The organism is Microbacterium sp. WCS2018Hpa-23 (assembly GCF_031843845.1).
Classification (GTDB): domain Bacteria; phylum Actinomycetota; class Actinomycetes; order Actinomycetales; family Microbacteriaceae; genus Microbacterium.
In genome coordinates this window covers 113296-225550 of sequence record NZ_JAVTIZ010000006.1, presented here as the reverse complement: position 1 = coordinate 225550, position 112255 = coordinate 113296, and the positions used below count along the sequence as shown (strand labels likewise).

Below are 112255 nucleotides of genomic sequence, written 5' to 3'. Positions count from 1 at the left end.
TCACAGACTGGGGACGAACGCAAGCGCGACCCCTCGGAAGGACCCCACATGTACGACGCGATCGTCATCGGCGCAGGCCCCGCCGGCCTGCAGGCGGCACTGACACTCGGGCGGATGCACCGGAGCACCCTCCTTCTCGACTCGGGCGAGTACCGCAACGGCACCGTGCGGCACATGCACAACGTGGTCGCGAACGACGGCACTCCCCCGGCCGAGTTCCGGGCGACGGCCAGGGCGCAGCTCGCCGAGTACTCCGACGTCGAGATCCGCGACATCGGAGCGCAGGCCGTCACTGCGAACGAGGGCGGATACACCGTCCTGCTCGCGGACGGGGATGCGGTCGATGCGCGCCACGTGATCCTGGCTACCGGAGTCGCCGACGACCTTCCGTCCGTCCCGGGGCTGCAGGAGTTGTGGGGCACGAAGGCGTTCAGCTGTCCGTTCTGCGACGGTCACGAGCATGCTGGCCGATCCATCGGCATCCTCGGGCCCGCTCCCCGCGCCGAACACCTCATCGGTCTCCTCGGACGCATCGCCTCGGACATCACCGTCTTCCCCGTCGAGCAGGGATTCTCGACCGAAGAGGCGCAGATGCTCGAGGGGCTGGGTGCCCGCGTCAGCGCCGAGACGGTGATCGCGGTGGCCCCGGACGCCGACGACGTGCGCATCACGACGGAGTCCGGCGAGCAGACCGTCGCCGGCGTCTTCGTGGCAGCAGGTTCCATGCGGCACCGCGCACCCTTCGCCGACCAGCTCGGACTGCAGATGCTTCCGTCGGGATCGATCGAGATCGACGACTTCGGGCGCACCTCACTGCCCGGAGTCTTCGCCGCAGGAGATCTCGCACACCGCGCATCGCTCCCCGGGCCCATGGCCTCGGTGCTGCTGGCCGCCGCGGCAGGTCAGATGGCGGCGGTCGGGGTCATCCAGTCGCTGATGGCGCCCTGACTCCGGGGCCACGTACGGATGGCGGTCAGACCGCTCCGACGTCGACTGCGCCCCCGGTCGCCGCAGGCTCGGCGTAGGCGACCTCGCGCCACACGTCGCCGACGAGCTCGAACGACGTGACGCTCGACAGGGCGCAGCGCCGGGTGCGCGGATCGTGTCGGAGGGGCAGTCCAGCGACCCTGAGGTGCGTGATCCAGATCGGGGCCTGGTGCGACACCATCACGACGTCACCGCCGTTCGCGGCCTGCCAAGCCTCGCCCATCGCGCTCAGCATCCGCTCGGCGATCGACGTGTACGGCTCGCCCCAGCTGGGAAGCGCCGGCTGCCGCAGATGCCACCAATTGAGCGGGTTCATCAACGAGCGCCGCATCTGCGTGCCTTCGAACACGTTGGTCGGCTCGATGATGCGGATGTCGATCTCAGGCACCAGATCGAACCCGGACGCGAACGGCTCCGCCGACTCCTGCGCACGCTCCAACGGAGAGGAGTACAACGCGGAAACCGGACTGTCGAGCGAGGCGACGTGGTCGGCGGCCGCCTGCGCCATCTTCCGACCTGCTCTGCTCAGGTGATAGTCGGGCAGCCGACCGTAGAGCACGCGCTTCGGGTTGTGCACCTCACCGTGGCGGACGAGGTGCAGTCGCGACGCCACCATGTCAGACCTGGCGGTAGCGGGACTCGCCGAAGCCGATGATCAGATAGCCGATGTACGGGAAGACGAACAGCAGGAAGAACGAGAAGAACCCGCCCTTGCCGAACCGCTCGCCGAGCTTGATCGACACGATGATCCCGAAGACGAAACCGACGATGGGGATCAGATAGAGCAGCGCGAGCCAGCCGGACATGCCGGCGATCTTGACGAGGAACACCACGTTCACGATGGGGATGATCGCGAGGATGCCCGGATAGCCGGCCTTCGTGAACACCTTCCACAGGCCGATGACCACGAGGACGTAGAAAACGAGGGCGATCAGGCCCGTCGTGCCGGAGAAGATCGATGCGTAGAGATCCGAGATGCCGTTGGAGTCCATGATGACCCTTTCGCTGGTCGAGCGGCTGTCGTGGCGATCCTACTGACCGATATGCCACCGGCGGAGGAGGCGACACCGCCCGCGTAGAATGGGCGGGTTCATCATTTCCCAGATCAGGAGGAATCCTCCGTGCTTCGCACCCACTCGGCAGGCTCACTGCGAGCCGAGCATATCGGTCAGACCGTCACCCTCTCGGGTTGGGTCGATCGCCGTCGTGATCACGGAGGAGTCGCGTTCATCGATCTTCGGGATGCATCGGGCATCGCCCAGGTCGTCATCCGCGATGAAGAGGTCGCGCACCCGCTGCGCAACGAGTTCGTCCTCCAGGTCACGGGCGAGGTCTCGCGCCGCCCCGAAGGAAACGCGAACCCGAACCTGCCGACCGGCGACATCGAGCTCATCGCGACCGACGTCGTGGTGCTGAACGAGTCCGCTCCGCTGCCGTTCCAGGTGTCGACGGCTGTCGCCGACACCGAGACGGTCGGTGAAGAGGCCCGCCTCAAGTACCGCTACCTCGACCTGCGTCGCCCCGCCGCGGCATCCGCTCTGCGTCTGCGCTCGAACGTCTACAAGGCCGTCCGCGACGTGCTGCACGGCGAGGACTTCACCGAGGTCGAGACCCCGACGCTCACGCGCTCGACGCCCGAGGGCGCCCGCGACTTCGTCGTGCCCGCTCGCCTGCACCCCGGCAGCTGGTACGCCCTGCCGCAGTCGCCGCAGCTGTTCAAGCAGCTGCTCATGGTCGGCGGCGTCGAGAAGTACTACCAGATCGCCCGCTGCTATCGCGATGAGGACTTCCGTGCCGACCGTCAGCCGGAGTTCACGCAGCTCGACATCGAGATGAGCTTCGTCGACCAGGAAGACGTCATCACGCTGATGGAGTCCCTCATCCAGGCGATGTGGAAGACCATCGGCGTCGAGGTGCAGACCCCGCTGCCGCGCATGACCTATGCCGAGGCGATGGCCAAGTACGGCTCCGACAAGCCCGATCTGCGTTTCGGACTCGAGCTCGTCGAGGCGACCGAGTACTTCGCCGAGACTCCGTTCCGCGTCTTCCAGGCCGAGTACGTCGGTGCCGTCGTCATGCCCGGCGGCGCGAGCCAGCCGCGCAAGCAGCTCGACGCGTGGCAGGACTGGGCCAAGCAGCGCGGTGCCCGCGGTCTTGCATACGTCCTCTTCAACGAGGACGGCTCTCTCGGCGGCCCCGCTGCCAAGAACCTGTCCGAGGCCGAGCAGGCAGGTCTCGCGGAGTTCGTCGGCGCGTCCGCCGGCGACTGCGTGTTCTTCGCCGCAGGGTCGACGAAGGAGAGCCGTGCGCTCCTCGGCGCCGCCCGTGTCGAGATCGGCCGTCGTCTCGGCCTGCTGAGCCCCGACGAGTTCGCGTTCACGTGGGTCGTCGACGCACCGATGTTCGAGCCTGCGGCGGATGCCGTCGCATCCGGTGACGTCGCCGTCGGCGCCGGAGCCTGGACGGCCGTGCACCACGCGTTCACCGGCCCGAAGCCGGAGTTCCAGGACACCTTCGACACCGACCCCGGTTCGGCTCTCGCCTATGCGTACGACATCGTGTGCAACGGCTCGGAGCTCGGCGGCGGATCGATCCGCATCCACCGCGAAGACGTGCAGAAGCGCGTGTTCGAGGTCATGGGAATCAGCGACGAGGTGGCCCAGGAGCAGTTCGGCTTCCTGCTCGACGCGTTCAAGTTCGGCGCCCCGCCCCACGGCGGAATCGCGCTCGGCATGGACCGCGTGCTCCAGCACCTCTCGAAGACCGAGTCGATCCGCGACGTCATCGCGTTCCCGAAGTCGGGCAACGGCTTCGACCCGCTGACGGCTGCGCCCGCTCCGATCACGGCCGAGCAGCGCGCCGAGGCCGGCATCGACTTCGAACCCGAGGACGACGAGGCCTGACCCTCGCGACTTGAGGCCCTCTCCTGCGTACGCGGGAGAGGGCCTCTTCGTATGCCCTGCACGGGTCGGATCCGGCGTGCGGGACGGATGCTCAGCGCAGCGACGCGAGCGCCGGCGCGATGTTCTCGTTCCACACGTCGACACCCAGCTTCGCGATGAGGGCGACCACCACGACGAGAAACACGACACGGATGAAGGTCGTTCCGCGCGAGATCGCCATGCGTGAGCCGAGATAGCTGCCGGCGACGTTGGCGACCGCGAGGATTCCACCGAGAAGCCACAGCACCGCGCCGTGCGGGATGAACAGCAGCAGGGCGCCGGTGTTCGTGGCGAGGTTGACGATCTTCGCCTTCGCGCTCGCCTGCAGGAAGTCGTATCCGAGCAGCGCGACGAGCGAGATCACCAGGAAGGTGCCGGTGCCGGGGCCGATCAGACCGTCGTAGAAGCCGATCACGAGCCCCGCGAGGCCCGCCATGATGTGGTGCTTGTGTCCGCTGAAGCGCAGTCGCGTCGCGGCGCCCATCTGCGGGCGGAATGCGGTGAAGAGCGCGACGGCGAGGAGCGCGACCACGATGATCGGCTTGAAGGCTGCTGCGGGGAGCACGGTGGCGACGGCGGCTCCGCCGAAGGATCCGACGAGCGCGATCGCCGCCATCGGCAGAGCGGTGCGGATGTCGGGTTTCGCGCGTCGATAGTAGGTGACGCTGCTCGTCGCGGTGCCGAAGACGGAGGCGAGCTTGTTCGTCGCGAGCGCCTGGATCGGTGAGATGCCGGGGATCAGCAGCAGAGCGGGAAGCTGGAGCAGGCCTCCTCCGCCCACCACGGCGTCGATCCACCCGGCCGCGAACGCCGCCACGACCACGAGGATCAGCGTGCCCCAGGTGAGCTGCTCGAGCCCGAGCACACTGCCGATGTCCATCCGTCCAGGATGTCAGACTGGGCGCATGCTCGACGCTCTCCCGCTGCCCTTCTCCATCGATTCTCGAGCGGGAGTCGCCACGCTGCGCAGAGCCGTCACCGGCGACACGGATGCGATCATCAGGCTGCTCTCGGACGACCCGATCAGCGCCTCGCGCGGCGACGTGGCCTCGGTCGCGGATCACCCCGCCTACGCATCCGCCCTCGACGAGATCCTCGCCGACCGGTCGAACGACCTGCTCGTGGTCGAGCTGGGCGGCGCAGTCGTCGGCACGCTGCAGCTCACGTCGATCCCGGGGATGGCCCGCCGGGGCGCGAAGCGCCTGCTCATCGAGGCCGTGCGCGTCCGCAGCGACCTGCGTTCCGCGGGTATCGGGTCGGCCGTGATGAGGTGGGTGTCGGACGAAGCCGCGCCTGCTCTCGGCACGGCGATGGTGCAGCTCACCTCGGATGCCGCCCGCACCGACGCCCACCGGTTCTACGAGCGGCTCGGCTACGTCGGTTCGCACGTCGGCTTCAAGTACTCGGTGCCGCAGGACTCGGCGCCGCGCGACTGAGCCCCGCTCCGACCAGCCACGACCCGGACACCTCTCGTTCACCAGGCTCGCCGCGAACGGCAACCCTCGGCTCATAGTGTCCTCTCGCAACCCGAATCCGGCTGACAGCGCCGGGCACCGAGAGGACCCTGATGACGAACTTCCACCGCCGCGCGCGCATCGGCGCCGGCATCGCCCTGTTCACCACCGCTGCGCTCGGCCTCACCGCCTGCGCCACGGGCGCGGAGACCCCCGCCGCCGGCAGCGATGCGGTCGACGCCGCAGCCGCGACCTCGGTCGAGGACTTCGGCTCGTTCGCCGAGCTCGAAGAGGCCGCCAAAGCCGAGGGTCAGCTCAACGTCATCGCCCTTCCGCGTGACTGGGCGAACTACGGCGAGATCATCGACCTGTTCGCCGAGAAGTACCCCGAGATCACCATCAACGAGGCGTCCCCCGACGTCTCGAGCGCCGAGGAGATCCAGGCCGCCAAGACGAACGAGGGCCTCGACACCGCACCCGACGTGTTCGACCTCGGACTCACGGTCGCGCTGCAGAACACCGACGTGTTCGCGCCCTACCAGGTGCAGACCTGGGACGAGATCCCCGACGCTCTCAAGGAGCCGACCGGCCTCTTCGTCGGCGACTACGGCGGATACATGTCGATCGGCTACGACTCGTCGAAGTTCGATGCTCCCGAGTCGCTCGACGACCTGAAGGACGCTGCCTACAAGGGCGCCGTCGCCATCAACGGCGACCCGACGCAGGCCGGTGCGGCCTTCGCCGCCGTGGGCCTCGCCACGGTGCAGTCCGACGGCACGCTCGATGACTTCCAGCCGGGTATCGACTTCTTCTCGGAGCTTCAGAAGGCCGGCAACCTGCTCAAGGTCGACGTCACCACCGCGACCGTCGCGAGCGGCGAGACCCCTGTCGTGTTCGACTGGGACTACCTCAACGCCGCGCACTCCACTGACAACGAGAACTGGAAGGTCGTCGTCCTCGACGGCACCGGCTACGCCGGCTACTACAACCAGGCCATCAACAAGGATGCCCCCAACCCCGCAGCCGCACGCCTGTGGCAGGAGTTCCTCTACAGCGATGAGGTGCAGAACCTGTGGCTCAAGGGCGGCGCTCGCCCGGCTCGCATGGAGGCCATGACGGAGGCGGGCACGATCGACGCCGACCTGGCAGCGGCTCTTCCCGAGGTCCCGAGCGAGACCGTCGTCCCGACCGAGGCGCAGTCGACCGACGCCGGCACCCTTCTCGGCGAGAAGTGGGCAGCGGCGGTCCAGTGACCACTGCCACCGCAGCGGGGGCGGATGCCACGGCATCCGCCCCCGTCTCCCCCGCAGCGCACGGCGCTGGGCCCGCGACATCGTCGCGAGCCCAGCGCTCCGCGCCGTCCATCGCGTGGCTCGGTCTGGCGCCGTTCGCCGCGTACGTTCTGCTGTTCCTCGCCGTGCCGACGATCCTCGCGATCGGGTCCGGCTTCTTCACGGAGGACGGCTCGTTCACCTGGTCGAACGTCTCCGCTCTCGGTGATCCCGTCGTCCTCAACACCTTCGCGAACTCCGCCGGGCTGTCGCTGCTGACCGCCGTCGTCGGTGCGATCGTCGGCGCTCTCGTCTGCTATGCCCTGCTCGGCATGAACCCGGACGGGGCGGTGCGCTCGACCGTGGATGCCGCGGCCGGCGTGCTCGCCCAGTTCGGTGGAGTGATGCTCGCGTTCGCGTTCATCGCGACGATCGGCATCCAGGGAGTGGTCACGCTCTTCCTCAAGGACGACCTGGGCGTCGACATCTTCGCGAACGGCACCTGGCTCTACGAGCTCCCAGGGCTCATCCTGCCGTACATCTACTTCCAGATCCCCCTCATGGTGATCACGTTCATGCCTGCCCTCGCCGCCCTCAAGCCGCAGTGGGCCGAGGCGAACCTCACGCTCGGCGGCACACGCTCCAGCTTCTGGCTGCGCATCGGCATCCCGGTGCTCGCACCCTCTTTCCTCGCGAGCCTGCTGCTGCTGTTCGCGAACGCGTTCTCGTCGTACGCCACCGCTGCCGCCCTCGCGAGCCAGGGCGCTCAGATCGTCCCACTGCAGATCCGTGCAGCGCTCACGAGCGAAACCGTGCTCGGCCGCGAGAACCTGGCCGGTGCACTCGCGCTCGGCATGATCGTGATCGTCGGAGTCGTCATGGCCCTGTACTCGATGATCCAGCGACGAGCCGCGAGGTGGCAGTCATGAACCGTCTCGGCCCTTCTCTCGCGACCCGCTGGATCATCGGCATCGCCGTCGGCGCCTTCTTCGCCATCCCGCTGGCCTCGACTTTCCTCTACACGCTGCGCCAGACCGACGGATCCCTCGGCCTCGAGCGGTGGTTCGCGCTGTTCGACCCGGCGAAGTCCGCCGCGATCAAGCCGATCTGGATGGGCCTCGGCAACTCGCTCATCCTCGCCGTGGTCACGGTCGCGATCGTGCTCCTGCTGCTCGCACCGACGATGATCCTGGTGAACCTCCGCTTCGCGAAGCTCAAGCCGTTCTTCGAGTTCGCCGTGCTGCTGCCGATCTCGATCCCCGCGATCGTGCTCGTCGTCGGTCTCGCCCCGATCTACCTGCAGATCGGCCGTGCCCTCGGCACGGGCACCTGGACGCTGGCCTTCGCCTACGGCATCACCGTGCTGCCCTTCGCATACCGGTCGATCCAGGCGTCCATCGATGCGGCCGACCTGCGCACCCTCGCGGAGGCCGCTCGCTCACTCGGCGCGAGCTGGCCGACGGTGGTGCTGAAGGTGCTCGCCCCGAACCTCCGCCAGGGTCTGCTCGCGGCCTCGCTCATCTCGATCGCCGTGGTGCTCGGCGAGTTCACGATCGCCTCCCTCCTGAACCGTCAGGTGTTCCAGACGGCCATGGTCGTCGTGCAGAAGCAGGACCCCTATGCTCCTGCGATCTTCACCCTGCTGGCGCTGCTGTTCGTGTTCCTGCTGCTCCTCCTCATCGGCCGCGTCGCTCGCGGCACCGGAAAGGCCCGCTCATGACCCTCCCACAGACCGCCGACAACATGCTCCTCGCCGAGGCGGGCGAAGGCAGACGCGTACAGCTGCAGGGCATCGTGAAGAGCTACTCGGGCAACACCGTGCTGCACGGTGTCGACCTCGACATCGCCCCCGGTGAGTTCGTCTCGCTGCTCGGCCCGTCAGGATGCGGCAAGACGACGCTCCTGCGAGTGCTCGCCGGTCTCGAAGGGCTCGACAGCGGCGCGGTGCTGCTCGACGGCGGAGACGTCTCGCGGGTGCCCACGAACAAGCGCGACATCGGCATGGTGTTCCAGTCGTACTCGCTGTTCCCGCACCTTCGTGTCGCGGAGAACACGGCATTCGGGTTGCGTCGGCGAGGCGTCGGAAAGAGCGAGGCCGCGAAACGCGCGCTCGACGCCCTGGCGCTCGTCGGCCTCACCGACTTCGCTGACCGCTTTCCCCATCAGCTCTCCGGTGGTCAGCAGCAGCGCGTGGCGCTCGCGCGCGCACTCGTGACCGAACCGAAGGTGCTGCTGCTCGACGAGCCGTTGTCGGCACTCGACGCGAAGGTGCGCGTGCAGCTGCGTGATGAGATCCGCCGCATTCAGCTGAGGCTCGGCATCACCACCGTGTTCGTCACCCACGACCAGGAGGAAGCCCTCGCGGTCTCCGACAGGATCGCCGTGATGAACTCGGGTCGTATCGAGCAGATCGGCACCCCCGAGCAGCTCTACACGACGCCGTCCACCGCCGGGGTCGCCGCGTTCGTCGGCCTGTCGAGCGTCGTCTCGGGCGTCGCCGAGGGCGACCATGTCGTGGTGTGGGGCCAGAAGCTGCCCCTGCAGTCTCCCGCCGACGGACCGGTCGACGTGTACCTGCGCCCCGAGAACGTGCACTTCGCGTCCGAGGCGGATGCCGCGACCGACGCACTCGTGCAGGAGAGCACGTTCCTGGGCAGCATGCGGCGTACACTCGTCCGCACGGAATCCGGTGAGCTGGTGCGTCTGCAGCACTCCCCCGGCATCCACCCGGCGTTCGGTGATCGAGTGCGCATCGCCGTGGCGCCCGAGCCCGTGGCCGTGCATCCTCGGGGCTGAGTCGCCCTCTAGCCCCGGGCCAGTACTCCGGGATACCGTGATCGTCGAGGGCGTCACTCCCTCGATCCGTCAGAGAAAGGACGCCTCATGGCAGGCAAGTTCGAGCTGTACACCGACAAGTCCGGCGAGTACCGGTTCCGACTCAAGTCCGGAAACGGCGAGGTCATCGCGATCAGCGAGGGCTACTCCTCGAAGTCCGCGGCGTTGAACGGCATCGACTCCGTCCGCCGCAACGCTGCGGATGCCGAGGTCGTCGAGGCCTGACGCCCCACCCTCTGCTTCATACGAAGACCCCCTCCCGCTGATTCAGCGGGAGGGGGTCTTCGTATGAAGCAGGTCGTGCGACCGCGAAACTCAGAGCACCCGGGCCAGGAAGTCCTGCGTACGCGGATGCTGCGGGTTGGCGAGCACCTCGCGCGGGTCGCCCTCTTCGACGATGTGGCCGCCGTCCATGAAGATCAGACGCGATCCGACCTCGCGGGCAAAACCCATCTCGTGCGTGACGACGAGCATCGTCATTCCCTCATCGGCGAGCGAGCGCATCACCTGCAGCACCTCGCCGACCAGTTCGGGGTCGAGCGCAGACGTCGGTTCGTCGAACAGCATCATGTCGGGGTTCATGCAGAGTGCCCGCGCGATCGCGACGCGCTGCTGCTGACCACCCGAGAGGTGACCGGGGAAAGCATCCGCCTTCTCGGCGAGTCCCACGCGACCGAGCATCTCCTTCGCGACTCGCTCGGCCTCGGCCTTGGAGCGCTTCTTCACGCGCTGCTGCGCGATCATGAGGTTGCCCATCACGTCGAGGTGCGGGAACAGGTTGAAGCTCTGGAACACCATGCCGATGCGGGTGCGCACGCGGTCGATGTCGACGTCCGGATCGGTGATGTCGATGCCCTCGATGAGCACCTTGCCGCCGGTGGGCTCCTCAAGCAGGTTCACCGAGCGCAGCAGCGTCGACTTTCCGGATCCCGACGGGCCGATGATGCACACCACCTCGCCCTTTGTGACAGTGAGGTCGATGCCCTTGAGCACCTCGTTGTCGCCGAAGCTCTTCACGAGCCCCTGCAGGTCGATCGCGGGCGCGTGGACGTCAATCAGATCGGTGATCATCGCTGCCTCGACATCCTTCGTTCCAGGTACGCACTGAAGCGCGTGAGGGGGATCGTGACGATCAGGTAAAGCGCCGCGGCCATGATCAGCGGCGTGCCGTTCGCGTTCTGCGTGCTCGCGTCACGGGCGAAGTTCGTCAGCTCCTTCGACCAGATGAAGGATCCCGCGACGAAGAGCAGCGAGGTGTCCTTCAGCAGCAGCACGAACTCGTTGGTCAGCGGCGGGATGATGATGCGGAATCCCTGCGGGACCACGATCCAGAAGGTGGTCTTCATGGGAGACATGCCGAGAGAGCGAGCCGCCTCCGTCTGTCCCTTCGGCACCGCCTGGATGCCCGCCCGGATGGTCTCGGCCATGTAGGCCGATGCCACCAGGATCAGACCGATCAGTCCGAGCACCACCGGCCCGCCGAGCTTCGTTCCCGGCACGCCGAGTCCGATCGGCAGGATGAAGGCGATGGCGAAGATCGTGAGGATCGCGGGAAGCCCGCGGAACAGCTCGATCCACGCCGTCGCGATCCATCGGAAGGGCCCGATGCTCGACAGCTTCAGCAACGCCAGCACGACGCCGAGCAGCAGGCCGCCGGCGAACGCGACGGCCGTGAACCACAGCGTGTTCACGAGCGCGGTCGTGATGATGCCCGGGAGCATCTTCGCGGCGATCTCCGGATTGAAGTACAGCTGCGCGATACGCGACCAGTCGGTGCTGACGATCAGCCATACAGCGACCGCGATCAGCACCACATAAACGGTGTACCGGTACAGCTTGCTCTTCGTGGTGCGCCTCAACGCCATTGTCAAGGTCTCCCTGCTCTACCTGGCTCGCCGATTACTTCGCGGTGAAGTAGGTGTCGTAGATGGTCTGGTAGTCGCCGCTGTCGCGCAGATCCTGCAGCGCGCCGTCGATCGCCTCGCGCAGCGCGTCCTTCTCGCCCTTCGCATACGCGAAGCCGTAGGACTCGCCCGTCTCGTACTCCTCGACGATCTTGTACGCGCTGTCGGCCTTCTCGTGCTCGAGGTTCACCGGCTGGTCCTGCAGGATCGCGTCGATCTGACCTGCCTGCATGGCGGGCCACAGCTCACCGTCGGAGGGGTACTGCACGAGCTGCGCGCCCTCGGCGTTCTCGCTCGCGTACGCTTCACCGGTCGTGCCCTGCTGCACGCCGACGTTCTTGCCCGACAGGTCGTCGATCGACTCGATGCCGGAGTCCGTGCGGACCAGCAGAGACTGCAGCGAGTCGTAGTACGGCTCGGAGAAGTCGATGTTCGCCTTGCGCTCGTCGGTGATCGTCATCGCCGAGGCGCCGATGTCGCACTGGCCGGCGGCGAGAGTCGTGCCCGACTGCAGAGCGTCGAAGCCGACATCCTGCACCGCGAGCTTGAGGTCGAGCTCCTTCGCGATCGCGTCAAGCAGGTCGATGTCGAAGCCGGTGTAGCCGGTGCCGTTGTCGCCGCCCTCGAACTCGAACGGAGCGTAGGGGATGTCGGAGCAGACCGTCAGCGTGCCGGCCTCGATGAGGTCGTACTCGTCGCCCGCCGCCGGCTCACCGGATCCGGCACCTGCCCCGGTCGCACAGCCTGCGAGGGCGAGGGTGGCGGTCGCGGCGAGCGCGATCCCGGCGATGATGTTGCGACGCTGCATGTCAGCTCCTGAAGGACGAGGGTGTGTTTCCCACGGACGGGTAGGAGAACATCTAAACATGCGCCACGCGGCCGAACGTGCCGCCAGCCGCCCTCAGCGGATCACATTTGTGTTGCAAGTGTGACCGAATATGACAGCCGTGTTACAGGTCAGACCTCGAAGTCCACAGCGGCACGCGAAGCGACCACCGACCGCACGTAGGCGACGACCTCTTCGTGCGCCGGATGCACCTGGTACTCCTCCAGCGCGGCGATCGAGTCGAAGTCCGCGACGAGGGTGACATCCCAGTTGATGTCGGGATAGGCGGCGTTCGCGCCCGCCGAGATCGAGCGCAGCTGCGGCACGACGCCGTCGAGGGCGTTCAGTCGACGGGCGACCTCTGCGGCCTGCTCGGCGCGCTCACCGGCATCCTCTGCGGCCAGCTTCCAGCTGACGACGTGACGGATCATCGCGAGTCCTTTCCCAGCGCGTCCTCCTGGACGGCCTCTTCGAGAGCCTCACGCAGCCGGTCGGCGGACAGCCGCCAGTGCGCGTGCAGGTCACCGTCGATCAGCACGACGGGAATCTTCTCCCACCAGAGCTCGTAGAGTGCGGGGTCGTCCTGGATGGACGCCTCGACGATCTCGATGCGCTCGGCCGCGGCATCCGGAAGCTCGGCGACCACCGCATCGATGATCTCGGAGGCGACGTCGCACAGATGGCAGTCGGGCTTGCCGATGAGGGTCAGCGTGGTCACGCCGACGGTACCTCGACATCGCGACCCTGCGCGATCCACTCGCCCGTTCCGCCTTCGACGTTCGTCGCGTCGTAGCCGCGGGACTCGAGCGCCTCGACGACGCGAGCCGACCGGCCGCCCGCCTGGCAGATCACGTCGAACGACTCCGACGGAAGCTCTTCGAGCCGGTTGCCGATCTCGGACATCGGGATGTTGACGGCTCCCGGGACATGACCCCTGGCGAACTCGTCGACCTCGCGGACATCGATGAGCGGGGTGTTCGAGCGCTCAGCGAGCTCGGTGACGGTGATCGACTTCATGGCATGCTCCTGCGACGAGTGGGAAACCGGGGGTAGAGACACAAAGCGCCCGTCCGGAGACAGGCGCTCGTGTCTGGTCGCTTACTTCTTGTTGCGACGCTGGTGGCGAGTCTTACGAAGCAGCTTGCGGTGCTTCTTCTTCGCCATGCGCTTGCGGCGCTTCTTGATGACAGAACCCACGGAAACCTCACTAAGTCAGTGGCTGGGTGTCGTCGGTGACGGACACCCGGGTACGGGCACGGAAAAATGCCTCGGATCAGTCTAGCAAATCGTGGAGCTCCTGCTGCACGCCTCTGCGAGACCGTCGCCGAGGGGTCAGCCCACGTCGGCGATGGGCCGCTGCAGCGCGTCGGCGACCGCGGACTCCGGAACCCGGAAGCTGCGACCGAAGCGGATGGCAGGCAGCTCCCCAGCGTGCACCATCCGATAGACGGTCATCTTCGACACGCGCATGAGCTCGGCGACCTCAGCCACCGTAAGGAACCGGACATCAGGAACCTCGGGCATCCCACGTACCCCTTTCTCGATTGTGCACACTCTATGGGGAACCTGGGACGCGTGTAAACCCATGTGGCCTGTGTGATCAGTGAGGATCAGCGAGGATCAGCCACGGTCGCGACAGGCGCAGAGCGGTACTCCGACCAGGACTCAGTCGGACTTCCGGGCCCTCGCGACCCGCTCACGCGCCTCGCGCAGCGCCTGTCGCTCGACCTTGTGCGCCGTCCTCAGCGCCTTCTCGGCTTCGCGCACGGCCTTCTGCGCCTCCTTGAGACGGCGGTCACCTGCAAGTTCGGCCGGGTCGAGCACGATCCAATCGGTGGCGGGTTCGCGCGCAGCTCCATGACCGAGAGAGTCGATGTACGAGGAGACTCCGTCGAGGACGCGTTCCATGCCGAACCGGAAGGGATCGTCGGGAGACGTGAAGACTCCGGCGTCGATGGCGCGGCGGAGGGCGGGGAACTCGTCAGCAGTGATCACCCGGTCGTACAGCTCGGATTCGCGCATCGCCACCTCGTCGGGCGAGAGACCACTGCTGCGGGACTGCTCGGTGTATCCGGCCTGCACGATGCCGCACCACCGCGCGTTCCCGGTCACCGCGAGCGCCACGGCCACACGCTCCTCCGCGGAGAGCGGGGTCTCTTCGAGCGCCTCCAGACTCGCATCCAGCCATGCGGAGCTGTGGGGAGTGATCGGCGAGCCGTTGATCGGCAGCGACAGCATCCACGGGTGGCGCTGGTAGAGGAGCACCTGCTCGGCGTACAGCGCGAGCAGTCGGTCCCGCCAATGGCTGTGCTCGCGGATGGATTCCGGGGGCAGCCCGGTGGCCTGCTCCTGCATGAGAAGCAGAAGGTCGTCCTTCGCGCTGACGTAGCGGTAGAGCGACATCGGAGTGAAGCCGAGGGCCGCCGCCACGGCGGCCATCGACACGGCACCGATCCCGTCTGCGTCGGCCAGCTCGACAGCGGCGTCCACGATCCGCTCCACGCTCATCTCGCGCTTGGGGCCGCGCTGCGGGTTCGCGGCGACTCCCCAGGCGAGGGCGATGCCGCGCGGCAGCTCCGGGGGCTCGTTCTGGGTCATCCGATCATCTTACTTCTGTATATTGCATAAACAGTGTGTTACCGTCATACACAGTTGCGTACGGCGCACACAGTTCCACTCGGGGACAGTTGCGATCAGAGAGGAACGGACGATGGATCAGGCGGTTGAAGTACGAGGGCTGAGCAAGGCCTTCGACAAGAAGCGAGTCGTCGACGACCTCGACTTCTCAGTCTCTCGAGGTGAGGTCTTCGCTCTGCTGGGGCCGAACGGGGCGGGCAAGACGACCACGATCAACATCCTCACGACGCTGACTGCGGCAGACGCGGGCACGGCGCACGTGGCCGGATTCGACACGAGGACCCACCCTTCCGAGGTCCAGCGGAGGATCAGCCTCACGGGACAGTCCGCCGCGGTCGACGACGCCCTGACCGGAATGGAGAACGTCGTGATGTTCGCGCGCCTGTCGGGTCTCGGCCGAACCGACGCGGCACGACGAGCCACCGAGCTCATCTCGCGGTTCGATCTGGCGGAGGCCTCGGCGCGCGCGGTGCGCACCTTCTCCGGCGGAATGCGACGCCGCCTCGACCTCGCCCTGAGCTTCGTCGTCACCCCGGAGGTGCTGTTCCTCGACGAGCCGACCACCGGTCTCGACACTCGCAGTCGACGCGACCTGTGGGATCTCATCCGCACCCTCTCCGCTGCGGGGACGACGGTCTTCCTCACCACCCAGTACCTGGAGGAGGCCGACCAACTCGCCGACCGGATCGCAGTGCTGCACGACGGACGGATCGCTGCTCTCGGCACACCGGCCGAACTCAAGGCCCGCGTCGGCGGCGACACCGTGGAACTGCACGACGACCGCGGGAACCTCCTCCGAGAGATACCCACCGACGGCAGCGTCGCCGATCTCCGCCGAGCACTCGACCTGCTCGACCAGGACGGCGAAGACGGTGTCGTGACTCTTCGACGCCCGACCCTCGACGACGTCTTCCTCGCCGTCACGACATCGAGCGCCACCAAGGAGCACGCATGAACGCCGCAGTCGCAGTCACGGTCGCTCCCTCATCACCTCCGGCGCCACGGCCACGGCTCCGTGGACTGACCGCCGAGAGCGTCTTCGTGGGACGGAGCCTTCGCCACTCGCTGCGCGACGGCGAATCGCTGCTGATGGCGGTCCTGCTCCCCGTGATGCTCATGCTGATGTTCACGTGGGTCTTCGGCGGGGCGATCGACCCCTCCGGCGACTACGTCGACTATGTGGTGCCCGGCATCATCCTCACATGCGCGGGCTTCGGTGCATCTTCGACAGCCGTATACGTCGCGAACGACATGCGGACGGGCATCATCGACCGCTTCCGAACGATGCCGCTGCGCGCGAGCGCGGTACTCACCGGCCACGTGGTCGCGAGCCTTCTGCGCAACCTCGTCGCGACGGCGATCGTCATCGGGGTCGGCGTCCTGGTCGGCTTCCGGCCCGACGCGTCATTCGCGGAGTGGCTCGCTCTGGCCGGACTCATCGCCCTCTACATCCTCGCGATCACGTACCTGTTCGCGGCGATCGGGCTCGCCGCCGGCTCGCCCGAGGGCGCGAACGGATACGGCTTCATCCTGCTCTTCCTGCCTTACCTGTCCAGCGCCTTCGTCCCGGTCGCGAGCATGCCCTCGTGGCTGCAGCCCGTCGCGGCGAACCAGCCGATCACTCCGATCGTCGATACCATCCGGGGCCTGCTCACGAACGCACCGATGGGAACCGCAGCGTTCTGGGCGGTCGGCTGGTGTCTGGTGATCCTGGCATGCGCGGTGCTGTGGGGAACATGGCTGTTCCGACGTCAGGCTGCGCGACGCTGACACCGCGTGCCGCCGGAACTGCTCCTCGATCTCAGCGGAGACATAGGATGTATGCCGGATCTGCTCAGAATGCTCTGAGATGGTGATCCCACGACTCACGATGGCACCATCCCGAGTCCACGCGGGCTGGGGCCCGCGGCTTCGCCCCTGACGACACGCCCCCCGATCGTCAGGGGCGACGTGTGTCTGCCGTCGGAGTCAGGCGCCGAATCTCTTGAGCGCTGTCTCGACGACGTGCTTCGCGGATGCGGCTGCACGGCCGACGACCTCGGCCGCGTGCGCAGCACTGCCGGTCAGCGGCTGACCCGGGTAGTCGATGTCGGGTGCGTCGTCACCGTAGGCGTCCATCAGGAACGGCACGAGCCAGTCGTCGACGACCCCGAGAGGCTCGACGGCGAGGCTGTAGAAGCGACGCTGACCGTCTTCTCGCACGCTGACGAGCTCGGCCTCACGGAGCACCTTCAGATGCTTGGAGACGGTGGGCTGACTGATGCCCAGATCGGCGACGATCTGGCTGACGCTCGTTCCGGCATCCCCTTCGGTGGTGCGACGCAGGAGGAGCTGGAGGATGTCTCGCCTCGTACCGTCTGCGATCACGTCGAAGATGTCCGTCATGTGATCAGGGTAGTCGTCCCTGGCACGGAGTACCATGACGAAGGCTCGGCGATCGGCGTCGTGCAGCCGCAGAAGGCGGAGCAGGAAGAACGAAGGGGGACGCGATGTCGGGCATCGTTTCGGCGTCGTCCCCTCGACAGCGGCTCCAGAACGCCGCCTCCTGGGGCAAGCACCTGATCACGTCGTCGCCCTCGCGCTTCGCGATCGTGATCTTCGCGCTCCTCATCCTCGTCTTCACCGTGCTGCTCTCGCTGCCGATCGCTTCGGCGTCACGAACCGTCACACCGCTGGCGGACGCGCTGTTCACCGCGGTGTCCACGATCTGCGTCACGGGCCTGTCCACCGTCGACATGGCCACTCACTGGTCGCCGTTCGGTCACGTGCTGATCTTCATCGGCGTCAACATCGGCGCCCTCGGCGTGCTGACCCTCGCGTCGCTGATGGGCATGCTGATCTCCAAGCGGCTCGGGCTCCGCGCCAAGCTCATGGCCGCCGGCGACACGAACCCGATGCGCGCGCACGGCGGCGTGGTCAACGAGAGCCAGACCGTGCGCCTCGGCGAGGTCGGTCAGCTGCTCACCACGGTCGCCGTCTCCGCCCTGATCATCGAGGGCGCGCTCGCCATCCTCCTCTACCCCGCCCTCGTGATGGCCGGAGTCGAACCGATCGCCGCGCTCTGGGAGGCGCCCTACTTCGCCGCGATGGCGTTCACCAACACGGGCTTCGCGCCGAACGCCGGCGGCGTCGCCGTGTTCGCCGACGACTACCTGGTCCTCACGCTGCTGATGGTCGGAGTGTTCCTCGGCAGCATCGGGTTCCCGGTGATCTACACACTCGCGAAGCACGTCTGGCACGTGAAGAAGTGGTCGCTGCACACCAAGCTCACCCTCGTCACCACCGTGCTCCTCTTCGTGCTCGGTGCCGCCGTGTTCCTCATCCTCGAGTACGCGAACCCGAAGACGTTCGGGTCGATGGACGCGGCGGACACCACGTTCCAGGCCTTCTTCCTGTCCGCCATGACGAGATCCGGCGGCTTCAACGTCATCGAGATGGACGACCTGAACGGCTCGTCGCTGCTGGCCGCCAGCATGCTGATGTTCGTCGGCGGCGGCTCTGCATCCACTGCCGGCGGTATCAAGGTCACCACGCTCGCGGTGCTCGCGATCGCCGTGTGGTCCGAGGCGAAGGGACGCCAGTCGGTCGAGGCGTTCGGCCGCCGCATCCCCAGCGACGTCCAGCGGGTCGCACTCAGCGTCGTCGCATGGGGTGCCACGATCGTGGCGCTCTCGACGATCATCATCTCTCAGATCACCAAAGCCGACATCAGCCACGTCCTCTTCGATGTGATCTCGGCCTTCGGCACCGTGGGCCTGTCGACCGGGCTCACCGCGGAGCTCCCGGACTCCGCCTCGTACGTACTGGCGACCACCATCTTCATGGGGCGCGTTGGTACAGTGACTCTCGCCGCGGCGGTCGCCGCGACATCGCGAACGCAGTACTACTCACTGCCCGTGGAAAGGCCGATCGTTGGTTGAAGTCCTCCGGGGCGACGCGCCCGTCCTCGTCATCGGTCTCGGCCGGTTCGGCGCCGCCTGTGCGGGCGAACTCGACCGCCTCGACCGCGAGGTGCTCGCGATCGACGACAACCTCGAGCTCGTGCAGAAGTGGTCGGATCGGGTCACGCACACTGTTCAGGCCGACGCCAAGAACATCGACGCCCTGCGACAGATCGGTGCTCAGGACTTCCAGGTCGCCGTCGTCGCCGTCGGTTCGTCCATCGAGGCGTCGGTGCTGATCACCGCGAACCTCGTCGACCTCAAGGTGCCGCAGATCTGGGCCAAGGCGGTCTCGCAGTCGCACGGCAAGATCCTCGCCCGCGTCGGCGCCAACCACGTCATCTACCCCGAGCGCGAAGCCGGCGAGCGCGTCGCGCACCTCGTCTCGGGTCGGATGCTCGACTTCATCCGCTTCGATGACGACTTCGTGCTGGCCAAGATGTACCCGCCCAAGTTCATCCGCGGCGTCGGTCTGAATGAATCGGGCGTGCGCAGCAAGTACAAGGTCACGGTCGTCGGCGTGAAGAGCCCCGGCAAGCCGTTCCGCTACGCCGAGGCGAACACGATCGTCACCAACCACGACCTCATCATCGTCTCGGGCACCAACAGCGACATCGAGCGCTTCGCCGCACTCGACCGCTGAGCGGCATCCGCTCACTTGTCAGGCGTCGATGTCGAGCGTCAGGTCGACGATGTCATCGATCGTGATGCTCTCGCGGTCCTGAAGGACCTTCTTGATCGGCACGATGTATCCGCCGTCCTTCGGCCAGAGGGCAGTCGTCACCGTGGTGCTCCCGATCGTCACGGATGCCGGGATCATGCCCCATCCGTAGGTGACCACGCTCGCCACATCGCCGATCATCTCGCTCTCGGCCGGCGGCACGGTGACGAAATGGAACGGGGCGGGACCCCGCCGGAACCAGATCGCACCCGAGAACCGCAGCCGCATGTCAGCCTCCGGCCGCCAGTTCCTTCGCGCGGGCGAGGGCCGCGGCAGCAGCGTCAGCGAAGGTGCGGTCGAGGTGCGCGTCCTGCAGCACGGCGACCGCTCGTTCGGTGGTGCCCTTCGGACTCGTGACGCGGCGACGGAGCTCGGCCGGCTCCTCCCCCGACGCATCGAGGAGCGCGGTCGCCCCGATGAATGTCTGCTCCACCATGGTGCGCGCGTCGGTCTCGCTGAATCCCATGTCGACAGCGGCCTTCGTCAGCTCCTCGATCAGCAGGTAGACATAGGCCGGGCCCGAACCCGAGATGGTCGACAGCGCATCGATCTGCGACTCGGGAACCTCGACGACCGCCCCCACGGTCTCGAAGAGGCGGTGCACGAGGGCGAGGTCGTCGGCGGACGCAGATGCCCCCGCGGCGAGACCGGTGACGCCCTTGCCGACCGTCGACGGTGTGTTCGGCATAGACCGGATGACCCGCACGTCGGCGCCGAGGTTGTCGGCGAAGGTCTGGAGGGTGACGCCGGCGGCGATGCTCACGACGATCGCGTCGTCGGCGAGATGAGGTGCGATCTCGCGCAGCAGATCGGGAACCATCGCAGGCTTCACGCCGACCAGCACGATCCCGGCCTTCGCGACCGCGTCCGCGTTGCCGTCGGTGGTCTCGGAGAGGGCGATGCTCCTGACGCCGTCGAGGCCGGCGAATGCCGCCGCCTTCTCGGGAGTGCGGTTCGTGGCCGTGATGCCGCCGTCGACCCGGATGCCGGATGCGACCACCCCGCGGAGGATCGCACCCCCCATCGAACCGGCACCGAGGAACGCGAGAGCGGGAAGAGAGTCAGCCATGTCGTCATCCTACGGCGGGCGCACCCGGCGACAGCGGGCAAGCGGATCTAGACTCGACGCATGAGTGCATCCGGCGGCGGCAAGGCCATTCTCGCGGCGTTCCTGGCGAACCTGGGCATCGCCCTGGCGAAGTTCGTGGCATGGGCACTCTCGGGATCCGCCTCGATGCTCGCCGAGGCGATCCACTCGGTCGCTGACTCCGGCAATCAACTGCTGCTCATGCTGGGCGGCCGCAAGGCCAAGCGAGAGGCCGATCGGGCGCATCCGTTCGGGTACGGCCGGGAGCGCTACGTGTACGCGTTCGTGGTGTCGATCATCCTGTTCTCGGTCGGTGGCCTGTTCGCGATCTACGAGGCGATCGACAAGCTCACGCACCCGCACGAGCTCGATCAGACCTGGTGGTGGCTCCCGATCGTCGTGCTCGTCGTCGCGATCGGGCTCGAGTCGTTCTCGCTGCGCACCGCAGTGAAGGAGAGCAACCTCGTCCGTGACGAGGGCCAGTCCTGGGTGTCGTTCGTCCGGCGCGCGAAGGCACCGGAGCTGCCCGTCGTGCTGCTGGAGGATGTCGGGGCCCTCACGGGACTGACCTTCGCCCTGCTCGGCGTCGGTCTGACCGTGATCACCGGGAACCCGGTCTTCGACGCCCTCGGCACTCTGATGATCGGCATCCTGCTGGTGCTGATCGCCATCGTGCTCGGAGTCGAGACCAAGAGCCTTCTCGTGGGCGAGGGCGCCACGCCCGCCGACCACGACCGCATCGTCGACGCGATCAACGCGGGTGACGAGATCGAGAAGATCATCCACATGAAGACGCTGTATCTCGGGCCCGATGAGCTGATGGTCGCGGCGAAGATCGCACTCAACGCCGACAAGCCGCTGCGCGAAGCGGCGGTCGACATCGACGCGATCGAGGCCCGGATCCGGGAAGCCGTTCCGACTGCCCGCGTCATCTACATCGAACCCGACGTGTACCGACCGTCGCTGGACCCCGAACCGTCCACCGACGTGTTCGTGCTCAAGTCGTCGGACTGACCTCGGCCGCTCGCTGTCGCCTCAACGGCGCTGCTCGAAGAAGTCCCTCAGCAGAGCGGTGGCGGCCTCTGCCTCGATTCCTGCGATGACCTCCGCCCGGTAGGGGAGGCGCCGGTCGCGGAGCACGTCGTACATGGATCCTGCCGCACCCGCCTTCTCATCCCAGGCGCCGAACACGACGCGCCCGATTCGGGCCTGCAGGATCGCCCCCGCGCACATGACGCAGGGTTCCAGCGTCACCACGAGAGTGTGGCCGTCGAGATTCCAGGAACCGACGGATGCTGCCGCCGCACGCAGCGCCTCGACCTCGGCGTGCCCTGTCGGATCGTGCGTCGCCTCGCGGTTGTTGCGGCCCTCGGCCACGATTCGGCCCTCGATGTCGAGCACCACGGCGCCGACGGGGATCTCGGACGCCGCCGCGGCTTCGGCCGCGAGCTCGAGCGCGCGGCCCATCGCGATCTCGTCGGCGGCGGTCATGCGTCGAGCCTACCGACAGCGCGCCCGCCCTCGTCGGGCGCCTCCCCCGCATCCGATGTCGTGCGGGAGCGTCCGGCGCATTAGCCTGTATCCATGCGTGTCCACGTCGCCGACCACCCTCTCGTCACTCACAAGCTGTCGGTCCTGCGCGACCACCGCACATCGTCGCCCGTCTTCCGCCAGCTGACCGAGGAGCTCGTCACCCTCCTCGCGTACGAGGCGACGCGCAACGTGAAGGTCAGCCCGATCGAGATCACCACTCCGGTGACGACGACGATGGGCGTGAAGATCTCCGAGCCACGCCCGATCGTGGTGCCGATCCTGCGCGCAGGCCTGGGCATGCTCGAGGGTCTCGTCAAGCTGCTGCCGACCGCAGAGGTCGGGTTCCTCGGAATGGTTCGTGACGAGACGACGTTCGAGCCGACGACCTACGCCGAGCGTCTTCCTGATGACCTGAGCGACCGCCAGTGCTTCGCGATCGACCCGATGCTGGCCACCGGCGGTTCGCTGGCCGCGGCGATCCAGTTCCTCTTCGACCGCGGAGCCAAGGATGTCACGGCGATCTGCCTGCTGGGCACGCCTGAGGGCGTCGCCGCGATCGAGGCGCTCGTCGGCGACCGCGACGTCACACTCGTGCTCGGAGCCCTCGATGAGCGCCTGAACGAGAAGGGCTACATCGTCCCCGGTCTCGGCGACGCCGGCGACCGCCTGTACGGCACAGTCTGACGCGCGCCGCCCCGTAGACCCACACGCACGTCGGCCCACCGACCCGCCGGCGCGACTCACACGGTCAGCAGGTAGGCGCGTTCGTCTCCGTAGTGCGTGAAACCGGCTCTCGCGAGGATCGGTGCAGACGTCGCGGTGCGTCCTTTCACGAGCGCCGTGGTCGCTCCGAGTGATGCGCTGACGCGCAGTCGCTCGGCGAGGACCGCACGGTAGGCGCCCCGACCGCGAGCCTCTTCGAGGGTGGCGGCGCCCCACAGACGAGCGAACCCCTCGACGATCGTGCACCCGCCGGTGCTCACCGCCGGGCCATCGAGGCGTGCGAGCACGCGGACGTGCGTTCCGGCCTCGAATCCCGACACCACTTCGTCGAGTTCCGTCCTGAGGTCCGCTTCATCGAGGGGCTGCTGCTGCCAGACGTGGACATTGATCGCGTCGACCTCGCGCACCTGGTCGATCGTCCGCACGATCTCTGCAGTGGTCTGCGACGGAACATCGATCACGGCACCGACGATCTCGCGGGCGAACACCGCGACGGTGTCGATGTGCTCTGCTCCACGGCGGCGGATCTCGTCTTCGAGGTCGGGACGATCGGATTCGTTGGTCCAGAACCGGAGCTCGCCCTCGCCCCACGCCCGGGTGCGGTCGATGGCGCGATCGAGGACCGCCGCCGCATCCTCGTCGGAGTCGACCTGCGATGCTCGCACACCACCACCGAATCGCTGGGGGTACCGCACCAGCTGCACATCGGTCTTCTCATGCTCGCTGTCGCGAGGAAACCACACCCATGCGGCTGAGGCTCGCAGGATCTCGTCCGTCGTGTGCATCATGATGTCTCCCGCAGTGCGGCGTCAGCCCGCGGCGCCGACGAGTCGGGCGAAGGCGCTCAGACGCGCCACGCCCTCGGGCGTGCGGGGAAGATCGTCGAGCAGCGCCGGCGAGTGGATCAGGTACGCCGCGACCTGGGCTCTCGAGATCGCCACGTTGAGTCGGTTCTGGAGAAGCAGGAACTCCGGGCCGCGCGGGGCGTCGCGCCCGCTGGATGCGGCGAGCGACGTGATCGAGACCACAGCCTCCTTGCCCTGGAAGTTGTCGACGGTGCCGACGGGCACATCCGGGAAGCCAGCCGCTGCGAGTGAGTCGAGAACCAGCTGACGCTGTGCGTTGTAGGGCGCGACCACGATGATGTCGCTCTGCGCGAGAGGCCGCACCGTGGCATCCGCGTCGTTGTCGGTGAAAGCGCGACCGACGAGATCTCTCACCAGCGCCACGACCTCTGCCGCCTCTTCGGGCGACTGCGTGGCATTGCCTCGATGACGGAGCGAAACCACGTGCAACCCCGGGTCGATCCCCTCGAGCGACCTGAGCTCGGTGCCAGGGGCTGATGCCAACTGGCCGGCGTAGGCGAGCTTCGATACCGGAGCGGCGACGTACGGATGCATCCGCCAGGACCGCGCCAGGAAGTATCCGTAGTCGGGCCTGACGACCGGATCGCCCTCCATGACCCACCCGAGAGCGGAGGTGTCGACGGGCTCGGGGTGTGCTCCCTGGCTCACCTGCGGAAGCTGCTGAGGGTCGCCGAGCAGCAGCAGCCGCTGAGCACCCGCGGCGACGGCGATCGTCGAGGCGAGGGAGAACTGGCCTGCCTCGTCGACCACGAGCAGGTCGAGGCCTCCTCGCTCGACGCGCGATATGTTGCTGAAGTCCCATGCCGTGCCCCCGACGACCGCCCCGTGCTGCGCGTGCTCACCCAGGAACGACGCCATGCCGTTCTTCGGGATCACCGTGTACGACGGGTCGACCGAGGGATCCTTCGGCGCTTTCGCCACCTGCGCCGCAGGGACGCCGTCGGCGACCACCCGCTCGAGCAGGTTCTCGATGATGGCGTGCGACTGCGCCACGACACCGACGGTGAAACCGTGATCGTTGACCAGGCGCGCGATCACCTGCGAGCCGGTGTAGGTCTTGCCCGTGCCAGGAGGGCCCTGCACTGCGAGATAGCTGCGGTCGAGGTCGAGGATCCCGCGCACGATCGCATCGATCGTGTCGTCACCCTTCGTCGGCAGCGCGTCGCCCGAGATCGTGCGCGGCGGGATGCGCCGCAGGATGTCGGTCGCGGCGTCGTGCGGGAACCCCGGCGCGGCAGCGTGCACCGTATCGGCCCACTCGTCGATCGCGCCCTGCAGCGAGACGACGCGCGGAGGCGCCGCCGGTGTCAGGGCGAGCGGCAGCTCATCCCACGTCTGCCCCTGGATCGCCGTCTCTGTGATCAGGTAGCCGTCGTCGAGCACCTCGGCGACCGTGACCGTGTGCGGCACGTGCACAGCGCGAGACGGCAACTCCGTGTCGAACGGTGCAGGAACGGGGTAGAGCGCGAACGGCTGCGACCCGACACCGAGTGTGGTTCCCGGCGAGACCTCGCCGCGGACCTCGAGGTCACGCGACATCACTCGACGCCCCTCAGGGACGCTCCACTCACGCCGGACGGCCGACGAGGTGCGGTCGACCCGCACCACGTCGCGCGTACCGTCCCACATGGTGACCGGCTCGCGGAGTCGCTGGAAGTGCGACACCCAGAAGCTCTTCGCCTCGCGGGGGAAATAGTCGATCGCGGCGGCCGCGATGCGATGCACCTGCCCGTCTTCACCCGCATCGACCGCGCGCTCGGCGTCGGCGAGCAGAGCCACCGACCGCGGAGACGGCTCGTAGATCACCTCGTCGGCCTCGTCGGGCGGCGCGGGATTCACGCCCTCCTTCTTCGCGATCTCGATCAGCCAATTGCGCAGGCGCCTGGTCGACACGCAGTCGTAGCGGTTGTAGTCGGCGAGATCGGCGAACACCGCCTCGGCGTCCGCCTGCTCGCCCGCGGCGGCGAGCTCACGCGCCGCGACGTACTGGACGATAGAGTCGTCGCCCTTCTGGACGTCGCTCGTGCGCACGTCTTCGCCCATGTACAGAGGCTCGAGCTTCTTGATCGAGTACGACCGCGATCCCACCCGCACGGTGCGAAGGACCAGTGGATAGAGGTCGACGAACACTCCCTCGCGCAGCAGCCGATCGATCTCGCCCTCGCGCACACCGTGTCGTGCCGCCATGGCCACGAGGTGGGACGTCTCATACGGGGCGTAGTGGTAGATGTGCATGCCGGGGTGCGCGGCGCGGCGCACCGTCACGAAGTCGAGGAATCGCTCGAACGCCTCGCGCTCAGCGGCGAAGTCATGCGCCCAGAGCGCGGTGTACTGGTCGGTGTTGTCTACCCAACCGAAGAGGTAGTCGATGCCCCAATGAGCTTCGCCGTCCGGCGCGGGTTCGGTGTAGAGGGGGTCGCCCTCGAAGTCGAAGAAGATGTCACCGTGGCTCGGCACCGGCAGCGTATGGATCGCCGCCGCGTAATGCACGTCGTAGGTCGGTGCGCCCTCGGCATCCGCCTTCAGCTGCAGCTGCGCCTGTGCGCGCAGCGTCTCGAAGGTGTCGGTGTTCATGCCCTCCGGCACATCGGTCGCCGCGGCCAGCGCGTCGATCGTCTCGATGCCTGCCGTGCGCAGCCGCGCGCGCTGCACCGGCCGCATCCGCGCGACCATCAGCAGGTCGCGATGCGCGATCACCTGCTCTTCGCAGGTCGCGCAGCGGCCGCATGCCACGATCTCGAGGTCTCCTCGGTCGTCACCCCACGCGAGCGCCGCGTCGGAGGACGGATCGTCTATCCTGCGGTCGGCGATCAATGCACGCAACCGTGCCCTTCTCACCTGGAAGAGCGGAAGAAGGTCATCGACCGCATGGGTGCTGGTCGATCCGTCGCCGAGCAGAAGATCGACCTCGTCGGACCGAGGGATGCCGAGCCGGTCGAGCTGGTCGACGTATGCCGCGAGCTGCATGAGAGCCGTGACCCTGGCCTTGCGGGCGAGCTTGGAATCCTGCACCCGCCAGCGCCCGTCGTCGTCACGCTTCAGGAAATCGGCGAACCCGACGAACTCGGGGGTCGCGAACGCCGCCTGGAACACGACGACGGCGTCGGACCCGAGCGCCTGCACCGTCTCGTCGACGGCTGCCGCGAGAGCCTCGGCGTCGACCGACGAGACCTTCTCGATGCGGTGCACCCGGTCGTCGCCGAGGTCCTCGATGTACCGCGCGAGGACGTTCTGCTCGTGGACGTCGCCGAGCAGCGCAGCGCGCGCGAGGGTCGCGTCTTCAGGCTCTTCGACAGCCGGCACGCGACCGAGCTTGGCGTCGATCGCCCGACACCACGCGAACTCGCATTCGGCGGCGGCCTTGAGGTCGCTCGCGCTCCAGATGACGCGCTGCGCCTGAGTGTCGATCCGCACGATGCTCCCGTTCTCTCGGATGCTTCGACACTAGCCGCGGCATCCGACACGGGATCACGATGGACTCGTGTCAGCGCCACCAGGTGTCGTCGGGAGTCACCGGGAGGTTCCGCTTGTGCTGGGTGGCGAGGTAGCGCGATTCGATGCGACCCGCGACATCGGGGTCGACCTCGCGCCCCTCGAGGAAGTCGTCGATCTGCTCGTAGGTGAGCCCCAGCTCGTCTTCGTCGGCACGCCCGGGCTGGCCGTCGAGGAGGTCGGCGGTCGGCACCTTGTAGGCGAGTCGGTCAGGGGCACCGAGCAGCAGGAGCAGCGACCGTCCCTGTCGTTTGCTGAGACCCGACAGAGGAAGGATGTCGGCGGCGCCGTCTCCGAACTTCGTGTAAAAGCCCGTCACGGCCTCGGCCGCATGGTCGGTGCCGATCACGAGGAGGCCGTCGTGCCCCGCCAGCGCATACTGCGTCACCATGCGGACGCGTGCCTTGATGTTGCCGCGGTTGAAGTCGCTGATATCGCTCCTGACGGCGAACTCGATGTCCTCCTCGACGCCGTCGACGCCGTTCTGGATGTTCACCTCGACCGAGGAGTCAGGAGCGATGAACTCGAGCGCCGCTTTGGCATCCGCCGCGTCCTTCTGCACCCGATACGGCAGGCGAACCGCGAGGAACTTCGCCTCTCCGCCTTCGGCGCGCACGCGCTCGACCGCGAGCTGCGCAAGACGACCGGCGAGGGTCGAGTCCTGGCCTCCCGAGATGCCGAGGACGAAGCCCTTGGCACCGGTGGCGCGCAGATAGTCGGCGAGGAACCCCACGCGGCTCTCCACCTCGGCCGCTGGATCGATCTCGGACTTCACACCGAGTGCTTCAGAGATCTGCTTCTGCAGGGTCATGTCTTCCTCCGGTCTGCCCGACGTCAGTATCCTCCCCCAGTGTTACATCGAGATGACGTGGATCGCACGCGCGTGGCTTCGCAGCACTCGATCCACCTGGCAGGATGGCGAGGTGAAACTTCTCGTCGCAGCCATGGCCTCCGAACTCGCAGCGTTCCCGGAGGAGCTCGAGGGATTCGACCAGCTCGTCACCGGTGAGGGCAAGATGCAGGCGGTGTTCGCTCTCACCCGAGCGCTCGACGCCAAGGAGTACTCCGAGGTGGTGGTCGTCGGGACCGCCGGCGGAATCGACCCCGAACTCGAAGCGACCGCGCACGAGATCGGCAGCGCGCTGCAGCACGATGTGTTCGACCTCGACGGCGTCGCAGGCCAGCATGTCTCTCTGCCCGCGCGCGTGTCCACGGGCCGCGAAGGGGTGCTGATCGCGACCGGTGACAGCTTCGTCGGCGATGCCGGGATCACCGCCGTCATCCGACCGTCCGGCGCTGGACTGGTCGACATGGAGACCTACGCGTACATCTGGGTCGCGCAGCAGTTCGGAGTACCGATCCGCGCGTTCCGTGCGATCTCGGACCGGGCCGAGGACGGCGCCCTCGTCGACTTCCGCGAAGCGATCGCACGGTGCAGCGTGCAGCTGCGCGAAGTGATCCGTCGGGAGTACGGCGTCTGAGAACGGCCTCCGGCGCGCTGTCGTCCGAACGCGCGCTGTCGTCCGAACGCCGGCGGCGAGGACACAGCGGAGTCTCAGCGCGCTTCGATGACGCTCGGCCCTTCCGGAGTCGCGCGCACGCGTAGCTGAGCAGGAATCTGCTCCTGCATCGCCTCGACATGACTGATCACGCCCACGGTGCGTCCGCCTTGCCTCAGCTCGTCGAGCGTGCGCATGGCCACGTCGAGGGTGTCTCCGTCGAGGGACCCGAACCCTTCGTCGATGAACAGCGTGTCGAGGCGGATGCCGCCGGCGCGCGCCGTGACGACCTCGGCGAGGCCGAGGGCGAGGGCGAGAGAGCTCAGGAAGGTCTCTCCACCCGACAGTGACTGCGCAGGACGGGTGTGTCCGGTGAAGGCGTCGAACACGACGATCCCGAGCCCGGATGCTGCTCCCCGAGCCGCAAGGGCGTCGGAGTGGCGCAGCTGGTAGCGCCCGGTCGACATGTCTCCGAGTCGGCGGTTGGCCGCATCGACGATCTCTTCGAGCTCAGCGGCCAGGACGAACGTCTCGAGCGTCATCTTGCGAGTGTTCGCCCCTCGCCCGGCGATGGTGTCGGCGAGGCTGCGGAGCACCTCGTAGTCGGCGGCTTCGGCTGCGGTGCGCGCATGTTCTGCGGCCGCGGCCTCGATGATCGCACTGAGCTGCTCGGCCACACCGGTCGCACGCCCTGCCGCATCGACCGCGGCGGACCAGCGCTGCCGTGCGGTGAGCGACGCCAGCTCGGCGGGGCCGAGCTCGATCGGCTCTTCCGGAAGAGTACGGAGTTCCAGCGGGAGGAGGATCGCCCGCTCCTTCTCCTTCTGGACCGTGTGCTCCGTGACTCGGCTTTCGAGCGCCGTCTGCGCGGCTGTGGAACGGAGCGCCAGCTCGACCGCGGCGACGCCGTCGAACTCGGAGGTCTCGAGCGCCGCATCCTGCTCGGCGTGCGCAGCTGTCGCCGCCTCGGCTCTGCGCGCTCGTTCCGAGGCCGCATCGACCAGCGCCAGCGCGTCCCGAACCTCGGCGAGTGTCGCCGTGAGCCTGTCGGCGACGGTCTCGTACGGCCCGCGCGCTTCGGCGACCGCCGTTCGCGTCTCCTCGATCCGCTGAGACACGAGCGCATGCTCTTCTCGCGCCGCGGCCAGGGCGGCTGCATCGCGTTCGCGGTCGCCGTCGAGACGCCGGATGCGTTCCACCAGAGCGTCACGCTGCTGCTCGATCACGGCCTGTCGCTCTGACGCCTCCGTGCTCTGCGCGTGCGCGGTGGTCGCGGCGGTCAGCTCTGCGACGGCCGCATCGACATCTCGACCGTCGGCGCGGGTTGTCGCAGCGGCGAATTCGGCGCGCAGCGAGGACGCCGCCTCCACGGCATCCCGCTCACGTCTCGCGAGAGCATCGCGGGCGGCTTCGGCCTCGTCGACGTCGTCCGCCGAGACCGGATCCGCGTGCACAGCCGGAGCCGGATGCTCGTGCGACCCGCACACCGGGCAGGCATCGCCGTCGTTCAGCGAACCTGCCAGCTCGCCCGCGAATCCATCGAGTCGCCGTTGCCTGAGCTGTGCGAGGGCGGTCTGCGCACCGGCAAGGGCGGTGCTCGCCTCGGCGAGGGCGCGGTCGGCATCGGCGAGAGCTGCCTCAAGACGGACGGCCTCGAGCGCCGCCGCATGCCGCACCGCGGCAGCATCTCGTGCTGCGGCGAGGTCATCTGCACGGTCGGCGAGCTGCCTGGCGGCGTCGCGTGCGATCGTGAGGGTCTCGAGCTGGGCGGGGAGCTCAAGGCGATCGGCCTCTGCCGTCTCGATGCGCGCTGCGGCCGCCGCCACGGCGTCAGAGGCTGCGGCGAGCTCGGCATCGAGCGCCGGGGCTGTCCGTTCCAGCTCTGCCGCTCGCTGCCACGCGCCCGTCAGCCTGGTGCGCTCGGCGACCCATTCCGCAAGGTCGTCCACATCGATGTCGCGCGCCACCCAGGTCGCGTGCGCTCGCGTCTCGGCGTCGGTCGCCGCGTCGAGGGCCGCTGCCGCGGTCGCCGCGGTGGCGATCGGAGATCGCAGCAGTTCCGCGGCTCTGGCTTGGCGCAGTTCCTTGCGTGCGTCGGCGATCTCGGGCTCTTCGGCCTCCAGACGCTCGAGCGCTGCTCTCGCCCGATCCCGCTCGATCTGCGCCCGTTGCTCGTCGCGCACGGTCGCGAACGCGGCGTCTGCGGCGACAGACTGCTCCTCCGCCTCGACGCGCTCCGCTGCTCGTCGCTCGGCTCGATAGTCGGCACGAGCTTTCGCCCGGCGCAGACTCTCGAGGCGTTCGTCGGTGGTGACCGCGAGCGGCTCTTCCTCGGCCGCCCTCATCTCGTCTGTCTGGGCCTCGCTGTCGTGCCCGAGGTCGGCGCTGTCGACCAGTCTCTGCGCTTCGTCGAGGCGAGCCGACACCGTGGCGAGTCGCGCTCCCAACGACTGCTCCGCCGCCCTGCGTCGCTCGTCGAACCGCGCCTGCACGTCTTCGAATCGCTCGGTGCCGAACAGCCGCCTCAACAGCGCCTGTCGTTCTCTGCTGCCCGCGAGCAGGAATTCCGAGAAGCGGTTCTGCGCGAGCAGGATGACCTGCAGGAACTGCTCGCGACTGAGCTGCAGGATCTCGTCGAGCTCGTACGCCGCCTCACGTTCCTTCGCAGCGAGACCGATCCATTCGCCGCCGACCATCGTGTCGAGCTGGACGGCCGCCGACTGTATCGTCATACCGCCGCCACGCTTCTTGGGGCGCTCGTAGTCGGGCGACCGCGTGACGCGGTATCGACCGGCCGGCGTACTGAACTCGACCACGACCTCGGTGACGTCGTCGGGCTCGCAGTGATCGCTGCGCAGCCGCTTCTCGCCGCCCTCGTACCGCGGGACCCCGCCGTAGAGACCGAAGCAGACGGCGTCGAGGATGCTCGACTTGCCCGCACCCGTGCGCCCGGCGATCAGGAAGATCCCGTCGTCGGCGAACGCGTCGAAGTCGACGGTCTGCCGCTCGCGGAACGGGCCGAATCCTTCGACCTCCAGTCGGTGCAGCTGCATCAGAGCACCTTCTTCACTGTCGGAGCATGATCGCGCTCACGCGTCACCGGGCTGGATCGAGTCGTCACCGGACTAGATGAGCGCTTCGGCGCGGACGCGGTCGTCGAGGACCTCGCGGATCAGCTCGCCCTCACGCTCCGTCGCGCCGTGGCCCGAGCGCACGTGCTCGAGGAAGGCTTCGATGCGCTCGGGGTCGGTGACGGCACCGCGCAGTCTCTCGACGTAGGAGCGCTCGACCGCCTCGGACGTCTCGGAGGGCTGGTGCTGCACCATCGCGCAGTGCGGGTACCGCTCGCGAAGCCTGCGCATCGGCTCGGTCTGGGCGAGCGCGTCGGTGTACACCGCGCACACCCAATCGTCGGCGTGCGCCGAGACGTTCTCAGGCGACAGGATCTCGTCGAGCGTGCCGGTCAGTGTGACGAGGCGGCGCGGCACCGGCAGCTCGAGCCAGTCGACCGACGCGAGCCCTGCCGCATCGAGCTCGACCAGCCACGACCCTCGAGGCTTGTTCTGCTCGCCGAAGCTGTAGTGCAGCGGAGCGCCCGAGTAGCGCACGCGCTCGCTGATCTGCTGGCGACCGTGGATGTGACCGAGGGCGACGTAGTCGGGGCCGTCGAACACGGCCAGCGGCACGACGTCGAGGCCGCCCTGACGCACCTCGCGTTCGAGGCCGATCGTGGCGTCGACTCCGGCGGAGAAGCAGTGGGCGATCGCGACCGACCGACCGGGGTGCTCGGCCATGCCTGCGCGGACCAGATCCATCGCGTGAGCAAGGGTCTGCGCCTGCGTGCGCAGGTCGACCCCGCTCCAGTGCTGACGGACGATCGCCGGTTCGAGGTACGGGATGCCGTAGAACCGCACCGGACCATCCGCATCGGCCAGGGTCACCGGGGTGCCGACCGCGAGAGGATCGGTCAGCACGTGGATTCCGTCGCGCAGCAGACGTGCCTGGAATCCGAGGCGAGCGGCGGAGTCGTGGTTGCCGCTCGTGACGATCACCCGGGCGCCCGTCTCATGCAGCGCGACCAGAGCATCGCCGAGCAGTGTGTACGCGGCGCCCGCCGGAGTCGCGGAATCGAAGACGTCACCCGCGACGATCACGACGTCGACTGCGTTCTCCCGAACCTGCAGCGTCAGCGCTCCGAGCACCTCAGCCAGCGCGTCCATGGTCGAGTTGCCATGGAAGGTGCGGCCGATGTGCCAGTCGGAGGTGTGCAGGATTCGCATACTCACACGGTACGAAGAGCCACCGACATTCGGTCCGAGGCGTGCCGCGGCATCCGTTCCTGACCGTCGATCTCCTCGGATCCGGCCGGGAACGGACGCCGCGCGCGCGTCAGTGAGCGCCGACCGCGATTCCCGGGTGCGCCGGCATCAGCTCGTCCTTGGTGCCGCGGACCATCACGGCGGCGATCACGGCGGCTGCGACCATGAGGATCGACGCGACGATGAAGATCCAGCCGTACGCGTCGGTGAGCTGCCAGAGCGAGAGCTCTGCCTGTGCGTGGCCGCCGACGGATGCCGCGTACACCGCGGTGAACACCGACAGGCCGATCGATCCGCCGATCTGCATCGCGGAGTTGGCTACGGCCGATGCGACGCCCGCATCGTGCGGGGCGACTCCGGTCAGGGCAAGGTTCTGCAGCGGGATGAACACGAACCCCATGCCGACTCCGAGGAGCACGAGCGCCGGGGCGATCTGCACGATGTACGCGCCGTCCGGGGTGATTCCCGAAAGCAGGAAGAGGCCGGCCGCAGCGATCAACGGCCCCACGACGAGCATCGGACGCGGGCCGATCACGGTGAGGAGCTTCGTCGCGATGGGGGCGATGATCATCGTGGCGATCGGGAGCGGAAGAGTCGCTGCGCCCGCCGGGAGCGCACCCATGCCGAGCACGAACTGGAGGTGGAAGGTCAGGTAGAGCGTCGCGCCGATCATGATCGCTCCGGCGACTCCCTGGATCAGGAACGCACCGCCGCGCACGCGGTCCGCCACCACACGCAGCGGCAGCAGCGGCTGCGCGACCCGACTCTCGACCCACACGAACACGCCGAGCAGCACCACGCCGAGCGCGAGGAACGTGATCGTCAGAGGGTCGCCCCAGCCGTTCTCCGCGAGGCTGAATCCGTAGACGAGGGCTCCGAGTCCCAGGGTCACGGTGATCGCACCCCAGACGTCGTAGCGGTTGTCACCTTCGGCGCGGCTCTCGGTGAGGAAGAGCGCACCGCCGACGAGTCCGACGACGACGAAGAAGAGGTTGACCAGCAGGCACCAGCGCCAGTCGGTGAACTCGGTGAGGAATCCTCCCAGCAGCAGTCCGATCGCTGCGCCCGTTCCCGCGACCGTTCCGAAGACCGCGAACGCGGTGTTGCGCTCCCGTCCTGACGGGAAGGTCACGGTCAGCAGAGCGAGCGCCGCCGGGGCGAGGAGTGCGGCGAAGACGCCCTGCAGACCACGCGCGAGGATGAGTTCCCATCCCTGCTGTGCGAGACCGCCGAAGAGGGATGCCGCGCCGAAGCCGACCATCCCGATCATGAACGTGCGCTTGCGTCCGAGGTAGTCGGCGATGCGACCGCCGAGCAGCAGCAGCGCGCCGAACGCGAGGGCGTATGCGGTGACGACCCACTGCCGCTGACCGTCGCTGAGGCCGAGATCGGCCTGGGCACGCGGGAGGGCGATGCTCACGATGGTTCCGTCGAGGACGACGATCAGTTGGGTGAGGGCGATGACGGCGAGCGCCCACCACTTGGTCTGGGGGCGGGCGCGCAAGGACGATGACATGGAAGAACCTCCGGTGTCGGGGACGATGCCGGAGGTTTCGAGCCTCGGACCAGCACGCTGCGAGCGCCTGACCACCTCAGCCTACGGGGCTGAGCAGAAGATCCATATTACCTGACATGGAGCTCTGCGAGTGCGAGCGGAAGATCCCCTGACCCACCCTCGTCACGATGATCGGCACGTGGTGATGCGACATGCGCGATGCGCGATCACATGTGCGGGGTGCGGGGCTGCGCAATGCGAATCTGGGCTGCCCTCCGCCCGACATGTGCCGGAATTGCCCCTCCGGCTGGGGTTGTGCCCGCCTCGTCGTGACTACCGACTTCCGCTCGCTACTCCTTCAGGTCATGCAGCCAGTTCGCCTGCTGGATCCGATTGTCGAGTTCACGCAGCTCCTGCGCGACGGCGTCCGCGCGCGAGCGCAGGTCGGCGACGGGGAGCGCGGAGATCTGCCGCAGTTCAGATCTCATCTGTCGGAGGAACTGGTCGTTCGCTCCGGATGCCGCAGCGGCCGCATCCGCCAGCAGCGAGTGCTGCAGACGGAGCACGTCGCGGGCGGCGAGCGCATCTGTCATCGTTCCGTCGGCGCCGAGGTCGAGCCGCGAGTTGGTCGCGTTGATGCGCCTGATCAGGTCTCGGAGCTGCGCCAGTGCGGCATCCGCCTCAACGAGCAGAGCCGATGCGTTCTCCGCCGGCTCCTCCCCCTCCTGATACCTGGCATTCGCCGTGATGCGCGCGCGAAGCTGCTCGATTCGACGCTGCAGATCGGCGCGGGCGGTGAGGGCCTCTGCGAGTTTCATGCCTTCATCCTGTCAGGACGTCACGTGTAACAGAGCGTCATAAGGCCCTGCCTCAGCGCGAACGCAGCAGAGACGCGTGCTCAGGGTGCGCGGAGAACCAGTCGGAGACGTACCAGCACACGGCGTCGACCTTTCGGTCGCCCCGTGATTCGATGTCGGCGACGGCACCCTCGACGACCGTTCCGGCATAGCCCTTTCCGCGGAAAGTCGGGATCGTGAACGCTCTCGTCAGGGCGATCGTGTGTCCGTCGTCCCGGTAGTCGAGCACGCTCACGAGCTGCCCGTCGCGCATCAGCGTGTACCGCGATGCGTCCTTCTCGTCGGTGAGGATGAAGCCGGAGGCGAGGGTCGAGGTGGTCACCCGCACCACGTTACGCCCGACTCCCCCACCGACGGCCGTTTTGACACGCACGGACTTCTTCCGACATAATCCCCCCATGACTACCAACGCAAGCCCTTTGTCCGCCCAGGAGGCGAACAGGACTGCCGGGATGATGATGCCCGGTCGCGTTGGCATGTGTTGCCGAATGTGTCGCTGAACGAACAGCCACTCCGTCTGACCTGACTTCTCGCGATCTGCGGGGACTGGTCTTCGAGCATCCACCCTTTGCTCGCTCTTCCGGCTCGCCCGGTCATTCATGCAACGCATCAGAGCCCGTCTCCCGGCTCACGTCCTGAGGACTTCATCATCATGTCGAACATCGCACTTCTCGAGCGTCCCTCCGTCTCCGCCGCTGTCCGCACCGCCCCGTCGGCGCCCGCGACCGCCCCGCTCGACGCAGATCTTCCCGCCGTCCGCTCGCCCCGCGGCTTCGCCCTCTACGTCGGTCTCGACGAGATCAAGGCCGCAGAGGCAGGGGTCAGCCTCCCGCTTCTCGTCGACGCCCTGCGTCGCACCCTCGCCGAGCTCGCGCCCGGCGCCGAGACACACGCCACCGTCGCCCTCGCCCCGCACGGATCGGGTGGTCGCGACCTCGATGTCGTCCGCCTCGCGCTGCACGAGCCCGGCGCGATCGCTCGCACCAAGGCCGCAGCCGAGGAGGAGACCACCGACGAGGAGGGCGGCGTCGTCGTCGACATCTCGCGCAAGCGGGTCCTGATCGACGGGGAGTCCGCCGCCTTCACCTACAAGGAGTTCGAGCTCCTGCAGTACCTCGTCCTCCGCGAGGGACGCACGATCGAGCGAAGCGAGCTCGTCTCCGCACTGTGGCAGGCACAGGACGACGAGACCCCGGGCGAGCGCACCATCGACGTGCACGTGCGTCGACTGCGTGCCAAGCTCGGCCGCTACGAGGACATCGTCCGCACCGTGCGTGGAATCGGATACCGCTTCGACCGTCACGCCGACGTCGTCATCCGCTACGGCCACGGAACCCCCTCGCCCGACCGCTTCTGATCCCGATGTCAGGCCCGCCACGTATGGTGGGCGCATGACCCTGACCGCGGATGCCGGAGCTGCTGACGCAGCTCCGCAGAGCCCACCGCGGACGACCGTGTACCGCCCGGCCGCGCCGGTCGATCTGCGCGCCACTGTGGGGATGCTCCGTCGCGGTCCAGGCGACCCGACCATGGTCCACGATGGCCCTGTCATCTGGCGCACGATGCGCACTCCCCTGGGGCCGGCGACAGTCGCTCTCCGAGTCCACGGCGACGAGATCAGGGCGACCGCGTGGGGCGCCGGAGCGGAGCACGCTCTCGACAGCGTGCCGTCGCTCTGCGGCGCCGACGACGACCCCTCCGGTTTCGACCCGTCCCCTCATCCGTTCATCGCCGAGGTGGCCCGCCGCACGCGCGGATTGCGCCTCGCCCGCACAGGTGTCGTCTTCGACGCTCTCGCGTGCGCCATCATCGAGCAGAAGGTCACCGGACTCGAGGCGTTCCGCGCCTGGCGTCTGCTCGTCACGAAGTTCGGCGAGCGCGCGCCGGGGCCGACGCCGCGACCGATGTACACCGCGCCCACGGCTGCGGAGTGGCGCCGCATCCCCTCCTGGGACTGGCACCGCGTCGCCGTGCAGCCACCGCAGTCGAAGACGATCGTACGAGTGGCCGAACGGGCCGACAGCGTCTCCCGAGCCCTCTTGGCCGCGCCCACCGGCGACGATCGCGACCGCGTGCTGACGAGTCTCCCCGGGGTCGGCCCGTGGACTTCTGCCGAGACACGCATCCGCGCGCTCGGCGACCCTGATGCGGTGAGCGTCGGCGACTACCACCTCGCCCACGAGGTCGGCTACGCGCTCACCGGTCACCGCACCGATGACGACGGGATGCTCGAGCTCCTCGAGCCGTGGGCCGGCCACCGGCAACGGGTGATCCGGCTCATCTTCGCAAGCGGAGTGAGCGAGCCCCGCCGCGGACCCCGCCTCTCCCCCGAAGACCACCGCGGTCGCTGACCCGCGCGTCAGACCAGGATCGCCTCTAGGCTGAGCGCATGTCCCGCACCGCGCTCCGCTTCTCCGTCACCGCCGGGCTCCTCATCCTGGGCGTCGTGATCGGCCTCATCTTCCAGAACGTCTGGCTCGGCATCCTCCTGGCCGCCATCGTCTGGCTCGGGTGGTTCATCGGCTACGAATCCCGTCGAGGGCGCAACGAAGGCGTCAACGACGAGGACCACGGCATCGAGCTCTGAGCGGCCTCAGTAATAGACGGCCAGAGGGCCGGAGGGTCCCTCGACCACCTGCACGTCGGTGTCGAACACCCGGGTGAGCACCTCACCGGTCATGATCTCGGCCGGAGTGCCGAACTCGACCACGGCGCCGTCTTTCATGGCGCAGATGTGATCGGCATAGTGCCCGGCGAAGTTGATGTCGTGCAGCACGATGACGATCGTGCGCCCGAGCTCCTCCGACGCACGCCGCAGGTGCTTCATCATCTGCACCGCGTGCTTCATGTCGAGGTTGTTGAGGGGCTCATCGAGGAGGACGAACTCGGTGTCCTGCGCGAGCACCATCGCGACGTAGGCGCGCTGCCGCTGCCCTCCCGAGAGCTCGTCGATGTAGCGCCCCTCGAGCTCCCCGAGGTCGAGGAAGTCGATCGCCTCGCTGATGACCTGCTCGTCTGCCCGATTCAACCTCCCCTGGGAGTGGGGGAAGCGGCCGAAGCCCACGAGCTGACGAACGGTCAGACGCGTGACGAAGTGGTTCTCCTGCCGGAGCACCGAGACGATCTTCGCCAGATCCTTCGACTTCGTCGTCGCGACGTCGTATCCCGCGATCTCAATCGCTCCGGCATCCATCCCTCCGAGGCGTCCGATCATCGTCAGCAGAGTGGACTTGCCCGCGCCGTTCGGGCCTATCAGCGCGGTGATGCCCCCGGCGGGGATCTCGAGATCGACGGGGCCGATCGCGACCTCGCTGCTGTAGTCGCGGCGCACGCCGTCGAGTGTGATCACAGTCGGCCCTTTCTGAGGATGACGATGAGGAAGACCGTGCCGCCCACCAGTTCGATCAGGATCGACACCATGCCCTGCGCATAGAAGAGGTTCTTCATGACGAAGTAGGCGCCGGCGAGGATCGTGAAGGCGGTGAGCACGGCCATAGGGAAGATCAGCCGATGATCGTGAGAATCTGCGAACTGATAGGCGAGCGTCGCGACGAGGAAGCCGAGGAACGTCATCGGGCCCACCAGCGCGGTCGAAGTCGCCATCAGGACGGCCACCAGGAAGAGCACGATATAGAGCTCGCGCTTGTGGTCGAGGCCGAGCGAGCGGGACACATCGGGGCCCAGCGCGAGGAGGTTCAGCCTCCGCGACCTCAGCCACAGCAGCGCGGATGCCGCAACGCACAGCGGAATCGCGAGCGGCAGGTACGACGCGTCGGCGTTGGAGACGTTGCCGAACAGCCGCGCCGCCAGAACGTCGAACTCACTGGGTGTGAGCAGTCGCTGCATGAAGGTCGAGATCGCGCCGAGCCCCCCGCCGATGATGATGCCGATGAGCAGCATGATCTGCAGGTTGCCGTAGCGGCCGGACAGCAGCCATCCGTACAGCGCCATCGCGAGCCCGACCATGATGACGACCTGCAGGCCGAACTGCCAGACCCCCTGGATCGCGACGAGCCCGGCGACGCCGAACAGGTACACGGTGGTGGTCTGCACGACCCGGTAGAGAGACTCGAACCCCATGATCGACGGGGTGATGATGCGGTTGTTCGTGACCGTCTGAAAGCTCACGGTCGCGATCGCCTGCGCCACGGCGACCACCGCCATCACGATCACGTTCGTCGTCCTGAGTTTCGCGATGCGCCAGAAGCCGGGCGAGCCCACGGGCATCGGGTTCTCCCACGCCAGCAGCGCGAAGGCGAAGACCGCGGCGAGCACGATGAGGATGCCGAGCACGATCGCGTACCGACGCCGTGCTCGAGGCGTCGTGAAGGATCCGGAGGTGCGGACGTGCGCCGCGAGAGCGCTAGCCACGACGGCGCTGCCTCAGCAGGAGCAGGATGAAGACGATCGCGCCGACGATTCCGAGGATCAACGACACCGGGACCTCGAAGGGCATGATGATGGTCCGACCGATGATGTCGCAGACGGTGACGATCGCGATGCCGAGCAGGCAGACCCACGGCAGGTTGCTTCGCAGGTCGTCGCCGCGGACCATCGAGACGATGTTGGGGACGATGAGTCCCAGGAACGGCAGGTTGCCCACGACCACCGTGACGACGCCGGTCGTGATCGCGATGAGCACGGTCCCGAGGAGGATCACCCGGTTGTAGTTCACACCGACGTTCGTGGCGATCTCCTCGCCCAGCCCGGCGATCGTCAGGCGGTCGGCCACGAGGAACACCACCACGCCGACGATCGCGACGATCCAGAGCATCTCGTACTGACCCCGCAGCACCGAGGTGAAGCTGCCAGCGAACCACACGCCGATCGCCTGCAGGGAGTCCGTCGCCAGCGCGAAGTAGGTGGAGACCGCTCCGACGACGGCGCCCAGCATGATTCCGACGATCGGGACGATGAGAGATGACTTCAGCGAAACTCGGCGCAGGAAGGCGAAGAACACCATGGTGCCGATGAAGGCCGCAATGATCGCGCCTGCCATCCTGAGCGGGATCGAGGGGTTCGGCACGAGCACCATGACCGTCAGCAGACCGAGCCCCGCCCATTCGGTGGTGCCGGTGGTCGTCGGCTCGACGAAGCGGTTCTGGGTCAGCAACTGCATCACGAGGCCTGCCATGGCCATCGCGGCACCGGCGAGGACGAGAGCGATCGTGCGCGGAACACGCGTGATCTGGAACATCTCGGCGCCGTCCGCAGCTCCGGCGATGTCATACACGCCCGTGAAGAGGGACACGACGAGAAGGGCGACGACGACGAGGACGCCGACGAGGAGTCTCACGTCGAAGAGCCGCCCGACGGTGCGGGGCGGCGCGGGAGAAGCTGTGCGGGTCATGATGGAACGCCGGATGGTGGCATCCGCCGTGGAGCGGATGCCGCCATGCAGCTGCTACTTCTGCGCGGCCTCGAGGGCGTCGGCGAGGTCGTTGAGGAACGTCGTGTAGGTCTGGATGCCCTCGTTCAGGTACGTGTCGGTGGGCATGTAGACGATCTGGTCGTCTGCGACGGCTGTGACGCCGGCGAGTGCCTCGGAGTTCTCGAGGATCTCCGATGCCTGCACGTAGTCGGGGGTCTCCGCGGCGAACACGGCGTCACGGTCGAGCACGAGGAGCCAGTCGGGGTTCGACGAGGCGATCGCCTCGACCGAGATGTCGTCTCCCTGGTGGTCGTCCGAGGCATCGTCGACCTCTAGTGCCGGGGTGAGCCCGAGGATGTCGTAGATCGGCCCGAGGGAGCGACCCACGGTCGGAGCGAGATAGCCGATCTCGCCGCCCGAGGTGTTCACGGCCATGACGGTGTCGGCGTCGTCGTAGGCGGCCTTCGCCCGCTCGACCGCCGCGTCGAAATCGTCCACCAGCGCCTGCGCCTCATCCTGCTTGCCGAAGATCTCGCCGAGCACGGTGACCTGCCGCTTGAGTTCCTCGTCGAAGGGCTCGCCCTCGCGGGGTTCCAGGTCGATGATCGTGGCATCGGGAACGAGCTCGGCGATCGCCTCGTTGTGCTGAGTGAAGCGCTGACCGCTGATGATCAGATCCGGCTCGACGGCGACGATCGCCTCGAGGTCGGGTTCGCTGTGCAGGCCGATGTCGACGATCGCGTCGTCCTCGAGGTACGACACAGTGTCGGGCATGAGCGAGACCGCGCCGGCGGAGAGCTCGACTCCCCAGTTCGACAGCGTCTGGAAGGTGCGGTTGTCGAGTGCGACCACCGACGTCGGCGGAGTCGCGATCTCATGCGTGCCCGTGTTGTCCTCGATCGTGACCGAGGATGCTGCCGCCTCTGTCTCCTCCGGTTCGGATTCGCCGCCGGAGGCGCACCCGGAGAGGGCGAGGAGGCCGACGAGACCGACGCTCGTGGCGCTGAGGATTCTGGGCATGGACATGGAGAGACTCCTGTTCTGCGGTATGGAAACGCGCACGAGTGGCGCAGGACGATTGACTTAGGCATGCCTAACCTCAACCTGAAAGATAGGTTAGCCTTACTTTATGAGCGATACGAAATCCGGCTTCTCCCTCGAGCGCCGAGGCCTCGACCTACGCTTCCGCACGGTGACTCTCAGTGCCAGAGAGTGGCTCGCCCCAGATTTCGTCCGTGTACGCCTGACCGGCGGCGATCTCGAGGGATTCGACTCCCCCGGATCCGACGACCACATGCGCCTGTTCTTCCCCACCGGCCCTGTGAGCTCGGTCGAGGAGATGCGGGCATCGCCGAGTCGCGAGTACACGCCCCTCGCCTGGGGCCCGGACTGGCTCGACGTCGAGTTCGCGGTGCACGGCGACGCCGGCATCGCTGCACCCCGGGCAGCCACCGCTCCCCTCGGCTCATCGATCGGCGTCGGCGGACCCCGCGGATCGATGGTGCTGACGGGCGCGCCCGGCTCCTGGCTTCTGGTCGGCGACGAGACCGCGATCCCCGCGATCCGGCGGTTCGCGGCGCTCATCACCACGGATGTCGACGCACGGATCGTGATCGAGACGGTCTCGACCGGGCGCGAGATCGACATCGAAGCGCCCGTCGACGTCGAATGGCTGCATCGGGGTGATGCTCCCTCGGGCTCGGCACTCATCGCGTTCCTCGACGGGCTGACGGCGGAGGATTCGATCGGCGACGACCCGTTCGTGTTCATCGCGGCCGAGCAGTCGATCGTCAGACCCGGGCGCGCACTGCTCGACCGGTGGGGCGTCGACACGGCGCGCGCCGTGGTGAAGGGCTATTGGAAGCGCGGCGAAGCCGAGTACCACGCGCCGCACTGAGTCCTCGGAGGCGCAGGAGGCCGGCCTGCGGGACTGGGCGCATGGCACTTGTCGATCACCTGGGCATCACCGTCGGCGACCTCGAGCAGGGGCGGGCGCAGTTCCACCCCGTGCTGACGGCGCTCGGGTACGAGTTCGGGAGCGAAGCCGAGGACGGGATCTCCTGGCATCACGGCGACGAGACCGAGATCATCATCTTCGCCCCACGCGGCGAAGACACAGGCCCGCACGTGCACGGACGCGCCGGATGGCAGCATCTCGCGTTCGCGGTCGACTCCCGCGGCGACGTCGACCGTCTGCACGCGGTCGCCGTCGCCGCAGGATGGACCGTGGTGCGCGAGCCCAAGATCTACGAACGGTTCAACGAGCACTACTACGCCTCGTTCGTCGAGGACGCGAGTGGCGTGCGCGTCGAGTTCATGCACAACCCGCCTCGCGCCTCCTGATGGTTCCCCTGCCGCATGCCTTCTGCACAAAAAGGCGCATACCGCGATTTCTCCCCGCGCCATGGGATGACGGTATACAGCGACGTCGATCTCGATGCGTCGTCTGGAACGATGCGAGGATGACACGGTGCACCACATGAACGACACTCAGATCTGGACGATGATCGGCTCGTTCACTGCGCTCATGCTCAGCACGATGACCGTTGTCTCGACGCTCTTCATCCGCGTCGTCCGGGCCGAGATCGGTGGACTCCGCGGGGAGATCGGTGGACTCCGCGGGGAGATGAATGCCCAGATCGGCGGTCTCCGCGGCGAGATGAACGCCCAGATCGGCGGACTCCGCAACGAGATGAACGCCCGCTTCGACACCGTGAACACTCGCATCGACGGACTCGGCCGCGACATGCAGGCCGTCGTCAAGCGCTCCTTCGGCCTCGACCGCGACTGACGTCAGACCACGGGGGCCGCGACCGCCTCGGCATCCGCCCGGTCCGTGAACGCCTCTTTCGGGACGAACACGAGGATCGCCGCCGCCACGAGCGCGGTGACACCGCAGACCACCCACACGGTGATGTACCCGGCGAAGGATCCGGCGGTGCCCTCGACCGCGCCGCTCACGCCGTTCAGCAGCGCGATCCCGAAGATGCACGAGGCGATCGCCCCGCCCACGGTCTTGACGGAGTTCGTCAGTCCTGTCGCGACCCCCGTCTGCGTGGCCGGAGCCGCCGACGCCGCGGCTGCCGGAAGCGCAGCGACGAGCGCCCCGGACCCGAGTCCGACGACGACCATGTTCGTGACGACCTGCAGGTACGAATCATGGAACGGAAGGAACAGCAGGAACCCGATGCCCACGAGCAGCGACGCGCCCATCAGGGTGACGCGCGGGGTGAGGAGTCGGGCGATCACCGGGAACAACAGGGCACCGGCGATCATCGCGATCAGATACAGGCCGATGATCAAGGAGGTCGCGAAGCCGGTGGTTCCGAGTCCGTAGCCGTACACGCCGGGGTCGGTGCGAGCGAAGGTCGACAGCGGTGCCTGGGCACCCAAGACGCTCACACCGAAAAGTCCGGCGGTCAGGAACACCGGGCCGAGCGCCGGGGAGCGGAACATGCGCACATCGATGAGCGGGTCGTCGCAGCGGAGCTCCCAGAGCACGAACGGGATCACGAGCAGGATGCCGAGTACCACGACTGCCCACGACCATGGGTTCACCAGTCCGCCCTCGAGACGCAGCAGGCTGAGTCCGCCGGTGAAGCAGATGAGCGCCATCGAGATCAGCACGACGCCGACCGTGTCGAACACGCCGCCGGTCGGGTCGGGAGACTCCTTCACCCCGAACAGGATCACGAAGAAGCAGACGACGATGAGCACGGCGGGGATGAGGAGCACGACCGTCAGCGGCAACGCATCGATGAGCGCGCCGCCGACGAGCGCACCGATGATCGCGCCGCCCTCGAGCGCAGCCACCAGAAGCCCCGCGGCCTTCGCCGTGATCGACGAGCGCCCCTCCATGCGACGGGAGCGCGACCAGATCAGGGCGATCTCGAGCGGCAGCCACACGACGTAGAACCCCATCAGCGTCCAGCCGATGAGGAAGACCGGGAAGGAGTCGGTGAACGGCAGGACGAGAGCTGCCGCCGCGGTCAGCGCGGTCGAGATCAACAGCATCCGCTTGTGGCCGACCATGTCGCCGAGCTTCGCGAATGCCGGCACGACGAGCGCCGAGAGCATGAGCTGCGTGCCCTCGAGCCAATTGACATCCGCGTCGTGGATGCCGAGGTGCCGCGCGATGTCGGTGAGCATGGGCGTGTAGTAGCCCTGCAGGACGCCGCTGGTGAATTCGACGAAGGCCAGGAAGCCCACGACGGTGGCGAGGGTTCCCAGAGTCCGACTGCGCGTCATCGCGGCTCCTCGAGAAGAAGGCTGATCCGAGCGTTCAGGCGCCCGGAGAAGGGTGAGATCACACTAGCCGCTCGAGGAGAGCCCGGTGGAACCGCTCCCCTCGCTCGAGGGCTGCGATCTCGACGTTCTCGTCCACGCCGTGGATCGACGCCCGCTGCGCGTTCGACATGTCGAGCGGTGCGAAGCGATAGACCGCGGGCGCGAAGCGGTGGAAATGGCGCGAATCCGTCGCCGCCATCATCACGTACGGCACGGCCGGAACGCCCGGGTGCGATACAGAGAGCGCGTCGGCCAGCAGCGCGAACTGGGCGTTGTCGGTCGCCGACTCGGGCGAGGGCTCGCTCGCCTCCTCGACCTTCACCACCACCAGCGGATCGCGGATGCGCCGACGAACCCGGAGCACGGCCTGCTGCGTCGTCTCGCCCAGGGCGATCCGCAGATTCACGGTCGCCGAGGCCTGAGAGGGCAGGACATTCGCCGCGGTCCCGCCTGACTGCATCGTGGGCGCCACCGTCGTGCGCACCAGGGCGGCCGGCTCACCGCCGAGCGCCGCGAAGAGCTGGCCGGTGAGGAACGGCGCGGATCCGAGCAGACGGAGAAGGTGCCGAGCCGGCCCCGGCGTCTGGGCGCCGAGCTGTGTCAGCATCCGCCCGATGGCTCTCGAGGGCCGAGGGCGGAACGTGGTCGGCCCGAGCCGGTCGACGGCCCGTGCCACTCGACGCACAGCGGTGAGCGCCGGGGGCGCCGAGGCATGACCGCCCTCGCCGCGCGCCGACAGAGTGAGCGTCATGACTCCCTTCTCCCCCACGCCGATCATGGCCGCGCGTCCGGGCACGAACGGCAGCGGAGCGTCGACCACCGCGCCTCCTTCATCGACGACCAGCCACGGGACGATACCGCGCTCGCGGAGCACCCGTGCGATCTCCTCCGCCGCGCGACCGTAGGTCTCCTCGTTTCCACCGAACGAGAGGTAGACGTCGCGGGCGGGGGCGAAACCGTCGGCGAGCAGGTTCTCGACCGCTTCGAGCACGACGATCAGCGGACCCTTGTCGTCGAGGGCTCCGCGTCCGTAGACGATGCCGTCGGCGATGACACCGGCGAACGGCGGATGCGTCCAGGCGTCGCTCTCATCGACCGGGACCACGTCGTAGTGCGCCATCAGCACGACGGGCTCCTCGGAGGAAAGTCCGGTGCCCGCCCAGTGGAAGAGCAGTCCGAAATCGGTGTGCCGCTCGAGCGTCAGCCTCTCGTGAACGAGCGGATAGAGGTCGGCGATCAGCGTGACGAAGTCGTCGAACGGCCCGGATCCACGCTGCTCGAGCTCGGCAGAGACTGTCGGCAACTGGATCATCTGCGCGAGGCGCTCGGCGATTCCTGGGCGAGGTTCGGTCACGTCGGCCATCGTATCGCCGGGCGTCCCTGTCTCCGTCTGCACTCCGGTCGCACTTCGTGCCGCCCGAATCCCTGTCCCGCGGCACGAACTGCGACCTGAGCGACGCGCCGTGTCCAGAGGAGCGCACGAGACGCGAGACAATCGAGGGATGAGTCTGTTCGCCCTGGCCCCCAAGCGCGGTCCGCGCTGGCACCTGGCGACGCAGGCGGCTCTCGGAATCGCCGTCCCGATCGCCGTCATGACCCTTCTCGGCGAACCGTCGCTCGGCTACATCGCGGCATCCGGAGCCTTCACCGTCCTGTTCGCCGGCACCGCGCCGGTCATCGACCGGGCGAGGATCCTGCCCTTCGTCGCCGCGGGCCTGATCGTCAGCGCAGCCCTCGGCGTCGTCCTCTCGGCGGACGCGTGGCTCGTGAGCATCGGCGTCGTCGTCGTGGCGATCGTCAGCGCGGCTCTGGCGTTCGGGTTCCGCCTCGGTCCTCCAGGGCCCCTGTTCTTCGTGCTGGTCTTCGGGCTCTCCGCCCACGTCATCGCCAGTTCGCCGATCGCACCGCTCGTCTACATCGCAGCGCTCGCGGCGGGTTGTCTGTTCTCCTATCTGGTCGCGATGGCGCCTCTGCTCCTCCCCCGCTCGCGCACGATCGCAGCGCGACCGCTGCGCGAGCTGCTGCCCGGCCCCGCCTTCACCGCCGATTCGCGCATGCTTCTCGTGCGGGTCGCCATCGTCGCCGTGATCGGTGTGCTGCTGGGCCTGGTGATCGACCCGACGCGGACGTACTGGATCGTCGGTTCCGCCGTCGCCGTGATCGGTGTCGCCGCCGCGCGTCGTGCCGCCGTGCAGCGCGGGCTGCACCGGATGCTCGGCACCGTCGTCGGCGCCGGCGTGTACGCGCTGCTCGCGCTGCTGCATCCGTCCGGGCTCTGGCTGGCGCTGCTGCTGGGTGCACTGCAGTTCACGATCGAGCTCGTCGTGGTGCGCCACTACGCCCTGGCGCTCGTCTTCATCACTCCGCTGGTCCTTCTGCTGACCGGCGCAGCGACCGGGGACATCGGTTCGATGGACGTCGCGTTCGAGCGCATCGTGGACACCGTCGTCGGGGCGGCCCTCGGCGCCGCATCCGGGCTGCTCCACCCGCGGGCCACCGCGACGACCGACTGACTCTCGACGCCGACCTGCGCGCAGGCCATACTCGCACCATGAGCCGCGCACCCGAGATCGACGAGTATCACCGCAGCCTCACTCCGGAGGACCGCGAGATCTGCGACCTTCTCGTCACCGAGATCGAACAGGGACTCCCCGAAGCTGCGGGCAAGGTGTGGCACGCGCATCCGGTCTGGTTCCTCGACGGCAATCCGATCGTCGGCTACCACCGGCTGAAGGATGCCGTGCGCCTGATGTTCTGGAGCGGCCAGTCGTTCGCGGGCGGTGGCCTCACCGCGTCCGGGACGTTCCAGGCGGCCGAGGCGAGGTATCTCGACGCCGGCGAGGTCGACACCACAGCCCTCGCCGGCTGGCTCGCCGAATCACGCCGGATCCAGTGGGACTACGAGCACATCCGCACGAACCGCGGTTTTGTGAAGCGCACCGATTTCTGACCAGGCGCGGGGAACACCCAGAGCACGCCGCCGGTTGCACCGGGAGGACGGAAAGGGAGCCCGATGGAACTGACGCTCGTGACATCCGCGTTCTGCGGAGCCTGCTCGCGCACCCGCTCGGTCGTGACCGATGCCGCACGATTCCTGCCGGATGCCACGATCACCGAGATCGATGTCGCGCACGAGCCAGACGCCGCCGAAGCGCTCGACATCCGCTTCACTCCGACCATCATCATCCGCGACGCGTCGGGCACCGAGGTGTTCCGCGCCGAAGGCGTGCCGACAGTGCCCCAGATGCTCACGGCGGCGGTGAAGGCTCTCCCGTCCTGAGCCGCCACGCACGCTCTTGCGAATGTCCGACCCCCGGCGAAGAATGACCTGCAGCGGGTCGGTGCCGACTCCGCATCACATGACTGGGGGCAGCACCATGGCGAATCTCAACCCGTATCTCTCGTTCCGCACCGAGGCGCGGCAGGCGATGGAGTTCTATCAGAGCGTGCTCGGCGGTGAGCTCGACATCAACGTCTTCGGCGAGTTCCCCGACATGGTCCAGAACCCCGACCAGAAGGACCTCGTGATGCACGCGCAGCTCACGACCTCCGACGGGCTCGTGATCATGGCGTCGGACACACCCGACGGAATCCCGTTCGAGCCGCCGCAGGGCTTCTCGGTGTCGCTCAGCGGCAACACCCAGGAGCGCACTCAAGCCGTCTGGGATGCACTGGCCGACGGCGCGGTCATCACGATGCCCCTCGACACCCCTCCGTGGGGTGGCACGTTCGGGATGCTCGTCGACCGTTTCGGCGTGCCGTGGATGCTGCACGGCGACCCGGAATGACCCTGCGCCTCGCAGTCTCTCGGCCCACTGCCGACCGGAATCCGACCCGGTGACGGCGAGACCCCTTCTGCCGTGATCGGCAGAAGGGGTCTCGGGCGGTCGCTGCTCGGGTCTCGGATCAGCGCTGCTCGGGTCTCGGATCCGCGCGGTTCAGCTCTCGAATCAGCGCAGCGCCTTGGCCTCGATGAAGGCTCGGAGCTCGTGCTCGTCGTCAGCCATCTCGGTCGTGCGCTGCGGGGCGTCGAGCATCGTGCGCAGCTCGGACGAATACTCGAGCTCGACGCCGATCGCCTCACGGATCGTCTCGGCGAACTTCTGCGGCTTCGCGGTCTCGAGCACGAGCATCGGCACGCCGGGCTCGAGGTACTCGCGGGCGACCTTGACGCCGTCCGCCGTGTGCGGATCGATGATGTCGCCCGAGGCGTCGTACACCGCCTTGATGGTCGCGAGCCGGTCGTCGTGGGTGGAGGTTCCGCTGACGATGCCGAACTCCTCGACGAAACGCTCGAGGTCTGCGGTGAAGTCGAAGTACCCCTGCGTGTCGAGTTCTTGCCACGCGGTCACGACGCGAGCGGCATCACGGCCGACGAGCTCGAAGATGAAGCGCTCGAGGTTCGACGCCTTCGAGATGTCCATCGACGGGCTCGACGTGGCGAGGGTCTGGGCTGCGCTGCGCGGACGGTAGACGCCGGTGCGGAAGAACTCGTCGAGAACGTTGTTCTCATTCGCTGCGAGCACCAGGCGACGGATCGGAAGACCCATCTGCTTCGCGAAGAAGCCGGAGAGGATGTTGCCGAAGTTGCCGGACGGAACCGTGAACGACACCTCGGTCCAGCCGCCGGCATCCGTCGCACGCAGCCACGCCCAGAAGTAGTAGACGACCTGCGCGGTGATGCGGGCGAGGTTGATCGAGTTGACCGCGCCGAGGTGCTGGGCGCGCTTGAAGTCCAGATCGCCCGCGAGCTTCTTGACGAGGTTCTGGCAGTCGTCGAAGACGCCGTCGACGACGATGTTGTGGATGTTCTCGTCATCGAGCGAGAACATCTGCGCCCGCTGGAACGCGCTCATGCGTCCCTTCGGGGACAGCATGAAGACCGAGATGCGGTCCTTGCCGCGGAGGGCATGCTCGGCCGCGGACCCGGTATCACCCGACGTCGCGCCGAGGATGTTCAGCACCGAGCCCTTGCGCTCGAGCGCATATTCGACGACCTGGCCGAGGAACTGCATCGCCATGTCCTTGAACGCCAGCGTCGGGCCCTCGGACAGACCCACGAGCGTGAGGTCGTCACCGATCGAGCGGAGCGGCACGACCTCTTCGGGGAACGGTTCGTAGGCAGCGGCAGTCATGCGCGCGAGATCCACCCGAGGGATGTCGGTGGCGAAGAGCGCCAGCACCTCCGTCGCCAGCTGCGGGTAGGTGAGTGCGCGCCAGCGCTCGAGCGTCTCGCCGTCGACCGTGGGCATGGTCTCGGGAACGGCCAGCCCGCCGTCGGGGGCGAGCCCTTCGAGCAGGGTCTCGCAGTACGGCAGCGGCTGCATGCCGCCTCGGGTGGAGATGTACTGCACGGGTGCTCCTCGGATCGGAATCGGCACGGGACTTCCATTGTCGCAGGTGGCCGGGAGGTGATTGCGCGAACGCCCAAAGCCCCGCGATCAGAACAGGGATGCGGGGAGCGCACCCTCGTGCTCGAGCAGCCAGCGCTTGGTCGCCAGCCCCTGTCCCGGGGCGCCGCCGGAGTATCCACCCAGCCCGTCGCCCGCGACGACGCGATGGCAGGGCACGATGATCGGCACCGGATTGGCGCCCATGATCGCGCCGATCCCTCTCGCGGGCACCTCGGTGCCGCTGCGCCGAGCGAGACCGCCGTAGGTCAGCGTCTCTCCGTGGCCGACGGTCTCGTAGAGCGCCGTCAGCACCGCACGACTGGTGTCGGTCTGCGTACCGAGGTCGACGGGCAGGTCGAACTCGCGCAGCGCTCCGTCGAAGTACGCGGTCAGCTGCGCGAGCGCTTCTGTGAGCAGCGCGTCCGGCTCGGCATCCGGCTCCGCATCCGTCTCCGCCGGTGGATCCGAGCGCCAGGTGACCCTCCGGATCGCCGTCCCGTCGCTGACGATGCCGATCTCGCCGATGGGCGAGAGCAGGGTTCCGAACGAGGGCATGGCGAGAGGCTACCGCGACTCGGGGCAGCGGCCTGGACCTAGCGCCTTTGAGGTGTGGAGGCAATGGTATTCCGCTTCCGGTTCTCACCTCTTAGCGTGGAGCCCATCAACAGAATCAGGAGCCCTCATGACTGCGAAGACCCATACCGCGCATGACCACCAGCCCGTAGAAGGCCAGGCTCCCGCGAAAGCGCAGGCGCCTGTCGAGCCCCTGTACGAACGCGTCGACCTCGACCGCTACGTCGTGCTCCAGGAAGGCCCCGTCGGCTACGTCGAACACGTGCATCCGGTGTTCGTCTGCTACGTCGGGCACCCGTATCAGCAGGCTGACGAGGTGGCTCAGGTGCACGACTTCCATGACGCGGTGACGACAGTCCTGCACCGCGCCGTCGCGACTCGGCGCGCTCTGTGAGCCACGACGTCTGGCCCGGTTCGCCGTACCCCCTCGGGGCGACCTTCGACGGACAGGGCACGAACTTCGCGCTGTTCAGCGAAGGAGCCGAGAAGGTCGAGCTGTGCCTCTTCGATGACGACGGCACCGAAGAGCGCGTACTCCTCGAAGAGGTCGACGCGTTCGTGTGGCACGGCTATCTGCCTTCGGTGCAGCCGGGCCAGCTCTACGGCTACCGCGTGCACGGCGCGTACGAGCCCGCGCTGGGTCAGCGGTTCAACCCGAACAAGCTCCTCCTCGACCCGTACGCCAAGTCGGTGGCCGGGCGCATCGACTGGGGCCAGCCCCTCTTCGGATACGACTTCGGCGATCCCGACTCGCGCAATGACGAGGACTCGGCCGCCACGATGGTCAAGGGCGTCGTCATCAACCCGTTCTTCGAGTGGGCCGGCGACCGCCTTCCGAAGACGCCGTACGCGCAGACCGTCATCTACGAAGCGCACGTCAAGGGCCTCACCGAACTGCACCCCGACGTCCCGGAGGAGCTGCGAGGTACGTATGCGGCGATCGCGCACCCGTCGGTCATCGAGCACCTCGTACATCTGGGGATCACCGCGATCGAGCTGATGCCGGTGCACCAGTTCGTGTACGACTCGACCCTGCTGGAGAAGGGCCTGACGAACTACTGGGGCTACAACACCCTGGGGTTCTTCGCGCCCCACAACGACTACTCGTCCAGCGGACAGCACGGTCAGCAGGTGCAGGAGTTCAAGGCGATGGTGCGCGCTCTGCATGCCGCGGGCATCGAGGTCATCCTCGACGTCGTCTACAACCACACCGCCGAGGGCAACCACATGGGCCCGATGCTGTCGATGCGAGGCATCGACAACGAGGCGTACTACCGCCTCGAAGAGGACCGTCGGTACTACACCGACTACACGGGCACCGGGAACAGCCTCAATGCCGGCAACCCGCACGCGCTGCAGCTGATCATGGACTCGCTGCGCTACTGGGTCACCGAGATGCACGTCGACGGCTTCCGCTTCGACCTCGCGTCGACTCTCGCGCGGGAGTTCTACGACGTCGATCGCCTCGCCGCGTTCTTCGAGCTCGTGCAGCAGGATCCGATCGTCTCTCAGGTGAAGCTCATCGCCGAGCCGTGGGATGTCGGCCCCGGCGGGTACCAGGTGGGCAACTTCCCTCCGCAGTGGACGGAGTGGAACGGCAAGTACCGCGACACCGTGCGCGACTTCTGGAGAGGAGAGCCGCAGGCTCTCGGCGAGTTCGCCTCGCGTCTGACGGGCTCCGCCGACCTCTACGAGCACTCCGGCAGACGCCCGGTGGCGTCCATCAACTTCGTCACGGCACACGACGGCTTCACGCTGCGAGACCTCGTCTCGTACAACGAGAAGCACAACGACGCGAATGGCGAGGACAACAACGACGGCGAATCCCACAACCGCTCGGAGAACAACGGAGTGGAGGGGCCGACCGACGACGAGGCCGTGAACCGCATCCGCGCCAGGCAGCAGCGCAACTTCCTGGCGACGCTGCTGCTGTCGCAGGGCGTGCCGATGATCGCGCACGGCGACGAACTCGGCCGCACCCAGGCCGGCAACAACAACGGCTACGCCCAGGACAACGAGCTGACCTGGGTCGACTGGGATGCCGCAGATCGCCCCCTCGTCGAGTTCACCGCTGCGGTCGCCAGACTCCGCCGCGCGCATCCGACCTTCCGCCGCAGCCGTTTCTTCGACGGGCGCCCGGTGCGCTCCGAAGACGGCGAGCGCGTGCCCGACGTGGTCTGGCTCCGCCCCGACGGCCGACGGATGCAACCGGAGGACTGGGACTCGGGCTTCGGCCTCGCGATCGGCATGTTCCTCAACGGTCAGGGCATCCGCGAGAAGGACCGCCGTGGCCGACCGGTCGCGGATCAGAACTTCCTGATCTATTTCCACAGCGGCGCGGAGGCGATCGACGCCGTGCTTCCCGACGACCGGCACGGACGCGCCTGGGAGGTGGCGATCGACACCGCCTCAGACAGGGCGGGCGGCACGCCACTCGACGCGGGAGCTCCCGTGACCCTCGAGGCCCACTCCCTGCTGGTGCTGCGCGAGGTCGACCAGACAGAGGTGCCGACGGACGACTCCGTCGAGGCCTCCCTGCGCATCCAGACCGAGCGCGCCGAGACGCCCTCGCCCGCACCGAGCCCGGAGCTGCCTCGATGACCCGACGCCCTCTCTCGACGTATCGACTGCAGATCAGGGCGGGCTTCACGCTCGACGACGCCGCGGCGGTCACGGCCTACCTGGCCGACCTCGGCGTCTCCTGGGCCTACCTGTCGCCACTGCTCGCGGCCGTGCCCGGATCCGACCACGGATACGACGTCGTCGACCATTCCCGGGTCGACGACGCCCGCGGTGGCCCCGAGGCGCTGGAGCGCTTCGCCGCCGCCGCACGCGCGGCGGACCTCGGCATCCTCGTCGACATCGTCCCGAACCATGTCGGGGTGGCGCTCCCCCGCGCCAATCCCTGGTGGTGGGACATGCTGCGGCTCGGTCGCGCCTCGCGGCACGCGGTGGCCTTCGACGTCGACAGGAGGGTGTCGGAGGGTCGGGTGCGACTCCCGATCCTGGGGTCTTCGCCCGCCGAGGTCCTCGCCGTAGGGGAGATCGTCATCGACACGACCCCTGCCGACGATGCTCCCGACGGGACTCTGAGCTACTTCGATCATGTGCTGCCGCTGGCTCCTGGAACCGGAGCTCTGGCAGAGGATCTTCCTGCTCTGCTCGACGCTCAGCACTACGAGCTGCGGTTCTGGGAGGACCAGAACACCGACCTCGACTATCGCCGCTTCTTCGCCGTCTCCGAGCTCGCGGGCATCCGCGTCGAGCTTCCGGACGTGTTCGACGAGTCGCACCGGGAGATCGCGCGGTGGATCACCGACGGACTCGCCGACGGACTGCGGGTGGACCACCCGGACGGGCTGGCACACCCCGGCGACTATCTGGAACGTCTCGCCGACGCGACCGGCGCCGCCTACACCCTGGTCGAGAAGATCCTCGAGCCCGGCGAGGAGCTGCCCTCCTGGTGGCGCACCGATGGCACGACCGGCTACGACGCGCTGGTCGAGATCGATCGGGTTCTGATCGACCAATCGGGCGTCGACGCACTCGACGCACTCGACGCCCGGTTGCGCGCCGAGACCGGTCTGCCGGTCGCGCAGCCGTGGCACGATCTGATCCTCACAACGAAGCGGAAGGTCGCCGACGAGATCCTGCAGTCCGAGATCCGCCGACTGGTGCGGGCGCTGCCGTTCGGCGTGGTCGGGGCAGAGGATGCTCTGACCGAGATCGTCGCGAGCTTCCCCGTCTACCGGGCGTATCTGCCGGCGGGACGCGAGCATCTGCAGCACGCGATCGATGACGCCGCCCGCCGACGGCCCGATCTCGCCGAGTCGATCGCCGAGCTCGCGCCGCTGCTCTTCGACACGACGCTCGAGGTGGCGGAGCGGTTCCCGCAGGTCACCGGAGCGGTGATGGCGAAGGGCGTGGAGGACACCGCGTTCTACCGGTTCACCCGGCTGGGCACGCTGACCGAGGTCGGTGGCGACCCGTCGATCGGGTCGATCTCGGTGGAGTCGTTCCACGATGCCCAGCGGTCGCGACTCGCCTCGTGGCCGCACTCGATGACCACGCTGTCGACGCACGACACGAAGCGCTCCGAAGACGTGCGTGCCCGGCTGTCGGTTCTCGCCGAGGTCCCCGAGCGCTGGTCCGAGACGCTGACGGAACTCCGCGCCGTCGCCTCGACCGGACACGGCCCCCTCGACGCGCTCCTGTGGCAGGCCGTCGTGGGAGCGTGGCCCGTCTCGACCGAGCGACTGACCGCCTACGGGCTGAAGGCCGCTCGCGAGGCCGCCGAGGGCACCGGATGGCAGCACCCGGACGCCGAGTTCGAGAAGGGCGTCACGGCGATCGCCGAGGCCGCCAACGGCTCCGCGCGAGACATCGTCGAACGGTTCGTGAACGAGATCGTCGCCCCCGGCCGCGTCAACTCGCTGTCCGCGAAGCTGCTCCAGCTCGCGGCGCCCGGCGTTCCCGACGTCTACCAGGGCACCGAGCTGTGGGACCACTCGCTCGTCGACCCCGACAACCGTCGACCGGTCGACTTCGCCGAGCGGTCCGCACTGCTCCGCCTCCTCGACGAGGACGCCGCCCGCGGCATCCTCCCTCCGATCGACGACTCCGGGCTCGCGAAGATGCTCGTCACCTCGAGGGCCCTGCGCCTGCGCCGCGACCATGCCGACCTCTTCCACGGTTATCGACCCGGTGCGGCCGCAGGGCAGGCCGCCGACCACGCGATCGCCTTCGATCGCGGCGGAGTGCTCGCCGTGGCCACCCGCCTGCCGGTCGGTCTGGCGCGTCGGGGCGGATGGGGAGACACCGTGCTGATGCGGCCCGACCTCGCCGCCGTCGATGTGCTGACGGGCCGACGCGTCGACGGCGGTCCTGTTCCGCTGGCGGAGCTGCTCGACACCTATCCGGTCGCGCTCCTGGTGGAGGAGCGATGATCTCGGTCTGGGCACCGCGCGCGAACACCGTGCGGCTGCGGCGCCTCACCCCCGCGTGCGTGCTGATCTCGGAGCACGACATGACGCCGACCTCGGCGGAACCGGGCTGGTGGAGCACCGACGTCCCGATGTCCGAGGGCGAGCGCTACGGCTTCCTGCTCGACGGGAGCGACGAGCTTCGGCCCGACCCCCGCTCGCGGCGACAGCCTCGCGGTGTGCACGGACCGTCCGCACTGTTCGACGCCGCACGTTTCGAATGGACCGACACGAGCTGGGCGGGTCGGGCGCTCGAAGGCGGAGTGATCTACGAGCTGCACGTGGGCACCTTCACCCCGGAGGGGACTCTCGACGCGCTGATCGGCCGCCTCGACCACCTCGTCGGGCTCGGGATCACGCACATCGAGCTGCTCCCGGTCAACGCGTTCAGCGGCACGTGGAACTGGGGCTACGACGGAGTGCTCTGGTACGCCGTGCACGAGGCCTACGGCGGCCCTGCCGGATATCAGCGTCTTGTGGATGCCGCCCATGCCCGCGGCCTCGCGGTGATCCAGGACGTGGTCTACAACCACCTGGGCCCGAGCGGCAACTACCTGCCCGAGTTCGGGCCGTACCTGCGCGACGGCGAGCACACCTCCTGGGGCGAATCGGTGAACCTCGACGAGCCCGCGGTGCGCGAGTACATCATCGAGAACGCCCTGATGTGGCTGCGCGACTTCCACGTCGACGGGCTGCGTCTCGACGCGGTGCACGCCCTCCACGACGAACGCACTCCGCATATCCTGCACGAGCTCGCCGAACGGGTCGACGCGCTCTCCGCCGAGCTCGAGCGACCGCTCAGCCTGATAGCGGAGTCCGACCTGAACGACCCGACGCTCATCCTGCCCCGCGAAGCTGGCGGATACGGGCTCACGGCGCAGTGGTCGGATGACTGGCATCACGCGGTCCATGTGGCCCTCATCGGTGAGACCGACGGCTACTACGCGGACTTCGCCGCACCGGATGCCGTCGCCAAAGTGTCGGAGGGCGGCTTCTTCCACGACGGCACGTACTCCTCTTTCCGCGGCCGCACTCACGGTGCTCCCCTGCCAGCGAACGTGCCCGCCTGGCGCCTCGTCACCTTCGCACAGGATCACGACCAGATCGGCAACCGGGCCGCCGGCGACCGTCTCGCGGCCTCGCTGTCGCCCGGGCGCTTGGCCGTCGCCGCGGTGCTCACGCTGACCGCCCCGGGAACGCCCATGCTGTTCATGGGCGAGGAATGGGCCGCATCGACACCTTGGCAGTTCTTCACCTCGCACAAGGAGCCGGAGCTCGCTCGAGCCACCGCCGAGGGACGCATCGCAGAGTTCGCGCGCATGGGCTGGGATCCGGCGCTGGTGCCCGATCCGCAGGATCCGGCGACGTTCGACCGCTCGCACCTCGACTGGAACGAGCTCGGCGACGGGCCGCATGCTCAGCTGCTCGACCTCTACCGCCGCCTGATCTCGCTGCGGCAGGAGCGCGACGAACTCACCGACCCCGACATGGCGCACACGACCGTCGAGGTGTCGCACCGGGAGGCACCCCCGGATGCCCGCGCGTACCGCATCGACCGCGGACACCTCTCGGTGCTCGTCAACCTGACGGCGGACGAGGTCGAGTTCGACCTGGAACCGGATGCCCGAGTGCTGCTGGAAACGGCACCCGGCCGGATCATGGCCCGCACGATCTTCGTTCTGCCGGAGTCGGCGGTGATCGTCGGTCCGCCCGACTGATCGGCATCACCCCGCGGCGAGCGCCTTCGTGAAGCAGAGCGAGAGGTCGCTCTGCACGTAGTGACCGTAGCGCGGGATCGGCGCGTACCCCTCACGCTCGTAGAAGCGCACCGCGTCCGGCTGCGCCGTGCCGGTCTCGAGCACCAGGCGTCGGAGGCCGAGTTCATCGGCCGCCCGCTCGAGAGCGCTGAGCAGCGCGGTGGCGGCTCCGGTTCCGCGCGCCTGCGGAGCGGCGTACATCCGCTTGATCTCCGCGACGCCGTCTCCCAGCACATCGTCATCGAGCACCCGCAGTCCACCGCACACGATCGCCTGTCCCTGCGCATCGCGCGCGATCAGGAAGACCGGCACGTCGTCGGCTGACGGTACGACGCCGGGTTCGTGATCGTCGCTGCCGTATCGAGCGTCGAGCTCGACCCGTTGCGCCGCGCGCAGCCGCTCGGCATCCGGGTGCGTCCAGGCCACGCGCTCGATCGTCACACTCGTCATCAGTCGTTCTCCCTCGATCCCGCATCCATCCGGCTCTGCGCCACGCTACAGAGCCAGGATTACGGCGATGTTGCGGACTGCCAGTTCAGGCTTCGCTGAGTTCAGCTTGTTCTGTACTGTTGTGATGTGACTCTCACGGCCTCTCCCACCCACACCGCGGCGGTCGCCCGGCTGGGACACGCGCTGTCGGACTCGACTCGCGCGTCGATTCTGCTCGCGCTCCGCGAAGAGCCCGCGTATCCCTCCGACCTCGCCGAGCATCTCGGCGTGAGTCGACAGCTGCTGTCGAACCATCTCGCGTGTCTGCGCGGGTGCGGTCTCGTCGAGAGCATCCAGGACGGCCGGCGCAGCCGCTATCAGCTCGCGGATCCGCACCTCGTCCCGGCACTCGACGCACTGCTGCAGGTCGTGCTGATCGTCGAGCCCGACTGCTGCGACGGCGAAGGGTGCACCTGCTGATGACCATGGTCACTCCGAACCCTGCCCGTCGGGCGACGCTGCACCGTCGCATCCGGCTCATCGTGGCGTTCACGATCGTCTACAACGTGATCGAGGCGATCGTCGCGATCACGGCCGGATCCGTCGCGTCCTCCGCCGCGCTCATCGGCTTCGGCCTCGACTCGACCATCGAGGTGCTGTCCGCCGCGGCGGTCGCCTGGCAGTTCACCCGCCGCGACCCCGAGCGGTGGGAGAAGCCGACGCTGCGGGTGATCGCCGTCGCCTTCTTCGCCCTCGCGATCTACGTCGTCGCCTCCTCAGCGCTCTCGCTGATCGGCGGTGACCGCCCCGCACACAGCACGGTCGGCCTCGTCCTCACCGCGCTGAGCGTCGTCATCATGCCCCTCGTCTCCCTCGCGGAGCGACGTGCAGGGCAGGAGGTCGGCTCGGCCACCGCGGTCGCCGATTCGAAGCAGACGCTGATCTGCACCTACCTGTCGGCTGCCGTGCTGATCGGTCTCGCGCTCAACAGCCTGTTCGGCTGGTGGTGGGCGGATGCCGTCGCCGGACTCGTCATCGCGATCTTCGCGGTGCGCGAAGGCGTGGAGGCGTGGAAGGGCGACGCGTGCGCCACCTCGGTGGGCATGATCCTCGAAGACGGACATGACCACGAGCACGAGCACGACCACGACCACGACCACGACCACGACCACGACCATCACGACGCACACGATCACCGCTGACGCCGCGATTCGCGGAGACTTTCGACAGCCGCGTCACGATCCCGGCACCCTGGGGTCTTGCTTGTTGAGACCTGAAGTGAGCCTGGGGGGACATGTGCTCGCATCACGTCTCGGGTCGCACTCTCCCCTTTGAGCGGCTCGCGGGTGGGGCACCTCCCACGGCCCCACCCGCATTCCCCTCTCTCCTCACTGAGGCGAGGCGAGCGGGTCAGATCCAGCCGCGCTCCTCCGCGAGCAGCACGGCCTGCTGCCGCGTGCCGACCGACAGCTTCGCGAGAACAGCCGAGATGTGATTGCGCACCGTCCCCGGGGCGAGTGACAGCGCCTTCGCGATCTGGCCTGTCGTCTGGCCACGGCGACCTGCCCGAAGCACGTCGAGCTCGCGGTCGGTCAGCGGGGAGCGTTCGTCGCTCAGCGCGTCGGCCGCGATCTCCGGGTCGACGTAGCGCGCCCCCGCTGCGACCCTGCGGATCACATCGGCCACCTGATCGGCACCGCGGGACTTCGGCAAGAACCCCGAGACGCCGGAGGCGAGCGCCCGGCGCAGCACGCCGGGGCGGGCATGCCTGGTCACCACGACGCACCGCGTGGCGATCGCCCTGTTCAACCTCTCGGCCACTTCGACGCCGTCGAGTCCCGGCATCTCGAGATCGAGCAGGCACACGTCCGGCGTCAACCTCAGAGCCTCGGCGAGCGCCTGCTCTCCGTCTTCGCACTCGGCGACGACTTCGATGTCGCCCTCGAGCCGCAGCAGGGCCGCAAGCGCGGAACGGATCATCCCCTCGTCATCGGCCAGAAGCACCCGGATCATCGCGATCCTCCTCGGTCGGCGGACGCACCCTCGTTCGCGGGCACCGTGACCACGACCGCAAAGTCACCGCCCTCGTCATGGATCTCCAGAGTGCCGCCCGCCTCGGCGATGCGACGCCTGACTCCGTCGAGCCCCGAGCCGACCGGCTCCCCCGCGGCATCGGCATCCACGTCGTTCGCGACTTCATAGCGCCATCCCTCCGGCACCCTCTCGAGTGTGAGCCGCGCGTGACGACCGGCACCGTGTCGCAGGACGTTGGTGGTCGTCTCGCGGATCACGGGCCCGAGGGCGGATGCCGGTGCGTCGTCGGCGTCCGCCGCGATCTCCGCCTCCACCGCGAGGCCCGCGGCGCTGAGGAGGTCGCGCGCGTTCGCCACCTCGTCGCCCAGCGGCACCGAGCGGAAGCGGGTCGCGAGATCGCGGGTGCCCTGCCGTGCCTCGTCGACGCTCACCCGGGCAGCCTGCAGCTGCTCGAGAGCCGCATCGGGATCACGACACATGAGCCGCTCGGCCAGCTCGAGCTGCAGCGCGATCACCTGCAGATGATGCCCCTGCAGGTCATGCACGTCGGTCGCGACGCGAAGTCGCTCCTGGGTCGCGGCGAGCCTCGACTCGGAGGCGCGCGCCCTGTCGAGAGTGACCAGCACATCCCACCACCACAGCGAGCTCACCGACATCGCCGGGATCAGGATCGCGTAGAGCGCGGGAAGCCACCCCGGCGCACCGGGCTCCATGGCGCCGCGGGCTCCGTCGATGAACGCCAGGCAGAAGAGCAGCACGGTCATGAGGATCACGATCCGCAGCCGCACGCCCTTCGGCCAGTTGAGCAGCACGACGGACTGCACGATCGGCATGAGTGCGAGCAGCCAGCTGTCGGTGACGAGGCCCGCCGCGGCGCCGTACGCCGCGGCGATCAGCAGCGGGAGAGCGATGCGCGTCCACGGGATGCCCGGGTCGGCGTCGACGCGGTGCCGATACGCCCACAGCAGGATCGCGGTCGACAGCCACCAGACGATGCCCCCGGCTCCGACGACGATCGGCGCGGTCGCGTCGCCCGGCGAGGCGAACGCCTCGAGCGTCCATATCAGCACCAGGAAGAGCTCGAGGAACACGACGGCCGAGAACGTGTACCACCAGGTCGCGGTGATGCCACGAGCCAGTTGGCGGGCTCCGAGCGACGGGTCGCCGGGCGGCTCGACCAGCGGGGATGTGCTCTGCATGCCCCCACGATACGGGCGTGACACATGTCACGGATGCCGCGGGTGAAGCACCCGGAAACGAGTGACGGCCCGACACTGCCGCCGGGAGCGGAGGAGCGGTGGACTGGATACATCGCGGCGGAGACACCGGCGCTCAGACCATAGGAGCAATCCATGAACCTCATCGAGACCTTCCAGGGCTTCGTCGCCCAGGTTCCCGAACTCGTCCAGCCGCTCATCGTCGCCCTCGCCGGGGCCATCCCCTTCATCGAGGGCGAGGGTGCCGTCTCGATCGGCATCATCGGCGGCATCCACCCCGTCGTCGCCGCCATCGCGGCGATGGTGGGAAACTTCCTCTGCGTCGCCGTGCTCGTGATCGCGAGCTCGGGTGCCCGCACGGCGATCGTGAACCGCAACCGCAGCCGGGAGGCCGTGCTGGCCGGAACGAGCGGCGCCGCGGTCGAGTCGGCCCCCGCGGAGTCCGAGCGCGGCGGCGCGCGCAAGGAGAAGTTCCAGCGGGCGTTCGAGCGCTACGGCGTTCCCGGTGTGAGCCTCCTCGGCCCCCTGCTGCTGCCGACACAGTTCACCGCCACGATGCTCGCCGCCGCCGGCGTGGGCAAGGTCCGCATCCTGATCTGGCAGGCGGTCGCCATCATCGGCTGGACCACGATCGTCGCCGTGATCGTCGGCAGCGCCGTCTACGCGATCCGCTGACCGCCCGGCACACGGCGGGGGCAGGCGCACGCAACGTCTGGAACACAGCAGCAGCGGGTGGTCACCGACCGGTGACCACCCGCTGCTGTGCCTGCGACTGTCAGCGACGTCCGACGCTCGACCGTCGCTTCAGCGAGACCGCGGTCGCGAGCCCACCGCCGACGATCAGTGCGGCTGCGAGGGCCAGGAAGCCCGACCCGTCGCCGCCGCCCGTCAGAGCCAGCTCGCCCGGTGTCGTGGCTGATCCGGGCGTGCGGATCGGAGTCGGCGTGGGCGACGCCGGAGTCGGGGTCGGGGTCGGCTCGACCACCGGAACCGCGTTCGCGATGTTGGTGAGGGTGAGCGTCACGCCGGCCGCTGCTCCGGGCGTCACCTCGTAGGTGCCGTTCCCTGCATCGACGACTCCGTCACCGGAGATGGTCCACGTGCCCCAGGTCACTCCCTGGACGACCGGGAGATCGATCTCCTCGATCACGAAGGTCGATCCGAGGGGAGCACGATCACTGACGACCGGCTGTCCGACGGGCACGACCATCGTCGTGGCCGGAACGTCGGATCCCTTGACCGAGTACCGCACCGTGTACGTCGCCGCGTGCGCCGCAGCCGCCTGGGCACCCGTGAGCGTCTTGGAGATCGAGAAGCTCGTGTAGGTGACCCCGGTGCCGTCACCGCCACCCGACTCCGTGACCGTGTGGGTCGCAGACGTCTCGAACGTTCCGACGGTCGCATGGTTGCCGAAGACGTCGCCCTGTACCACCGGGCCGTCAGCCTGCGTGTAATAGAGCAGCTCGTACGCGAAGCCGCTGGTGGGGAGCCCGGTGGCCTCGAGCTCGAACGATCGCCCGTCGGCCGCGAAGCGCACCTGATAGCTCGCAGGGTCGACGACGCTCCAGTCTCCGACCTGTGCTCCGTTCTCGATCGCGCGCTGAGTCAGTCGCACTTCGCCCGTGTAATGGTGACCTGTGAGTCCGGCGTCGAGTGTGTCGGTGATGGTGAATGCCCCAGCGGCGACATATGCGCTCGGGATCCCCACGACCCACTTGAGCAGCCCGTCGGTCGCGGTCATGCCGCCGTACTTGTAGGGCTTCGCGTCTTCTACGGGGTTCTCGGCGACGATGCCGCCGTCGCCGGGAAGGTCGACGATCTCGATCGTGTCACCGAGGTCGAACTCGACCGTCTCGCTGGCGGTCGTCTGCGAAGCCCGAGCCTGCATCCAGAAGGTTCCGCCGACGTCTTCCTTTCCGGTGACAGCGTCTGTCAGCGTGCACACCATCTCAGCACCCTGGCCCGCGGTGACCGCGCAGTTCGCCATGATCTCACCGGTCACGGGATCGGCGATCGTGAACTCCCCCGCCGCCTGACGGCTGAACTCCGCAGGAAGCGTCATGCCGAAGGTCTCGCCGGCCTGCGCTCCTGCCGGGACCGCCCACTCGCCCGAGATCCGCACGGCCTGCCACTGCACGAGGGGCCCACCGCCGTTCTGATTCTCGAGCGACACGTTGCTGATCGCCCCGGGATAGGTCACGGTCGGCGCCGCCGCAGCCGGCAGAGCGGCCCCCAGCATGCCGACCACGCCCATGATCATCCCCACGATGATCGCGACGACCCCTCGGCCCCGCAGCGTCTTCTTCTTGCCGTCGATCGCCATGCTTCGGCCGATCGTCCTTCCGTGCGCGCGCACGGCGGTGTTCTCCCCAGTCATCGTCATCCCCAGTCCGATTTCGAGCCGCTCCCAGTCGCGACTCATCTAAGAGATCAGACAATGGCGATCTGATTACGGCGTTACCGGAATACAGCACCGATATACCAGCACAGTAGGTGACTGAAGAGGGACTGATCCCCGGTCTCTCAGCGCACCGCGCCCGTCGTCAGCCCGCCGACGAGCCAGCGCTGGAAGAACACGGCGGCGGCGAAGACCGGGATCACGCCGATGAACGATGCGGCCGCGATCTTGCCGAAGTGCGGAGTGCGATCACCGTAGAAGAGCGACAGCGCCACGGGGAATGTCTGCGCGTCCACGCTCTGCGTGAGGAAGGTCGCGAGCAGGAACTCGTTGTAGTTGAGGATCGCGACGATGATCCCGATCGCGACGAGGCTCGGCAGCAGCAGAGGGACGACGACGGACCACAGCATCCGCAGCGTTCCCGCGCCGTCGATGCGGGCCGCCTCCTCGATCTCGACCGGCAGCCGACGGATGAATCCCTCCAGCAGCCAGACCGCCACCGGGACGTTGACGAGGGCGTACACGAGCGTCAGGCCGAAGAGCGTGTTGTTGAGGCCGACCGATCGCAGAAGCGTGAGCAGCGGCACCACGGCGACGATCGGAGGGAGCAGCCATGGGCTCATCAGAGTCGCGCCCAGCGTGCGCCCGCCGGCGTTGTGACGGACGATGGCCCAGGCTCCGGGGACCGCGATGACCAGCGAGACCACGGCGCCGCCGACGGCCGCGGCAAGGGAGTTCAGGATCGACCGGGGGATGTCGGTGGCCAGCACATCACCCCAGTTCTCCCAGTGCGGAGCGGCGCTCCACAGGACTCCGGAGACTGTCTCGTCGCGCCCCATCAACGACACCGAGAACAGGTAGGCCAACGGGACGAGGGTCACCGCGAGCGCCACGAAGAGCACGGTGCTCGCGACGGGCCGCAGCCGGGTGCGCCGCTCAGCCATGTCGGGCCTTTCGTGCTATGACCGCCACCACGAGGGTCACCGCGGTGACGATGACCGCGAACACGAGGGTGATCGCGGAGGCGCGGCCGATGTCGAACTCCTTGAGAGCGACCTGCTGGATGAGGTAGGTGGTCACGGTCGACGCCTGACCGGGTCCGCCCGACGTCATCACGAACACGAGGTCGAAGACCTTCAACGCGATGACGAGCCGGATGAAGAGCGCGGCGATCACGGTGCCCGCGATCGCCGGCCAGGTGATGTGCCGGAACAGACCGGTTCCATGGGCCCCGTCGAGGGATGCGGCCTCCCGCACTGAAGGATCCTGCGTGAGAAGCGCGGCGTAGACGAGGATCACGATCAGCGGGGTCCACTGCCAGACATCGGCGAGCCCGATCGCGGGGAGCGCCCACGCCGTCGTCGACAGAGGTGCGAGCGACAGGCCGGGCAGCACGGTCGCGAGCAGTCCGCCGCCGGGGTTGAACACGAGCTTCCACAGGGTGCCGACCACCACCGGCGGGGTGATCAGCGGCAGCAGGAGCAGCGTCCGCACGACGGCGCCCGCTCGAGTCGCCCGCTCCAGTGCGACGGCGATCGCGACGCCCAGCACGACGCTGACGACGGCCACCACGACGGCATAGGCGACCGTCCGCCCGAACGACGCGACGACGTCGGCATCCGCGAGGATCGTCTCGAGGTTCGCGGTGCCGACCCACTCCTGGAACGGCCGCCCGAGCGTCGAGTCGGTGAACGCCGCCGCGAGGATGAACACGAGCGGATACGCGCCGAGCACGATGACCGACAGGATCGTCGGCGCCGTGAGCAGCCGTGCGGTGCCGGACCGCGTGCGGCCGCCCGCCCGTCGCGGCACTCGGCCGGACGCGCGGGCGGCACGCACGCGGATAGCGGAGGCGTCAGCCAAGGATCTCTTCCCACTCGGCCTGGACGCGGTCGAGGGTCTCCTGTGCGGTACCGCCGTCGCCCGCGATGAGCTTCGCCAGCTCGTCGGTGAGGATCTGCGCCGCCTGCGAGGCGTTCTCCCCCGTCGGCCAGGCGAGCGATCCACTCAGCGTCGTGCGGTTGACCCGCTGCAGGTCGGGGTACGTCTCGCCGTAGGCCTCGCTCTCGAGCGAGGACTCGCGGTTCGGGTCGATGCCGGTCTGCGGGTCGGCGACGATCAGCTCGGAGTTGACCTCGCTCGACGCGGCGTACTCGATGAACGCCTTCGCGAGATCGGTCTTCTCGGTGTTCGCCGCGACCACCCAGGTGAAGCCGGCCACCAGCGACGCGCGCGCCTCGGTGTTGTCCCCGCCGACGGGAAGCGTCGTCACGCCCCACTTGCCCGCGACCTTCGAGTCGGGGTTCGTCTCCGACCCCACCCCGAGGTCGGTCCAGTTCTCGATGAAGCCGACCTTGCCGTCGTACCAGGCGCCGTTGCCGACTCCGAAGTCGGTCTCGGCAGCCGTCGGGAAGGCGTAGGGCACGGCATCCACCAGCGCCTCGGCGGCGGCGACAGCCTCCGGGGAGTTGATCGTGGGCGTGCCGTCTTCGTCGACGAACTCGCCGCCGAAGCCCGCCAGGCGGTTCGCGTAGGCGGCGCCGAGGATCAGCGGCGACTTCTGACCGAAGATCGCGGAACCGTAGACGCCCTCGTCGCCCTCGTTCTCGGTGATCGTCTTCACATCGGCCAGGTACTCGTCCCAGGTCGCCGGCGGCTCGGTGATGCCGTTCCGCTCGAGGATCTCCTTGTTGTAGAAGAGCACGTGGGTGTCGCCGTCGAAGGGCAGACCGTAGCGGCGGTCGCCGACCAGCGTGTACGGGTCGTTGATCGAGGGGATGAAGTCGTCCTCCTCGAGCGAGGGGGTGTCGGCGATCCAGTCGGTGAGGTCCTGGATGGAGCCGCCCTCGGCGAGGTCGCCGATCGAGACGTACCAGGGAGCCGCGACGTCGAACGTGTTGGCGCCCGACTGCTGGTCGAGGGCGAGGGTCGAGCCGATCTCGTCGTAGGGCACGATCGTGAGGTTCACCTCGGCGCCGGTCTCCTCTTCGAAGTGCTCCTTGAGCCAGTTTCCTGCGCCCTCGTGCGACGTGATGAGCAGCGCGTTGAGGGTCTGGCCGGAGAAATCGCCGTCCGCGCCCTCACCACCGGACTCGGGCGCCTGAGCTGCGCAGCCGGCGATCACGAACGTCGCGGCCGTCAGGGCGGCGGCACCGAGAAGGAGGCGGCGTCGGCCGCTGCTCGGAAGGAAGGACATGGGGGCTCCTCAGGCGTCGGGTCGGGGAAGCGATCGGCGCTCAGGCTAGGAGGCCCGCGCCGCCGCTCGCATCGCGGTCGTAACAGTTCGTCGTCGTGCGACGCGCGAAGTCATGCGGCGCAACATCGCCCGGCTCGAGTGGTTATGGTCGCGAAGTCCCTACCCTCCAGAGGAGCACCGTGCCCAGTCGCATCATCCTGAACGCCTTCGACATGACGTGCGTGACGCACCAGGCCCCCGGGCTCTGGCGGCACCCCGACAACCAGGCCGATCGCTATCACGACCTCGACTACTGGGTGGATGTCGCCAAGACGCTGGAGCGCGGCAGGTTCGACGCGATCTTCATCGCCGACGTGCTCGGCACCTACGACGTCTACCGCGACTCGGCGGCCACGGCGCTCGGAGATGCGACGCAGGTCCCCCTCGGCGACCCCGTCGTGCAGATCTCCGCGATGGCGCACGCGACCGAGCACCTCGGATTCGGTGTGACGGTCGCCACGACCTACGAGCAGCCGTACGCGCTCGCCCGCCGCTTCTCGACGCTCGACCACTTCACGCGCGGACGCGTGGGCTGGAACGTCGTCACCAGCTACCTCGACTCCGCGGCCCGCAACCTCGGGCTCGACACGCTGATCGCCCACGACGACCGGTATGAGATCGCCGAGGAGTTCCTCGACGTGACGTACAAGCTGTGGGAAGGATCGTGGGAGGACGGTGCGGTGCTGCGCGACCGCGAGGCCGGCGTCTTCGCCGATGCGGCGCGGGTGCACCCGATCGGCCACGAGGGCCGGCACTACCGCGTTCCCGGCATCCACCTCGCCGAGCCCAGCCCGCAGCGCACGCCGGTGATGTTCCAGGCGGGCGCGTCGCCCCGCGGACGCCAGTTCGCGGCGAAGCACGGCGAGGCGATCTTCATCAACGGTCTGCGCCCCGAGGCGACGCGTCCGGTGACGGATGACATCCGCGACCGTGCCGAGGCGCTCGGGCGCCCGCGCGACTCGGTCAAGATCCTCACGCTCGTGACGGTCGTGGTCGCAGCGACCGACGAGGAGGCCCAGGCGAAGCTCGAGGACTACCGCGGCTGCGTCTCGGTCGAGGGCGCGCTGGCGCTCTATGCCGGGTGGACGGGCCTCGACCTCTCGCAGTACGACCCCGACGTACCGCTGGAGTACGTCGAAACCGACGCAGGGCGATCCGCCCTGTCGGTGTTCACCAAGGCCGATCCGGACCGCAAGTGGACGCCCCGGGACATCGCGCACTACGTCGGCATCGGCGGCATCGGCCCCGTGATCGTCGGGGGGCCGCAGACGGTCGCCGACGAGCTGGAGCGCTGGGTCGAGGTCGGCGGTGTCGACGGCTTCAACATCGCCTACGTGGTGACCCCCGGATCGTTCGAGGACATCGTCGAACACCTCGTGCCCGAGCTGCGCCGTCGCGGGCGCACGTGGGACGACTATCCCGAGGGGACCCTGCGTGGACGACTCTCGGGCGACGGCTCCCCCGTCGTGCCCGAATGGCACCCCGCGCACTCGTACCGCGGCGCCTACGTCGGCGGTGCATCCGCACTCGACGGCACGCGCGGCGGCCCACTGGTGGATGCCGCGGTTTCGGCCTCCGGCGACGCTGCCGACTTCGACGATCTGACCGCACTCACCGAGAAGGAGGACGCCCGATGAGCGTCATCGCAGAGACCACGAACCGCAGCCGGTGGACGGGCACGGCCGATGCCGCGGAGCGCTCGCACTGGCGCGGAGTCGCCGAGCGCGTCGCCGCCGAGCTCGCCACCGACGCCCTGCAGCGCGACCGGGCGAACGACGACCCCACGGTCGAACTCGACCTGCTGCGCGACGCGGGCCTTGTCACGCTGCTGCAGCCGGCCGAGTTCGGCGGCGGCGGAGCGCATTGGGAGACCGCGTTCCTCGTCATCCGCATCCTGTCGCGTGCCGACGCCTCGGTCGCCCAGGTGCTCGCGTACCACTACATCAACTCGGGCAACATCGGCTTCGCGGCCGACCCGTCGGTGCAGGAGGCCTGGCACCGAAGGACCACCGAGGGGCGCTGGGTGTGGGGTGACTCTGTGAACCCGACGGATCCCGATCTCGAACTGACCCCAGACGGCGACGGATATCGACTGAACGGTCTCAAGCGCTTCTCGACCGGCGCGTCGGCCGGAGACGTGGTGCTGGCTGCGGCGCTGGTGCGCGGCGGCGAGCGCGACGGCCAGGTGCTGTTCGTCGTGCTCGACCACGACCGCGACGGCATCCGCTATCTCGGCGACTGGGATGCGCTCGGGCAGCGTCTGTCGGCGAGCGGCTCCGTGCACTTCGAAGACGTGCGCGTGGCCGCGGAGGATGTGCTCGGGGAGCTCGGCGACGAGCCGTTCTCGACGCTGATCACCCCCGGAATCCAGCTCGCCTTCGGCAACCTGTATCTCGGCATCGCCGAGGGGGCGCTCTCACGCGGACTCGACCTGGTCCGGGCGCGCCCCCGCGCCTGGTTCCTCAGTCAGGCCGAGTCGTACCGCGACGACCCGTTCGTGCAGCGCGTCGTCGGCGAGTTCGCCTCTCGCATCGCGGCCGTAGAGGCGCTGGCGGACCGCGCGGGCCGCCTGTTCGACGAGGTCGTCGATGAAGGAGATGCCGTCACGGCCGAGCGCCGCGGTGAACTGGCGATCGAGATCGCCAAGGTCAAGGTCGTCTCGACCGAGGTCGGCATCGAGGTCGCGAACCGGATCTTCGAGATCACGGGCTCCAGCTCCGCCCGCGCCGACGTAGGACTCGACCTCTTCTGGAGGAACGTCCGCACGCACTCGCTGCATGATCCGATCGACTACAAGAAGCTCGAGGTCGGCGCCTGGACGCTGAACGGCGAGCTGCAGCCGATCTCGCTGTACACCTGATGGGCGCGCAGATGCAGCGGCTCCAGGCCACCCTCGACCGGTTCCGTCCCCTGTTCGACGAGATCGCGGCAGGCACGGTCGACCGAGAGCAGAGCCACGAGCTGCCGTTCGTCGAGGTCGCGAAGCTGCGGGATGCCGGCTTCGGCAGGCTTCGAGTGCCGGTCGAGGACGGCGGCTTCGGACTCGACTGGCCGTCGTTCGCCGAGGTGCTCATCGAGCTCGCCGCGGCCGACTCGAACCTTCCGCAGATCTTCCGGGGTCACATCGCCTACGTGGAGCACATCCTGGCGGCGTCACCGAGTGAGCGACGCTCACGGTGGATCGACCGACTGGTCGGCGGCGAGCTCGTCGGCAATGCGTGGTCGGAGAACGGGGCGGCTGCGGTCGGCACGAATGCGACGCGGGTGGCCAGACGACCGGACGGCACGTGGAGAGTGGACGGTCGCAAGTTCTATACGACCGGCAGCATCTTCTCGGAGTGGATCGACGCGACCGTCGACCTCGACGGCGAGACCGTCACGGCCCTCATCCGGCGACACCAGGAAGGCGTCGAGATCTCGGACGACTGGGACGGCTTCGGCCAGCCGCTGACGGGAACGGGCACGGCCGTCTTCACCGACGCGAGCGTCGACGACAACGACGTCGAGCCGTTCACGTCACGGTTCCCGTATCAGACGGCCGTCTATCAGCTCACCCTGCTGTCGGTGCTCGCCGGGATCGCGGCGGCGATCGAGCGCGACACCGTCGCACAGGTGCGTGCGCGTACCCGCACCTACAGCCACGGGAGCGCGAACCGCGTGGCCGACGACCCGCAGGTGCTCCAGATCGTCGGCGAGCTGACGGCGACGAAGGCCACGGCCAGAGCGCTCGTGCTCGACGTCGCCCGCGCGGTGCAGCATGCCGCCGATGTGCTGGGCACGCCGGAGACGGAGGATGCGGTCGTCGCGGCGGAGCTCGGGTCGTCGCAGGCGCAGATCGTCCTCACCGACCTGGTGCCGCGTGCGGCCTCTCGCCTGTTCGACACGCTCGGAGCCTCTGCCGTGCGGTCGGGCACCGCACTCGACCGGCACTGGCGGAACGCCCGCACGGTGTCGTCGCACAACCCGTGGATCTTCAAGGCGCGCCAGCTCGGCGACCATGCCGTGAACGGTCGGACGCCGGAGTTCGTCTGGGCGGTCGGAGAGTCGAAGGTCCCGGCCGGGAGCGCTGCGTTGCAGGGCTGAGTCGATTCGCGTGCGGCTGGGTGCCCCTGATATCCACAGGATTAATACTCTAGAATGGATGTCGTTCACACTCGATCCGGCAGGGGCGCCCGATCAGAGCCACGCGCATCGTCGAGCAGGCGCTGCGCACACCGCATGCGGAGGTCCTCAGTGCCGGTTCCCACTTCGTCGAAGCCCGAGCTCAAGCGTCGACTGTTGAAGGACGAGGCGTACGACGCCATCCGCGATGCGATCATGGACGGCTCCTTCCAGCCGGGCGAGCACCTCGACGACGTCGCCCTGCAGGAGTGGCTGGGGATCTCGCGCACACCCATCCGCGACGCGCTGATGAACCTGCAGCGAGACGGGCTCGTCGAGATCGTCCCCCAGGCGCACACGAAGGTCGTCGATGCCCACCCCGAGGTCGTGGAAGCCAACATCCAGACGCTCGGTGTCGTGCTCGGCGGTGTCGTGCGCGTCACCGTGCCGACTCTCGATCCGGCCGCGATCCCCGGGCTCATCTCGGTCGTCGCCGAGGCGCGCGAGGCCGTCACCGCTCGGAACGCTCGAGCGCACATGGAGGCCGCGCTCCGGATCTACAGCACGATGATCGGGCTGTGCCCCAACGCGGTACTCAAGGGCGTCGCCGTCGAGACGGTCGCTCGGCTGACCTTCCAGGTGCAGCTCACCATCGACTCCCGAGAGCCCAACTGGGACCTCCTCGCCGATTGCTGGCAGCGGTTCGACGCCGCGATCACCGCGCAGGATCCGATCGCCGCAGAGCTCGCGTTCGAGGAGCTGCACCGCCTGCCCCTCCCCTATGCGACGCAGTGGGCGCCGGCGACCTGGGCGAAGAAGTAGCCGCCAGCCATATCGGCGTCAGCGGTCGGCCGCATTCGTTCTGCCCGTCGCGCGCTGTGCACTCACGCCCCTTCTGCACCGCCGAACGAGGACGCACGGCGTCACCGGGTCAGGAGCTCGTCGGTGTCGACGCAAGGGTGACGACGAGCTTCTGCGCGGACACGCCGACGCGAAGCGTGTCGATCGCTCCCTGAATCGCGGGGAGCCCCTCTCCCGCGATGCGGGGTCGCGGATACGCACGATGACGGCCTGAGGCGAGCGCTGCGCCGAGGTAGTCTCCCCAGACGGCGGGGCCTACGGGAGACGTCGCGATAGCGCTCCCCCAGATGAACGAGGCTCGGATCCCTCGGGTGCGGCTGCGCAGTTGCAGCATCGCCGTTCGCGTTCCGAGGCGCAGGAACAGGCGCATCCGGGTCAGGGAGAGGCCAGGTCGACGGGGCTGTTCGTAGAAGGAGACAGGAGGGCTCGCCATCGCGATCCGCGTGGCGCCGGTCGCACGCGCGATACGCAGACAGGGTTCTGCCGACCCGACTGCGACGGCGAGAATGCCCGCGATGACGGATCCGTTCGCCGCCTCGACGATCCAGTCGGCTGCCTCCGGATCGTGGTAGTCGAATGCGGCCTCTGCGCCGAGTTGGCTCATCCGGTCGTGATTATGGGCGGATGCCGTCGTGATGACGCGGTAGCCGGCAGCTCGAGCCAGTTGGATCGCGTTGCCGCCGACAGCGGTCGCACCGCCCCACACCACGACGATCTCATCGAGTGGTGCGGAGTTCGCGAGGCCTGAGTAGTCCAGGCCGAGCTGCTCGCTCTCGAAGAGACCGGCGGCCGCTGTCGACACGGCCAGGGGCAACACGGCGGCTTCCTCGAAGGGCAAGGTGTCGGGCAGAGCGGCGGCGAGGGCCGCATCGACGGCGACGTAGGCCTGGAACCCGCTCTCGGAGATCGCGTCCCGGCCCTTCTCCAGACCGATCGCGTACGCGACGATGCGATCGCCGACGGAGAAGTTCGTCACCTCTGCGCCGACCCCGACGACGACGCCCGCGACGTCCTCTCCGAGGATCACCGGGTAGCGCAACCATCCGTACATGACGGCACCGTTGGACTGGATGATCGCATCGAGAGGATTCACCGCGACCGCCCGCACCTCGACGAGCAGCTGTCCGGGCTCGAGCTCGGGCATCGGTGCGTCTCGGACCACCAGGTCGGCGTAGGGGGAATCGATCCACGCCGCAGTGTTGACTCTCATATCCGTCCGCTCTTCGCAATCGATGACATCTCGTGTCATCACTGTACACCTGACGACACGTCGTGACATCATGGTCAGATGCCACGATGGTCACCGGACGCTGCACTGCGGCTCGAAGCTGCGGCGATACTCCTCTTCGAAGGACAGGGGTTCTCGGCGACCACGGTTCCGCAGATCGCCGAAGCGGCCGGCCTGACAACTCGGACGTTCTTCCGGCACTTCGCGGACAAACGCGATGTTCTCTTCCTTCGTGATCGTGAATTTCCGCACGCGGTCAGCGACTTCATGGCGGCGGCCCCACCCGAGAGTTCGGCGCCCGCCACGGTGCGGGCCGGCCTCAGCGCGGCGGCTCGTGGCATCCAGGACTGGCGGCAACCGATCGCACGTCGTCGCAAGGTCGTCCACAGCGAGTCTGCGTTGCACGAGCGTGAGCTTCTCCAACGCCATCATCTCGCCCGCGCGATCGAGCAATCCCTGCGTCAGCGCGGCATCGACCCTCGGCAATCGCACACGCTGGCAGCTGTAGCCGTGACGTGCTTCGACCTGGCGATGGAGCGGTGGCTCGGAGGTCCGCCCGATCTTCCGTTCGAGGAGTGCGTGGAGTCGGCGTGGAATGACATACGCGACTGCATCGACAGGTGATGCGAGGGCGCCAGTGACGTGTGCGCCGTGAATGCGCGCTCGCCATCGACCGTGGGCCGAGAGCATCTCGCGAGACCGCGCCCAGACGGCGACGTGACCCACAGGACTCTGTTGTCCGATCTCACCCAGGTTGACACAAACTGAGACGCGCCGCCCGGGGGAATCCAAGGACCGAGAATCCTTGGGGCTAGTTGCCTCACAAAAGATGTGAGGACGTAACCGCCTCGTCGTCTGAACTTCGGCGCCAGCTCCGAGCTTCCGACTGCCGACGAGCGCAGGAGCCCGCTGATGCGGCTTTGTCAGCTACCGCGACAACACTACGAAAGGCTTCGAGCCGCGCTTCGAGCAACTGCCATTGCATGATCGGGATCCACTGTGTCGCCGCGCTTGAGGTGACGAAGTGCGTGAGCATACGACATTGCCAAGAACTCACGCTGATCTCTGCCGTCAACGGCCCAGGTTCTGCAACGCTCCACGACAGATTGCTGGCGCGCGTCAGGCAAGTAGTTTCCCTCAGCCCAGTTTTCGTAGCGCAGCACCCTTCCGTCTCTCACCAACGGAGACCCCGGATGAAAGAGGAAGCTCATTTCGAGGGTTACAGGATCCAGAATTGCCGGAGCGACGTCGGTGTACGCGAAATCGACGAGCATAGGGCGGAGGCCCTCGACTACGAGAATATTCTCGCCATGAAGGTCGCCATGCGTCACCGCATGCTCAAGGACAACCTCCAGCTCCTCGATTTCGACGAACTCTGACAGGTCCATGCCCAATTCCCTCACCTGCGCGTCCGGAAGGTGAACCCGACGCAAGTCGCCGATCGAACACGTATGCGACTCTCTCATGCGCCACGGAAGCAAAACAGCGTCGAGGCGTGCGATAGCCTCGACGGCGTTCTCCTCGCTAACGTCCGATAGCGCAAACAAGTCGACTGGGTCCGTCGCGAGGCCCGAGAAGTACGCTCCCTTGTCACGCAACCCTGCCTGGACTACCTCTAGCGTGGGCGCCCAGTTAGCGATCTCCAGAAAGCCCTCTACGAATCGCTTCTGGCGCGAGACTTCATCGAGAACCCAGTCCAGCCGGTTGACCTTGACAAAGACCCTTTTAGGTGGCCTATCGGTCGAACGCATCACAACGACTGCATTGATTGAGCCGGAGAGCCCAGAAGCCTTGGCCACCTCAACTGTAGAGAATCCGTGGCCCACCGCATACTGAGCGATTGCACGCTCCAGCATGGAGTCAATCTCTTCCCCGCCGGTTACATCAACTGCAGACAGCGCGCCCACCCCAACGCGGATGGGCTCAAGCCGAGACCGGAAGCCCACCAGCGCTCCTTTAACAGCCGCCTGACACATGGGCAAGCGCGGCGCACCGAGGACCGGAAACACGTCTGCTGTAGCCGTGTACGGGTCTACCTTCTCTACTGTGCCATGCCCGGAAAGAATAACTATCGGAGTTCCGGGCTGGTGCGCCTGAATCTCAGCAACCACTCGGAGGCCATGTGACTCCTGAGTGCTGAGATCGCCACGTCGTGCAGGAATTTTAAGGTCGCAGACTGCCAGGTCGAATTGCGAACCCTCGACAAGAGCGATGGCCGACTCCGCATCGGCCGCCCAGGCAATCTCCGCGCCCGGAAGCGCACTCAGTATGTCGTCGACAGTCGCCGCTTTGCTCTCCTCATTATCCTCGACCAGTAGCACTCGGAGGTCTGAAGTGCGGATCACTGCGGCCACCTCACTTCAGCAGCCGTGCCGCCGTCACGTCGGGGCTTCAGCGTGATCGTGCCCCCTAGGGAGCTAACAGCCTGCATTGCGGTCGGCAACCCGAGCCCGAAGTGACCAGCACCGCTGCGGGACGTGGTGCCAACTTCGAACGCCGCCGTGAGGCCATCCTCCGGCAACCCGTCCCCCTCGTCCAGAACGGATATCCACGCAGTCTGCTCGTTTCGCCCCCAAGTAATGACTACCGGTTTGTCTGAGTTCGCTGAAGCCTCAACAGCGTTGCGCACAACATTCACGAGAGCCAAAGTCACAAGAGCCGGATCCCCATTGACGAGCGTCGCATCCGTGCGCGCAAGCGAAACGTCCATCTCTGCAAAACCTTCCATCCTGACGTGCTTAGCAACGTGTTCCGTCAGATCGAACTGCGTCAGCCGGGGCGACTCGGCCGCCTCCCCTAGGGCCTGCAACGCGGCCAAGAGATCGCCCATGCGTTCGACCGCAGCGCCTGTCTCTCCAGTTTCGTAGCGAGCCCCAAGCTCACGGCGCGCGGCGCGATCAATCGACTGGAGAACCGGCCGAACCTCGTGGATTACCCGTTTTGTCGCCATCTGGAGCGCCTCAGAGTACACAGCCGCAATACCTTCTTCAGAACTTACCGACGCGCTACCCCCAAGAGACTGCGGAGTTCCAGTTGTGATGCGGAAAATGGCGCGATCAAGCGTCCGCTGCGACCACGAGTCGGCCTCCCTCGCGCGGGCACCTCGAAGCGCATCGAGCTGCTCGGATGTTCCGTGATCCAGCAGATATCGCGCTGCACGAAGTCGCGCCGTCGGCGAGGAGGCTTCGAGCAGTCGCACCGCATCAGAAAGGTTCAAGGGCGCTCTCTATCCTCCCGATAGAAGTGCGCCCGGGCCGCAAACGCGTCCGCTCCACCTTCCATGATCTCTGAGATCGCGTGCACGGACAGAGGTGCGTCGAGTTCATCCGCTGAGACGGCCCGCCCGCTCTCGCCATCCGAATCCATCACAATGACGCGCGCCGCTTCTCCCAGAACGGGAATGTTCGCATTGTGAGACGAGAGGATTGTTTGGGCGTGACCCTCGCGTCGACGAATCGCAGCGATCAGCGTCGATGTGATGAAGGCATTATCCAGGTGGTCTTCAGGCTGATCGACCACGAGAGCTTCGCCGTCCAGCGCCAACAAGATCGGCAGGATGACCGTGCACCGCTGGCCGATAGACAAATGCTCGACGGGCTTATACTCGGGTCCATCGAGGAGCTCGAGCTGCACATGATCGTCTACGTCACTCGAGACTACAGAAGCAATGCCGCCTTGACGCATCGCGGAGATGACTGCCGCCGCTCGATCAACTGCAATGCCGGCGGCCTCCGCCAACTCCGACGTTGCGGAACGCTCAACCCAATCGACGAGCTCAAACGGTGCAACCGCCTCGGCCAGAAGTGGCGCCAGATTCTTGTGGTGAAGTCCGCTTCCGCGCAAGCTGGCCACGATCGCGGAGGTATACGCGTCCAGCCTCACCCCCGATGTGACGGTCACCCGAATCTGTGGAGACAGCGAATCGTTCAGGCGCTGCGCTACCTTTTGGCGAGCGAGCAGCCGCTCTGCACGGCCCCCGATGAGGTTCTCGTATGCTTCGGCTCGACGTTCTTTGAGCGCATCAAGACGCTTGATGAACCCGACACGTCTTGCTCGAAGAGCATCCAGTTGTCCCTTGCGCTCCTCTATTTGCTGCACTCTTCGAGTCGCCTGGCTGAGGCCGTCTTGAGTCGTGTCGAGCCTTTGACGAACTGCTCGCGACTCGTCATCAAGTTCCGCGCGCCTCATCGACGCCGCACTGATTTCAGAGTCGAGCGCTTCAATAGCAAACTCGATGTTCTTCGATGCCTCCGCTAGGAACGTTTCGGCGCGCTCCGCATGAGCGATGCTCGAGCTTCCGACGATGACGCTAGCGATGCTGCTACGCAAATCAGCCGCCCGGCTCTGTACCCGAGCGTTGTCTTGACCGAGCTCCGTTAGGCCAGTGTGGGCGTATTGAAGCTGGTTTTCGCGCTGCACCAGCTCGTTGAGTTCCGTCTGAGCATTCTCGAGCTGCAAGCGCTCGGAGTCAGTCGCGGTCGACTTGGCGAGAAGCGCTCGCTGCTCAGACTTGGCTTCGAGGAGCTGAAGTTCCACCTCTTCGGCCCCTGTGAGCGCTTCGTCAGCTTTACCGAGTTCGATCAGGGCGATCCCGATCTCGTCGGTCAGAGCTGCTGTGAGTTCGGCCGCCGCCCGCACGCCGGCATCCTGCGCTCTCGATGTTGGAATAAAACGGTCGATGAGCGAAAGCCTGCCTGCGGGACTCACGCCAATGGTCTCGATCTCATTCTGCGCGAGAACTGTGCAACTTGGGAGCGACCCAAGGGTGGTCGTCGTTGCGCCTTCCGACGTTCGGGTAACGGACCAGTGATGATCGCCGTCACGAACCGTGACCGTTACTGCCCCGCCATCGAGCGTCGCCACAGCCTGTTGCTCGCCCTTCCGGCCTGCTTCAGTGGTGAACGATCCGGCGTCAAGCGCGTACCGGATCAACTCAATCACCGATGTCTTTCCTGCGCCTCGCGAGCCGATAAGCACGTTGAGTCCAGGCGCGAGAGAGACGTCCAGACCTCCTAGGAATCCTTCGTTCTCGACCTGGATTCGCTCGATGAATCGCACAGTTGCCCCTCCACCCCTCGCCGTATCGCGACCCGCACGTTGGTTGCCTACCCGACTGAGTGGCTGTGCGGACGGCCCTTCAACCTATTCTGGCCGACTTCGCGACAAACATCTTGTTCTTCGGCGACTACCTCGGATGCGAGCGAGCCCCCTCTTCGATGCCGACGGACTTCTACATGGATCTCAACAGTCTTACGACGAACGAGCAGCCAAGCGCTTGGCTGGAGCGTTCAGTGTCAAGCCTGAGGACGATACGGTGCTGCTTCCGTTCCTCTACCTGCGGATTATCTGGACGCAGTGTGGGCGGAGCCGGCCGTGAAACTCGTTACGACCTTGCCGTACAGGCGTCTCAGAAACGGTTGGTTCCATCTCGGGTTAGGGGACATCGAGGCCCGGTTACCCGCCGAGCCGGACATCCTCAGCGTCATCGAGGCCTACGCCCACGAAGGGACCGAGCCATTCGTTCGACTGGTAGATGACGCGCTGCTTTGATCGCCTCCACAGGGCGGCCCTTTGAATCGTCTGACCTGCACTATGGCCTGGTTACCCGTGGTCGTCTGAGGACCGGGCTGGTTCTGCGATGTCCGCCCCGTCCGATAGATTCCCGCTGTGACCGAACATCAGCCCAGCTCTCCCGAGGAAACGCGCTGGATTGCGGCACTCGACCACTTAGTAGGTACTGACGTTTTCCGCGTCGATGCGCGCGAAGACGAGGAGCGTCTGCCCTCGCTATGGAGTCGGCTCCGTCAACTCGCCGATGATGCAGAGTTACCGGATGCCAACGAGGTCGCCTCACTCTTGAGTCGAGTCGCCTCCTTCATCGCGCGACCCGATGACTGGGCGCAGCCATACGAACCGATGGTGGCTCTTCAGGAAGGGCGGTCAACGATTCCGAACGACCTCACCGAGGAAGAGCTATCGATTCTCGGGAACATCACGCCACTGTTGCCCGACACGATGCTCCGTGTGCGAGTCGCCGATGTCCTCGCTGTCTGCTCGTCAGGACGGGAGCGGATGAAGTGGTACGAGATCGAGCTAGATGCGCTTTGCGATCTGCCGGCGAAGGCGACTGCACGGCCGCGTGAGACTGATGCTTGGGATCGCGCTTTGCTGGTCGCGCGCCGACACGGGGTTGTCTTCGACGAGCACCTCGATCGTCTCGTCTCAGCGCTGTCGGGATTCGTCTTCTCCGCCAACGTGTCTGAGCATCCGGGTGCCGTCGCTGACCTCTTGGTGAAGCACAACCTTGCCCGATCGGATGCAACCGACATCGCCGAGCGCCTTCGCGAGCTCGCAGCCGAGTTCAGCAAGTCGAACCTTGACGCCTATCGCGCCTACCGACGTCGAGCCGCTCAATGGTTCGACATCGCCAAGGATCTTGATCAGGCCAACATTGAACGGCTCGCGATCGTTCGGAGCTACATCGCAGAAGCAGAGGCTCTCGATGCCCACGCGGAGGCAGGATCCCATGCACGCTCCGGGCACCTCTATGAGCAAGCGCTGAAGGCGCTCCGACTGATCCCGCGCCGGCGACGAGAAGCGCTCGGGGTGGGCGATCTGACAGCGGATCTCGCACGTCGCATTCGATCCTCCGGCGCCGCCACCCTCGGAATGATGGGAGTCTTCGAGTCCGACCCCGTGGATCTGGCGGATCTTCGCGCAGCGAGCAGGTCGAAGGTCAGCGGCAAGGAACCTCTCGCAGCGCTGCGGGAGTTTATTGACCTTGCGTCGTTCGCTTCCTATGAGGATGACCACAAGCAGGCCGAGGAACTCATCCAAGAACATCCCCTGCAGAGCCTGTTCTCCAACACACACTTCTCCCATGACGGACGAGTGATCCACCGTTCCAGCGGACGCGGCGGAGAGCCCATCTATGGGGAGGATCCGTCCGTGTGGCGGCAGATGATCCAGATTTACGAGTTTCGCATTTCGTTGACGGTCCAAGGAGCTCTGGCGCCCGCGTGGGTGGCCCTCAGCAACGACCATCGACTTTCGGTCGGTGACTTCCTGCAGCTGACTCAACAGAGCTCGATCGTTCCTTCCGACCGAGAGCGACTCTTTGCCCAGGCCCTGTACTACGGGTACGACGGAGACTTCATCACTGCGGCACAACTGCTCGCGCCGCAACTGGAGCACCTCGTGCGCCTCCACCTTCGAAACGCCGGTCAGTCAACCACCACGATGGATGAGCGCGGGATCGAGAACGAGATCGGCCTATCCGCGCTCATGACGCGCGACTCTACAACTGAGATCTTCGGCCCGAACCTTGCATACGAAATTCGCGCGCTCTTTTGCGGCCCGATAGGACCGAACCTGCGCAATCAGTACGCCCACGGACTCAGCAATGATTCAGTTGTCGGCTCGGCCGAGGCACTGTACTGCTGGTGGTTCATGCTGAGACTCGTGTTCGTCACGTTCTGGAATCACATGCACGACGCGCAAACGGCCGACAGCCATGAGCCTGCCGAGCGCTCACAGGCTGAACCGGAGGACGGTGGCGCCTGACGGGTAGACGGACCTTTTCCGGCTACCCGTTCAATCCGGATCCAGCCCCTGCAGATAGATCCTCGCTCGAAGATCTACCCGCTCGAAGAGCCTCGACGAGAGCGTGTGCCTCGACATTTGACCCCAGCGACCTTCCTTTTCCGGGTTGCTGCGATCGCCATGTCGTCCTTCAGCATGGGCCCCTCCCCCCGAAATCGCCCCGCGACGTCAACGCCTCGTAGTTGGAAGCACGTTGCCAGGGGCAGGCTCCGCGGATGAGCCTTCGCGTCGGAGTGTGGCTTCTTGACATCTGCTGCCATGGAGGCAGAACGAAGCACGATTGCGGCACCGAACAATTCCGTGACCAAACCGTTGCATTCGTTATCTCGCCGTTATAGAGTGATCGCACGGTGAATGTTTGCTGTGGCATACACCGCATGTGATTGCAGGACACTCTTGGTGCAAGGGACAAGGGCCGGTCGGGAGCCTCTCCGACCGGCCCTTTACTGTTGCCAGTACGCTGTTCCCATGACCGATCGCAAGCTCGCCCTCGAGGCATGGGAGAGCCTGTTCCGCGCGCAGCACGAGCTGTTCACCGAGATGAACGCCGACTTCGAGGACACTGATCTCGGCCAGGCCGAGTACGACGTGCTGCTCACCGTCACGCGCTCCCCTGGAATGTCCGCGCGCCTGCGCGACGTGACCGCGAACATGCTCATCAGCCAGCCGAGCGTCTCGCGACTGATCGACCGGATGGTTTCCCGCGACCTCGTCTCGAAATGCCCCGACCCCGATGACGGACGCGGCGCGCTGATCAGGGCGACGGATGCCGGCGCCAAGGCGTTCCGCAGCATCGCGACGGTGCACGGTCGATCGATCGCCGAGCGGATGTCGCGCCTCGACGACGCCGAGCTGAAGACGCTCCGCGACCTGGCCGAGAAGCTCCGGGCTCGCTGACCCTCGCCCTCCGGTCTGCAGCCCCGACGGCCCCTGCGCTTTTCTGGCAGGGTGGAGCGTGAACGCCCGCGCGGCCGCGCCGGCATCCAAGACCGCCCCCTCGGGGGGAACCAGGGAGGTCATCCATGGAGATCGCCGGAATCGTAGGCATCCTCATCATCGTCGGGATCGGCATAGCCGTCGCTATCGTCGTCCTTCTCATCCTGCTGCTGTTCGCACGCAGCTGGATCAAGGTCGCGCGCGCCGATGAGGCGCTCGTCATCTCGGGGCGCAAACAGAAGGTGGCTCGCGCCGTCATCTCGGCCGACGGCACGACGACGGACGAGATGTCGGAGTCGCCCGTCACGGTCATCGTGAACGGCAAATCGCTGGTGAACCCGATCACGCAGCGTCACGAGATCATCTCGCTGCGCTCGCGCCAGGTCTCACTCAACGCCGAGGCCCAGTCGCTCGACAGCGTCACGCTCAACGTCGACGGCGTCGCGATCGTGAAGATCGGCTCCGACCCCATCCTCGTCCGCCGCGCCGCAGAGCGTTTCGCCTCGCAGGACGCCGCGATCGAGCAGTTCACCACTGAGCAGCTCGAAGGTGCGCTCCGCGGCATCGTCGCGACGCTCTCGGTCGTCGAGCTGATGCGCGAGCGCAAGAAGTTCTCCGACCAGATCGCCGCCGACGTCTCGCAGGAGCTCGCCGAGCAGGGCCTGATCCTCGACTCGTTCCAGATCAAGGGCATCACCGACGCGGTCGGCTACATCCAGTCGCTCGGTGCTCCCGAGATCCAGGCGAAGCGTCAGTCGGCCGAGATCTCGCAGACCAACGCCGACCGCGCGATCAACCAGAAGAACATCTCGAACCAGGAAGCCAACCTGATCGAGCAGACCGCGCTCGACACGAACACGGCGAACTCGAACGCCGGCATCGGCCGTGCGCGCGCCGAGGCCGAGCAGGCCGAGAACCTCGCCCGCGAGCAGGCTCAGCAGGCTGTTCTCCAGCAGCAGGCCGAGAACCGTCAGGCTCAGCTCGACGCCGACGTCAAGCGCGTCGCCGACGCCCAGCGGTACGAGGCCGAGACCCGCGCGCAGGCCGAGCTCTACACACGTGAGCGTGCGGCCGAGGCCGGCGCGATCGAGCAGGTCAAGCAGGCCGAGGCCCGCACCCGCATCGCCGAGCAGCAGGCCCAGGCCGACAAGGCCAAGGCCGACGGTGAAGCCGCAGCCGCGATCGCCCGTGCGACCGGTGAGGCAGACGCACTGCGCGCCCAGGCCGAGGCCGAGTCCGAAGCTCGCCGCCTGCGTGCGAACGCCGAGGCCGACGCCATCCGCGCCGAGGGTGAGGCGCGAGCCGCGGCCGTCGAGGCCGAGGCGAAGGCCATCGCCTCCAACCAGGACGCATTCCTCTCGCAGCGCGTGCTCGATGTGCTGCCGTCGATCATGGCGGAGTTCTCGAAGGGCTACGCAGCGATCGGCAGCGTCTCGATCGTCGGCGGCTCGAGCGAAGACGGCGCGTCGAACCTCGTCGGCGCCGACAGCGCCAAGGCACTGAAGTCGGTGTTCGACAGCGTCAGCTCGGCGACCGGGCTCGACCTCGCGTCGATCATCCAGGGACAGGCCGTGGGCCGTGGCATCGGAGAGGGTGTGGCGCAGGCATCCGCCCCGGCGCCGACCCGCCAGCCGAAACCCACGACTCCCCCGCCGGCCGCATCGGCACCGGCTGCTCCTGCCTCGGAGTAGTCAGCACACGGAGTACAGCGGATGCCGCGACCGATCGGTCGCGGCATCTTCTGCATCCTGCTCGTTCCGGCAGACTGGAGCGGTGCCGACCACCGCCTTCGACCTCGCCGCCATCGGCGAAGGACTCTCCTTCGCCGCGGCGGTCGATGAGCTCTCCTCGGCTCTCGACGTACACCGATCAGTCGTCGTCAGCGCACCCCCGGGCACCGGCAAGACCACGCTCGTGCCGCCGCTCGTCGCATCGCGGACGACGGGTCGGGTGATCGTCACCCAGCCCCGCCGCGTCGCCGCCCGCGCGGCCGCCCGACGACTCGCTCACCTCGACGGCACACCGCTCGGCACCCGGGTGGGCTTCACCGTCCGCGGCGAGCGCTCCGCAGGACGCGAGACACGGGTCGAGTTCGTCACGGCCGGAGTGCTGCTGCGGCGAATGCTCGACGACCCGGGTCTCGACGGGGTGGGCGCCGTGATCATCGACGAGGTGCACGAGCGGGCACTCGAGACCGACCTGCTTATCGGCCTGCTCTCGGAGGTGCGCGAGCTGCGCGACGACCTCACGGTCATCGCTATGTCGGCGACCCTCGATGCGCCTCGCATCTCGGCCGTCCTGGGCACGGACGAGCACCCCGCACCGATCATCGACCACGACGTCCCCGCCTTCCCGCTCACCGAACGCTGGGCTCCGAGTCCCGTGCCCCGACTGGACGAGCGCGGGGTCACCTGGGGGTTCCTCGATCACGTCGCCGCGACCACGGCATCCGCCGCCCAGGAGCTCATCCGAGACGACCCCGAGGCCGACGTGCTGGTGTTCGCACCGGGCGCTCGCGAGGTGTCGGAGATCGCGCGCCGCATCCGCGACACGAACGGCGCGTTCGACGTGCGCGAGCTGCACGGTCAGATCCCGGTCGCTGATCAGGATGCCGTGATCCGCGGCCGCGCACCGGACGCTCCTGCGCGCATCATCGTCACGACGTCACTCGCCGAGTCCTCACTCACGGTGCCGGGCGTGCGCCTGGTCGTGGACAGCTGCCTGTCGCGGCAGCCGCAGCGCGACGCCGCCCGCGGCATGACTGGCCTCGTGACCACCGCAGCCTCCCGCTCGTCCTGCGTGCAGCGTGCGGGGCGCGCCACCCGCCAGGGCCCCGGCACGGTGATCCGTTGCGTCGACGAACGCACCTACGCGGCGGCTCCTGCGCGTCCGGCTCCCGAGATCGCGGTGACCGACCTCGCGGATGCCGCCCTGCTGCTCGCCTGCTGGGGTGCCCCCGGCGGCGCCGGCCTGCGGATGATCGACCCGCTGCCCGCCCCGAACCTGGCCGATGCTCTCGCCGTGCTGCAGGGTCTCGGCGCGATCGACGACGAGGGTCGAGCCACCGCGGAGGGTCGCATCCTGGCGCGCATCCCGACCGATCCGCGGCTCGCCCGCGCTCTCCGCGACGGGAGCCCGGCGGTCGGGGCGCGACTCGCGGCCGAGGTCGTCGCACTCTTGGGTGGTGATCTGCGCATCGCCGAGGCCGACGTCGCCCAGGCGATCATCGCCCTTCGCGGCGGTCGGGCGCCGGACGCCCGCCGGTGGCGCAGCGACGCCGATCGCCTCGAGCGCATGGTCCGCCCGACTCCGGGAATCCGTGGGGATCTCGACGGGGTCGGCCTCGTGATCGCTCTCGCCTTCCCCGAGCGGATCGCCCACCGCGTCGACCGCACCGCCGAGGGCGCGACATTCCTGCTGGCATCCGGAACCCGTGCGGGAGTGCGCGGTCCGCTCGCGGCGGTCGAGTGGCTCGCCGTCGCCGACGTCGCGCGTGCCTCGGCGCGTGCCGCAGCGGGTTCCGGCGCGATCATCCGGTCCGCGGCCGTGCTCACCGAGGCGCAGATCGAGAGCGCCGCGAGTCACCTCATGACCGACCGCGTCGAAGCGGAGTTCGTCGGTGGCCGCGTGCAGGCCCGTCGCGAGCGCCGCATCGGTGCGATCCTGCGCTCCTCGGCACCGGTGCGCGCATCGGCCCAGGAGGGACGGGATGCCGTGCGCCGGGCGATCCGGCGAGACGGTCTCGGCATGTTGTCGTGGTCCGAGGGTGCAGACGCCCTGCGCCGCCGTCTGACTCTGCTGAGACGAGAATTCGGCGATCCCTGGCCCGACGTCTCGGACATCGGATTGACCGAGACGCTCGATGTCTGGCTGGCGCCGGAGCTCGATGCCCTCGCGGGTGGCGCGCCCGCGAGCCGGCTGGATCTGACGTCGGCCCTTCGCCGACTGCTCCCCTGGCCCGAGGCCGTGCGGCTCGATGAGCTCGTTCCCGACCGCCTCGAGGTGCCCACCGGCTCCCGCATCCGCATCGACTACCCGCCGCACGATGAGGCGACCGCGCGCCCTGTCGTCGCCGTGAAGCTGCAGGAGTGCTTCGGTTGGGCCGAGACCCCGCGCCTGGTCGACGGGCGGGTGCCGGTGCTGTTCCACCTGCTGTCTCCCGCAGGGCGCCCGCTCGCGGTCACCGACGACCTCGCCTCGTTCTGGTCGGGCCCGTACGCCCAGGTGCGCGCCGAGATGCGCGGGCGCTACCCGAAGCACCCGTGGCCGGAGGATCCCTGGGCCGCGGCACCGACCAGGCACACCAAGAACCGCTCCGCGCGGGGCACTCCCTAGTCGAGCAGATGCCGCAGGTAACGCGGCGGATCTTGCAGGAACGACCGCCAGTGGTTCACGATCTCGAGGTCGTTCCATTCGGCGGGACGGATGCCCCAGTCGCCCACCTCGAGGATCCGAGCCCCCGGCAGCGCGGCGAGCACCGGCGAGTGGGTGGCGCAGAGCACCTGGCCGCCCTCGTCGACGATGCGCTGCAGCACGGCGATGAGGGTGAGCGTCGACTGGAACGACAGCGCTGCTTCGGGTTCGTCGAGACAGTAGAAGCCCGGCTCGTCGAATCGGCTCTCGAGGAGGGCGAGGAACGACTCGCCGTGACTCATCTCGTGGAACGGCACATCTCCCCGTGGCGAGGGGTTCTCTTCGAGGTACGTGTAGAACGAGTGCATCGTCTCGGCCCGCAAGAAGAATCCCCAGCGGTTGGCTCCGACACCTCGTTGCAGCTGCAGCCACTCCGACAGCGGCGACTCGGTGGGTCGTGTGCTGTGTCTCGCGAACTTCGAACCGCCCTCGGGCGAGAGACCGTAGGCGATCGCGATGCCCTCGACGATCGTGGACTTGCCGCTGCCGTTCTCACCGACGAGGAAGGTGACACCGGGCGAGAGGTCGATCCCCTCGTTCAGCACCTGGGCCACCGCAGGGATGCTCGTCGGCCAGACCCTCCCGGGCTCGGGGGCATCGTCGTTCGCCCGAACGGCGACGACCGGCTGCTCTCGTCGACGACGGCTGCCGGGGGTCCAGATCGATTCCATGCGTTCCTCCTCCGAAGGAGGCTAGCCGCAGCCACCGACTCGACGGTCGGGCGGTCGGCTCAGCACTCGATGACGTTGACCGCGAGCCCGCCCTCGCTGGTCTCCTTGTACTTCGTCGACATGTCGATGCCGGTCTGACGCATCGTCTCGACGACCGCATCCAGCGAGACGTAATGACTGCCGTCACCGCGAAGGGCGAGTCGTGTCGCCGTCACCGCGGTGGAGGCTGCGATCGCGTTCCGCTCGATGCACGGGATCTGCACGAGGCCGCCGATGGGGTCGCAGGTGAGTCCGAGGTGATGCTCCATGGCGATCTCGGCAGCGTTCTCGATCTGCCGGTTCGTGCCGCCCATCACGGCGGTCAGGCCGCCGGCGGCCATCGCGCACGCCGAGCCGACCTCGGCCTGGCATCCACCCTCGGCCCCTGAGATCGATGCGTTCGCCTTGAACAGCGATCCCAGAGCAGTGGCGGTGAGCAGGAACCGTCGGATGCCGCGGCGACGGTTCGCCTCGGCGAGCGCGTCGGGGTCGTCGATCGCTCCGACGGCGACGAGCGACGCCTCCGCACCGAAGCCGAGCAGTGCACTGCCGACGAGCTCGCCGTACGGCGTGACCGCATTGCCGGCGCCGAGGCCGGAATCCGCGAGGAACCGCCACCAGTACATCGCGACGGCGGGGAGGATGCCGGCTGCACCGTTCGTCGGCGCGGTGACCACCCGACCGCCCGCCGCGTTCTCCTCGTTGACGGCGAGAGCGAAGGCACCCAGCCACTCGCCCGGAAGCTCGCGGTGCCCATCGGCCTCAGCCTCTTCGAGCTGCCCGCGGATCGCGCTCGCGCGGCGCTTGACCTTGAGCATGCCCGGAAGCACCCCGTCGGACTGCAGGCCGTTGTCGACGCAGGCTGCCATCGCATCCCAGATCGCGTCGAGCCCGGCTGCGACGTCCTCCTCCGAGCGCTGCGCCGTCTCGTTCAGGCGAGCGATCTCGGCGATCGACAGTCCGTGCTCGTCGCAGAGCGCGAGCAGCGATGCGGCGTCTTCATAGGAGTACGGCAGCGGAGCCGCAGAGATCTTCGCCTCCTCGCCGTCCCGACGGATGAACCCGCCGCCGACGGAGTAGTACGTCTCCTCCGCCACGACCTGCCCGTCGGCATCCCACGCGGTGATCGTCATGGCGTTCGGGTGCCCGGGCAGACGGGTGCGCGGTTCGAAAACGATGTCCGTCTTCGAGAAGGGGATCTCGTGCGTGCCGTCGATCCGCACAGTCGCACCCTCGCGAAGGTCGGTCCAGGCGGCGCGCACCTCCGACGGATCGCAGGTCTCGGGGGCGAGACCGCGCAGGCCCGCGACGACGGCATCGGGCGTGCCGTGTCCGATGCCGGTGGCGCCCAGCGAGCCGTACAGCGTGCACCCGACGCGTGCGACGCGGTCGAGCGCCCCGGTCTCGCGAAGGCGGTGCGCGAACTCGAGTGCCGCCCGCATCGGCCCGACCGTGTGGGAACTCGAGGGGCCCACTCCGATGGAGAAGAGATCGAAGGCCGAGACGTACGCTGTCACCTTCCCAGAGTACGTCGTGATCCGCACCGCGGACGATCCGGACGCCGCCGTCAAGCCCCTTCATCCCCGCGCACCGAGACTCCATCCTGGTCAGGCACTCGATGCGAAAGGACGATCATGACCGACAACACATCCGCACAGGACCCGACCTCCAGCGCCGCCCCAGAGGCTCAGACCCCGACGCCCACGCCGTCGTCCGGCGACGCCGGGGAGTTCAAGACCCCAGGCGAGAGCACGGAAGCCCCCGCGGAGGCGGAGTCCCCGGAGGACGCCGATCCGTCGGAGATCCCCGACAACGACGCGCTCGAAGAGCCGAGCACTGAGAAGGAACCGTCGGAGGAGCCCAAGGCCCCGACACGCAACGACCCCGAGCCCGACCATGAGGCGGTCGGGATCGGGGTCATCGACGGTCCGGAGACCGACGAGGGCGACTGAGCGACTCCTACCTCGCTCAGGCCCTCCACTCCCGTCGCGATCTCTGTCGCGCAGAGGGCATCAGCACGACGGATCGCGCGACGGGAGCGAGTTCGGATGCGGGCTACTCGACGAGCTTGCCCTCGGTGTCGACCTCGCGCATGAGCTCCGCGATCTCTGAGGGGATCTCGGGGATCGGCTCGTGCGTCACGCCGCCCGTGGGCGACCAGACGAGGTTGACCTGCAGTGTGGGGTCGGTGTCGGGATAGTCGCTGCGGTTGTGGCATCCGCGCGTCTCACGACGTTCGAGTGCGGCCTCGATCGTGGCGCGGGCGGCGAGCGCCGACGCCTTGAGGTCGAAGGCATGCGCGAGATCCTGGAAGCCCGCGATGTCGGGATGGATGCCGATGTCCTCCATGCGCCCCTCGATCATGTCGAGATCGGCGAGGGCGGCACGGAGCCCCTCCTCCGACCGCACGACACCGGCGTGCTGGGTCATGGTGTTGCGGATCGCGCGCTGCAGGGCTCGCACGTTCTCCCGGCCGTCCGCCGCGAGCAGGTCGTCGATCTCGGCGCGGGCCTGAGCCACGGCATCCGCTGACCGACGCTGCGCGTCGAGACCCGCCGCGTGCGCCATGGCTGCCTGGCCGACGATGCGGCCGTAGACGAGCAACTCGATCAGCGAGTTGCCGCCGAGGCGGTTGGCGCCGTGCAGACCGCTCGATGCCTCGCCGATCGCGTAGAGCCCGTCGACATCGGTCTGGTGGTCCTCCGGACGCACCCACACGCCACCCATCGAATAGTGCGCGGTGGGCGCGATCTCGATCGGCTCGGTGGTGATGTCGAGCATCTGCAGCTCCATCATCGTCTGGTAGACGCGAGGCAGGCGGGTCATGATCGTCTCGCGCGGCAGGTGCGACACGTCGAGCCAGACACCGCCGTTCTCGGTGCCCCGACCCTCGGCGATCTCGGTGTAGGCAGCGAGCGCCACGCGGTCGCGGGTCGAGAGCTCCATGCGCTCAGGGTCGTACTTCGACATGAAGCGCTCGCCGAGGGCATTGCGCAGGATGCCGCCCTCGCCGCGCGCGGCCTCTGAGATGAGGGTGCCGGCGGCGTTCTCGGGCTCGATGATGCCTGACGGGTGGAACTGCACGAGTTCGGGGTCGCGCAGTCGGGCACCTGCCTCGACCGCGAGGCGGAACGAGTCGCCGGTGTTCTCGTCGCGGCGCGAGGAGGTGCGACGCCAGATGCGGTTGTGTCCGCCCGCGGCCAGGATCACGGCATCCGCGTGGATCAGGTAGCGCGTGCCGTCGGACTGGTCGAAGCCATAGGCGCCGAACACGACGTTGTCGCGCACGAGCAGCCGCGTGATGTAGACGTGGTCGAGGATAGGGACCTCGAGCTGCTCGGCCTTGGTGACGAGGGTGCGCTGGATCTCGAGACCGGTGTAGTCCCCCGCGAAGGCGGTGCGGCGGAAGGTGTGCGCGCCGAAGAACCGCTGCGAGATGCGCCCGTCGTCTTCTCGGGCGAAGTCCATGCCCCAGCGCTCGAGGTCGCGGATGCCGCGCTCGGCCCCCTGCGTCACGATCTCGACCGTGTGGGGGTTGGCGAGCAGGTAGCTCTCCTTGATGGTGTCGGCGGCGTGCTGCTGCCAGCTGTCGCCTTCGTCCATGGTTCCGAGAGCGGCATTGATGCCGCCGGCGGCGAGAGAGGTGTGGGCATCCTGTCGGGGGCGTTTGCCGACGGCGAGGACGTCGATGCCGTGTTCGGCTACCTCGATCGCCGCGCGCAGCCCGGATCCGCCGGTCCCGATGACCAGGACCGTGGTGGAGATCTGACGTTCGCGAGTACTCATGCATTCGACGCTAGTTAGGGCGACCTAATAACTCCAATGCATTGTTCTACTGGTATCGATAGACTGCAGGCATGAACCTCGAGCAGCTCCGCGGGTTCGTCGAGGTCGCCCGCCTCGGCCACTTCACCCGCGCCTCCGAGCACCTGCATCTCGCCCAGCCGTCACTGAGTCGACAGATCTCGACGCTGGAGCGCGAGCTCGGGGCCGAGCTCTTCCACCGGGCTCGCGGCCACATCGCGCTCACCTCCGCCGGCGAGGCGCTCCTCCCCCGCGCACAGCGGATGCTCGCGGAATCCGATGCCATCCGCGAGGAGATGGGCGAGCTCGCGGGTCTCCGCCGCGGGCGCGTGCGTCTCGGCGCTCCTCCCACGCTCTGCATCAGTCTCGTCGCCGAGGCGATCAGCACCTTTCACGCCGCGCACCCCGGCGTCGACCTGCACCTCACCGAGAGCGGCTCACGACTGCTGGTCGACCAGCTCGCCGTCGGCGCGGTCGACATCGCGCTCATCACCGAGTCGGAGGGGCCTCCGCCCTCGGGGTTCAGCCTGTCGCGGATGCCGCTGCTCACCGAGGAGCTCGTCGTGGTCTCGGCAGCATCCGAGCCCCCGGTGTCGTCGTCCTCGTCGATGAGTCTCGCTCACCTCGCCACCCTCCCCCTGATCGCCCTCGACGAGACCTATGAGCTGCGGGCGACGACGGATGCGGCGTTCCGCTCGGCCGGGTTGACCCCGAACTTCGTTCTCGAAGGCGCGGAGATGGATGCTCTGCTGCGTTTCGTCGAACGAGGCGTCGGCGTTGCGGTGGTTCCGGCGATGGTGCTCCTCGACCAGCCGGCACTGCGGTCGGTGCGACTCACGCATCCGATGATGAGGCGCACCGTGAGCCTGGCCCACCGCGCCGATGTCACCCCGGCGATCGCCGTCGCCGCGATGCGTCACGCGATCGTCGCGACGGCCGCTGAGGTCGCCAGACGCGACCCCGCGATCACGAGCCTGCTCGAGTGACGTAGCTCAGCCGGCGAACATGCGAATGAGCCGGACCACCAGCAGACCGACGGACACGATCAGCCCCAGGTAGCCGAGGCCGAGCCCGACGATGGCGGCTGCGCGGAATGCGCCGTGACGCCGCGCGGACGCATGGCTGATCAGCACAGCGGCTGCGGCGATCGCGATCGCTATGAGGTAACCCACGATGCCGCTCGGCAGCGCGTAGAGCGAGACGATCGCCACGACGCCGCACACCAGGCCGACGACATGCCACGCCCGGTTGTTCTGAGTCTGCTCGGGAACCGTCATGAGAACGAGCCTACCGAGCCGCAGCGCCGGGATGCTTGTGCGCACTTCTCCGAAAACGCAAAACCCCCGCCGCTTTCGCGACGGGGGTTTCACCTCATCTGTGCGCCCGAAGGGACTCGAACCCCTAACCTTCTGATCCGTAGTCAGATGCTCTATCCATTGAGCTACGGGCGCTCCTGGACCGCTCAGCGGGCCGTGGAACAGCCTATAACAGTCCACACTCGAATGCGAATCGAGCAGGGTCAGTCGTCGTCATCGGGGACGGTCTGCTTCTTCTTGCGCTTGGCTTTCGCGCGCTGCAGAGACGACAGAGCCTGCAGGTCGACGAGGCGGAGCGCCTGCATCCGGGCCTCGCGCATCCGCTCGTAGTCGGGGTCCTGATCGGGACGCATGCCCTCGACGTGCAGCCGACGATCGAGGTTGTGGCGCACGTCGGCCCAGGCGCCCTCTCGGGCCTCCTCGACGATCGCGCGCAGCGCAGCCTCGTTCTCCATCGTCTCGCGCAGCTTGGTCGCGACTCCGTGGGACTGCTTGGCGCGGCGACGGAGGTTGCGCACGTCGCGGTCGCGGTAGTCATGCGTTCCGGAAGGGTCGGAATGGCGACCGCGAGCGCGCTTGCGCAGTTCGGTCAGGTTGCGCTCGACCTCTTCGGACTCCTCGGCCATCGCCCGCAGCGCTTCTCGCGCGTCGGCGACGTACTTGTCGGTGTCGAACACACCGTTCTCGGCGATCGTGCCGATGAGGATGTGATTCTTCACGGCGAGGCGCGCGGCAGCGGTCGCGATCGCAACGCCTTCGGCGATGGCATCCGCAGTTCGTCCCACCGCTACCTCCTCTCTTCGAGCGTACCGGTATCGCTCCCCGATGCAGTGGGCCAGAATGGATCGGAATCGGGTCGCCATGCCCGGCTCCACGACCTGCGGCACTCCCGAACGCCGCCAGGAGGCTTGCAATGAAGCGTCTCACCCTCACCGGAAGCACCACCGTCATCACGGGGGCCGCGAGCGGCATGGGCGCGGAGATCGCACGCATCCTCGCGGCCGACGGCGTGCACCTCGCCCTGGTCGACCACAACGTGGAGTCTCTGGAGACCGTGGCCGCAGGGCTCAGGGGCACGACCGTCACCACGCACGTCGTCGATCTGCGCGACGATGACGCCGTCTTCGCCGCAGTGGACGAGATCACCTCGACTCACCCGCACGTGAACGCACTGATCACGTGCGCTGGCTCCTCGATGCTCGGAACCCTCGACCAGCTGACCATGGAGGAGATGCGCTGGCTGACCGATGTGAACCTCTGGGGCACGGTGTCGATCACCAAGGCGCTGCTGCCGACGCTCCGCAGGGAGCGCGCCGCGCACATCACGCACCTCGCGAGCATCTATGCGCTGGCGGCCCCTGCCGGCCGAATCCCCTACGCACTCAGCAAGTACGCCGTGCGAGGGTTCTCCGAGGCGCTCCGCCACGAGCTCGAGGGATCCTCGGTCACCGTCGGCGCGATCTATCCGGCAGGCGTGCGCACGGGAATCATCCTGCACGGCCGGTACGCGGCGGCCATCGACCCCGCGGTGGCGGCTCGGGCGGCGGCCGCGCAGGCGGCGATGTACCACACCGAGCCCACGGATGCCGCGGCGCAGATCGTGCGAGCGACCGAACGACGTCGGGCGCGCACCATGGTCGGCCGGGAGGCGCGCCTGGTCGACATGCTCGTGCGCATCGCGCCGGCGGCCTACTGGCGCGTGATGCGGCGCCCGCTGCGCGAGGCGGTCGACACGACCACCCCGATCCGCTGAGTCAGCGGATCGCGCCGACCCAGATCCCCGACGCCCACGCCTGCTGGTCACCATTGCAGCCGACCGAGCCAGGGAACCCGCGCACGACCGCCATGCAGTTCGCGAGGAACTCGGGGTCTCCGCCGAACATCGACTGGTACGAGCCCGACGAGGTCAGGGCGCCCCAGACCTTGAACTGGTAGATGTGCGCGAGCTCGTGTGCCATCGCCCACTTCAGCCGGTCGGAGCTCCAGTTCGAGATGTCGGCCCGGTACTTGATGTACCCGTTGCTGTTCGCGCAGGCGGGGGCCGTTCCCCCCGCGCACGACGACGACTCGTAGAGACCCACACCGCCGCCGCCGACCGCGTCCAGCGCAGCGCGCACGCGTGCAAAGCCGTCGGGTCCGCTCGACGACCAGGCCGGCCCCCCAGGAGCCGCGTACTGGACGGCTTCCCACGTGGTCACGTCCTCGCCGAGCTTGCCGATGAGGGCATGGACCGTGGCGGTCGCCGCCACGACCGTCGCCGGGTCCTTGCGCTCCGCGAGCACGGTCTGCTGGGCCGACAGCGCGGATGCCCGATGGGCGGCCGTATCGACCTTGCCCTCGGCACCCGCCATCGCGGCACCGAGCGCAGCGATCCCCTCGACGAACGCAGGGCGCACCTCGAGCAGCGCAGCGCGCGAGGCTGCGTCCTGCTCAGCGAGGTCGATCGCCCCCTCGAGGTGGTCGGTGCGCATCTGCGCGGTCCGCGTCGACTGCGTCAGCGCCTGCAGCTCGGCGATGGCGGCGGCTCTGTCCTCGTCGAGGGCCACGGCGCGGCCGACCACGCCTGCGGCAAGGAGGATCGCCGCGACCAGGGTGACCGAGAAGACTCTTCTGATCACGACGCTGCCGTCATGGGAGGAATCCCGTGGTGTCGGCGAGCTGCGTCTCCTGTTCGGCGATGGCCGTTCGCAGAGCCGTCAGTTGTTCGGCGAGCAGGTAGTTCGCATCCCGAGTCGCGTCGAGCTGGTCTTCGGCGCGCACGACCGCGGCTCGCGCCTCGGCGAGCGAGTCGACCCGCTGCTGATCCGCGACCATGACGAGCACCGTCCCGCCGATCAGCAGCAGGCCCCCGGTGACGACGGCGAGGCCCCTCATATCGCTCCCCAGACCAAGATGACTTTCCGGAACGATTCCGTACGGCCAAATATATCCTCGCGAGAGGTGTCGTTCTAGCGCACTGTCTCGCCCGCCGCGCTTCGGAAGCGACGGAGCCTGAGGCTGTTGAGCACGACGAACACACTCGAGAATGCCATCGCTGCACCGGCGAGCATCGGGTTGAGCAGGCCGAGAGCAGCGAGCGGAATCGCCGCGACGTTGTACGCGAGCGCCCAGAAGAGGTTGCCGCGGATGGTTCCGAGCGTGCGTCGAGCCAGCCGGATCGAGTCCACCGCACCCCAGAGGTCGCCCCGGACGAGCGTCAGATCGGATGCTTCGATCGCGGCATCCGTGCCTGTCCCCATCGCGATCCCGAGGTCGGACTGCGCCAGAGCCGCGGCGTCGTTGACGCCGTCCCCGACCATGGCGACGACGGCACCGCGCGCCTGCAGCGCGGTGATCACATCGACCTTGCCCTCGGGAAGGACCCCTGCGCGCACCTCGTCGATGCCCACGGCATCCGCGATGCTCCGCGCCGCGCGCTCGTTGTCGCCCGTGAGCAGCACCGGACGCAGACCGAGCCCGCGGAGGGCCGCGATCGCGTCAGCACTGGTGGGCTTGATCTGGTCAGCGACGACGAGGACGCCTCGCACTCGGCCGTCCCACGCCACGGCCACGGCCGTGCGTGCGTCCGCCTCGGCGCTGTCGAATGCCGCGGCGAGCATGCCGTCGAGCGGTAGCGCCCAGTCCTCGAGAAGTGAGGGTCGACCGGCGATCACGGCATGCGATTCCACGACCCCCGTGACACCACGGCCGGCGATGCTGCGGAAGTCGTGGACGGCGGGCAGATCGCCGATGCGCTCGGTGGCGCCCCGGACGATCGCCTGGGCGATGGGATGCTCGGATGCCTCTTCGACCGCAGCCGCATGGCGGAGAACCTCGGTGGCGTCTTCTCCGTCCGCGACGATCACCTCGACCAGCGTCATGCGCCCCGTGGTGACCGTGCCGGTCTTGTCGAGCACGATCGTGTCGACGCGGCGGGTCGATTCGAGCACCTCCGGACCCTTGATGAGCACGCCGAGCTGCGCTCCGCGTCCTGTGCCGACGAGCAGCGCCATCGGGGTCGCGAGTCCCAGAGCGCAGGGGCACGCGATGATCAGCACGGCCACGGCTGCGGTGAACGCGGCAGCCGCACCGCCCCCGATCAGCAACCACACGACGAGCGTGACGGCCGAGATCGCGAACACGATGGGTACGAAGACCGCCGAGAGACGGTCGGCGAGCCGCTGTGCCTCGGCCTTGCCGGACTGGGCCTCTTCGACGAGACGTGCCATGCGGGCGAGCTGGGTGTCGGCTCCGACGCGCGTCGCCGATACGAGCAGGCGACCGCCGACGTTGACGGTGGCGCCGGTGACCGAGTCGCCGGCTCGCACCTCGACCGGGATCGACTCGCCCGTGAGCATCGACGCGTCGACCGCAGACGCCCCCTCGCGCACGATTCCGTCGGTCGCGATCTTCTCGCCCGGGCGCACGACGAACACGTCCCCCACCCGGAGCCGCTCGAGCGGCACCCGCTCTTCCCGCCCCTCGCGCAGGACCGAGACGTCCTTGGCGCCGAGTTCTCCGAGCGCACGGAGTGCCGCACCGGCGCGACGCTTGGAGCGCTGCTCGAGGAAGCGTCCGAGCAGCAGGAACATGGTCACGCCGGCGGCGACCTCGAGGTAGATACTGCCGAGACCGTCACCTCGTTCGATCGTGAATCGGAACGGGTGGGTCATCCCCCACATGCCGGCGGTTCCGAAGAACAGCGCGTACAGCGACCAGAGGTAGGCCGCGCCGACGCCGACAGAGATGAGGGTGTCCATCGTGACGGCTCGGTGGCGTGCATTGAGGAAGGCGGCCCGGTGGAAGGGCCAGGCGGCCCAGGTGACGACCGGCGTGGCGAGAACCAGCGACGCCCACTGCCATCCCGGGAACTGCAGTGGTTCGGCCATCGCGAGGGCGATCACCGGGATCGCGAGCACCGCAGCCACGATGAGGCGGAGCCGCAGGCGACGGTACGCGGGGTCGATCTCGACGGACTCTGCCTCCCGTGGGAGCGCGGCCGCGTATCCCGTGCGGACGACCTCCGAGATGAGGTCGTCGACGGCGATGCCGGACTCGACCTGAACATGGGCCTTCTCGGTCGCATAGTTGACGGTGGCCGCCACCCCTTCCATGCGGTTGAGTCGCTTCTCGATCCTCGAGGCGCAGGACGCGCACGTCATGCCCTCGATCTCGAGGTCGTAGGTCACCGCTCCGCCTGACATGCTCACTCCTCAGGCGCGAGTGGCGCTGTAACCGGCCTCGTCGACAGCGGCCAGCACGGCTGCGTCGTCGAGCTCGGCGGTGGAGGTCACAGTCAGGCTGCCCGCTGCGGCGCTGACCTCGATGCCGGTCACGCCGTCGAGCTTCGCGACCTCGCTGCGGACCGAACCCTCGCAGTGCCCGCAGGTCATTCCGGTGACGGAGTAAATGGTGGTGCTCATTCGTGCGTTCCTTTCGGCTCTTCGTGCAGGATTGATACCCCCCTGGGGTATCCCTCCGATCACAACAGTACCCCGCGGAGGGGTATTCCCTCAACGCGAGGTTGCTCAGATGGAGTACGTCGGACTGCTGAGTCGTCGCTCAGCCGCTGCCTGGCCGCTGGCCAGGTGTCGCGGGATCAGCCATCTCAGCGTCTCGACGTCGCGGGCGACGACCGCTTCGAGGATCACACGGTGCTCCTCCGCCATGGCGAGCAGGTCATCGTGCTGTCCGAAGAGCCACCGCAGACGCGTGACGAACACGCCGATCAGCTCCCCGAGCATCTCGTTGCCGGCCAGCTCCGCCGAGATCTCATGGAACTCCCCCGCCGCGATGCGGGCAGCCTCGACGTCCCCCGCCTTCGACGCCGCGAGCTCGCGCTCGTAGGCCGCCTGCAGCCTCGCGATACCCGCGTCGTCATGACGCTCGGCAGCGAACACGAAGATGAGGGTCTCGATCGCCTCGCGCACCTCACCGAAGTCCTGGATGTCGCGGTGCGTGAATTCGCGCACGACGGCCCAGGTGCGGGGCCGCGCGACGACCACGCCCTCGCCGACGAGCGTGCGGATGGCCTCGCGCACCGGAAGTCGTGACACGTTGAGCTCGGCCGCGATATCTCGTTCGACGAGCCGGGATCCGGGCACGCGGCGGCCCAGGATGATGTCATCGCGCAGAATGCGCGTCACCCTCACCGACTCGAGTTCGCCGGCAGTCCCCACCCCCGCCATACCGTGATTGTCCCACTCGCGCACCGGTCCGACAAGTTTTGGTATCCCAACGGGGGTATTTGTTACGACCGCTCCCGTTCGACCCGTGAAGAAAGGGGGCGGATGCCACAGCATCCGCCCCCTCGATCCCCTCGATCAGGGCAGGCGGTTCGCGATCGCGAGGTTGGCCTCGAGCTCGTCGGCGTTCTGCTTCACGACGTAGGCGGGGCGATCGCGCTCGACGCGCCAGGATTCGCTGAGCGGACCGACGTTGACCGTATCGAAGCCGGCCTCGTCGTAGAAGCGCGTGACGAAGGCGACCGCCTCGGCGTCGTCGCCCGCGGTCGCCAGTGCACGGCGCCCCTCGGTGCCGGACGGGGTGCCGTCGGTCGTGATGTCGGCGGCGAAGATGTGATTGAAGGCCTTCGCGATGCGCGACGTCGGGAGCTGCTTCTGAAGGAGCTCCGAGGTCGTCGTCTCCCCCTTGTCGAGGGCCTCGATGTGGCCGTCGCGCTCGAAGTAGTAGTTGTTGGTGTCGAGCACGATCTTGCCCGCGAGCTGCTCGACGGGGAGGGCGTCGATCTTGCCGAGCGGCACCGTCACGACGACCGCGTCGCCCGCTTCTGCCGCCTCTGCAGCGGTCGCGGCCTTCGCCTGCGGGCCGAGCTCGGAGACCAGGTCTGCGAGCGTCTCCGGTCCGCGGGAGTTCGCGATCACGACGTCGTATCCGTTCGCCACCGCGACGCGCGCGACCTGGCTGCCGATGTGTCCTGCACCGATGATTCCGAGAGTTGTCATGCTCGGGCCAACGCCTGAGGCACCGGGCTATTCCCTCGGTGACGCCGCGTGTCGTGATCAGACGGCGAGCAGGAAGCGCTCTTCCACGCGGCGATAACCCAGGCTCTCGTAGAGACGGATGGCACCGGTGTTGAACCCGAAGACGTGCAGACCGATCGAGTCGGCTCCGAGCCGTGCGGCCTCCCGTTCGGCCGCATGCATGACATCGCGACCGTAGCCCTTGCGCCGCTGATCGTCGGCGATCTCGATGTCGAGGATGAATCCGTGCGGGCGTCCGCCGCGAGAGCGGACGCCGATCCACAGCACCCCCACCTCGACACCGTCGACCTCGGCGGTGAACAGCTCCTGGCCTTCCGATGCGACACCGTCGGGCAGCTCCAGCTGCATCTGCCGGTGGGACTCGACCGCCGCATCCTCAGCCGAGTACCGGCCGGAGGCGGCGAGGTCCTCGGCGAAGGCGGCCTCGGATGCCGTGGCGAAACTCGTGAAGCGCTCTGCCGTCATGGGCTTCACGACGACGCGCGAGTCCGTCTCTCGCGCCGGGAGCGGTTCGAGGAGCATCTGGATCGAGGCGACCTCGAATCCACCCCGCTCGACGAACGCGCGACTCTCGCTGTCAGAGGCGTAGACGCCCATGCTGATCCGATCGACCTGCTGCTTGCGGGCGAGAGCCTGCAGCTCGTCGAGCAACGCGCCTCGCTGCGCGACGCTCGGCGCGATTCCGAAGGAGAGATCCACGACGAAGAGGACGCCGTTGTTGGCGGCGAGCCAGGTGGTTCCCAGCCGCGTACCGTCTTCCTCGATCTCGAGGATCAGCGAGGTCGGCGTCTCGTGTCCTTCCGCGAGCAGTTCGGCGAGGAACTCGTCGACGCGGGCGGCGGCGTCGTCGCCGACGAACATCCCCGAGTCCTGCCTGAGAGCGATCAGACGCTCGCGCGTCGCCCCGAGCCAGTCGTCGAAGCGGTCTGCGCCGAGAGGATTCAGAAGAAGAGGCATGGTTCCATCCTGCACCTCACGGAGCCGGTCTCACGCCCTGCGCCTCATGCCTGCGCCTCATGCCTTGTGCAGGGCGTCCTCCACGGCGACCCAGGCCAGCATCGCGCACTTCACCCGTGCCACGTACCGCGAGACGCCGCCGAGGGCTGCGACATCACCGAGGAGCTCCTCGTCCGGCTCGATCTTGCCGCGCGAGCGCATCGCCTCGCGGAACGACGCGATACGGATCTCCAGCTCCTCGACCGTCAGTCCCTCGGCGAGCTCTGCGAGAAGCGAGGCGGATGCCTGCGAGATGGCGCAGCCGTGCCCCTCCCACGCGATCGCCTCGATGCTGCCGTCACCGGCTCGATGCACCTGCAGGGTCACCTCGTCACCGCAGGTCGGGTTCACCTGGTGCGACTGCGCCGCGATCTCGCCGCGGAGCCCGAACCCGTGCGGGGTGCGGGAGTGGTCGAGGATGAGTTCCTGGTACAGGTTCTGCAGGTCGCTCATGCGCCCCTCCGGAAGAAGTCGATGGCACCCTGGACGCCGTCGAGCACGGCGTCGATCTCGGCATCGGTCGTGTAGAGATACGTGCTCGCCCTGGTCGACGAGGTGACGCCGAGGCGTCGGTGCAGCGGCTGCGCGCAGTGGTGCCCGACGCGCACGGCGATTCCGCGGTCGTCGAGGAACTGGCCGAGGTCGTGCGAATGGATGCCGTCGACGTCGAAGCTCGCGAGCCCCACCCGTGGCAGGTCGATGCCGGCGCCGAGCACGCGCACGCCGTCGATGGCCGTGAGCCCCTCGACGAGACGCGCCCCGAAGGCGGCCTCGTGCGCGGCGATGCGCGGCATTCCGACAGCGCTCAGATAGTCGATCGCCGCGGCGAGCGCGACCGCCTGCGACACCCTCTGCGTGCCGGCTTCGAAGCGCTGAGGCGGTGGCAGGTACGTGGCCTCCGTCGTCGTGACGGTGGTGATCATCGACCCGCCGGTGAGGAACGGCGGCATGGCCTCGAGCAGCTCACGACGACCGTAGAGTGCGCCGATGCCGGTCGGGCCGAGCATCTTGTGCCCGGAAAGCACCGCGAAGTCGACATCGAGCTCTCGGACGTTCACCGGCAGATGCGGTGCCGACTGGCAGGCGTCGAGGACCACGAACGCGCCGACGGCTCGCGCCAGTGCGACGAGCTGCTCGACGGGGTTGATCACACCGAGCACGTTCGACACGTGGGTGAATGCGACGAGTTTCGTGCGCTCGCCGATCAGCTCGGCGGCGACGTCGAGGCGCAGCGCGCCGTCATCGTCGAGCGGGATCACCCGCAGGGTCGCCCCCGTGCGCGCCGCGAGCTCCTGCCAAGGGATCAGGTTGGCGTGGTGCTCCATCTCGGTCGTGACGATCTCGTCGCCCTCGCGCAGGCGGAGGCGCTCGGCGGCCGCTCCCCCTCGTCCGAGGGAGGCGTTGGAGATCGAATAGGCGATGAGGTTGAGCGCCTCCGTGGCGTTGGAGGTCCAGACGATCTCGCCCTCGTCGGCGCCGATGAACCGCGCGACGGTGGCGCGAGCATCCTCGAAGATCTCCGTGGCCTCGGCCGCGAGCGTGTGGGCTCCGCGGTGCACGGCCGCATTGAGCGTCGTCGCGAACGTGCGCTCCGCGTCGAGCACCGCGAACGGACGCTGCGATGTGGCACCCGAGTCGAGGTACGAGAGCGGATGCCCGTTGACCTCGACCTGCAGGATCGGGAAGTCCTCGCGCAGGCGCCGCACCTCGGCATCCGTCAGTGGGCCGTCGCTCGGCGGGGCGATCACGTCGGCGCCCGGAGAAGTGCTCATCCTTCTAGCTTCTCATCTGGTGCGCCGAGTGGGGTCACGACCGCAGGCAGGCCGGCGGTCAGGGAGAGACGAGGACGTCCTCGACCTGCGCGAGCCCGAGTGCCCCCGTCACCGGATCGACGTAGCGGACGGTGATCTGACCCAGCCCCGGCCGGACGTCGAGCACCGACACGACGGTGGATGCCTCCGTCAGCACGACGCTCGTCGCCGCCTCGCCGTCGATGGACACGGACACCGTCGATCCGGAGATTCCCTGAAGTAGGAGACTGATGTCGTCTCGTGCCCCATCGCCGTCTGCGTCGATGCGCGGGATGAACGTGTCGGAGACCTCGGCGAGCGACGGAGTCTCGAAGGAGAAGGGACCGATCGGAGCGCTGACCGTCTGCTCTCCGGTGAGCGCGGTATGGCGAACGGAGATGGACATGCCCTGATGGAGAGCCTCGACATCGGGAACAACCGAGAATTCACCGGCGGAATCGACGACGGTGGACGCGATGACAAGGCCCGCTTCGTCGAGGATCTCGACCTCGGCACCCGCGGCACCGGTCCCGACGAGGGCGGTGGGGACGATCATCGGTGTCGAGACGCTCCACTCGACCGTCACAGGAAGGACGACGGGCTCCTCGAGCGGAGGCTCCTCGACCGTGGGTTCCTCGACCGGGGCCGCTGGCGGCAGCCTCTGCGGCTGGGATCGCGGTTCCGGCGCAGCCGTCGAGGCCGCGACCTCCTGCGGAGCCGGCGGGGAGGCGATCCGATCAGGGCTGATCTCGGCGTCGGGCCGGGGGTCAAGAACCGTTTCGGGTGATTCAGGCGTTACCGGCGGCACCGGCGGATCCGTCGGTGCCGGCGCCGCGACCGGAGCGGGGGACTCGACGACGAGGCCGCCCGGCGGCGACGACTCGGCGCCGGGTTCTGCCTTCGGAGAGAGTTGGGCGGCGACCGCGATCGCCGCGACGACGACGGCCGCAACGGCGACCGCTCCGCCCACGAGCAGCCACGGGGCTGCTCCCCTGGGGAGCATGCCGACCGAGACCGTTGCCATGACCGGCGCCGGAGTCGCGGCGGAGTACGCCGCCGCGGCCGGGCCACCGATGATCGCCGGCAGCAGCAGCGCGCGCAGCTTGGACGACGCCTGAGCGACCTCCGTGCTCGCCATCGTGCAGCGGCGGCAGTTCTCGAGGTGCATCTCGAACCGCGACCTGTCGGCTCGCGAAACCTGACGCCTGCGTCCCTGGGCGACGATGCGCTCGCACGCCCATCGGCATTCCGCGTCGCGCCCTGGCTCGTCGATGTGCGCATTCAGCCAGGCGACCTTGAATCCTTCGCGAGCCCGCGAGGCCAGCACCGAGACGGCGTTCGGAGTCATGCCCATCAGAGGTGCGATCTCGCGCGGCTTCATCCCCTCGACCTCGAGGTACCAGAGAAGGGTGCGCCAGCGCTCGGGCAGATCCTTGAACGCCGCCGTCAGCAGCGCCTTGTCGGAGAGGATGTCGAGGGAGTCGTCGGAGCCGTCGACCGGCAGCTCGTCGAGGTATTCGAGGGTGAGGTCCTTCTGCTTGCCTCCCCAGGTCGCGGCTGCACTGCGCACCGCGGCGAACAGGTAGGGACGGAACGCCTCGGTCGGGCCCCCGCCGTTGCGGATCGCGCTGAAGGTCTTCGCGAAGGCCTCGCTGACGAGGTCGTCGGGGTCGATCGAGCTCGTGATGGCTCTGGCGGCGCGCAGCGCCGCCGGGGAATGGCGCTCCCAGAGCATCCCGTACGCCCTGTTGTCCCCGTCGCGGGTGGCGCGCACGAGATCGTCGTCGCTCGTGTCGGGGTCGAGGCGAGTACGGATGACGGTCGACGGCAGCACGGTCATGATCGGCCTTCCTTCACCGCGATGCGCCGTGATGCGCGCAGGTCGAGTATCCCGACGCTCACTGCGCTGCCTCGATCGCTGCGATCGCGGCGTCGAGACGCGGGCCCGTCGAATCCACCAGCGTGCACGGCATCTCCTCGACGCGGGTCACCCCGAGGAAGCCCATGACCGTGAGGAGCTCATCGTGGAGCACCTCGAACGCGCGCTCGACACCGGGTTGCGCACCTGCCGCCAGTCCCAGTGCGAACGGCCGACCGGCCGCGGCGGCATCCGCCCCGAGCAGGAGCGCCTTCGCGATGTCGGAACCACGCCGCATTCCCCCGTCGACGATCACGGCCGCGCGCCCGTCGATGGCGTCGACGACGCCCGGAAGAGCCTCGATCGTGGCCTGCTGACTGTCGAACTGACGGCCGCCGTGGTTCGAGACGAACACTCCGTCTGCGCCGTGCTCGACGGCGAGGCGTGCGTCTTCGGGCGTCATGACGCCCTTGACGACGATGTTGCCCGTCCAGCTGCTGCGCAGCCGGGCGATGTCGTCCCACGTGGCCGTCTGATTCTCGTTGCGTTCCATCCAGGCTTCCATCTCGCGCATGCGGATGGCTCGCCCGTCGATGCGGTAGTTGCCCCACGTCATCGACCTGCCCAGAAGCCACCGCATCACCCACCCGGGATGCAGCGCGGTGTTCACGACGTCGCGGACAGGCGGTCGCGGCGGCATGGCCGTGCCATGACGGAGGTCTCGGTCGCGCTTGCTCGACACGGCGACGTCGCCCGCGACGACCAGGGTGTCGATTCCGAGCGCCCGCGCCCGATCGATGTGTCGGCGGGTCTCGTCGGCATCGTTCCAGAAGGCGATCTGCGCCCACACGCGTTTCGGGGCGGCATCGGTCACCTCTTCGAGCGAGCAGCCGGACCAGGGGCTGTGCACGAACACACTGCCTGCGGTCGCGGCTGCCCGCGCGATGGCCACGTCGGCGTCGGGGTGACACACCGTCAGAAGACCCATGGGGGACACGACCAGGGGAAGGTCGAGTCGGGTTCCGAGGATGCTGGTCGCCGCGTGGCGCTGCGAGGTGTCGACGAGCACCCGCTGGGGAAGCAGGTGCGCGTCGAGTGCCTCACGGTTGCGTCGAAGGGTGAGCTCGTCGAGAGCTCCTCCCTCGATGAAGTCGAAGACCATCGCCGGCAGGCGCCGGCGAGCACGGATCCTGAGGTCCTCGATGCTGTGGATGTTGCGCACGTCATGCTCCTGTGTGGTGTGGATGTCAGTGCAGGATTCGGGAGAGGAAGGCCTGGGTGCGTTCGTGCTGAGGACGCGCGAGCACGTCTTCGGGCGATCCGCTCTCCACGACGACACCGCCAGCCATGAAGACGACCTGATCGCTGACCTCCCGGGCGAAGCCGAGCTCGTGGGTGACGACCATCATGGTCATCCCCTCGGCGGCGAGATCGCGCATGACGGCCAGCACCTCGCCGACGAGTTCGGGGTCGAGCGCCGAGGTCGGCTCGTCGAACAGCATCAGCTTCGGCTTCATGGCCAGCGCCCGCGCGATCGCGATGCGCTGCTGCTGCCCGCCGGAGAGCTCCTGCGGGTACGACGACGCCTTGTCGGCGAGGCCGACACGCTCGAGCAGCACCTTCGCCTCGCGCACGACCTCACCGCGGGCACGGCCGAGAACCTGGGTCGGCCCCTCGATCACGTTCTCCAGCACCGTGCGGTGCGGGAACAGGTTGAAACGCTGGAACACCATGCCGGTGTGACGCCGCGTCTTCGCGATCGCGGACTCCTTCGCCTCGATCAGCCGACCGCGGTGACGCGTGGCTCCGACGAGCTCGCCGTCGACGAGGATGATCCCCGCATCGACCGTCTCAAGGCGGTTCACGCAGCGCAGCAGCGTCGTCTTGCCCGACCCGCTGGGGCCGATCAGACAGGTCACCGAGCCCGTGGGAATCTGCAGCGACACGTCTTCGAGCACGGTGTTGTGTCCGAAGGCCTTCCGCACTCCGCGGATCTCGACCATGTTGCGCGTCATGCGACCGGCTCCTTCGACTTCTTGACGCGGGCTGTCCGTCGTGGGGTGAAGCCCCGGCCGTAACGCTCTTCGAGGCGGGACTGCACGATGCTCAGGACCGTGGTCAGCACCAGGTACCAGATGCATGCGACGAGCAGCAGCGGGATCACCTCGTAGTTGAGCGAGTAGATCGATTGCACGGCGTAGAGGAGATCGGATATCGCGAGCACGCTGACGAGCGATGTGCCCTTGAGCATCGAGATGACCTGGTTCCCCGTGGGCGGGATCACCACTCGCATCGCCTGAGGCAGGACCACCCGGCGGAGCATCTTCGATCGCGTCATGCCGAGCGCTCGCCCGGCATCCAGCTGCCCCTCGTCGACCGACGAGATTCCGCTGCGGATGATCTCGGCCATATAGGCCGCCTCGTTCAGCGACAGGCCGAGCAGAGCGGCGCCGAGGGGCGTGATCAGCACGTTGGCCGAGCCCAGCACGATGCTCGGGCCGCCGAACGGCAAGCCGAACGCGATGACCGGGTAGAGCGCCGCGATGTTGTACCAGAAGATGAGCTGCACCAGCAGCGGAGTGCCGCGGAAGAACCAGACGTAAGCACCGCTCACTCCGGCGAAGACGGGGTTTCCCGAGACGCGCATGATGGCGAGCACGACGCCGAGGATGATGCCCGCCGTCATCGAGACGACCGTGAGCACGAGCGTGAGCAGCATGCCCTGGAGCACCTGCGGATCGAAGAGATAGGCGCCGACGACGGGCCAGCCGAATCGCGGGTTGGTCGCGACGTCGATCAGGAAGAACGCCACGAACAGGCAGAGCAGCACACCGCCGATGAGGATGCCGAAGCGGCGCCTCTTGTGCACCTCCAGCGAACTGAGCGTGCGCTGCAGTCCGGTCACCTCTCCTGCGGGCTCTCCCGCCGAAGCGGCACCCTTGTCGATGATGGTCATGTCGATCAGCCCTGGGCCGCGTTGACTCGCGCCTCGGTGATGGCCATGGACTCGAGACCGTAGTCGGCGAGAAGTTCCTCGTATTCCGGAGAGGCGATGATCGCGCTCATCGCTGCGGCGACCGCATCGAGGGTGCCCGCGTCATGGGGGATGCCCACTGCCACGGGGGCGAAATCGTTCTCGTCGCCGACCTCGAGCTTCGAGTCCTGCGCGACCGCGTAGCCGAGGATCGGCGAATCCGCGTAGACGACGTCGGCTCGTTCGCTGAGGAGTGCGGAGACCGCCTGTCTGGTGTCCTGGAACTGCAGGATCTCCAGCGGCTTCTCGCCCGCGTCCTCACACGCCTGGTCGAACCCTGGGACGTTGACGGTGAGCTGGTACGAGCCCTTGAGCACCGCGACACGCTTGCCGCACAGGCCGTCGAACGCGATCTTCTGCGGATTGCCCGCAGGCACGGCGAGCGCGCTGCCCATCTGCACGTAGTCGACGAAGTCGAGCTGCTCCATGCGCTCCTCGGTCGGCGTCATCGACGACACCGTGAGGTCGTACCGTCCGGCGCTCATGCCAGGGATGATGGTGTCGAACGTGGTCACCTCGATGTCGAGATCGAGACCGAGGGCTCCTGCGAGCAGGCGCGCGATGTCGGGGTTGATCCCCGTCATGTCCTGCGTGCCCTCGCGGTAGAACTGGGTCGGCGGCTCGTTCGTGGGGATCGCCACTCGGAGTGTTCCGCCGTCCTTCAGCTCGTCCGGCAGCAGCGCCACGGCATCCGCCACCGGGTCCATGGTGATCTCGTCGGCGCTCGGAGCCGGAGTCGCCTGCGCGGCGCAGCCGCCGAGCAGGATCGCCGCGCCGAAGGCCGCGAGGGCCGCCGTCGAGCGGCGTCGAAGGTCGTGAGTACTGTTCATGTGAGCGTCCTCTGTGAGGGGGCGACGTTGCCCGGAATCCATCTGCGCGTGTGACGTGCGAGAAGAGGAGATGGTCGGATATCTCGCGAGGTGCCCCGTCGACCTCGTACTCTCAGTCTTACGGGTAACCGATCTGACTGATATGTGGGTTCCTCCGGAAGTTCCCTTTTCTGAATGGAGAAGATTACATGGCCGTACTTCTGGACTCGGGCGCTTCCGGAGCCCCGACACTGCTCGAAGCCCTGCTCGTCACGGACGGAGCTCTCTCGACTCGCACAGCCGACTCCGACGCGGAGACGACCGCGTTCAGCGGAGTGGACTTCTACGACCCTGCTCTCGACGTGACGGAGTATCGCGATCAGATCGTGCTCGGCGCCGGAGTGTCGGAGGCAGAGCTGCCCGCCGTCGCTGCGCAGCTCGCGGCGGCCGGCGCGGCGGCACTGATCGTCCGCCGCGCGCTGCCGGTCGACATCTCGAGCGAGGCTCCCGAATGGCCCCTGGCGCTGCCGCTGCTCCACCACCTCGAGGGCGACTGGGCGCAGCTCGCGAACGTGCTGCGGTCGCTCCTCAGCCCGCACTCGGTCGGCCACGTGACGGGGGTGCGCCTCGGTGACCTGTTCGGACTCGCGAACGCGCTGGCGACGCTGTCTGAAGGAGCGGTGAGCATCGTCGATTCGACCGGCCAGGTCGTGGGGTACTCGACCCACAGCGAGCAGCCGATCGACGACATCCGGCGCCGCACCACGCTTCTGCTGCAGGAGGAGATCCCCATCTCCTCCGACACGGAGTATCAGTCGCTTCTCCGTGCGCCCGATGCCAGGCACTTCCCGTCCGAGACCGACCAGTTCGGTCGGGTCGGCATCGCGGTGCGTGCGTCCGGCGAGCTTCTCGGATCGATCTGGGTGATCCAGATCGATCCGGCGCTCGCCCCGCGCACGAAGGTCCTGCTCGAGGAGATGGAGCCGATCGCCGCGCAGCACCTGCTGCGCGCACGCGAAGACGCCGCGGATCGTGACCAGCGCAACTCGGGGCTGCTTCGCATGCTGCTCGAGGACGACCGGCACGCCCGAAGTGCCGCGTCGCAGCTTCTGATCCGTCCGGAGGCCGGCTGCACGGTCGTGTGCTTCCGTGTCGACACCTTCGACCAGGTCGAGGCGATGCGGGGCCTGCATCGTCTGCTGCACCTCGCGATCAGCGTGTCGAGTGCCGCGTTCCCCGGATCCCACAGTGCGGTGATCGGGACACAGGTCGTGACCCTGATCCCCGGCTCGATCGCTGCGCGCGCGCATACGTTCGCGCATTCGGTCATCCGAACCGACACCGCTCTGATCGCCGGCATCGGCACCCGTGCGTACGACGTGAACGGCATCGCCCGCTCGCATCGAGAGGCCGGCGCGACCGCCGGCGTGCTGATGAGCTCTCCGATCGCCGACGACCGCCACAGGCAGACCCGGATCGCCACGTTCGACGAGATGCGCGACCGGCTCGCCATCCTTCAGGTCACCGACCTGATCGAGGGCCTCGACGCCGCCGTCGGCGACTCGGCGAGCATCCTCGCCGAGCACGATGCCGCACAGGGCACGGATCTGTCTCGAACCATGCGCATCTATCTCGATCACCTCGGGAGTGTGCGAGAGACCGCCGCCGCGCTGCACGTTCACCAGAACACCGTGCGATACCGGCTGGAAGTCGTGCGCAACGACCTGGGCATCGATCTCGACTCACCGGACACGCGGCTGTGGCTGTGGCTGCGCCTGTCGGTCGCCTCCCGCTCCGCGCGCTGACCGCTCATCCGACACCTCGGGGTACCGCGACCGACACTCCGGACCGCCCCGACGTCGGATCGATGTAGCGGGCTGCGACGGTCGGCGTCCCGGCTCCGACGTCGAACAGGATCAGCTCATCGACGCCCTGGGGCATTCTCACGATCTGGGAACGCCCCTGCTGGTCGAGAAGTTCGACCCACGCACCCGGCGCCGCGCGGAGGCGGAGGCAATCGCGCTCGAGAGCGGACGGCACACGGCACTGCTCGTCGTCGCCGACGATGATCGCCGGGACTGCGAAGGAGAGCGGACCGATCGCCTGCGCCCACCGTGTGATGCCGGTCTGGGGATCCTCGTGCCGCACCCTCACCGTCATGCCCTGACGAAGTCGGTCACCGGACACGTCGAGCACGAACGTCCCGTCGTCGGCGACCGACTCCGCGTCGATGGTCGCACCGGCCTCGTCGACCACACTCACGATCGCACCCGGTGACCCCGTGCCCTCGATCCGCCCCGGCACCAGGGAGTCCTGCGCGATCGACCGGGTGATATCGAATTCGTCGGGCTCTTCGGACAGGGAGTCGACCGCCGGCGGATCGGCCGACGCCCTCGGCGACGATGTCGGCTGCGGTGTCGGCTGCGGGGTCGGGGGCTGCGTCGGGGCATGCGTCGGCCTCGGCACGGCCGTCGCGGAATCCGCGGACGGTGCTTCGGCCGGGACAGACGTGCCGTCCGCCTCCACGGCGTCTGGCTGGACTTCGACGGTCAGCAGGTGCTGGGCACCGGGGCTCGGGAGCGTCCCGCGCATCGTGGGATCCGTCGCACGCGCCAGCCGCTCGTCGGCATCCGCCTGCGGGTGATCCTCGACGGGTCCGGATGCCCCGGCGTTCGACGATCTGTCTTCGTGACCGCCCACGTCGGGGAGGCTGAGCACGCTCCCGGCAAACACGACCGCCCCGATCACGGCGACGGTCGTCGCAGCCAGTGCGGCGAGACCGCTCATCGGAAGCGAGGCGGACGAGCTCGCGTGCGCAGCGACTCCGGCGGTCGAGGCGACAGTGGGGGCGGGCTCTGACGCGGGCGTCCCCGCATGCTCGAACCAGGGTCCGAGGGCGCTCGCGTCGTCAGGCGCCACATCGGCGGCGACCGACGGCGCGTCCGTCGCTGCGTAGAGTCCCGCCGCGACACCGCCGAGCATCGCCGCAGGCAGGATCGACCGGAGCCTCTGCGAGACCGTGTCGATCTCGGCCGCGACGAGCTGGCATCCGCGGCAGCTGCCCATGTGGGTGCGGAAGCGTGCAACGTCATCGCCCCGCACCGGACACTCACGCTGCGCCACGATGCGTTCGCAGAACCAGCGGCAGTCCTCGGAGCGAGAGGGATCGCGGATGTGCGCCTGCAGCCACGCCCGGCGGAAGCTGTCGCGTGCGCGGAGCGCAAGGGCAGACACCGCATTGGGGGTGAGCCCCATGAGAGGCGCGAGTTCTCGTGGCTTCATGCCCTCGACCTCGAGATACCACAGCAGCGTCCGGTGCCTCGCAGAGAGCTTTCCGAAGACCTCGGCCACGCTCGACCGCTCCGAGATCCTCTCTATGGGGTCTCCCGCATCCGACGCCAGGTCCTGCTCGGAGATCACCTCGATCGACAGCATCCCGGATCCGCGTGACCATCGCGCGGCGGTGTTTCGGAGCGTTGCGAGGAGATACGGACGGAAGGCGTCGCTGGGTCCACCACCGGCTTTCGTCACGCGAAGGATCGACGCGAAGGCCTCGCTCACGAGGTCGTCGGGGTCTGCCGACGGTGAGATCGCACGTGCGGCTCGGCGGGCTGAGTCGACGTGACGCCGCCACAGCAGCGCGAAGTCCCCGATGTCCCCACCACGCACCGCAGCGATGATCTGATCGTCTGAGGGCTCCGTGAGCTCGGCGTCGTCGCTGTCGAGGGGCGTGGGGGGATTCATGCTGCTCCGGGGGTGATGAATGAGGGACGAGGCGTTGGGGGTGCCTCGTCCCTCCGACTCTCGTGAGAGTCGATTCCGCAGTGCGTGAGTCGGCCGGGGAGGCGTCGATTCTCGCGAAGCGGCGCGTCGGGCGGGAGTCCGACGCAAGGCCGATGGCCATACTCACAAGACCCGGACGGGGGCGAATCGTGACGGACGCGCTCGGAATAGACGTGCAGGGAGGGCATCAATCAGCGTTCTGCTGAGGCGCCACCGGCGCGAGCGCGAGGAAGCGCATCTTGTTCTCGCCGTAGAAGCAGGTCTGCACCATGAACTCCCCGGACATCCCGACGAGCTCTTCGACGTTCGACCACTTCGGCGTGTGTCTCTCCTCGACGACCTCATAGACGATGTCGGAGCCTGCCACCATGACCCGTTGACCGATCTCCCAGCCCAGGATGACGTCTCCCCCGCAGTTGTTGTGTGCCGCGAACAGGGGCAGGACCGCATCGACGCGATAGCTGACCATCTCGGTGAACGTTCCGTCGCAGTGGTCGAGCTCGACCATGCCGCCTGCGGCACCGAGCCTGATCACAGGCAGCTCGTCGGGCGCGACGATCTGGTGCAGCTGCTTCTGCACGGCGACTTTGATGTCGCCGGTCACTCTGTCGACCGTTTCAGGGGCGAACGTCGATGCGGCGAGGAAGGCCACGCCGAGCCCGACCAGCACGATGCTGCAGCCCAGCAGGCCGATCCGTCGTCGACGGTGGCGCAGACGGGACGGCTTACGGCCTGTCTCGGGCTCGACCTCGTCGACGCGGCGTTCTTCGATACCGGCAGTCACGACGGAGGCGTCCGTTCGACGTGAGTCTCGCGCCGCGGCGATCGCCCGTGCTCGCGGGAGCGCGGTGAAGGGCTGCGACGATCGCGAGCCCGGCGCGGCTTGACGACGATGAAGGTGAGCACCGGAACCGCGATGACGAGCAGCACCCACCACGGCAGACCCGCGGGGCCCGTCGCATCCTC

The 112255-nt window shown here is 67.9% G+C and carries 110 protein-coding genes and 1 tRNA gene (2 of these 111 running past the window's edge); 45 read left to right on the top strand and 66 right to left on the bottom strand.

Annotated features, from left to right (window positions below; translation table 11 throughout):
- Positions 1–948 carry the 3' portion of an NAD(P)/FAD-dependent oxidoreductase gene (locus tag RQG77_RS12025; RefSeq protein ID WP_311244925.1) on the top strand. 6 nt of this gene lie to the left of the window's left edge, so only the last 948 of its 954 coding nucleotides appear in the window; its start codon lies beyond the left edge, outside the window; its stop codon occupies positions 946–948.
- A 25-nt stretch (positions 949–973) separates the two neighbouring features.
- Here the strand turns inward: RQG77_RS12025 and RQG77_RS12020 are convergent, their stop codons facing one another.
- Together RQG77_RS12020 and RQG77_RS12015 are read right to left on the bottom strand one after the other, a co-directional pair.
- The gene (locus RQG77_RS12020) at positions 974–1603 is read right to left on the bottom strand and encodes a histidine phosphatase family protein (protein WP_056515838.1); all 630 of its coding nucleotides are present in this window, start codon (positions 1601–1603) and stop codon (positions 974–976) included.
- A 1-nt stretch (position 1604) separates the two neighbouring features.
- Complete coding sequence (locus RQG77_RS12015; RefSeq protein WP_056515832.1) at positions 1605–1979, bottom strand: DUF5684 domain-containing protein; 375 nt, start codon at positions 1977–1979, stop codon at positions 1605–1607.
- A 129-nt stretch (positions 1980–2108) separates the two neighbouring features.
- Here RQG77_RS12015 and aspS point away from each other — a divergent pair, with 129 nt between their 5' ends.
- Complete coding sequence (aspS, locus tag RQG77_RS12010) at positions 2109–3890, top strand: aspartate--tRNA ligase (protein ID WP_311244924.1); 1782 nt, start codon at positions 2109–2111, stop codon at positions 3888–3890.
- Positions 3891–3981: 91 nt separating this feature from the next.
- Here the strand turns inward: aspS and RQG77_RS12005 are convergent, their stop codons facing one another.
- A complete protein-coding gene (locus RQG77_RS12005; protein ID WP_311244923.1) occupies positions 3982–4809 on the bottom strand; it encodes a TSUP family transporter in 828 nt (275 codons plus the stop codon).
- A 25-nt stretch (positions 4810–4834) separates the two neighbouring features.
- Here RQG77_RS12005 and RQG77_RS12000 point away from each other — a divergent pair, with 25 nt between their 5' ends.
- From RQG77_RS12000 to RQG77_RS11975, 6 genes are all read left to right on the top strand, one after another.
- Entirely contained in the window at positions 4835–5365 is a 531-nt protein-coding gene (locus RQG77_RS12000; protein ID WP_311244922.1) for a GNAT family N-acetyltransferase, read from the top strand.
- A gap of 131 nt (positions 5366–5496) precedes the next feature.
- Positions 5497–6636 (top strand): extracellular solute-binding protein, encoded by a 1140-nt coding sequence (locus tag RQG77_RS11995; RefSeq protein ID WP_311244921.1) that lies wholly within the window; start codon positions 5497–5499, stop codon positions 6634–6636.
- The gene (locus tag RQG77_RS11990) at positions 6633–7583 is read left to right on the top strand and encodes an ABC transporter permease subunit (RefSeq protein WP_157534391.1); all 951 of its coding nucleotides are present in this window, start codon (positions 6633–6635) and stop codon (positions 7581–7583) included. Before RQG77_RS11995 ends, RQG77_RS11990 begins: the two co-directional genes overlap by 4 nt.
- Positions 7580–8374 carry an ABC transporter permease subunit gene (locus RQG77_RS11985; RefSeq protein ID WP_311244920.1) on the top strand — a complete coding sequence of 265 codons (795 nt, stop codon included), beginning with the start codon at positions 7580–7582 and terminating at the stop codon, positions 8372–8374. Before RQG77_RS11990 ends, RQG77_RS11985 begins: the two co-directional genes overlap by 4 nt.
- The gene (locus tag RQG77_RS11980) at positions 8371–9450 is read left to right on the top strand and encodes an ABC transporter ATP-binding protein (RefSeq protein ID WP_311244919.1); all 1080 of its coding nucleotides are present in this window, start codon (positions 8371–8373) and stop codon (positions 9448–9450) included. Before RQG77_RS11985 ends, RQG77_RS11980 begins: the two co-directional genes overlap by 4 nt.
- An 87-nt stretch (positions 9451–9537) precedes the next feature.
- Positions 9538–9714, top strand: a complete 177-nt coding sequence (locus RQG77_RS11975) for a YegP family protein (protein WP_082478232.1) — start codon at positions 9538–9540, stop codon at positions 9712–9714.
- Positions 9715–9804: 90 nt separating this feature from the next.
- Here the strand turns inward: RQG77_RS11975 and RQG77_RS11970 are convergent, their stop codons facing one another.
- From RQG77_RS11970 to RQG77_RS11930, 9 genes are all read right to left on the bottom strand, one after another.
- Complete coding sequence (locus tag RQG77_RS11970) at positions 9805–10560, bottom strand: amino acid ABC transporter ATP-binding protein (protein ID WP_056515807.1); 756 nt, start codon at positions 10558–10560, stop codon at positions 9805–9807.
- Positions 10557–11354, bottom strand: coding sequence for an amino acid ABC transporter permease (locus RQG77_RS11965; protein WP_311244997.1), 798 nt, complete (start codon positions 11352–11354; stop codon positions 10557–10559). The genes RQG77_RS11970 and RQG77_RS11965 overlap by 4 nt, the downstream gene beginning before the upstream one ends.
- Positions 11355–11388: 34 nt before the next feature.
- Positions 11389–12201, bottom strand: coding sequence for a transporter substrate-binding domain-containing protein (locus tag RQG77_RS11960; protein WP_311244918.1), 813 nt, complete (start codon positions 12199–12201; stop codon positions 11389–11391).
- Positions 12202–12350: 149 nt separating this feature from the next.
- The gene (locus RQG77_RS11955; protein ID WP_311244917.1) at positions 12351–12650 is read right to left on the bottom strand and encodes a Dabb family protein; all 300 of its coding nucleotides are present in this window, start codon (positions 12648–12650) and stop codon (positions 12351–12353) included.
- The gene (locus RQG77_RS11950; RefSeq protein ID WP_056309447.1) at positions 12647–12937 is read right to left on the bottom strand and encodes a glutaredoxin family protein; all 291 of its coding nucleotides are present in this window, start codon (positions 12935–12937) and stop codon (positions 12647–12649) included. The genes RQG77_RS11955 and RQG77_RS11950 overlap by 4 nt, the downstream gene beginning before the upstream one ends.
- Positions 12934–13236: a rhodanese-like domain-containing protein gene (locus tag RQG77_RS11945; protein WP_311244916.1), complete on the bottom strand. Its 303-nt coding sequence runs from the start codon at positions 13234–13236 to the stop codon at positions 12934–12936. The genes RQG77_RS11950 and RQG77_RS11945 overlap by 4 nt, the downstream gene beginning before the upstream one ends.
- A gap of 81 nt (positions 13237–13317) precedes the next feature.
- Positions 13318–13416 carry a 30S ribosomal protein bS22 gene (locus RQG77_RS11940; RefSeq protein ID WP_003792170.1) on the bottom strand — a complete coding sequence of 33 codons (99 nt, stop codon included), beginning with the start codon at positions 13414–13416 and terminating at the stop codon, positions 13318–13320.
- 135 nt (positions 13417–13551) lie between these two features.
- A complete protein-coding gene (locus RQG77_RS11935; protein WP_042538977.1) occupies positions 13552–13743 on the bottom strand; it encodes a helix-turn-helix domain-containing protein in 192 nt (63 codons plus the stop codon).
- Between the two features lie 141 nt (positions 13744–13884).
- Entirely contained in the window at positions 13885–14817 is a 933-nt protein-coding gene (locus RQG77_RS11930) for a TetR family transcriptional regulator (protein ID WP_311244915.1), read from the bottom strand.
- 112 nt (positions 14818–14929) lie between these two features.
- On the opposite strand from RQG77_RS11930, the gene RQG77_RS11925 reads away from it, so the two are divergent.
- Both RQG77_RS11925 and RQG77_RS11920 read left to right on the top strand, forming a co-directional pair.
- A complete protein-coding gene (locus RQG77_RS11925; protein ID WP_311244914.1) occupies positions 14930–15811 on the top strand; it encodes an ATP-binding cassette domain-containing protein in 882 nt (293 codons plus the stop codon).
- Positions 15808–16626 carry an ABC transporter permease gene (locus tag RQG77_RS11920; RefSeq protein ID WP_311244913.1) on the top strand — a complete coding sequence of 273 codons (819 nt, stop codon included), beginning with the start codon at positions 15808–15810 and terminating at the stop codon, positions 16624–16626. Before RQG77_RS11925 ends, RQG77_RS11920 begins: the two co-directional genes overlap by 4 nt.
- Before the next feature lie 198 nt (positions 16627–16824).
- Here RQG77_RS11920 and RQG77_RS11915 read toward each other — a convergent pair whose 3' ends face one another.
- A complete protein-coding gene (locus RQG77_RS11915; RefSeq protein WP_311244912.1) occupies positions 16825–17241 on the bottom strand; it encodes a metalloregulator ArsR/SmtB family transcription factor in 417 nt (138 codons plus the stop codon).
- 104 nt (positions 17242–17345) lie between these two features.
- Here RQG77_RS11915 and RQG77_RS11910 point away from each other — a divergent pair, with 104 nt between their 5' ends.
- Together RQG77_RS11910 and RQG77_RS11905 are read left to right on the top strand one after the other, a co-directional pair.
- Positions 17346–18776 (top strand): potassium transporter TrkG, encoded by a 1431-nt coding sequence (locus RQG77_RS11910; RefSeq protein ID WP_311244911.1) that lies wholly within the window; start codon positions 17346–17348, stop codon positions 18774–18776.
- The gene (locus RQG77_RS11905; protein ID WP_047520565.1) at positions 18769–19440 is read left to right on the top strand and encodes a TrkA family potassium uptake protein; all 672 of its coding nucleotides are present in this window, start codon (positions 18769–18771) and stop codon (positions 19438–19440) included. Before RQG77_RS11910 ends, RQG77_RS11905 begins: the two co-directional genes overlap by 8 nt.
- 18 nt (positions 19441–19458) lie before the next feature.
- Here RQG77_RS11905 and RQG77_RS11900 read toward each other — a convergent pair whose 3' ends face one another.
- Together RQG77_RS11900 and proC are read right to left on the bottom strand one after the other, a co-directional pair.
- Complete coding sequence (locus tag RQG77_RS11900) at positions 19459–19746, bottom strand: DUF1905 domain-containing protein (RefSeq protein ID WP_311244910.1); 288 nt, start codon at positions 19744–19746, stop codon at positions 19459–19461.
- 1 nt (position 19747) lies between these two features.
- On the bottom strand, positions 19748–20587 hold the full coding sequence (proC, locus tag RQG77_RS11895) for a pyrroline-5-carboxylate reductase (RefSeq protein ID WP_311244909.1): 840 nt from the start codon (positions 20585–20587) through the stop codon (positions 19748–19750).
- Positions 20588–20647: 60 nt separating this feature from the next.
- Here proC and RQG77_RS11890 point away from each other — a divergent pair, with 60 nt between their 5' ends.
- The gene (locus RQG77_RS11890) at positions 20648–21619 is read left to right on the top strand and encodes a cation diffusion facilitator family transporter (protein ID WP_311244908.1); all 972 of its coding nucleotides are present in this window, start codon (positions 20648–20650) and stop codon (positions 21617–21619) included.
- A gap of 21 nt (positions 21620–21640) precedes the next feature.
- On the opposite strand, the gene tadA is transcribed toward RQG77_RS11890, so the two are convergent.
- A complete protein-coding gene (tadA, locus tag RQG77_RS11885) occupies positions 21641–22096 on the bottom strand; it encodes a tRNA adenosine(34) deaminase TadA (protein WP_311244907.1) in 456 nt (151 codons plus the stop codon).
- A gap of 93 nt (positions 22097–22189) precedes the next feature.
- Here tadA and upp point away from each other — a divergent pair, with 93 nt between their 5' ends.
- Positions 22190–22822: a uracil phosphoribosyltransferase gene (gene upp / locus RQG77_RS11880; protein ID WP_311244906.1), complete on the top strand. Its 633-nt coding sequence runs from the start codon at positions 22190–22192 to the stop codon at positions 22820–22822.
- Positions 22823–22878: 56 nt separating this feature from the next.
- Here the strand turns inward: upp and RQG77_RS11875 are convergent, their stop codons facing one another.
- From RQG77_RS11875 to nadE, 3 genes are all read right to left on the bottom strand, one after another.
- The gene (locus RQG77_RS11875) at positions 22879–23649 is read right to left on the bottom strand and encodes a hypothetical protein (RefSeq protein ID WP_311244905.1); all 771 of its coding nucleotides are present in this window, start codon (positions 23647–23649) and stop codon (positions 22879–22881) included.
- 21 nt (positions 23650–23670) lie between these two features.
- Complete coding sequence (locus RQG77_RS11870) at positions 23671–27141, bottom strand: TM0106 family RecB-like putative nuclease (RefSeq protein WP_311244904.1); 3471 nt, start codon at positions 27139–27141, stop codon at positions 23671–23673.
- Between the two features lie 70 nt (positions 27142–27211).
- Complete coding sequence (gene nadE / locus RQG77_RS11865) at positions 27212–28030, bottom strand: ammonia-dependent NAD(+) synthetase (protein ID WP_311244903.1); 819 nt, start codon at positions 28028–28030, stop codon at positions 27212–27214.
- A 112-nt stretch (positions 28031–28142) separates the two neighbouring features.
- Between nadE and RQG77_RS11860 the strand changes: the two genes are divergently transcribed.
- Positions 28143–28700: a nucleoside phosphorylase gene (locus tag RQG77_RS11860; RefSeq protein WP_311244902.1), complete on the top strand. Its 558-nt coding sequence runs from the start codon at positions 28143–28145 to the stop codon at positions 28698–28700.
- A gap of 74 nt (positions 28701–28774) precedes the next feature.
- Here RQG77_RS11860 and RQG77_RS11855 read toward each other — a convergent pair whose 3' ends face one another.
- The 5 genes from RQG77_RS11855 to RQG77_RS11835 form a co-directional block, all read right to left on the bottom strand.
- Positions 28775–31771 (bottom strand): SMC family ATPase, encoded by a 2997-nt coding sequence (locus tag RQG77_RS11855; protein ID WP_311244901.1) that lies wholly within the window; start codon positions 31769–31771, stop codon positions 28775–28777.
- A 72-nt stretch (positions 31772–31843) separates the two neighbouring features.
- A complete protein-coding gene (locus RQG77_RS11850) occupies positions 31844–32998 on the bottom strand; it encodes an exonuclease SbcCD subunit D (protein ID WP_311244900.1) in 1155 nt (384 codons plus the stop codon).
- 109 nt (positions 32999–33107) lie between these two features.
- On the bottom strand, positions 33108–34553 hold the full coding sequence (locus tag RQG77_RS11845; protein ID WP_311244899.1) for an MFS transporter: 1446 nt from the start codon (positions 34551–34553) through the stop codon (positions 33108–33110).
- A gap of 329 nt (positions 34554–34882) precedes the next feature.
- Positions 34883–35350, bottom strand: a complete 468-nt coding sequence (locus RQG77_RS11840; RefSeq protein ID WP_311244898.1) for a DIP1984 family protein — start codon at positions 35348–35350, stop codon at positions 34883–34885.
- Between the two features lie 52 nt (positions 35351–35402).
- Entirely contained in the window at positions 35403–35642 is a 240-nt protein-coding gene (locus RQG77_RS11835) for a GNAT family N-acetyltransferase (RefSeq protein ID WP_311244996.1), read from the bottom strand.
- A gap of 399 nt (positions 35643–36041) precedes the next feature.
- On the opposite strand from RQG77_RS11835, the gene RQG77_RS11830 reads away from it, so the two are divergent.
- Genes RQG77_RS11830 through RQG77_RS11820 form a run of 3 tightly spaced genes read left to right on the top strand, consistent with a single transcriptional unit; the run spans position 36042 to position 37976 of the window.
- Complete coding sequence (locus tag RQG77_RS11830) at positions 36042–36746, top strand: winged helix-turn-helix domain-containing protein (RefSeq protein WP_311244897.1); 705 nt, start codon at positions 36042–36044, stop codon at positions 36744–36746.
- 34 nt (positions 36747–36780) lie between these two features.
- Positions 36781–37740, top strand: coding sequence for a DNA-3-methyladenine glycosylase 2 family protein (locus tag RQG77_RS11825; RefSeq protein ID WP_311244896.1), 960 nt, complete (start codon positions 36781–36783; stop codon positions 37738–37740).
- Positions 37741–37778: 38 nt separating this feature from the next.
- Positions 37779–37976 carry a hypothetical protein gene (locus tag RQG77_RS11820; RefSeq protein WP_056309485.1) on the top strand — a complete coding sequence of 66 codons (198 nt, stop codon included), beginning with the start codon at positions 37779–37781 and terminating at the stop codon, positions 37974–37976.
- Between the two features lie 6 nt (positions 37977–37982).
- Here RQG77_RS11820 and RQG77_RS11815 read toward each other — a convergent pair whose 3' ends face one another.
- From RQG77_RS11815 to RQG77_RS11800, 4 genes are read right to left on the bottom strand one after another with little or no spacing between them, the layout of a single operon-like run.
- On the bottom strand, positions 37983–38738 hold the full coding sequence (locus RQG77_RS11815; RefSeq protein WP_311244895.1) for an ATP-binding cassette domain-containing protein: 756 nt from the start codon (positions 38736–38738) through the stop codon (positions 37983–37985).
- Complete coding sequence (locus tag RQG77_RS11810; protein ID WP_311244894.1) at positions 38735–39760, bottom strand: iron chelate uptake ABC transporter family permease subunit; 1026 nt, start codon at positions 39758–39760, stop codon at positions 38735–38737. Before RQG77_RS11810 ends, RQG77_RS11815 begins: the two co-directional genes overlap by 4 nt.
- Positions 39753–40739, bottom strand: a complete 987-nt coding sequence (locus RQG77_RS11805) for an iron chelate uptake ABC transporter family permease subunit (RefSeq protein WP_311244893.1) — start codon at positions 40737–40739, stop codon at positions 39753–39755. The genes RQG77_RS11810 and RQG77_RS11805 overlap by 8 nt, the downstream gene beginning before the upstream one ends.
- Before the next feature lie 54 nt (positions 40740–40793).
- Positions 40794–41786 carry an ABC transporter substrate-binding protein gene (locus RQG77_RS11800; protein WP_311244892.1) on the bottom strand — a complete coding sequence of 331 codons (993 nt, stop codon included), beginning with the start codon at positions 41784–41786 and terminating at the stop codon, positions 40794–40796.
- Positions 41787–41889: 103 nt separating this feature from the next.
- Here RQG77_RS11800 and RQG77_RS11795 point away from each other — a divergent pair, with 103 nt between their 5' ends.
- The 3 genes from RQG77_RS11795 (at position 41890) to RQG77_RS11785 (ending at position 43551) form a co-directional block, all read left to right on the top strand.
- On the top strand, positions 41890–42657 hold the full coding sequence (locus tag RQG77_RS11795) for a siderophore-interacting protein (protein ID WP_311244891.1): 768 nt from the start codon (positions 41890–41892) through the stop codon (positions 42655–42657).
- Between the two features lie 41 nt (positions 42658–42698).
- Entirely contained in the window at positions 42699–43103 is a 405-nt protein-coding gene (locus RQG77_RS11790; RefSeq protein WP_311244890.1) for a VOC family protein, read from the top strand.
- Between the two features lie 136 nt (positions 43104–43239).
- Positions 43240–43551, top strand: a complete 312-nt coding sequence (locus tag RQG77_RS11785; RefSeq protein ID WP_311244889.1) for a hypothetical protein — start codon at positions 43240–43242, stop codon at positions 43549–43551.
- Between the two features lie 2 nt (positions 43552–43553).
- Here RQG77_RS11785 and RQG77_RS11780 read toward each other — a convergent pair whose 3' ends face one another.
- Positions 43554–45008: an MFS transporter gene (locus RQG77_RS11780; protein WP_311244888.1), complete on the bottom strand. Its 1455-nt coding sequence runs from the start codon at positions 45006–45008 to the stop codon at positions 43554–43556.
- Positions 45009–45066: 58 nt separating this feature from the next.
- Entirely contained in the window at positions 45067–46410 is a 1344-nt protein-coding gene (locus RQG77_RS11775) for a M20/M25/M40 family metallo-hydrolase (protein WP_311244887.1), read from the bottom strand.
- Positions 46411–46549: 139 nt separating this feature from the next.
- Here RQG77_RS11775 and RQG77_RS11770 point away from each other — a divergent pair, with 139 nt between their 5' ends.
- The 4 genes from RQG77_RS11770 to RQG77_RS11755 all read left to right on the top strand — a co-directional run bounded on the left by RQG77_RS11770 (position 46550) and on the right by RQG77_RS11755 (position 48835).
- A complete protein-coding gene (locus RQG77_RS11770) occupies positions 46550–47560 on the top strand; it encodes an FUSC family protein (protein WP_311244886.1) in 1011 nt (336 codons plus the stop codon).
- Between the two features lie 38 nt (positions 47561–47598).
- Positions 47599–47997, top strand: coding sequence for a hypothetical protein (locus RQG77_RS11765; RefSeq protein ID WP_311244885.1), 399 nt, complete (start codon positions 47599–47601; stop codon positions 47995–47997).
- 63 nt (positions 47998–48060) lie between these two features.
- Entirely contained in the window at positions 48061–48327 is a 267-nt protein-coding gene (locus RQG77_RS11760) for a thioredoxin family protein (protein ID WP_311244884.1), read from the top strand.
- A gap of 79 nt (positions 48328–48406) precedes the next feature.
- On the top strand, positions 48407–48835 hold the full coding sequence (locus RQG77_RS11755) for a VOC family protein (RefSeq protein WP_311244883.1): 429 nt from the start codon (positions 48407–48409) through the stop codon (positions 48833–48835).
- Positions 48836–48997: 162 nt separating this feature from the next.
- Here the strand turns inward: RQG77_RS11755 and thrC are convergent, their stop codons facing one another.
- Together thrC and RQG77_RS11745 are read right to left on the bottom strand one after the other, a co-directional pair.
- Positions 48998–50401 carry a threonine synthase gene (gene thrC, locus RQG77_RS11750; protein WP_056516302.1) on the bottom strand — a complete coding sequence of 468 codons (1404 nt, stop codon included), beginning with the start codon at positions 50399–50401 and terminating at the stop codon, positions 48998–49000.
- Between the two features lie 87 nt (positions 50402–50488).
- Complete coding sequence (locus RQG77_RS11745) at positions 50489–50995, bottom strand: methylated-DNA--[protein]-cysteine S-methyltransferase (RefSeq protein WP_311244882.1); 507 nt, start codon at positions 50993–50995, stop codon at positions 50489–50491.
- 127 nt (positions 50996–51122) lie between these two features.
- Here RQG77_RS11745 and RQG77_RS11740 point away from each other — a divergent pair, with 127 nt between their 5' ends.
- Genes RQG77_RS11740 through treZ form a run of 4 tightly spaced genes read left to right on the top strand, consistent with a single transcriptional unit; the run spans position 51123 to position 57713 of the window.
- Positions 51123–51407: a hypothetical protein gene (locus RQG77_RS11740; RefSeq protein WP_259160348.1), complete on the top strand. Its 285-nt coding sequence runs from the start codon at positions 51123–51125 to the stop codon at positions 51405–51407.
- Positions 51404–53614: a glycogen debranching protein GlgX gene (gene glgX, locus RQG77_RS11735; protein WP_311244881.1), complete on the top strand. Its 2211-nt coding sequence runs from the start codon at positions 51404–51406 to the stop codon at positions 53612–53614. The genes RQG77_RS11740 and glgX overlap by 4 nt, the downstream gene beginning before the upstream one ends.
- Positions 53611–55959, top strand: coding sequence for a malto-oligosyltrehalose synthase (gene treY / locus RQG77_RS11730; protein ID WP_311244880.1), 2349 nt, complete (start codon positions 53611–53613; stop codon positions 55957–55959). Before glgX ends, treY begins: the two co-directional genes overlap by 4 nt.
- Entirely contained in the window at positions 55956–57713 is a 1758-nt protein-coding gene (gene treZ, locus RQG77_RS11725; protein ID WP_311244879.1) for a malto-oligosyltrehalose trehalohydrolase, read from the top strand. Before treY ends, treZ begins: the two co-directional genes overlap by 4 nt.
- A 6-nt stretch (positions 57714–57719) precedes the next feature.
- Here treZ and RQG77_RS11720 read toward each other — a convergent pair whose 3' ends face one another.
- Entirely contained in the window at positions 57720–58202 is a 483-nt protein-coding gene (locus tag RQG77_RS11720) for a GNAT family N-acetyltransferase (protein ID WP_311244878.1), read from the bottom strand.
- 126 nt (positions 58203–58328) lie between these two features.
- Here RQG77_RS11720 and RQG77_RS11715 point away from each other — a divergent pair, with 126 nt between their 5' ends.
- Together RQG77_RS11715 and RQG77_RS11710 are read left to right on the top strand one after the other, a co-directional pair.
- The gene (locus RQG77_RS11715; RefSeq protein WP_200934033.1) at positions 58329–58661 is read left to right on the top strand and encodes a helix-turn-helix transcriptional regulator; all 333 of its coding nucleotides are present in this window, start codon (positions 58329–58331) and stop codon (positions 58659–58661) included.
- A complete protein-coding gene (locus tag RQG77_RS11710; protein WP_311244877.1) occupies positions 58661–59383 on the top strand; it encodes a cation transporter in 723 nt (240 codons plus the stop codon). The genes RQG77_RS11715 and RQG77_RS11710 overlap by 1 nt, the downstream gene beginning before the upstream one ends.
- Before the next feature lie 208 nt (positions 59384–59591).
- On the opposite strand, the gene RQG77_RS11705 is transcribed toward RQG77_RS11710, so the two are convergent.
- Together RQG77_RS11705 and RQG77_RS11700 are read right to left on the bottom strand one after the other, a co-directional pair.
- Positions 59592–60194: a response regulator transcription factor gene (locus RQG77_RS11705; RefSeq protein ID WP_056309526.1), complete on the bottom strand. Its 603-nt coding sequence runs from the start codon at positions 60192–60194 to the stop codon at positions 59592–59594.
- Complete coding sequence (locus tag RQG77_RS11700) at positions 60191–61414, bottom strand: histidine kinase (RefSeq protein ID WP_311244876.1); 1224 nt, start codon at positions 61412–61414, stop codon at positions 60191–60193. The genes RQG77_RS11705 and RQG77_RS11700 overlap by 4 nt, the downstream gene beginning before the upstream one ends.
- A 153-nt stretch (positions 61415–61567) precedes the next feature.
- Between RQG77_RS11700 and RQG77_RS11695 the strand changes: the two genes are divergently transcribed.
- Positions 61568–62107 carry a small multidrug efflux protein gene (locus RQG77_RS11695; RefSeq protein WP_311244875.1) on the top strand — a complete coding sequence of 180 codons (540 nt, stop codon included), beginning with the start codon at positions 61568–61570 and terminating at the stop codon, positions 62105–62107.
- Positions 62108–62207: 100 nt separating this feature from the next.
- On the opposite strand, the gene RQG77_RS11690 is transcribed toward RQG77_RS11695, so the two are convergent.
- The 4 genes from RQG77_RS11690 to RQG77_RS11675 all read right to left on the bottom strand — a co-directional run bounded on the left by RQG77_RS11690 (position 62208) and on the right by RQG77_RS11675 (position 67026).
- A complete protein-coding gene (locus tag RQG77_RS11690) occupies positions 62208–63809 on the bottom strand; it encodes an Ig-like domain-containing protein (protein ID WP_311244874.1) in 1602 nt (533 codons plus the stop codon).
- A gap of 146 nt (positions 63810–63955) precedes the next feature.
- Entirely contained in the window at positions 63956–64774 is an 819-nt protein-coding gene (locus RQG77_RS11685; protein WP_311244873.1) for a carbohydrate ABC transporter permease, read from the bottom strand.
- A complete protein-coding gene (locus tag RQG77_RS11680) occupies positions 64767–65693 on the bottom strand; it encodes a sugar ABC transporter permease (RefSeq protein WP_311244872.1) in 927 nt (308 codons plus the stop codon). The genes RQG77_RS11685 and RQG77_RS11680 overlap by 8 nt, the downstream gene beginning before the upstream one ends.
- The gene (locus RQG77_RS11675; RefSeq protein ID WP_311244871.1) at positions 65686–67026 is read right to left on the bottom strand and encodes a sugar ABC transporter substrate-binding protein; all 1341 of its coding nucleotides are present in this window, start codon (positions 67024–67026) and stop codon (positions 65686–65688) included. Before RQG77_RS11675 ends, RQG77_RS11680 begins: the two co-directional genes overlap by 8 nt.
- 179 nt (positions 67027–67205) lie before the next feature.
- Between RQG77_RS11675 and RQG77_RS11670 the strand changes: the two genes are divergently transcribed.
- The 4 genes from RQG77_RS11670 (at position 67206) to RQG77_RS11655 (ending at position 71988) form a co-directional block, all read left to right on the top strand.
- Positions 67206–68702 carry an LLM class flavin-dependent oxidoreductase gene (locus RQG77_RS11670; protein ID WP_311244870.1) on the top strand — a complete coding sequence of 499 codons (1497 nt, stop codon included), beginning with the start codon at positions 67206–67208 and terminating at the stop codon, positions 68700–68702.
- Complete coding sequence (locus RQG77_RS11665; RefSeq protein ID WP_311244869.1) at positions 68699–69925, top strand: acyl-CoA dehydrogenase family protein; 1227 nt, start codon at positions 68699–68701, stop codon at positions 69923–69925. The genes RQG77_RS11670 and RQG77_RS11665 overlap by 4 nt, the downstream gene beginning before the upstream one ends.
- Positions 69926–69936: 11 nt before the next feature.
- Positions 69937–71148, top strand: coding sequence for an acyl-CoA dehydrogenase family protein (locus tag RQG77_RS11660; RefSeq protein WP_311244868.1), 1212 nt, complete (start codon positions 69937–69939; stop codon positions 71146–71148).
- 150 nt (positions 71149–71298) lie between these two features.
- Entirely contained in the window at positions 71299–71988 is a 690-nt protein-coding gene (locus tag RQG77_RS11655) for a GntR family transcriptional regulator (protein ID WP_311244867.1), read from the top strand.
- A gap of 109 nt (positions 71989–72097) precedes the next feature.
- Here RQG77_RS11655 and RQG77_RS11650 read toward each other — a convergent pair whose 3' ends face one another.
- A complete protein-coding gene (locus RQG77_RS11650; protein ID WP_311244866.1) occupies positions 72098–73237 on the bottom strand; it encodes a zinc-binding alcohol dehydrogenase family protein in 1140 nt (379 codons plus the stop codon).
- 78 nt (positions 73238–73315) lie between these two features.
- On the opposite strand from RQG77_RS11650, the gene RQG77_RS11645 reads away from it, so the two are divergent.
- Positions 73316–73879, top strand: coding sequence for a helix-turn-helix domain-containing protein (locus tag RQG77_RS11645; protein WP_311244865.1), 564 nt, complete (start codon positions 73316–73318; stop codon positions 73877–73879).
- 317 nt (positions 73880–74196) lie between these two features.
- Here RQG77_RS11645 and RQG77_RS11640 read toward each other — a convergent pair whose 3' ends face one another.
- Genes RQG77_RS11640 through RQG77_RS11630 form a run of 3 tightly spaced genes read right to left on the bottom strand, consistent with a single transcriptional unit; the run spans position 74197 to position 78313 of the window.
- A complete protein-coding gene (locus tag RQG77_RS11640) occupies positions 74197–75600 on the bottom strand; it encodes a response regulator (RefSeq protein ID WP_311244864.1) in 1404 nt (467 codons plus the stop codon).
- Positions 75597–76472 (bottom strand): HAMP domain-containing sensor histidine kinase, encoded by an 876-nt coding sequence (locus RQG77_RS11635; protein WP_311244863.1) that lies wholly within the window; start codon positions 76470–76472, stop codon positions 75597–75599. Before RQG77_RS11635 ends, RQG77_RS11640 begins: the two co-directional genes overlap by 4 nt.
- Positions 76469–78313, bottom strand: coding sequence for an AAA family ATPase (locus RQG77_RS11630; protein ID WP_311244862.1), 1845 nt, complete (start codon positions 78311–78313; stop codon positions 76469–76471). The genes RQG77_RS11635 and RQG77_RS11630 overlap by 4 nt, the downstream gene beginning before the upstream one ends.
- 609 nt (positions 78314–78922) lie before the next feature.
- Here RQG77_RS11630 and RQG77_RS11625 point away from each other — a divergent pair.
- The 4 genes from RQG77_RS11625 (at position 78923) to hrpB (ending at position 86128) form a co-directional block, all read left to right on the top strand.
- Positions 78923–80818 (top strand): DUF4209 domain-containing protein, encoded by a 1896-nt coding sequence (locus RQG77_RS11625; protein WP_311244861.1) that lies wholly within the window; start codon positions 78923–78925, stop codon positions 80816–80818.
- 507 nt (positions 80819–81325) lie between these two features.
- Positions 81326–81754: a MarR family transcriptional regulator gene (locus tag RQG77_RS11620; RefSeq protein ID WP_311244860.1), complete on the top strand. Its 429-nt coding sequence runs from the start codon at positions 81326–81328 to the stop codon at positions 81752–81754.
- Positions 81755–81879: 125 nt separating this feature from the next.
- Positions 81880–83484 carry an SPFH domain-containing protein gene (locus RQG77_RS11615; protein WP_311244859.1) on the top strand — a complete coding sequence of 535 codons (1605 nt, stop codon included), beginning with the start codon at positions 81880–81882 and terminating at the stop codon, positions 83482–83484.
- An 82-nt stretch (positions 83485–83566) separates the two neighbouring features.
- Positions 83567–86128 (top strand): ATP-dependent helicase HrpB, encoded by a 2562-nt coding sequence (hrpB, locus tag RQG77_RS11610; protein ID WP_311244858.1) that lies wholly within the window; start codon positions 83567–83569, stop codon positions 86126–86128.
- Here hrpB and RQG77_RS11605 read toward each other — a convergent pair.
- Both RQG77_RS11605 and RQG77_RS11600 read right to left on the bottom strand, forming a co-directional pair.
- Positions 86125–86877: an AAA family ATPase gene (locus RQG77_RS11605; RefSeq protein WP_311244857.1), complete on the bottom strand. Its 753-nt coding sequence runs from the start codon at positions 86875–86877 to the stop codon at positions 86125–86127. The genes hrpB and RQG77_RS11605 overlap by 4 nt on opposite strands.
- Before the next feature lie 59 nt (positions 86878–86936).
- Positions 86937–88433: an L-serine ammonia-lyase, iron-sulfur-dependent, subunit alpha gene (locus RQG77_RS11600; protein ID WP_311244856.1), complete on the bottom strand. Its 1497-nt coding sequence runs from the start codon at positions 88431–88433 to the stop codon at positions 86937–86939.
- Between the two features lie 117 nt (positions 88434–88550).
- Here RQG77_RS11600 and RQG77_RS11595 point away from each other — a divergent pair, with 117 nt between their 5' ends.
- Positions 88551–88868 carry a hypothetical protein gene (locus RQG77_RS11595; protein ID WP_311244855.1) on the top strand — a complete coding sequence of 106 codons (318 nt, stop codon included), beginning with the start codon at positions 88551–88553 and terminating at the stop codon, positions 88866–88868.
- Between the two features lie 103 nt (positions 88869–88971).
- Here the strand turns inward: RQG77_RS11595 and RQG77_RS11590 are convergent, their stop codons facing one another.
- Complete coding sequence (locus RQG77_RS11590; RefSeq protein WP_311244854.1) at positions 88972–90702, bottom strand: FAD-dependent oxidoreductase; 1731 nt, start codon at positions 90700–90702, stop codon at positions 88972–88974.
- 71 nt (positions 90703–90773) lie between these two features.
- Between RQG77_RS11590 and RQG77_RS11585 the strand changes: the two genes are divergently transcribed.
- Positions 90774–91706: a LysR family transcriptional regulator gene (locus tag RQG77_RS11585; protein WP_311244853.1), complete on the top strand. Its 933-nt coding sequence runs from the start codon at positions 90774–90776 to the stop codon at positions 91704–91706.
- 6 nt (positions 91707–91712) lie between these two features.
- Here RQG77_RS11585 and RQG77_RS11580 read toward each other — a convergent pair whose 3' ends face one another.
- The 3 genes from RQG77_RS11580 to RQG77_RS11570 all read right to left on the bottom strand — a co-directional run bounded on the left by RQG77_RS11580 (position 91713) and on the right by RQG77_RS11570 (position 92821).
- Entirely contained in the window at positions 91713–91997 is a 285-nt protein-coding gene (locus tag RQG77_RS11580; RefSeq protein ID WP_311244852.1) for a hypothetical protein, read from the bottom strand.
- A gap of 101 nt (positions 91998–92098) precedes the next feature.
- A tRNA-Arg gene (locus tag RQG77_RS11575) sits at positions 92099–92171 on the bottom strand.
- 68 nt (positions 92172–92239) lie between these two features.
- Positions 92240–92821, bottom strand: a complete 582-nt coding sequence (locus tag RQG77_RS11570) for an asparagine synthase (protein WP_311244851.1) — start codon at positions 92819–92821, stop codon at positions 92240–92242.
- A 128-nt stretch (positions 92822–92949) separates the two neighbouring features.
- Here RQG77_RS11570 and RQG77_RS11565 point away from each other — a divergent pair, with 128 nt between their 5' ends.
- On the top strand, positions 92950–93789 hold the full coding sequence (locus tag RQG77_RS11565) for an SDR family oxidoreductase (protein ID WP_311244850.1): 840 nt from the start codon (positions 92950–92952) through the stop codon (positions 93787–93789).
- Between the two features lies 1 nt (position 93790).
- Here the strand turns inward: RQG77_RS11565 and RQG77_RS11560 are convergent, their stop codons facing one another.
- From RQG77_RS11560 to RQG77_RS11495, 14 genes are all read right to left on the bottom strand, one after another.
- The gene (locus RQG77_RS11560) at positions 93791–94654 is read right to left on the bottom strand and encodes a hypothetical protein (protein WP_311244849.1); all 864 of its coding nucleotides are present in this window, start codon (positions 94652–94654) and stop codon (positions 93791–93793) included.
- A 10-nt stretch (positions 94655–94664) separates the two neighbouring features.
- Positions 94665–94910, bottom strand: coding sequence for a hypothetical protein (locus tag RQG77_RS11555; RefSeq protein WP_311244848.1), 246 nt, complete (start codon positions 94908–94910; stop codon positions 94665–94667).
- A 74-nt stretch (positions 94911–94984) separates the two neighbouring features.
- On the bottom strand, positions 94985–97219 hold the full coding sequence (locus RQG77_RS11550) for a heavy metal translocating P-type ATPase (RefSeq protein ID WP_311244847.1): 2235 nt from the start codon (positions 97217–97219) through the stop codon (positions 94985–94987).
- A 9-nt stretch (positions 97220–97228) separates the two neighbouring features.
- The gene (locus tag RQG77_RS11545; protein ID WP_311244846.1) at positions 97229–97438 is read right to left on the bottom strand and encodes a heavy metal-associated domain-containing protein; all 210 of its coding nucleotides are present in this window, start codon (positions 97436–97438) and stop codon (positions 97229–97231) included.
- Positions 97439–97543: 105 nt separating this feature from the next.
- Entirely contained in the window at positions 97544–98203 is a 660-nt protein-coding gene (locus RQG77_RS11540) for a GntR family transcriptional regulator (protein ID WP_311244845.1), read from the bottom strand.
- Positions 98204–98338: 135 nt separating this feature from the next.
- On the bottom strand, positions 98339–98980 hold the full coding sequence (locus RQG77_RS11535; RefSeq protein WP_311244844.1) for an NAD(P)-binding domain-containing protein: 642 nt from the start codon (positions 98978–98980) through the stop codon (positions 98339–98341).
- 57 nt (positions 98981–99037) lie between these two features.
- Positions 99038–99976 (bottom strand): GNAT family N-acetyltransferase, encoded by a 939-nt coding sequence (locus RQG77_RS11530; RefSeq protein WP_311244843.1) that lies wholly within the window; start codon positions 99974–99976, stop codon positions 99038–99040.
- Between the two features lie 57 nt (positions 99977–100033).
- Entirely contained in the window at positions 100034–100468 is a 435-nt protein-coding gene (gene sufU, locus RQG77_RS11525; protein WP_056309693.1) for a Fe-S cluster assembly sulfur transfer protein SufU, read from the bottom strand.
- Positions 100465–101787, bottom strand: coding sequence for a SufS family cysteine desulfurase (locus RQG77_RS11520; protein ID WP_311244842.1), 1323 nt, complete (start codon positions 101785–101787; stop codon positions 100465–100467). The genes sufU and RQG77_RS11520 overlap by 4 nt, the downstream gene beginning before the upstream one ends.
- 58 nt (positions 101788–101845) lie before the next feature.
- On the bottom strand, positions 101846–103645 hold the full coding sequence (locus tag RQG77_RS11515; protein WP_311244841.1) for a sigma-70 family RNA polymerase sigma factor: 1800 nt from the start codon (positions 103643–103645) through the stop codon (positions 101846–101848).
- 58 nt (positions 103646–103703) lie between these two features.
- The gene (locus RQG77_RS11510) at positions 103704–104885 is read right to left on the bottom strand and encodes an alpha-hydroxy acid oxidase (protein WP_311244840.1); all 1182 of its coding nucleotides are present in this window, start codon (positions 104883–104885) and stop codon (positions 103704–103706) included.
- Between the two features lie 25 nt (positions 104886–104910).
- Positions 104911–105678, bottom strand: coding sequence for an amino acid ABC transporter ATP-binding protein (locus RQG77_RS11505; protein WP_311244839.1), 768 nt, complete (start codon positions 105676–105678; stop codon positions 104911–104913).
- The gene (locus tag RQG77_RS11500; protein WP_311244838.1) at positions 105675–106619 is read right to left on the bottom strand and encodes an amino acid ABC transporter permease; all 945 of its coding nucleotides are present in this window, start codon (positions 106617–106619) and stop codon (positions 105675–105677) included. Before RQG77_RS11500 ends, RQG77_RS11505 begins: the two co-directional genes overlap by 4 nt.
- Before the next feature lie 5 nt (positions 106620–106624).
- Positions 106625–107527: a transporter substrate-binding domain-containing protein gene (locus RQG77_RS11495; protein WP_311244837.1), complete on the bottom strand. Its 903-nt coding sequence runs from the start codon at positions 107525–107527 to the stop codon at positions 106625–106627.
- Between the two features lie 188 nt (positions 107528–107715).
- On the opposite strand from RQG77_RS11495, the gene RQG77_RS11490 reads away from it, so the two are divergent.
- Complete coding sequence (locus tag RQG77_RS11490; RefSeq protein WP_311244836.1) at positions 107716–109311, top strand: helix-turn-helix domain-containing protein; 1596 nt, start codon at positions 107716–107718, stop codon at positions 109309–109311.
- 4 nt (positions 109312–109315) lie between these two features.
- On the opposite strand, the gene RQG77_RS11485 is transcribed toward RQG77_RS11490, so the two are convergent.
- From RQG77_RS11485 to RQG77_RS11475, 3 genes are all read right to left on the bottom strand, one after another.
- Positions 109316–111250, bottom strand: coding sequence for a sigma-70 family RNA polymerase sigma factor (locus RQG77_RS11485; RefSeq protein WP_311244835.1), 1935 nt, complete (start codon positions 111248–111250; stop codon positions 109316–109318).
- 226 nt (positions 111251–111476) lie between these two features.
- Positions 111477–112073, bottom strand: a complete 597-nt coding sequence (locus tag RQG77_RS11480; protein ID WP_311244834.1) for a hypothetical protein — start codon at positions 112071–112073, stop codon at positions 111477–111479.
- Positions 112070–112255 carry the 3' end of a class C sortase gene (locus tag RQG77_RS11475; protein WP_311244833.1) on the bottom strand. 810 nt of this gene lie beyond the right edge of the window, so only the last 186 of its 996 coding nucleotides appear in the window; its start codon lies beyond the right edge, outside the window; its stop codon occupies positions 112070–112072. The genes RQG77_RS11480 and RQG77_RS11475 overlap by 4 nt, the downstream gene beginning before the upstream one ends.

Bases quoted from the DNA above. Each gene is read 5' to 3' on its own strand.
- RQG77_RS11830 (WP_311244897.1), top strand. From the start codon at position 36,042: ATGTCGAACATCGCACTTCTCGAGCGTCCCTCCGTCTCCGCCGCTGTC.
- RQG77_RS11665 (WP_311244869.1), top strand. From the start codon at position 68,699: ATGAGCGTCATCGCAGAGACCACGAACCGCAGCCGGTGGACGGGCACG.
- RQG77_RS11585 (WP_311244853.1), top strand. From the start codon at position 90,774: ATGAACCTCGAGCAGCTCCGCGGGTTCGTCGAGGTCGCCCGCCTCGGC.
- RQG77_RS11500 (WP_311244838.1), bottom strand. From the start codon at position 106,619: ATGACCATCATCGACAAGGGTGCCGCTTCGGCGGGAGAGCCCGCAGGA.
- RQG77_RS11930 (WP_311244915.1), bottom strand. From the start codon at position 14,817: ATGACCCAGAACGAGCCCCCGGAGCTGCCGCGCGGCATCGCCCTCGCC.
- RQG77_RS11945 (WP_311244916.1), bottom strand. From the start codon at position 13,236: ATGAAGTCGATCACCGTCACCGAGCTCGCTGAGCGCTCGAACACCCCG.
- RQG77_RS12000 (WP_311244922.1), top strand. From the start codon at position 4,835: ATGCTCGACGCTCTCCCGCTGCCCTTCTCCATCGATTCTCGAGCGGGA.
- RQG77_RS11700 (WP_311244876.1), bottom strand. From the start codon at position 61,414: ATGCAGAGCACATCCCCGCTGGTCGAGCCGCCCGGCGACCCGTCGCTC.
- RQG77_RS11915 (WP_311244912.1), bottom strand. From the start codon at position 17,241: ATGACGGACATCTTCGACGTGATCGCAGACGGTACGAGGCGAGACATC.
- treZ (WP_311244879.1), top strand. From the start codon at position 55,956: ATGATCTCGGTCTGGGCACCGCGCGCGAACACCGTGCGGCTGCGGCGC.
- RQG77_RS11835 (WP_311244996.1), bottom strand. From the start codon at position 35,642: ATGCGCGACGGGCAGCTCGTGAGCGTGCTCGACTACCGGGACGACGGA.
- RQG77_RS11935 (WP_042538977.1), bottom strand. From the start codon at position 13,743: ATGCCCGAGGTTCCTGATGTCCGGTTCCTTACGGTGGCTGAGGTCGCC.
- RQG77_RS11855 (WP_311244901.1), bottom strand. From the start codon at position 31,771: ATGCAGCTGCACCGACTGGAGGTCGAAGGATTCGGCCCGTTCCGCGAG.
- RQG77_RS11840 (WP_311244898.1), bottom strand. From the start codon at position 35,350: ATGAAACTCGCAGAGGCCCTCACCGCCCGCGCCGATCTGCAGCGTCGA.
- RQG77_RS11495 (WP_311244837.1), bottom strand. From the start codon at position 107,527: ATGAACAGTACTCACGACCTTCGACGCCGCTCGACGGCGGCCCTCGCG.
- proC (WP_311244909.1), bottom strand. From the start codon at position 20,587: ATGGCTGACTCTCTTCCCGCTCTCGCGTTCCTCGGTGCCGGTTCGATG.
- RQG77_RS11985 (WP_311244920.1), top strand. From the start codon at position 7,580: ATGAACCGTCTCGGCCCTTCTCTCGCGACCCGCTGGATCATCGGCATC.
- RQG77_RS11690 (WP_311244874.1), bottom strand. From the start codon at position 63,809: ATGACTGGGGAGAACACCGCCGTGCGCGCGCACGGAAGGACGATCGGC.
- RQG77_RS11505 (WP_311244839.1), bottom strand. From the start codon at position 105,678: ATGACGCGCAACATGGTCGAGATCCGCGGAGTGCGGAAGGCCTTCGGA.
- tadA (WP_311244907.1), bottom strand. From the start codon at position 22,096: ATGACCGCCGCCGACGAGATCGCGATGGGCCGCGCGCTCGAGCTCGCG.
- RQG77_RS11805 (WP_311244893.1), bottom strand. From the start codon at position 40,739: ATGACCCGCACAGCTTCTCCCGCGCCGCCCCGCACCGTCGGGCGGCTC.
- RQG77_RS11710 (WP_311244877.1), top strand. From the start codon at position 58,661: ATGACCATGGTCACTCCGAACCCTGCCCGTCGGGCGACGCTGCACCGT.
- RQG77_RS11845 (WP_311244899.1), bottom strand. From the start codon at position 34,553: ATGTCATCGTCCTTGCGCGCCCGCCCCCAGACCAAGTGGTGGGCGCTC.
- treY (WP_311244880.1), top strand. From the start codon at position 53,611: ATGACCCGACGCCCTCTCTCGACGTATCGACTGCAGATCAGGGCGGGC.
- RQG77_RS11705 (WP_056309526.1), bottom strand. From the start codon at position 60,194: ATGATCCGGGTGCTTCTGGCCGATGACGAGGGGATGATCCGTTCCGCG.
- RQG77_RS11890 (WP_311244908.1), top strand. From the start codon at position 20,648: ATGAGTGCATCCGGCGGCGGCAAGGCCATTCTCGCGGCGTTCCTGGCG.
- RQG77_RS11685 (WP_311244873.1), bottom strand. From the start codon at position 64,774: ATGGCTGAGCGGCGCACCCGGCTGCGGCCCGTCGCGAGCACCGTGCTC.
- nadE (WP_311244903.1), bottom strand. From the start codon at position 28,030: ATGACCCTGCAGAAGCAGATCTCTGAAGCACTCGGTGTGAAGTCCGAG.
- RQG77_RS11770 (WP_311244886.1), top strand. From the start codon at position 46,550: ATGAGTCTGTTCGCCCTGGCCCCCAAGCGCGGTCCGCGCTGGCACCTG.
- RQG77_RS11955 (WP_311244917.1), bottom strand. From the start codon at position 12,650: ATGATCCGTCACGTCGTCAGCTGGAAGCTGGCCGCAGAGGATGCCGGT.
- RQG77_RS11820 (WP_056309485.1), top strand. From the start codon at position 37,779: ATGTCCCGCACCGCGCTCCGCTTCTCCGTCACCGCCGGGCTCCTCATC.
- RQG77_RS11515 (WP_311244841.1), bottom strand. From the start codon at position 103,645: ATGACCGTGCTGCCGTCGACCGTCATCCGTACTCGCCTCGACCCCGAC.
- RQG77_RS11660 (WP_311244868.1), top strand. From the start codon at position 69,937: ATGCAGCGGCTCCAGGCCACCCTCGACCGGTTCCGTCCCCTGTTCGAC.
- RQG77_RS11540 (WP_311244845.1), bottom strand. From the start codon at position 98,203: ATGGCGGGGGTGGGGACTGCCGGCGAACTCGAGTCGGTGAGGGTGACG.
- upp (WP_311244906.1), top strand. From the start codon at position 22,190: ATGCGTGTCCACGTCGCCGACCACCCTCTCGTCACTCACAAGCTGTCG.
- RQG77_RS11765 (WP_311244885.1), top strand. From the start codon at position 47,599: ATGAGCCGCGCACCCGAGATCGACGAGTATCACCGCAGCCTCACTCCG.
- RQG77_RS12020 (WP_056515838.1), bottom strand. From the start codon at position 1,603: ATGGTGGCGTCGCGACTGCACCTCGTCCGCCACGGTGAGGTGCACAAC.
- RQG77_RS11545 (WP_311244846.1), bottom strand. From the start codon at position 97,438: ATGAGCACCACCATTTACTCCGTCACCGGAATGACCTGCGGGCACTGC.
- RQG77_RS11900 (WP_311244910.1), bottom strand. From the start codon at position 19,746: ATGCGGCTGCGGTTCTCGGGTGCGATCTGGTTCCGGCGGGGTCCCGCC.
- RQG77_RS11530 (WP_311244843.1), bottom strand. From the start codon at position 99,976: ATGCCTCTTCTTCTGAATCCTCTCGGCGCAGACCGCTTCGACGACTGG.
- RQG77_RS11790 (WP_311244890.1), top strand. From the start codon at position 42,699: ATGGCACTTGTCGATCACCTGGGCATCACCGTCGGCGACCTCGAGCAG.
- RQG77_RS11650 (WP_311244866.1), bottom strand. From the start codon at position 73,237: ATGAGAGTCAACACTGCGGCGTGGATCGATTCCCCCTACGCCGACCTG.
- RQG77_RS11620 (WP_311244860.1), top strand. From the start codon at position 81,326: ATGACCGATCGCAAGCTCGCCCTCGAGGCATGGGAGAGCCTGTTCCGC.
- RQG77_RS12005 (WP_311244923.1), bottom strand. From the start codon at position 4,809: ATGGACATCGGCAGTGTGCTCGGGCTCGAGCAGCTCACCTGGGGCACG.
- RQG77_RS11780 (WP_311244888.1), bottom strand. From the start codon at position 45,008: ATGACGCGCAGTCGGACTCTGGGAACCCTCGCCACCGTCGTGGGCTTC.
- RQG77_RS11920 (WP_311244913.1), top strand. From the start codon at position 15,808: ATGAACGCCGCAGTCGCAGTCACGGTCGCTCCCTCATCACCTCCGGCG.
- RQG77_RS11490 (WP_311244836.1), top strand. From the start codon at position 107,716: ATGGCCGTACTTCTGGACTCGGGCGCTTCCGGAGCCCCGACACTGCTC.
- RQG77_RS11535 (WP_311244844.1), bottom strand. From the start codon at position 98,980: ATGACAACTCTCGGAATCATCGGTGCAGGACACATCGGCAGCCAGGTC.
- RQG77_RS11910 (WP_311244911.1), top strand. From the start codon at position 17,346: ATGTCGGGCATCGTTTCGGCGTCGTCCCCTCGACAGCGGCTCCAGAAC.
- RQG77_RS11960 (WP_311244918.1), bottom strand. From the start codon at position 12,201: ATGCAGCGTCGCAACATCATCGCCGGGATCGCGCTCGCCGCGACCGCC.
- RQG77_RS11740 (WP_259160348.1), top strand. From the start codon at position 51,123: ATGACTGCGAAGACCCATACCGCGCATGACCACCAGCCCGTAGAAGGC.
- RQG77_RS11520 (WP_311244842.1), bottom strand. From the start codon at position 101,787: ATGAGCACTTCTCCGGGCGCCGACGTGATCGCCCCGCCGAGCGACGGC.
- RQG77_RS11785 (WP_311244889.1), top strand. From the start codon at position 43,240: ATGAACGACACTCAGATCTGGACGATGATCGGCTCGTTCACTGCGCTC.
- RQG77_RS11795 (WP_311244891.1), top strand. From the start codon at position 41,890: ATGAGCGATACGAAATCCGGCTTCTCCCTCGAGCGCCGAGGCCTCGAC.
- RQG77_RS11595 (WP_311244855.1), top strand. From the start codon at position 88,551: ATGACCGACAACACATCCGCACAGGACCCGACCTCCAGCGCCGCCCCA.
- RQG77_RS11605 (WP_311244857.1), bottom strand. From the start codon at position 86,877: ATGGAATCGATCTGGACCCCCGGCAGCCGTCGTCGACGAGAGCAGCCG.
- RQG77_RS12015 (WP_056515832.1), bottom strand. From the start codon at position 1,979: ATGGACTCCAACGGCATCTCGGATCTCTACGCATCGATCTTCTCCGGC.
- RQG77_RS11555 (WP_311244848.1), bottom strand. From the start codon at position 94,910: ATGAGGGGCCTCGCCGTCGTCACCGGGGGCCTGCTGCTGATCGGCGGG.
- RQG77_RS11720 (WP_311244878.1), bottom strand. From the start codon at position 58,202: ATGACGAGTGTGACGATCGAGCGCGTGGCCTGGACGCACCCGGATGCC.
- RQG77_RS11565 (WP_311244850.1), top strand. From the start codon at position 92,950: ATGAAGCGTCTCACCCTCACCGGAAGCACCACCGTCATCACGGGGGCC.
- RQG77_RS11745 (WP_311244882.1), bottom strand. From the start codon at position 50,995: ATGCCCTCGTTCGGAACCCTGCTCTCGCCCATCGGCGAGATCGGCATC.
- RQG77_RS11485 (WP_311244835.1), bottom strand. From the start codon at position 111,250: ATGAATCCCCCCACGCCCCTCGACAGCGACGACGCCGAGCTCACGGAG.
- RQG77_RS11760 (WP_311244884.1), top strand. From the start codon at position 48,061: ATGGAACTGACGCTCGTGACATCCGCGTTCTGCGGAGCCTGCTCGCGC.
- RQG77_RS11755 (WP_311244883.1), top strand. From the start codon at position 48,407: ATGACTGGGGGCAGCACCATGGCGAATCTCAACCCGTATCTCTCGTTC.
- RQG77_RS11615 (WP_311244859.1), top strand. From the start codon at position 81,880: ATGGAGATCGCCGGAATCGTAGGCATCCTCATCATCGTCGGGATCGGC.
- sufU (WP_056309693.1), bottom strand. From the start codon at position 100,468: ATGAGCGACCTGCAGAACCTGTACCAGGAACTCATCCTCGACCACTCC.
- RQG77_RS11645 (WP_311244865.1), top strand. From the start codon at position 73,316: ATGCCACGATGGTCACCGGACGCTGCACTGCGGCTCGAAGCTGCGGCG.
- RQG77_RS11590 (WP_311244854.1), bottom strand. From the start codon at position 90,702: ATGAGTACTCGCGAACGTCAGATCTCCACCACGGTCCTGGTCATCGGG.
- RQG77_RS11965 (WP_311244997.1), bottom strand. From the start codon at position 11,354: ATGGCGTTGAGGCGCACCACGAAGAGCAAGCTGTACCGGTACACCGTT.
- RQG77_RS11550 (WP_311244847.1), bottom strand. From the start codon at position 97,219: ATGTCAGGCGGAGCGGTGACCTACGACCTCGAGATCGAGGGCATGACG.
- RQG77_RS11800 (WP_311244892.1), bottom strand. From the start codon at position 41,786: ATGTCCATGCCCAGAATCCTCAGCGCCACGAGCGTCGGTCTCGTCGGC.
- RQG77_RS11580 (WP_311244852.1), bottom strand. From the start codon at position 91,997: ATGACGGTTCCCGAGCAGACTCAGAACAACCGGGCGTGGCATGTCGTC.
- RQG77_RS11875 (WP_311244905.1), bottom strand. From the start codon at position 23,649: ATGATGCACACGACGGACGAGATCCTGCGAGCCTCAGCCGCATGGGTG.
- RQG77_RS11675 (WP_311244871.1), bottom strand. From the start codon at position 67,026: ATGTCCTTCCTTCCGAGCAGCGGCCGACGCCGCCTCCTTCTCGGTGCC.
- RQG77_RS11695 (WP_311244875.1), top strand. From the start codon at position 61,568: ATGAACCTCATCGAGACCTTCCAGGGCTTCGTCGCCCAGGTTCCCGAA.
- RQG77_RS11850 (WP_311244900.1), bottom strand. From the start codon at position 32,998: ATGCGAATCCTGCACACCTCCGACTGGCACATCGGCCGCACCTTCCAT.
- RQG77_RS11970 (WP_056515807.1), bottom strand. From the start codon at position 10,560: ATGATCACCGATCTGATTGACGTCCACGCGCCCGCGATCGACCTGCAG.
- RQG77_RS11995 (WP_311244921.1), top strand. From the start codon at position 5,497: ATGACGAACTTCCACCGCCGCGCGCGCATCGGCGCCGGCATCGCCCTG.
- RQG77_RS11980 (WP_311244919.1), top strand. From the start codon at position 8,371: ATGACCCTCCCACAGACCGCCGACAACATGCTCCTCGCCGAGGCGGGC.
- RQG77_RS11775 (WP_311244887.1), bottom strand. From the start codon at position 46,410: ATGGCCGACGTGACCGAACCTCGCCCAGGAATCGCCGAGCGCCTCGCG.
- RQG77_RS11975 (WP_082478232.1), top strand. From the start codon at position 9,538: ATGGCAGGCAAGTTCGAGCTGTACACCGACAAGTCCGGCGAGTACCGG.
- RQG77_RS11825 (WP_311244896.1), top strand. From the start codon at position 36,781: ATGACCCTGACCGCGGATGCCGGAGCTGCTGACGCAGCTCCGCAGAGC.
- RQG77_RS11925 (WP_311244914.1), top strand. From the start codon at position 14,930: ATGGATCAGGCGGTTGAAGTACGAGGGCTGAGCAAGGCCTTCGACAAG.